Origin of the sequence: Pseudocitrobacter cyperus (genome assembly GCF_039889165.1) — a bacterium.
In the GTDB taxonomy this organism is placed as follows: domain Bacteria; phylum Pseudomonadota; class Gammaproteobacteria; order Enterobacterales; family Enterobacteriaceae; genus Pseudocitrobacter; species Pseudocitrobacter cyperus.
Genome location: NZ_JAYMYY010000002.1, coordinates 57468 through 172810, shown reverse-complemented (window position 1 = coordinate 172810; position 115343 = coordinate 57468). Strand labels below are relative to the sequence as shown.

Below are 115343 nucleotides of genomic sequence, written 5' to 3'. Positions count from 1 at the left end.
CCGCGGCGTCTTCATCATGCGCTTTTTTAAGCCACACAAAGGTCGAGTCCGTATCGCCATAAATGACGTCGTAACCTTTGGATTCGATGAGCGCTTTGGTCTGGCGCATGATCGCGTGCCCGCGCATGGTGATCGACGACGCCAGGCGGGGATCGAAAAAGCGGCAGGCGCTGGTGCCGAGCACGCCGTAGAAGGCGTTCATGATGATCTTCAGCGCCTGTGACAGAGGCTTGTTTTTATGCTGTTTGGCGTCGTCGCGCGCGTGCCAGATTTGCCCGACGATCCCCGGCAGGCAGTGTTTATCGCGTGAGAACCAGGCGCCAAGAAAGCCTTCGGTACTGTGTTCCGCATCCGGCTGGCTCATCCCTTCAACCAGCCCAACCGGGTCAATCAAAAACGAGCGGATAATGGACGGATACAGACTTTTGTAATCCAGCACCAGTACGGAGTCATACAGACCCGGACGCGAATCCATCACGTAGCCGCCAGGGCTCGCCTGTGGCGGCACTTCGCCTAAGTTGGGCGCGACGTAGCCCAGGCGATGCATACGCGGGAAATAGAGATGACAGAATGCGGCAACCGAGCCGCCGTGGCGATCGACCGCCAGGCCGTTGACCGTGGCGCGCTCCAGCAGAAACGGCATGATCTCCGTTTTGTGGAAAATCTGCGTCACCAGTTCGCAATCTTTGAGGTTATATTTCGCCAGCGCAGGCTTATCTTCGGCGAAACGGCGGTCAATTTCATCCATACGATCCCAGGGATTATCAATCGCTTTTCCTTCGCCTAACAGTTCCTGCGCCACCGTTTCCAGCGAAAACGAAGAGAAATTCCAGAACGCGGATTTCAGCGCTTCGATGCCATCGAGAATCAACCGCCCGTTAGCCTGGGCAAAGAACACACCATTTTTAAACCCATGCTCGCGCCACTCCAGTTCGCTGTTGCCGCGCCCCAGCATTAACGGGATACGGTAGCGCTCGGCGTGTTTTTGCAGCACGCGTAAATCGAACTGCACCACGTTCCAGCCGATGATGACATCCGGGTCATGCAGGGCAAACCAGTCGTTCAGCTTTTCTAAAAGTTGCGGGCGGCTGGATACATAGACCAGTTCAAAATCGAGCGCCGATGCATCGCCATTCTCCGGGCCGAGCATGTAGACCACGCGCTGGCCGCAGCCTTCAATGCCGATGCAATACAGCTCGCCGTGACGTGTGGTTTCGATATCGATAGAGGCCCACTTTAGCGTGGGACGCCAGGTGTCATGGGGTTTAAGCCGTGCATTCACCAGCCCATTACCGCGGACGTCGCCATCGAACCACACCGGTGCGGTGATAAAACGCTCCATCAGATAGCGCTCCGGCGGGCGAATATCGGCTTCATAAACGGTGATGCCGTTCTCGCGCAGCAGTTTATCAAGGCGCATCAACTGCCGATGAGAACGGCAATAGAGGCCGAATACCGGCTGGCGGTGAAAATCTTTTAAGCTGAGAGGAGCAAGGCGGGCGTCACGCTCACCCTGTAACAGGCGTTCCGTCTGCGCGCGTTGCGCTTCCGGGATAAATGCAACCGACTCCTGCGGCGGCAGCGTCACGACGCGAGGGCCGGTATCCGTCGCCAGCCAGAAGGTCACTTCTGTGCCCTGTGGGGTATCCCGCCAGTGACGGGTTAAGATAAAGCCTGCTTGCGCCTGCGCCACACGCGTTTCTCACCTGATGAATAAGCGCTGATTATAACCTGGTTTAGTCGCTTTAACTGGTTTTTTGTACAGGTGCGTTTTCAATACGACTGAAATTTTCCCGGCTCGCCTTCACAGTAAAACGCCACCTGCTCACACAGCGACTGGTATTCGGGAAAAATAACCCACTTTGTACCGTGGCCATATCCCAGAAACCAGGTGGTTTTCTGCCCCGCATGGTCTGTAATTGCCAGATGGTATTTTTTATTCATTGGATAAATATTGGGTGTGAGTTTTATGCTCTCAATATTGACCCACTGCCAGCTTCTATTATCTATGGTGATGGCATCAGCGGTGAGAACGATTTGCTTCGGCGTTCTTGATTTTAGCCAGTGGGAATAAAGAAAAATAGCCAGCGCCAGCAGTAGCTCTGCAACCAGTGTTACGCCGAGTGCACCCAATGCCATTGAGAGAAACGGTACGCCGATAAACATTGAAAAAATGAGCAGAATCAGCAGGCTGACGGGAATGGTTGCCACAATAAAAAAGTTATCTTCGAGAACGATACGTGAGATTATTTTTGGGTTAAGAGTATATCTTATTTCAGAGGCCAAGATAAGGGCTCCAATATATTCACAATGTAAATGAATTTCGGTTTTTGTTGATGGGTAAAATAGCGTGATTGATATTAAATTTAAAGCGTTGCGCAAGGTAAATTCAAAAATAATGACTTATGTGGAGATAATTATTTTTCTTTAAATACAGAGGTGTTATTTCTAAACAAGAACTTAACATGTGCGCAAAATGTTGAGTAGTTCTCGAAGAGCATCTCTTCGGAGGCAAAGCCGCAGCCTAAAAAGAAGCGTTGCTTTTTATTATCATGCCCGGTGATGGTTAAGTAACATTTTTTATTCCTGGGGTAAATGTCCGGCGTCAGTTGTAGCATTTGGATATCATTCAATGACCAGTAATGATTATCGACACGAATATGATTTTGGGAGAGAGCTATCGCTTCTGGCACGTTTAATAAGGCACGAATCTTCGACGCGACGATAAATGGATAAAGGAAAAACTGGAGTATCATGCTGTAAATAAAGGTTAATACAAAAACAAACAAACAGCATATTAATAACGACCACAGACTGCCATTCAGAAATATACCTATTGCACCACATAATACCATTGTACTCATTGCCACACTGAACGGTGAGTTAAAATCAATTTTGACTCTTTTAGGGTGAATTGATTTATTTAACTTATATATTGTCTCTTCCATGTTATCCATTCCATTGAATGCTACGGAATGACTATAGTTCTCTTTTTGTTAAAAGAGTAGAAGAATTAAAGCCAGCGCCTGCGATCAGGCGCTGACGCTGATATTCACTGCCCGTAATACGCCTTCGCGCCGTGCTTGCGCAGATAGTGCTTATCCAGCAGGGTTTGCTGCATATCCGGCAACTGCGGTGCAAGCTGGCGGCAGAAGATACCCATGTAGGCCACTTCTTCCAGCACGATAGCGTTGTGTACCGCGTCTTCCGCGTTTTTCCCCCACGCGAACGGGCCGTGGGAGTGCACCAGCACGCCCGGCATTTGCGCCGCATCAATACCCAGTTTTTCGAAGGTTTCGACGATGACGTTACCCGTTTCCCACTCATACTCGCCGTTGATTTCCGCATCGGTCATTTTGCGCGTGCAGGGGATGGTGCCGTAAAAGTAGTCGGCGTGGGTAGTACCCGTCGCCGGAATCGGCTGCCCGGCCTGCGCCCAGATAGTGGCGTGACGGGAGTGCGTGTGCACAATGCCGCCAATGGTGGGAAATGCCTGGTAGAGCAGGCGGTGGGTTGGGGTATCGGAAGAGGGTTTTTTGTTGCCTTCCACGACTTCGCCAGTCGCGATGCTGACGACGACCATATCGTCGGCGGTCATCACGCTGTAATCGACGCCGGAGGGTTTAATCACAAAAACACCTTTCTCCCGGTCGACGGCGCTGACGTTACCCCAGGTGAGCGTCACCAGATTATGCTTCGGCAGCGCCAGGTTGGCTTCGAGCACCTGGCGTTTGAGATCTTCTAACATGTTGGCTCCAGAGCTGTAATCGCCCCTCACCCCGGCCCTCTCCCCAAAGGGGAGAGGGTGAAAAGAGATCCCCTCTCCCCTTTGGGGAGAGGGTTAGGGTGAGGGGTGAGGGTGTTAACGACGCAACCCGTAATAAACTTCGTTCCAGCGCAGCGCGTCTTTAAACGCTGGCAGGCGGGTGTCGTTATCGATAACCGTGATCTCAATACCGTGCAGCTCAGCGAACTGACGCATATCGTCCAGCGTCAGGGCATGGCTGAAGACGGTGTGGTGCGCGCCGCCGCCGATGATCCACGCCTCAGACGCGGTTTGCAGATCCGGCTGCGCTTTCCACAGGGCGTTGGCGACCGGCAGCTTCGGCAGGTCGTGCGGCGTCGCCACGGTTTCGATGGTGTTGACCAGCAGGCGAAAGCGATCGCCGAGATCCACCAGGCTTGCGACAATCGCCGGGCCGGTTTGGGTATTGAAGATCAAGCGTGCCGGATCGGCCTTGCCGCCGATGCCCAGCGGCTGCACATCGAGGATCGGTTTCTCTTCCACGGCGATCGATGGGCACACTTCCAGCATGTGCGAGCCGAGCACCAGATCGTTGCCGTTATCGAAGTGGTAGGTGTAATCCTCCATAAAGGAGGTGCCGCCCTGCAGACCGGTTGACATCACCTTCATGATGCGAAGCAGGGCGGCGGTTTTCCAGTCGCCTTCGCCCGCAAAGCCATAGCCCTGCTGCATCAGACGTTGCACTGCCAGGCCCGGAAGCTGTTTCAGGCCATGGAGATCTTCAAATGTGGTGGTGAAGGCGTGGAAGCCGCCCTCTTCGAGGAAGCGCTTCATCCCCAGTTCGATACGTGCCGCATCCAGAACATTTTGGCGTTTGTCGCCATTGATTTGCGCGGCGGGCGTCAGGCGGTAGCTGCTTTCGTATTCGTCGACCAGCGCATTGATATCGCCGTCGCTCACCGCGTTGACCACCTGTACCAGGTCGCCCACCGCCCAGGTGTTGACGGAGAAACCGAACTTGATCTGCGCCGCCACTTTATCGCCGTCGGTGACCGCAACTTCACGCATGTTGTCGCCAAAACGGCACACTTTCAGATGACGGGTATCCTGCTTAGAGACCGCCTGACGCATCCAGGAGCCGATACGCTCATGCGCCTGTTTGTCCTGCCAGTGTCCGGTGACGACGCTGTGCTGCTGACGCATACGTGCGCCGATAAAGCCGAACTCGCGGCCGCCGTGCGCGGTCTGGTTCAGGTTCATAAAGTCCATATCGATGCTGTCCCACGGCAGGGAGGCATTGAACTGGGTATGGAACTGTAATAGCGGTTTGTTAAGGATGGTCAGTCCGTTGATCCACATTTTGGCCGGGGAGAAGGTGTGCAGCCACACCACCATGCCGGCGCATTTGTCATCGTAGTTGGCATCGCGACAGATAGCCGTAATTTCGTCCGGGCGCGTACCCAGCGGTTTCAGCACCAGCTTGCACGGCAGTTTCGCTTCCGCATTCAGGGCATTGACCACCTGTTCTGCGTGTTGCGTTACCTGACGCAGCGCTTCAGGGCCGTAAAGGTGCTGGCTGCCAATGACAAACCACACTTCATAGTTATTAAAAATGGTCATCGTCGTATCCTTAATGAGTCAGCGCTGCGCGAGGGGCTGGCGCAACGACAGGGAGATAGTGTTGTTCGGCGCTTTTGGCCCATTGCTGGTAGCGCTGATAGAGCTGTTCAAAACGCTGCGCCTGCTGCGGACGTGGCTGAAGCGTGCTTTCAACGCGGCTAGCCATTTTCTGCTGTGCAGCAGGGATATCGCGGTAAACGCCTGCGGCGACGGCGGCAAAGATGGCCGCGCCGAGCGCGCAGCACTGGTCAGAGGCGACAATCTGCAACGGGCGGTTGAGCACGTCGCAGCAGGCTTGCATGATGACGCGGTTTTTGCGGGCGATGCCGCCCAGCGCCATTACGTTATTCACCGGAATGCCCTGGCTGGTGAAGCACTCCTGGATTGCGCGCGCGCCAAAGGCGGTGGCGGCAATCAGCCCGCCAAACAGCGCCGGGGCGTCGGTGGCAAGATTCAAATCGGTGATCACGCCTTTCAGTCGCTGGTTGGCGTTCGGCGTGCGGCGGCCGTTAAACCAGTCGAGTACCACCGGAAGATGATCGAGAGACGGATTGTTGGCCCAGGCTTCGGTCAGCGCAGGCAGCAGGTTTTTCTGGCTCTCTTTAATTTGCGTTTTCAGTTCAGGATGCTGTGCGGCAAGCTGCTGCAGCGGCCAGCCCAGAACGCGGCCAAACCAGGCGTAGATATCGCCAAACGCTGACTGGCCTGCTTCCATACCGATAAAGCCCGGTACGACGCTGCCGTCAACCTGGCCGCAGATGCCTTTCACCGTGCGATCGCCAACGCTCTGTTTATCGGCGATCAGGATGTCGCAGGTCGAGGTACCGATGACTTTGACCAGCGCATTAGGCTGTGCGCCTGCACCGACCGCGCCCATATGGCAGTCAAATGCGCCGCCGGAGATCACCACTTTCTCAGAGAGCCCCAGACGCTGCGCCCACTCCGTGGTCAGCGTACCCACAGGGAGGTCAGCGGTCAGGGTATCGGTAAAGAGCGGGCAGGGAAGATGCTGATTGAGGATAGGATCCAGCTCATCAAAGAAAGAGGCTGGCGGCAGGCCGCCCCAGCTCTCATGCCACAGTGATTTATGCCCGGCGCTGCAACGGCCGCGGCGGATATCCTGCGGACGCGTAGTGCCGGAAAGCAGCGCCGGAACCCAGTCGCACAGCTCAATCCACGACGCGGCAGCCTGTGCGACCGCGCTGTCTTCGCGGGTGACGTGTAAAATTTTGGCCCAGAACCATTCGCTGGAGTAGATACCGCCAATGTAGCGCGAGTAGTCTTCTTTGCCCGGTTGATGGCACAGGCGGGTGATGGCTTCGGCTTCTTCCACGGCGGTGTGGTCTTTCCACAGCACGAACATAGCGTTGGGGTTTTCGGCAAATTCTTCACGCAGCGCCAGCACGTTGCCGTCAGCGTCAATCGGCGCGGGGGTTGAACCGGTGCTGTCGACGCCAATACCGACGACATCGGCGCGTTGTGTATCGGAAAGTTGTGCCAGCACACTCTTCAGCGCGGCTTCCATCGACTCCATATAGTCGCGCGGGTGGTGGCGGAAGCGGTTGTTCGGGGCGTCGCAGAAACGACCCTCCTGCCAGCGCGGATACCATTCAACGCTGGTGGCTACCTCTTCGCCGCTTGTGCACTCCACTGCCAGGGCGCGGACTGAGTCGCTGCCAAAATCGAGGCCAATTGCGATTGCCATCGTGTCACTCCATCGTAAAAAAACAGGATGAGTAAACACTAGCGAGCGCCCGTAAAAATCGTCAGGCCGGAACCGCTAATCTTATGGATAATTTTGCTGTCACATCCGAAAGTGTGACGCTGTGCAAATATTCAATGTGGACTTTTCTGCCGTCTTTATAGACACTCCTGTTACACGCCAGAAACCTCGTTGCCAGCGGGATTGTTATCAAAATCACGGCATGTCGCGGGGTTAAATGTTTTTAATGCACGGTGATGGTTTGCCATGGTCGCCGGGAAGGGGGAAAACGGTAATATGGATAATTGGTTTCTTCACAACATGCGGAGAGCAGACTAAAAATGCCTGAATTGCAAAACGATCCCCTGCTGCCGGGTTACTCCTTTAACGCGCATCTGGTTGCCGGACTGACGCCGATTGATGCCGGGGGCTACCTGGATTTCTTTATCGACAGGCCGCTGGGCATGAAAGGATTTATCCTTAATCTGACGGTTAAAGGGGAAGGGGTGATAGAGAATCAGGGGCAGCAGTTTGTCTGTCGCGAAGGGGATATGTTGCTCTTTCCACCGGGCGAAATTCATCACTATGGTCGTCATCCGGACGCCAGCGAGTGGTATCACCAGTGGGTTTATTTCCGCCCCCGCGCCTACTGGCATGAATGGCTGCACTGGCCGACCATTCATGCGCAAACTGGTTTTTTCCGCCCGGATGAAGCGCATCAGGCGTCGATTTCCGCGCTGTTTGGTCAAATTATTGATGCCGGGCAGGGTGTCGGGCGCTATTCCGAACTGCTGGCGATCAACCTGCTGGAACAGTTGCTGCTGCGACGCATGGAAGCGATTAATGAATCTCTGCATCCGCCGATGGATAACCGGGTGCGTGACGCCTGCCAGTACATCAGCGACCATCTGGCCGACAGCCATTTCGATATTGCCAGCGTCGCCCAGCATGTCTGCCTGTCGCCATCACGCCTGTCGCACCTGTTTCGCCAGCAGCTTGGCGTCAGCGTCCTAAGCTGGAGGGAGGATCAACGCATCAGTCAGGCCAAATTGCTGCTTAGCACCACGCGAATGCCGATTGCTACCGTGGGGCGCAACGTGGGGTTTGAAGATCAGCTCTATTTTTCGCGTGTATTCAAGAAATGCACCGGGGCCAGCCCGAGTGAATTTCGCGCCGGATGTGAATAAAAAGTAAAGAAAAGGAAAGGGTGTGTGTGGAGAATTGTCTTTGCCAGTAAACTATTCAGACAATTGATGGCTTGACGAATGAGGGCTCGTTCCTGAGAATCCCCGATTCGTTTTCAAACCGGACACACTATGCAAGAACTGCTGCAACACTTTATTACCCAGTCGACCACTTACTCGCTCATTGCGGTGGCGTTGGTGGCTTTTCTGGAATCATTGGCGCTGGTCGGTCTGATTCTTCCGGGGACGGTGATGATGGCAGGCCTGGGGGCGCTGATTGGCAGCGGCGAGGTAAATTTCTGGCAGGCGTGGCTGGTGGGTATTGTGGGCTGTCTGTTGGGCGACTGGATCTCCTTCTGGCTTGGCTGGCGCTTTAAGAAGCCGCTGCATCGCTGGTCATTTATGAAGAAAAACAAGGCATTGCTGGATAAAACCGAGCATGCGCTGCATCAGCACAGCATGTTCACGATCCTGGTCGGACGTTTCGTCGGGCCGACGCGCCCGGTCGTACCGATGGTCGCCGGAATGCTCGATCTGCCGGTGTCGAAGTTTATTGTGCCAAATATTATCGGTTGCCTGCTCTGGCCGCCGGTCTACTTCCTGCCGGGGATCCTGGCGGGTGCGGCAATTGATATTCCTGCCGATATGCAAAGCGGTGGTTTCAAGTGGTTACTTCTGGCTGCGGCGCTATTGCTCTGGCTGGCGGCGTGGCTCTGCTGGCGTTTGTGGCGCAGCGGAAAAGCGGCGAAAGATCGCCTGACGGCGTATCTGCCTCGTCAGCGTCTGTTGTGGGTTGCGCCGTTGATATTGGGTATCGGCGTCGTGGCGCTGGTGGCGGCGATCCGCCATCCGTTGATGCCTGTTTACATTGATATTTTGCGCAAGGTGGTTGGGCTGTAGCCTGTTCTGCCGGATAGCGCTGGCGCCTGTCCGGCCTATGGTTTGTGGCTATCTGGCGCGTCGATGCCTAATAAATGCGATGCGCTGGCGCGCCCGCTCAATAACTGTGCTGTCTCACCATCCCATGCGATACGCCCGTCGGCGACCACCAGCGAGCGCGGCGCAATCTGCGATGCGTCCTCCACGCTGTGGGAAACCATTAATAACGTTATTTGCTCGCGTTCGCACACCTCTTTTACCAGCAGTAGCATCTCCTGACGTAACGCCGGGTCGAGGGCAGAGAAGGGCTCATCCAGCAGCAAAATCGGCTGTTGGCGTACCAGACAACGCGCCAGCGCTGTACGCTGGCGTTGCCCGCCGGAGAGTTCACCGGGCAAGCGCGTCATCAGCGATTCAAGCCCCATCTGTTGGGCGATAGCCTGTCGTTTCTGCTTTTGCACTGCGTTCAGCTTCAGCGATGGCGACATACCAAGCCCAATGTTCTGCTGAACGTTAAGGTGGCTGAACAGATTATTCTCCTGAAACAGCATTGATACCGGACGGCGCGCGGGCGGCGTATGCGTGTGCGTCTCGCCGTTGATCATAATCTCGCCGCTGGCGGGCGTCAGAAAACCAGCCACCAGATTAAGCAACGTGCTCTTCCCGGCACCGCTCGGCCCCAGGATGGCGATCATCTCACCCTGCGCGGCAGACAGGCTGAAGCGCATCGGTAAATGCTGGTAGAGCCAGGTGACATCATTAAGTTTTAGCATGGCGTCCCGGTAGTTTTTCAATCACGGTGAAGAGCAGAAAACAGAGTAACAGCAGAAGCAGGGCAGTAACCGCGCCATCCTGGCTGCGATAAGAGCCAATTTGCTGATAGAGATAGAACGGCAGCGTGCGGAAATCGTCGTTGCCGAACAGCGCCACCACGCCGAAATCGCCAATCGATAATACGCAGGCGAAAGCCAGCGCTTGTGCCAGCGGGCGTTTAAGGGCGCGCAGTTCAACGGCCTTCAGGCGATTGAAACCTTCCAGACCAAGTGATTCACACAGCGGCGTGTAGCGCACGGTAATATCGCGCATTGGCGTTTCCAGCACCTTCAGCGCGTAGGGGATCGCCATCAGCGCGTTGGCAAATATCACGATCCCATCGGCGGAATCGGGCAGGCCGATGGTATTGTTCAGCAGCAGGAAAAAACCGGTCGCGAGGACGATACCCGGCATCGCGAGGATTAACATTCCGCTCAGTTCCAGCGCCTGCCCGGCGAACAGCGCGTTACGCGCGCGCAACTCACGACTGCTCCACAATAGCATCATCGTCAGCACCACGCTCAGTAAGCCTGCGACAACGGCGATGCGCAGTGAAGTCCAGAGTGCCTGCCAGAGCACGGGCTGATAGAGCGTATTCAACATTGCCGGATTGACGCCATCGACGATCACCGCCAGCAGCGGCGGTAGCATCAGCAACAGGGTAAAGGTAATCAGCAGGCCATCGCTCAGGCGGCTGTGCAGGCGATCGTCCGGGTCGCGCCAGCCCTGCATCTGCGTATTACCGACGGCAATCGCCTTGCTCAGACGCTGGCTAATCAGCACCAGCGTCAGGCAGCAGGCCATCTGGATCAGCGCCAGCATCGCCGCCCGCGCCGGGTCATAATCAAAATTGAGCGCCTGGTAAATGGCGAGTTCTATGGTTGTGGCTTTCGGCCCGCCGCCCAGTGAAAGCACGGTGGCGAAGCTGGCGAAGCAGAGCATAAAGATAAGCGCGCTGATGGGCAGGATTTGCCGACGTAACCACGGCCATTCCACGAAGCGAAAGAAGTTAAACCCACGTATGCCGAGCTGGGCGGCAAGCTGACGTTGTTCGCCGGGGATCTGTTCCAGCGCCTGCAATAGCAGACGCGTCGCCATCGGCATATTGAAAAAGACGTGCGCCAGCAAAATGCCCTGTAAGCCGTAGGGCGAGAAGCGCCATTCCAGCCCCAGGGCGGCAAAAATCTGCGCCAGCCAACCCTGGCGACCGTAAACGCTCAGAATGCCGAATACCGCGACCAGAACAGGGAGAATTAACGTCATTGCGCACAGGCGCAGCAACAGTTCGCGGCCAGCAAAGCGGCGGCGATAGAGTGCGCGGGCGAGGAAAATGGCAGGCACAACCGACAGCAGCGCAGAGAGAAATGCCTGCCAGAAAGAGAAACGCACCACATGCCAGAGATAGCTATCGGCCAGCAGCGTATGCCAGCTTGCCTCCGGGGCGCTTAACCAGAGTGACAGAAACGCAGCCAGCGCCACAGCGACGATAAGCACCGCCGCTGTGAGGCCTGGCCAGAACCAGCCGGGAATTAACGGCTGACGGCGCGTTGCCATGCTGCAATCCAGTTCTGTCGTTCTGCGGCCACTTCCTGCGGAGTAAATTCCAGCGCGGTTTGCGGTTTGGCGAGCGCATCAAAACCCGCAGGCAGCGTTACTCCGGCCACCGGATACATCCAGTTGCCGGTCGGAATGGCCTGCTGGAACGCCGGAGATACCATAAATTTCAGGAATTTTTCTGCCAGTTCCGGCTGTTTGCTGGCGGCAGTGCGCGCTGCCACTTCTACCTGTAAATAGTGCCCTTCGGCAAACGGCGCGGCGGCGTAGTTGTCTTTTTTCTCTTCGATAATATGATACGCCGGGGAGGTGGTATAGCTCAGCACCAGGTCGCTCTCGCCTTTCAGGAACAGGCCGTAGGCTTCACTCCAGCCTTTAGTGACGGTGACGGTTTTTGCCGCCAGTTTTTGCCAGGCTTGCGGAGCATCATCGCCGTAGACTTTTTGCATCCACAGCAGCAGGCCAAGCCCCGGTGTGCTGGTGCGCGGATCCTGATAAATCACGCGCCATTTCTGATCGCTCTCAACCAGTTCTTTCAGGCTTTTCGGCGGGTTTTTCAGTTTGTTTTTGTCATAAACAAAGGCGAAATAGCCATAATCGAAGGGCACGAAGGTGTCATCGCTCCAGCCGCCGGGAACGTTAACGGCGCTTACCGGCACGCCGCTTTTAGCGAACAATTTTGTCTGGCTGGCGGCTTGCAATAGATTGTTATCGAGCCCCAGCACTACGTCAGCTTTGCTTTTTTTCCCTTCCATGCGCAGGCGATTAAGCAGGGAAACGCCATCTTCCAGAGCCACGAATTTCAGCTCGCAGTCACAGTCGGCTTCAAAGGCCTTTTTTACCACCGGGCCCGGGCCCCAGTCGGCAGCGAAGGAGTCATAGGTGTAAACCGTGAGCACCGGTTTGGCGAAAACTGGCATGGCGAGAAGCGCCAGCAGTGGCAGACATTTTTTTAACACTTTGCACCTCAGTAAGCAGGTGGCAAAGGATTTTGAGTTGGCCTCAAATCCCTCCGCCGGCGTTATCCGGATCAGGTTCGACGGGTATCTCTCAGCAAACTTCTGCACCCCGTTGAGTAGCTCGCTATTGTAATGATTACGTGAATAAATCAAAAGCGCTATGGATCCGGCGGAGCGAACCACGCGGATTTAAAGTCGAACCAGCCCAGCGTGTTCATTCGCACCCCGCGCATACTGCGTTGCCCCTGGATGCGCAGCCAGTGGTGGATGAGCGGCACAATCGCCTGCTGCTCCAGTAGCTGCTGGCACCAGGTCGGGAGATCCAGTTCACCCGCATGCCACTGACGAATGTCGCCCTGCCAGTCGCGCGCGATGCAGCGCTGAAGAAGCGGCACTTCACAGAGGTGGGCAAACAGGGAGAAATCCAGCGGCATGGTGAAATTAGCGCTGTTAAGCCACACATCGCTGACCACCTCGCCGCTGTGCCATTCGTCATAATCGATTTCATGAATTTCCAGTTTAACGCTATGTTCTGCCAGAAGTTTTTCCATAATTCTGGCAATAACCCGATGTTCGACGTGGTCGCGATAGAAACCGAGCGTAATGCGTTCCAGCCCGGCGGGTTTTTCGCTGATTTTTCTATGTGCGTGGTGCCAGCGCGGCAGCATGCCGTAGGCCGGGAACCAGTACTGCTGATACTGTTCAGAGGCGTGATAGAGCACATTCGCCGGGGAAAGTATGTGACTCAGCCAGCGGCGCACATTCTGATTAGCGCCGCGTGGTGAACGCGCGTCGAACAACAGATAGTAGCAGCCCTCTTCAAGACGGCTTTCGACGGCCTGCTCGCTTTGCGTGGTGCCCTGCAATGTGAGCCCGCAGCTAAGATCTTCCGCTACATCAGGGAGTACCCAAACATTCACTTCGTCTATTAATGCGCGAAACCCGAAGTATTCTTCGAAGGCATGTATTTTGAGCTGGTTCTGATTATTGCGCACTACCGCATAAGGGCCGGTACCAATCGGCTGATGGGCGAAATGGGGGAGTGAAGGCCATTCGCGCGGTAAAATCATCGCCGGTGTATGGCCCAGCAACCACGGCAGCCAGCGGTCGGCGTGGGAGAGATGGATATCCAGCGTCCAGGCGGTGGGAGAGACAATTTGCGTGATATGGGAGTAGAGCGGCAGAGCGTTAATACGCTCCAGCGAGCGGATAATGTCTTCCATCTCCAGCTCGCGGCCATTATGAAAATGAATACCTGGGCGCAAATAAAAGCGCCAGTGCAAAGGGGAAATCTCCTTCCAGTGGTGCGCAATGTCGGCTTCCAGTTCCCCATTTTCCTCATTTATGCGCGTCAGGGCGCTGAAAATCTGCCGGGCGATATGGGTTTCTGAACGGCGTAACGCCGTGCCAGGCAACAGATTTTGCATCGGGCGATAGTAGAGGACGCGCAGGATATGCCGCCCCTGGCGGAAGCTGCGCCCCAGATGCGAGACCAGCATTTGCCGCACCGTCGATTTATCACCAACCAGTTGCACCAGTTGGTCGATGCGATCCTGTTCCAGCAGGTCTTCTGCCCGCTGCTGCTGTAATGCCAGCCCGGTATAGAGAAAGGTTAAACGTGACCGTTTACCGCGCCCGGCCTCGGCTTCCCAGGTCAGCCAGCCGCGCTCTTCCATGGTGTTTAACAGGGTGCGCATGTGGCGGCGTGAACAGCTCAGTAGCTCCGCCAGTTCGTTCAGCGTCGTTTCCTGCGCCTTGCCATCGCAGCATTGCCACAGCCGGATGAATTGTTGTTGCAGTCGACCAGAAGGCATAAAAGGGGAACTCCTGACAAAAACTCAGCAATTTATTAATCCCTATATTAAGCCAATAATCAGTTTCGATGAAGCGGGGAGGTGAATATGAAGAGGTCAACCACACGTCAGTTCTATCAGTGCTATTTTCACGCGACACGCCATGTTTGCTGGCTGGCCCGCCAGATGGCAGGGATGCGGCTCAAAATGCTTGAAGATCTGATGCAGTGGGAGGTTACGCGCTCGACCTCTGAACACTAAATCGCCAAATCATGTGTGACTGAGTATTTGCCAGCAGGTATCATCTGCTGGCTTTTTTTATTTCTCGTGCGCTAAAGGATCTCTCATGCTCTGGATTATGACGATGGGACGACGTCTCAACGGTGTCTACGCGGCCTTTATGCTGGTGGCGTTTATGATGGGCGTTGCCGGGGCGTTACAGGCGCCGACGCTCAGTCTGTTTCTCAGCCGGGAAGTGGGCGCACAGCCGTTCTGGGTGGGGCTGTTTTATACGGTTAATGCTATCGCCGGGATCCTGGTCAGCCTGTGGCTGGCAAAACGATCTGACAGTCAGGGCGATCGTCGCAAGTTGATTATGTTCTGCTGCCTGATGGCGGTGGGAAATGCGCTGCTGTTCGCCTTCAATCGTCACTATTTAACCTTGATCACCTGCGGCGTGCTGCTGGCGTCTATCGCCAATGCCGCGATGCCACAGCTTTTTGCACTGGCGCGTGAGTATGCAGACAGCTCGGCGCGGGAAGTGGTGATGTTCAGTTCGGTGATGCGTGCGCAGCTTTCTCTGGCGTGGGTAATTGGCCCGCCGCTGGCGTTTATGCTGGCGCTGAATTACGGCTTTACGATGATGTTCGCGATTGCCGCCGGGATTTTTGCCATCAGCCTGGCGATGATTACGCTAATGCTGCCGTCTGTGGCGCGTGTTGAGCAGGCGGCGGACGTTGAAATCACCCAGGTCAGCGGCTGGAAAGATCCCAACGTGCGGATGCTGTTTATCGCCTCAACGCTGATGTGGACATGCAACACCATGTATATCATCGACATGCCGCTGTGGATCAGCAGCGATCTCGGCCTGCCGGATAAACTGGCAGGGATCCTGATGGGCACCGCAGCCGGGCTGGAAATTCCGGCGATGATCCTTGCGGGCTACTACGTTAAACGCTTCGGCAAGCGGCGGATGATGGTGACATCGGTAGCCTTTGGCGTACTGTTCTACGTGGGGTTGATTCTGTTCCACAGCGAAACGGCACTGCTGATTTTACAGCTATTTAATGCGGTGTTCATTGGCATCGTCGCCGGGATCGGCATGCTGTGGTTCCAGGATTTAATGCCGGGGCGCGCGGGGTCAGCGACAACGCTGTTTACCAATAGCATATCAACGGGCGTGATTCTGGCGGGGGTGATTCAGGGAGCCATCGCGCAGAGTTTTGGTCACGGGATGGTGTACTGGGTAATTGCCGCGATTTCGCTGGTGACGCTGTTTATGACCAGCCGGGTGAAAGACGTGTGATTCAGGTATGCCCTGCATGGAGGCAGGATGCTGGCTGTCATTATCTTGATGTATTCCGAATCGTCGTATCGGCCCACTTTTCTGCAGGAAAATGCCTTATCCTCTGGCTATTGCTTAAACATGAGCCAGAGGAAGGATGATGAATAAATTGCTGATTTTATCGTTGGTTATATCCATTTCGGCGATCTCCTGCGCCGAAGCGGCGTACCGTTCCTGCATGCTGAGTGGAGGGGAGGCCACGCACTGTTCGGGGCTCGCCAATGCCAACCATTTTCCGATTGAACAAAGCAATGGGCAATACCGGGATTGCCAGGTCGTTGGCGGAGATGTCACTGGCTGCTAAGGGCTATCAAATGTCAGCCATTTTCCGGTGAGGCAGAGCGGGGGAGAGTATCGTGATTGCGATATTGTGGGCGGAGAACCCGCCTCCTGCGTGGCGCTATCTGATGCGTCTGACTTTCCCGTTGAGAGATAAAATAAAAACCCGGTGCGGCTCTTTCACCGGGTTTTACTTACGTCAGGGAAGTACTAGCGCATAAACGCCGGCTGCTTATTCTCATACGCCGAAATGGCGTCTTCGTGTTGCAGCGTCAGGCCGATGCTGTCCAGGCCGTTCAGCATGCAGTGGCGGCGGAAGTCATCAATCTTAAAGCTGTAGGTTTTATCGCCCGCTTTCACCACCTGCGCTTCCAGATCCACCTCAAAGGTGATGCCCGGATTCGCCTGCACCAGCGCGAACAGTTCATCAACCTGTGCGTCACTCAGCGTCACCGGCAGCAACTGATTGTTAAAACTGTTGCCGTAGAAAATATCAGCGAAGCTCGGGGCGATAACCACCTTAAAACCGTAATCGGTCAGCGCCCAGGGGGCGTGCTCACGCGAGGAGCCACAGCCAAAGTTTTCTCGCGCCAGCAGAATCGACGCGCCTTTATAAACCGGGAAGTTCAGCACAAATTCCGGGTTCGGCTGTTCGCCTTTATCGTCGAGGAAGCGCCAGTCGTTGAACAGGTGCGCGCCAAAACCGGTGCGCGTTACCTTCTGCAAAAACTGCTTTGGAATGATGGCGTCGGTATCGACGTTCGCCGCGTCCAGCGGAACCACCAGCCCGGTATGTTGGGTAAATTTCTCTGCCATGATGGTTTCCTTATTTCAGACTGCGAATATCGGCGAAGTGACCGGTAACGGCTGCCGCTGCTGCCATTGCCGGGCTGACCAGATGGGTGCGTCCGCCGCGGCCCTGACGGCCTTCAAAGTTACGGTTGCTGGTGGATGCGCAGCGCTCGCCCGGGTTCAGACGGTCGTTGTTCATCGCCAGGCACATGGAGCAGCCCGGCAAGCGCCACTCAAAGCCTGCTTCGATAAAGATCTTATCGAGCCCTTCCGCTTCCGCCTGCGCTTTTACCGGGCCGGAGCCTGGCACAACCAGCGCCTGCACGCCCGGCGCGACTTTACGCCCTTTGGCAATCTCCGCCGCCGCGCGCAAATCTTCGATGCGTGAGTTGGTACAGGAACCAATAAATACTTTATCGACAGCTACTTCCGTCAGCGGTACGCCTGATTTCAGACCCATATAGGCCAGCGCTTTTTCCGCTGATGCGCGTTCAACCGGATCGGTAAATGACGCCGGATCGGGAATGATGTCATTCACAGAAATCACCTGGCCCGGGTTAGTCCCCCAGGTCACCTGCGGGGCAATCTCTTCGGCCTGCAGGGTGACGGTTGCGTCAAATTGAGCGCCTTCATCTGTGTGCAGGGTTTTCCAGTATGCGACGGCGTCGTCAAAATCTTTCTCTTTTGGCGCATGCAGCCGACCTTTGACGTAGTTAAAGGTGGTTTCATCCGGCGCAACCAGGCCCGCTTTCGCCCCCATTTCGATTGCCATGTTGCACAGGGTCATGCGGCCTTCCATGCTCAGGGCACGGATAGCGTCGCCGCAGAACTCGACCACATGGCCGGTGCCGCCCGCGCTGCCGGTTTTGCCGATAATCGCCAGCACGATGTCTTTCGCGGTGATACCTGGTGCTGCGGTGCCTTTGACTTCAATCTTCATGGTTTTGGCGCGACCCTGTTTCAGGGTTTGCGTCGCCAGCACATGCTCCACTTCGGAGGTGCCGATGCCAAATGCCAGTGCGCCAAATGCGCCGTGTGTCGCGGTGTGAGAGTCGCCGCAGACAATCGTCATGCCAGGCAGAGTGATGCCCTGTTCCGGCCCCATGACGTGCACAATGCCCTGGTATGGGTGATTCAAATCATAAAGCTCTACACCAAACGCTTTGCAGTTTTTAATCAGTTCCTGCATCTGAATGCGGGCCATCTCGCCGGACGCATTGATATCTTTAGTCTGCGTTGAGACGTTGTGATCCATGGTGGCGAAGGTTTTACCCGGCTGACGCACCGGGCGATTGTGCGCGCGCAGGCCATCAAACGCCTGTGGGGACGTCACTTCATGCACCAGGTGACGGTCGATGTACAGCAGCGGCGTTTCGCTGGGGGCTTCATAAACCACATGGGCATCGAACAATTTTTCATACAGTGTCTTTGCCATGATTACACCCCTTCAGCGATATAGCGGGCCACAATATCGCCCATTTCATCGGTACTGACCGCCGCGCCGCCGCGAGCCAAATCACCGGTGCGGATACCTTCTTCCAGCGCACGGTTGATCGCGTTTTCAATGGCATCCGCCGCGTCGTTCGCGTCCAGGCTGTAGCGCAGCAGCAGCGCCAGCGACAGGATCTGGGCGATCGGGTTGGCGATGTTTTTCCCGGCGATATCCGGCGCAGAGCCGCCCGCGGGTTCATACAGGCCAAAACCTTGTTCATTCAGGCTGGCGGAAGGCAGCATGCCCATTGAGCCGGTTATCATCGCGCATTCGTCAGAGAGAATGTCGCCGAACAGGTTGGAGCACAGCACCACGTCAAACTGCGACGGATCTTTGATCATCTGCATGGTGGCGTTGTCGATGTACATATGGTTCAGTTCAACGTCTGCATATTCGCGGCTAATTTCGCTGACGATTTCGCGCCACAAAATAGAGGACTGCAACACGTTGGACTTATCAATTGAGGTCACTTTGCGACGACGTTTACGCGCAGATTCAAAGGCAATACGGGCGATACGTTCAATTTCAAAGCGGTGATACACCTCGGTATCAAACGCTTTTTCGTACTGACCGCTGCCCTCGCGGCCTTTCGGCTGGCCGAAATAGATACCGCCGGTCAGTTCACGCACGCACAGAATGTCGAAGCCGTTAGCGGCGATATCGGCGCGCAGCGGGCAGAACTCCTCCAGCCCCTGGTACAGTTTCGCCGGACGCAGGTTGCTGAACAGTTTGAAGTGTTTACGCAACGGCAGCAGCGCGCCGCGCTCGGGCTGATCGTTCGGCGGCAAATGTTCCCATTTCGGGCCGCCAACGGAGCCAAACAGCACGGCGTCAGCCTGCTCGCAACCTTCCACGGTGGCTTTCGGCAGCGGCGTACCGTGATTATCAATCGCGACACCGCCCACATCATAGTGGCTGGTGGTGATGCGCATATCAAAACGCTGACGGATGGCTTCCAGTACTTTCAATGCCTGTGTCATCACTTCCGGGCCAATACCATCACCCGGTAACACAGCAATATGGTAATTCTTCGACATTACACGGTTTCCTTGTTGTTCTCGTTATTCTGAGCTTTGCGTTGCAACTCTTTTTCAACTTCGGCGGCGCGCCAGATGTTATTCAGGACGTGAACCATCGCTTTCGCGGAAGATTCAACGATGTCCGTCGCCAGGCCAACGCCGTGGAAGCGACGACCGTTATGGGTAACGACGATATCCACCTGACCCAGCGCATCTTTGCCGTGGCCTTTGGCGCTCAGGCCGTATTTCACCAGTTCGATGTCGTATTGCGTGATACGGTTAATCGCCTGGTAAATGGCGTCGACCGGGCCATTGCCGTTGGCGGCTTCGGCTTTCACTTCATCGCCGCAGGCCAGTTTGACCGAGGCGGTGGCGATATCGCTGGAGCCTGACTGCACGCTGAAGTAATCCAGGCGGAAATGCTCCGGCTCTTCCTGCTGCTTGTTGATGAACGCCAGCGCTTCCAGGTCGTAATCGAAGACCTGGCCTTTTTTGTCCGCCAGCTTCAGGAAGGCGTCGTACAGGTGATCCATGCTGTAGTCGGTCTCTTTGTAGCCCATCTCGTCCATGCGGTGTTTTACAGCGGCACGGCCAGAGCGGGAAGTCAGGTTCAGTTGTACCTGATTCAGGCCGATGGATTCCGGGGTCATGATTTCGTAGTTTTCGCGGTTTTTCAGTACGCCGTCCTGGTGAATACCGGAGGAGTGCGCGAAGGCGCCGCTGCCAATGATCGCTTTGTTGGCCGGAATCGGCATGTTGCAGATCTGGCTGACCGTCTGGCTGGTGCGCCAGATTTCGTTGTGGTTGATGTTGGTATGCAGGTTCAGGATATCCTTGCGCACCTTAATCGCCATGATCACCTCTTCCAGCGAGCAGTTACCGGCGCGTTCGCCGATACCGTTCATCGCGCCTTCAACCTGACGGGCACCGGCATGGACTGCAGCGATAGAGTTGCCGACAGCCAGGCCTAAATCGTCATGGGTGTGAACGGAGATAATCGCTTTATCGATGTTCGGCACGCGTTCATACAGGCCAGTGATGATATTGCCAAATTCGAACGGCATGGTGTAGCCAACGGTGTCAGGGATGTTGATGGTGGTCGCACCGGCATTAATGGCCGCTTCTACCACACGTGCTAACTGATCGATGGGTGTCCGGCCAGCATCTTCACAGGAGAACTCAACGTCGTCGGTATAATTGCGGGCGCGTTTCACCATGTATACCGCGCGTTCAATCACTTCATCCAGCGTACTGCGCAGTTTAGTGGCAATATGCATCGGCGAGGTGGCGATAAAAGTATGGATACGGAACGCTTCTGCTACTTTCAGGGATTCTGCTGCAACGTCAATGTCATGCTCGACACAACGAGCCAGCGCACAGACGCGGCTATTTTTGATGTTGCGCGCAATAGTCTGTACGGATTCGAAGTCACCCGGTGAAGAGACCGGAAATCCGACTTCCATCACATCGACGCCCATACGCTCAAGGGCTAAGGCAATCTGCAGTTTTTCTTTCACACTCAGGCTTGCCTGTAACGCCTGTTCACCATCACGTAAGGTGGTATCGAAGATAATGACTTGTTGGCTCATGTTTGAGGTCCTTAGTTTACCAGGGGCGCCTTGCTACGAGCGAAAAAAAACCCGCGCAATGGCGCGGGTTTCGTCTTACTGGAAGATGACTTAACGCTTAACGTCGTCCACCAGCCCACCGCGCACAAATGAGGCGTTTAGTAGTAGTAGGCTGATGAAACGAGTGCTGCGGATCATTGTCGTCATGCTCCAGGTAAATTCGATATGCTTTTAGTGGTACTGGATATGATGATTGATGTCAACCCTTGTTTATCAAAAGGGTCTTCTAAGCGTCGTCTGAGGGGCGTGTGCATTAGCTAATTGTGCTGATGGAGATCACAAAATCCAGAGGATCGTTTTAAGCAGCGGTAACGATTTTTATATCCAGACGCATATGAAAATATTTTTTTGTAATTTTTTACGATGTTGCGATAACAGGGCATGATGCTTATCACTCTGATTCAATAGACTTAATTTTTAGAATATATTCATTTAGTGAATGTTTCGTAATCTAACTTGCTAAGGAAACGTTAAAAAATATAAATTAAGAATATAACACTTTAATAATACTTAAAGTGTCGTTAATTATTCGTGCTGTTGTTTATTTAGCAAATCTATGAGTACACTATGTATCATTAGTTTTTCGTTATGAGTCCCGGTTTTATTGTCAGGCACCCTGGCAAGAAACCGGTCTTTATAAATTCCTAATTTTATCATTTTCTCTTTTTTGGATCTTATATGCATGGTAAATCATATTGTCATAATATATTACTGCGATTTTGCAAAGGGAGTTTAGTATGACAGTGGAGTCAGAAAGCGTTATAAGCAAACCAGAGCCACGTAATGTTGGTCTTCATGAAAGCTCTAAACCGCAGCTTCGAATGGTTGATCTCAATTTGCTGACTGTGTTTGATGCCGTAATGCAGGAACAAAATATCACTCGCGCCGCTCACATGTTAGGGATGTCGCAGCCCGCAGTGAGTAACGCTGTTGCGCGTCTGAAAGTGATGTTTAATGATGAGTTATTTGTACGTTATGGCCGTGGTATCCAGCCGACCGCGCGCGCATTTCAGCTCTTCGGTTCCGTGCGTCAGGCCTTGCAACTGGTACAAAATGAGTTGCCGGGTTCGGGTTTTGAACCCATCAGCAGTGAACGAATCTTTAATCTGTGTGTCTGCAGCCCGCTGGATAACTATTTAACGTCGATTATTTTTAATCGCGTTGCGGAAGTAGCACCCAATATCCATTTAGTCTTTAAGTCATCGTTAAATCAGAATACCGAGCATCAGCTTCGTTATCAGGAAATAGAATTTGTTCTGGGGTATGAAGAGTTCCGTCGCCCGGAGTTTGCCTGCGTGCCTTTATTTAATGATGAAATGGTATTAGTTGCCAGCAAGAAAAATCCACGTATAAACGGGCCATTAACAGAAAGTAGCGTTTATCAGGAAGAACATGCCGTTGTTGCACTGGATCGTTATGCATCTTTCAGCCAGCCGTGGTATGACACGCCGGATAAACAAAGCCGAATTGCCTATCAGGGAATGGCGCTGATAAGCGTATTAAATGTGGTTTCACAAACGAATATGGTGGCCATTGCACCGCGTTGGCTGGCGGAAGAGTTTTCTGAGAAACTGGAACTACAGGTACTGCCGTTGCCAATGAAGCTTAATAGCCGTACTTGCTATCTCTCATGGCATGAAGCCGCCGGGCGCGACCGCGGTCATCAGTGGATGGAAGAGCTGTTGGTAAATGTTTGTCGCCACTAATTTATCTGAATAATAACCGGATATGCAGGTATCCGGTTTATTTTGTCATACAGTAAAAATAGGGAATTTTATTCTGTTGTTATCCGCAAGGGGTGGGTGACGCAAGGAAAAAAATGGATGTTTTGCTGTAAAAATGCCATTCCTCCATGTATCTGCGACACGCTTTTCTTATCACTGAACGAATCCACCATCTTTACGGTTAATTCCCTTTTTTTCCTCTTTTTTCTGTTGCTGGCTCCGTAGTTACGCCGATTGCCTGCCCGATGTTGAGCGGTTATGTTATTTCGTTATGGTAATGACATAAGCATGCGCAGGCGTTTCTCTGCCCGCGATGCATGATTGCGCGGAAATGAGTTCTGCCATCATAAAAATTTAGCCTGGAGGCAAACCATGGAGATGTTGTCTGGCGCCGAGATGGTCGTCCGGTCGTTAATCGATCAGGGCGTAAAGCAGGTCTTTGGCTACCCTGGGGGCGCGGTGCTCGATATCTACGATGCGCTGCATACGGTAGGGGGAATCGATCATGTGCTGGTTCGCCATGAGCAGGCGGCGGTTCATATGGCAGACGGTCTTGCCAGGGCTACCGGGGAAGTGGGCGTCGTTCTGGTGACGTCCGGCCCGGGGGCAACTAACGCCATTACCGGTATCGCGACGGCCTATATGGACTCTATTCCACTGGTCGTGCTTTCTGGTCAGGTCGCCACATCGCTGATTGGCTACGATGCCTTTCAGGAGTGTGACATGGTGGGGATCTCCCGCCCGGTGGTAAAACACAGCTTCCTGGTGAAGCAGACGGAAGATATTCCAGGCGTGCTGAAAAAAGCCTTCTGGCTGGCGGCAAGCGGTCGCCCGGGCCCGGTGGTGGTCGATCTCCCGAAAGATATTCTCAACCCGGCGAACAAAATGCCTTACCACTATCCGGATGCGGTGAGCATGCGCTCCTATAATCCGACCACCACCGGGCATAAGGGGCAAATTAAGCGAGCCCTGCAAACGCTGATTGCGGCGAAAAAACCGGTGGTGTATGTGGGCGGTGGGGCAGTCAACGCCGGGTGCCATGAACAGTTACGCGCGCTCATTGAAAAACTGAATCTGCCAGTGGCGTCATCGCTGATGGGGCTTGGCGCGTTCCCGGCCACGCATCAGCAGGCGTTGGGTATGCTGGGCATGCACGGCACCTACGAAGCCAACATGACGATGCACCATTCCGATGTGATCTTCGCCGTTGGCGTGCGTTTTGACGATCGCACCACCAATAATCTGGCCAAGTACTGCCCGGATGCCACCGTGCTGCACATCGATATCGATCCTACCTCGATCTCAAAAACCGTTGCGGCGGATATTCCGATCGTCGGCGATGCGCGGCTGGTGCTGGAGCAGATGCTGGAACTGCTGAGCCAGGAAGAGATACAGCAGCCGCTGGATGAGATCCGCGACTGGTGGCGGCAGATCGAGCAGTGGCGCGCGCGTCATTGCCTGAGCTACGACAAAAACAGCGATCAGATCAAACCCCAGGCGGTCATTGACACGATCTGGCGCCTGACGGAGGGGAAGGCATACGTCACCTCGGATGTCGGTCAGCATCAGATGTTCGCTGCGCTCTATTATCCATTTGATAAGCCGCGCCGCTGGATAAACTCCGGTGGACTCGGCACGATGGGCTTTGGTCTGCCTGCCGCGCTGGGCGTGAAAATGGCGCTGCCAGATGAAACGGTGGTCTGCGTAACCGGCGATGGCAGTATCCAGATGAACATTCAGGAACTCTCCACCGCCTTGCAATACAACCTGCCGGTGCTGGTGCTGAACCTCAACAATGGTTATCTCGGCATGGTGAAGCAGTGGCAGGACATGATTTACTCCGGCCGGCACTCGCAATCCTATATGCAATCGTTGCCTGACTTTGTTCGCCTGGCGGAAGCCTATGGTCACGTGGGAATACGTATCACCACACCTGACGAGCTGGAAAGCAAACTGACGGAAGCGCTGGAGCAGGTGCGCAACAATCGTCTGGTGTTTGTCGATGTGGCGGTTGATGGCAGTGAGCATGTCTATCCGATGCATATTCGCGGTGGCGGAATGGACGAGATGTGGTTGAGTAAAACGGAGAGAACCTGATTATGCGCCGGATATTATCTGTATTACTGGAAAACGAGTCAGGGGCGCTGTCGCGCGTGATTGGCCTCTTTTCGCAGCGTGGCTACAACATTGAGAGCCTGACCGTTGCACCGACCGACGATCCCACTCTTTCGCGCATGACCATCCAGACCGTCGGCGACGACAAAGCCATCGAGCAAATTGAAAAGCAACTGCATAAGCTGGTGGATGTGCTGCGGGTGAATGAAATTGGCCAGGGTGCCTATGTTGAGCGCGAAATTATGCTGGTGAAAGTGCAGGCCAGCGGCTATGGACGAGACGAAGTGAAACGCAACACGGAAATCTTCCGCGGGCAGATTATCGACGTCACACCGTCTATTTATACCGTTCAACTGGCGGGTACCAGCGACAAGCTGGACGCCTTCCTCGCTTCTCTGCGTGATGTCGCCCGAATTGTTGAAGTGGCCCGCTCCGGCGTGGTCGGGCTGTCGCGCGGCGATAAGATCATGCGCTAGCCCGAAAGTCATCGGTTTTACGTAGCCCAGCGTTGTGTTGGGCTTTTTTTTGCGAAACGGGCAATAACTGCGAACAAAAGCTATTGCCGCCGTCCGCATTCTGCGTTTAGATGTTATAAATTTTATTCCATGATTTAACAATGGTTATGGATTGTACTATTCAAGCAAGGGGCAATTGTGAAACTGGATGAAATCGCCCGGCTTGCCGGTGTGTCACGTACCACCGCCAGCTATGTGATTAACGGTAAGGCCAAGCAGTATCGCGTCAGTGACAAAACAGTCGAAAAAGTGATGGCCGTGGTGCGCGAGCATAACTACCATCCAAACGCGGTCGCTGCCGGGTTACGTGCGGGACGCACACGTTCCATCGGTCTGGTGATCCCCGATCTGGAAAACACCAGCTACACCCGCATTGCTAATTACCTGGAACGTCAGGCGCGCCAGCGCGGTTATCAACTCCTGATCGCCTGTTCGGAAGATCAGCCGGACAACGAGATGCGTTGTATTGAGCATCTGTTGCAGCGCCAGGTCGATGCCATCATCGTTTCAACGGCTCTGCCGCCGGAGCATCCTTTTTATCAGCGCTGGGCTAATGACTCCTTCCCGATTGTCGCGCTGGATCGCGCGCTGGATCGTGAACACTTCACCAGCGTTGTCGGTGCCGATCAGGATGACGCCGAGATGCTGGCGGAAGAGCTGCGTAAGTTCCCTGCGGAAACCGTCCTTTATTTAGGCGCATTGCCGGAACTCTCCGTCAGTTTCCTGCGTGAGCAAGGCTTCCGTACCGCGTGGAAGGACGATCCGCGTGAAGTGCACTTCCTCTATGCGAACAGCTACGAACGTGAAGCGGCGGCAGCGCTGTTTGAAAAGTGGCTTGAGACGCATCCGATGCCGGAAGCGCTGTTCACGACCTCTTTTGCATTGTTACAGGGCGTGATGGACGTGACGCTGCGCCGCGAAGGTAAACTGCCTTCCGAACTGGCGATTGCTACCTTTGGCGATAACGAACTGCTCGATTTCCTGCAATGTCCGGTGCTGGCCGTAGCGCAACGCCACCGCGATGTTGCCGAGCGTGTGCTGGAAATTGTGCTGGCAAGCCTCGATGAACCACGCAAACCGAAGCCTGGTTTGAGCCGGATCCGCCGTAATCTTTACCGTCGGGGCAGTCTGAGCCGTCGTTAAATAATCTGGCGGTGGCGGTTTTTATTGCCTCCATCGCCAAATAATTAGCCAGCATATATTATTCAGATAATTCCTCATTTTTCTTAGGATTTAATTTCAACCCCTGCATAAAGGGTGGAAAGCTAAATCATCGAAGTAAATAGAAAGTAAAAATACGTCACCAGTGAATTATTTTGTTACATTCCCCCCTCTGAATGCTGAAATAACAAACACTTCATCCTTCGACCCGCAAAGCCAGACCTGGCAGGCCTTTTAAATACCACTGTTACGCAAAACAAGGACTGTTAACGGCCTTCAGAATGTCCTAAAATGCCGCTCGCGTCGCAAACTGACACTTTATATATTCTATTGATGATATTTAGTGACCTTAAAATGTTACGGATTTGTTGAGTTTTTTTCTTACACATATTCATGACGTTAATTTGCCTCGACAGGTGTATTGAATTTAATCGGGGCTATTAATGGCCGCAAAGAGTGGGATTTTAGCCTCCGTTGGCATTGATGCTGGCTTGACAAGCTTTTCCTCTGCTCCGTAAACTCCTTTAGGTGGGAATTTGTGGGTTAAAGTGGCGAGAAGGGGGAAAGCTGGCATGTTCCGCGGGGCAACGTTAGTTAATCTCGACAGCAAGGGGCGTTTAGCCGTCCCTACCCGGTATCGGGATGCGCTGATTGAGAATGCTACCTGTCAAATGGTGTGCACCATTGACATCCATCACCCATGCCTGCTGCTTTACCCCCTGCCCGAATGGGAAATCATCGAGCAAAAACTCTCGCGTTTGTCGAGCATGAATCCCGTAGAACGCCGCGTGCAGCGGTTGTTGTTAGGGCATGCCAGCGAATGCCAAATGGATAACGCCGGGCGACTCTTGATCGCACCGGTCTTACGGCAACATGCCGGGTTGACAAAAGAAGTGATGCTGGTCGGGCAGTTCAACAAATTTGAACTGTGGGATGAAACGACCTGGTATCAACAGGTCAGGGAAGATATCGACGCTGAGCAAACCGCTTCAGGAGCGCTTTCGGAGCGGTTGCAGGATTTGTCCTTATAAAATGATGGAAACTTTTAAACATAAAACGGTACTACTGGACGACGCCGTCAACGGCCTGAATATCCGTCCGGATGGTATCTACATTGATGGCACTTTTGGTCGCGGTGGCCACTCGCGTCTTATCCTCTCGCAGCTTGGCGAGCAGGGTAGACTGCTGGCTATCGATCGCGACCCGCAGGCTATTGCCGTAGCAAACACCATTGATGATCCTCGCTTCTCCATCATTCATGGCCCTTTCTCTGCGCTGGCTGATTATGTTAGTGAGCGCGAACTTACAGGCAAGATCGACGGCATTTTGCTCGATCTTGGCGTCTCTTCACCGCAGCTTGACGATGCTGAACGCGGCTTCTCCTTTATGCGCGACGGGCCGCTGGATATGCGTATGGATCCAACGCGCGGCCAGTCTGCCGCCGAATGGCTGCAAACGGCGGACGAAGCGGATATCGCCTGGGTGATTAAAACCTACGGCGAAGAGCGTTTTGGCAAACGTATTGCCCGCGCCATCGTTGAGCGCAACCGCGTTGAGCCCATGACCCGCACCAAAGAACTGGCGGAAGTGGTTGCTGCGGCGATGCCGGTGAAAGACAAATTCAAACATCCCGCGACCCGTACCTTCCAGGCGGTGCGCATCTGGGTGAACAGTGAACTGGAGGAGATAGAGCAGGCGCTAAAAGGCTCGCTCGACGTGCTGGCCCCGGGTGGGCGGCTGTCGATTATTAGTTTCCACTCGCTGGAAGACCGCATTGTGAAACGCTTTATGCGTGAACAAAGCCGCGGCCCGCAGGTTCCGGCAGGGTTACCGATGACCGAAGAGCAACTCAGGAAGCTGGGTGGCCGTCATTTGCGAGCGCTAGGCAAGTTGATGCCGGACGAAGAAGAAGTGGCTGAAAATCCACGTGCCCGTAGTTCAGTACTGCGTATCGCAGAAAGGACGAACGCATGATCAGCAGAGTGACAGAAGCCCTAAGCAAAGTTAAGGGATCGATTGGAAGTAACGAGCGCCATGCCTTGCCTGGCGTAATCGGAGACGATCTTTTGCGGTTTGGGAAGCTGCCACTCTGTCTGTTCATTTGCATCATTGTTACGGCAGTCACCGTGGTGACGACGGCGCACCATACCCGTCTGTTAACTGCGCAGCGTGAGCAGTTGGTGCTGGAACGCGATGCGCTGGATATCGAATGGCGCAACCTGATTTTAGAAGAGAACGCCCTCGGCGATCATAGCCGGGTTGAGCGTATCGCTACGGAAAAGTTGCAAATGCAACATGTTGATCCGTCAAAAGAAAACATAGTTGTACAGAAATAAGGATTATCGCAACGCATGAAAGCAGCGGGAAAGACGCTTAAACCAAAACGTCAGGAAGAACAGGCCAACTTTATCAGTTGGCGTTTTGCGTTGCTTTGCGGCTGTATTCTGGTGGCACTGGGGCTTTTGCTGGGGCGTGTCGCCTGGTTGCAGATAATCAATCCGGATATGCTGGTGCGCCAGGGGGATATGCGTTCCCTGCGTGTGCAGGAAGTCTCTACATCCCGTGGCATGATTACTGACCGCTCCGGCCGTCCTCTGGCGGTGAGCGTGCCGGTAAAAGCCATCTGGGCTGACCCGAAAGAGGTGCATGATGCCGGTGGTGTTAGCGTTGGCGACCGCTGGAATGCCCTCTCTACCGCGCTGAATCTGCCGCTCGATCAGCTCGCGAACCGTATCAATGCCAACCCGAAAGGGCGCTTTATCTATCTTGCCCGCCAGGTGAACCCAGACATGGCGGACTACATCAAAAAACTCAAACTGCCGGGTATTCATCTGCGTGAAGAGTCGCGCCGTTACTATCCGTCAGGCGAAGTGACTTCCCATCTCATTGGCTTCACTAACGTCGATAGCCAGGGGATCGAGGGTGTTGAGAAGAGCTTTGATAAGTGGCTGACCGGGCAACCGGGCGAACGTATTGTGCGTAAAGACCGCTACGGCCGCGTGATTGAGGATATCTCCTCAACGGACAGCCAGGCGGCGCATAACCTTGCCCTGAGTATTGATGAGCGTCTTCAGGCGCTGGTTTACCGCGAACTGAACAACGCCGTGGCATTTAACAAAGCGGAATCAGGTAGCGCGGTGCTGGTGGATGTGAACACCGGCGAAGTGCTGGCGATGGCCAACAGCCCATCCTATAACCCGAATAACTTCTCCGGTACGGCAAAAGACACCATGCGTAACCGCGCCATCACTGACGTGTTTGAACCGGGTTCAACGGTTAAACCGATGGTGGTGATGACCGCCTTGCAGCGCGGCGTGGTGCGCGAAAATACCGTGCTGAATACCATTCCTTACCGAATTAACGGTCACGAAATTAAAGACGTGGCGCGTTATAGCGAATTGACCCTGACCGGGGTTTTACAGAAGTCGAGTAACGTCGGTGTTTCCAAGCTGGCGTTAGCGATGCCGTCCTCAGCGTTAGTAGATACTTACTCACGTTTTGGGCTGGGAAAAGCGACCAATTTGGGGTTGGTCGGAGAACGCAGTGGCTTATATCCTCAAAAACAACGGTGGTCTGACATAGAGAGGGCCACCTTCTCTTTCGGCTACGGGCTAATGGTAACGCCGTTACAGTTAGCGCGAGTCTACGCAACGATAGGCAGCTACGGTATCTACCGCCCGCTGTCGATAACCAAAGTTGACCCTCCGGTTCCTGGTGAACGTATCTTCCCGGAATCCATTGTCCGTACCGTCGTGCACATGATGGAAAGCGTGGCGCTGCCTGGCGGCGGCGGCGTGAAAGCGGCGATCAAAGGCTATCGCATCGCTATTAAAACCGGTACGGCGAAAAAAGTAGGGCCAGACGGGCGTTACATCAACAAATATATTGCTTACACCGCGGGCGTCGCGCCAGCCAGCCAGCCGCGTTTTGCGCTGGTGGTGGTCATCAATGACCCGCAGGCAGGTAAATACTACGGCGGCGCCGTTTCCGCGCCGGTCTTCGGTGCCATCATGGGCGGCGTTCTGCGCACCATGAACATTGAGCCGGACGCGCTGGCAACGGGCGAAAAAAGTGAATTTGTGATTAATCAAGGCGAGGGAACAGGTGGCAGATCGTAATTTGCGCGACCTTCTCGCTCCGTGGGTGCCAAATGCGCCGGAGCGAACACTGCGAGAGATGACACTCGACAGCCGTGTGGCTGCATCGGGCGATCTCTTCGTGGCGGTGGTAGGTCATCAGGCGGACGGGCGTCGTTATATCCCGCAGGCAATTGCGCAAGGTGTCGCTGCCATTATAGCCGAGGCAAAAGATGAAGCGGCCGATGGCGACATCCGTGAAATGCACGGTGTCCCGGTTATCTACCTCAGCCAGTTAAACGAACGTTTGTCGGCCCTGGCAGGGCGTTTTTACCATGAGCCGTCTGAGCGGCTGCGCCTCGTCGGCGTTACCGGCACTAACGGTAAAACCACCACCACCCAACTGCTGGCGCAGTGGGGCCAGTTGCTGGGCGAAACCAGCGCGGTGATGGGGACGGTGGGTAACGGTCTGCTGGGTAATGTGATCCCAACGGAAAATACCACCGGTTCAGCGGTTGATGTTCAGCACGTGCTGTCCGGCCTTGCCGATCAGGGCGCGACGCTGGCGGCAATGGAAGTTTCTTCCCACGGGCTGGTACAGCACCGCGTGGCGGCACTGAAATTTGTCGCTTCTGTGTTTACCAACCTGAGCCGCGATCACCTTGATTATCATGGTGATATGGAACATTACGAAGCGGCGAAATGGCTGCTTTACTCCACGCACCACTGCGGCCAGGCGATTGTGAACGCCGACGATGAAGTGGGTCGCCGCTGGCTGGCAAAACTGCCGGGCGCGGTTGCGGTGTCAATGGAAGATCATATCAACCCTAACTGCCATGGACGCTGGTTAAAAGCGACCGAGGTGAACTATCACGACAGCGGCGCGACTATCCGCTTTAGTTCCACCTGGGGTGACGGCGAAATCGAAAGCCGCCTGATGGGTGCGTTCAACGTCAGCAACCTGTTGCTGGCGCTGGCGACGCTGCTGGCGCTGGGTTATCCGCTGGCGGAACTGCTGAAAACCGCCTCCCGCCTGCAACCAGTTTGTGGCCGTATGGAAGTGTTTAGCGCGCCGGGTAAACCGACGGTGGTTGTCGATTATGCCCATACGCCGGATGCGCTGGAAAAAGCGCTCGAAGCGGCGCGCCTGCACTGTACAGGCAAACTGTGGTGCGTCTTCGGCTGCGGTGGCGATCGCGATAAAGGCAAACGTCCGCTGATGGGCGCGATTGCCGAGCAATTTGCGGATATCGCGGTGGTAACTGATGATAACCCGCGTACCGAAGAGCCGCGCGCTATCATCAACGACATCCTGGCGGGCATGCTTGACGCCGGCCACGCCAAAGTAGTGGAAGGACGTGCGCAAGCGGTCACTAACGCCATCATGCAGGCGAAACCTGATGACCTGGTGCTGCTGGCCGGTAAAGGCCATGAAGATTATCAAATTGTCGGGACTCAACGTCTCGACTATTCCGACCGTGTAACCGCAGCGCGTCTGCTGGGAGTCATCGCATGATTAGCGTAACGCTTAGCGAACTGGCTGGCATCCTGCACGGTGAACTGAACGGTTCTGACCTGCGTATCGACGATGTCACCACCGATACGCGCAAATTAACGCCGGGCTGCCTGTTTGTGGCTCTGAAAGGCGAGCGTTTCGATGCCCACGATTTCGTTGAAAAAGCGAAAGAGGGCGGCGCGGGCGCGCTGTTAGTCAGCCGTAAACTGGATATCGATCTGCCGCAACTGGTGGTGAAAGATACCCGTCTGGCGTTCGGTGAACTGGCGGCGTGGGTTCGCCAGCAGGTGCCAACGCGCGTCGTCGCGCTGACAGGCTCCTCCGGTAAAACCTCGGTCAAAGAGATGACGGCTGCCATTCTTGGGCAGTGCGGCAACACGCTTTATACCGCAGGCAACCTCAACAATGACATCGGTGTGCCGATGACATTGCTGCGCCTGACAAAAGAACATGAATATGCGGTGATTGAACTGGGCGCCAACCATCAGGGTGAAATCGCCTGGACGGTGAGCCTGACTCGCCCGGAAGCGGCGCTGGTGAATAACCTGGCGGCGGCGCACCTGGAAGGATTTGGTTCGCTTGCCGGCGTGGCAAAAGCCAAAGGTGAGATCTTCACCGGCCTGCCGGTTAACGGTATTGCGATCCTCAATGCGGACAACAACGACTGGCTGAACTGGCAGGCAATTATTGGTTCCCGCAAAGTGTGGCGCTTCTCACCGAATGCGGCGAACAGCGACTTCACGGCGACCAATATTCACGTTACCAGCCATGGTACCGAATTTACGCTGCAAACCCCGACCGGAAGTGCGGATGTATTGCTGCCGCTGCCGGGACGCCACAATATCGCCAACGCGCTTGCCGCAACGGCGCTGGCGATGGCCGTTGGCGCGAATTTAGGCGCGGTGAAGGCCGGGCTGGCGAAGCTGACTTCCGTTCCGGGACGTCTGTTCCCCATCCATCTGAGCGACACACAATTGCTGCTCGACGACTCCTATAACGCCAACGTGGGCTCAATGACCGCTGCGGTGCAGGTGCTCGAAGAGATGCCGGGCTATCGCGTACTGGTGGTGGGCGATATGGCTGAATTGGGCGCAGAAAGCGAAGCCTGCCACAAGCAGGTGGGTGAAGCGGCGAAAGCGGCGGGCATCGATAAAGTCTTAAGCGTAGGTAAATTGAGTCAGGCAATCAGTTCTGCCAGCGGCGTTGGCGAGCACTTCGCTGATAAAGCGGCAGCTATTGCGCGTCTTAAAACGCTGATTAATGAACAACAAACCCTCACCATTCTGGTGAAAGGATCACGTAGTGCCGCCATGGAAGAGGTAGTACGCGCATTACAGGAGAACGGGACATGTTAGTTTGGCTGGCCGAACATTTGGTCAAATATTATTCCGGCTTTAACGTCTTTTCTTATCTGACGTTTCGCGCCATTGTCAGCCTGCTGACCGCGCTGTTCATCTCGTTGTGGATGGGCCCGCGCATGATTGCCCATTTACAGAAACTCTCCTTTGGTCAGGTTGTGCGTAACGACGGCCCGGAATCGCATTTCAGCAAACGCGGTACGCCGACGATGGGCGGGATCATGATCCTCACCGCGATTGTGGTTTCCGTGCTGCTGTGGGCTTATCCGTCCAACCCATACGTCTGGTGTGTGCTGGTGGTGCTGGTCGGCTACGGCATTATTGGTTTTGTCGATGACTATCGCAAAGTGGTGCGTAAAGACACGAAAGGCCTGATTGCGCGCTGGAAATATTTCTGGATGTCGGTGATTGCGCTGGGCGTGGCGTTCGCGCTGTATCTGGCAGGCAAAGATACGCCAGCCACACAACTTGTGGTGCCGTTCTTTAAAGATGTGATGCCGCAGCTTGGCCTGTTCTACGTTCTGCTGGCTTACTTTGTGGTGGTCGGCACCGGTAACGCGGTCAACCTGACCGATGGCCTGGATGGCCTGGCGATTATGCCAACCGTCTTCGTCGCTGGTGGTTTTGCGCTGGTGGCATGGGCTACCGGGAACATGAACTTCGCCAACTATCTGCACATTCCTTATCTGCGACACGCCGGGGAACTGGTTATTGTCTGCACCGCGATTGTCGGGGCAGGGCTGGGCTTTCTGTGGTTCAACACCTATCCGGCACAAGTCTTTATGGGCGATGTCGGTTCGCTGGCGCTGGGTGGCGCATTAGGCATTATCGCCGTGCTGCTGCGTCAGGAGTTTCTGTTGGTGATTATGGGCGGCGTGTTTGTGGTTGAAACGCTGTCGGTGATTTTGCAGGTCGGTTCCTTCAAGCTGCGCGGTCAGCGTATCTTCCGTATGGCGCCGATTCACCACCACTATGAACTGAAAGGCTGGCCGGAACCGCGCGTGATCGTGCGCTTCTGGATTATTTCGCTGATGCTGGTGCTGATTGGCCTGGCTACGCTGAAGGTACGTTAATCATGGCAGATTACCAGGGTAAAAATGTTGTCATTATCGGTCTTGGTTTGACCGGGCTCTCCTGCGTCGATTTCTTCATGGCGCGTGGCGTAACGCCGCGCGTAATGGATACGCGAGCCACTCCCCCTGGGCTGGATAAACTGCCGGAAGAGGTTGAGCGTTATGTTGGTAGCCTGAATGATGACTGGCTGCTGGCCGCGGATTTAATTGTCGCAAGCCCGGGTATCGCGCTGGCGCATCCCTCTTTAAGTGCTGCCGCGGATGCTGGCGTGGAGATTGTCGGCGACATCGAACTCTTCTGCCGCGAAGCGCAGGCGCCAATTGTGGCGATCACCGGTTCAAACGGCAAAAGTACCGTGACCACGCTGGTGGGCGAGATGGCGAAAGCGGCGGGTGTCAATGTGGGCGTTGGCGGCAACATTGGCTTGCCCGCGTTAATGCTGCTCGATCCGACGCGCGAACTCTATGTTCTGGAACTCTCCAGCTTCCAACTGGAAACCACCTCCAGCTTACAGGCTGCGGCGGCAACCATTCTTAACGTCACTGAAGATCATATGGATCGCTACCCGTTTGGCCTGCAGCAGTATCGCGCGGCCAAACTGCGGGTCTATGAAAATGCTAAAACCTGTGTGGTGAATGCCGATGATGCGTTGACCATGCCGATTCGCGGGGCTGATGAACGCTGCGTCAGCTTCGGCATTGATGTGGGCGATTACCACCTCAACCGCCAGCAGGGTGAGACCTGGCTGCGGGTTAAGGGGGAAAAAGTCCTGAATGTCAAAGAGATGTCCCTGACCGGCCAGCATAACTACAGCAATGCCTTGGCGGCGCTGGCGCTGGCGGATGCTGTTGGCCTGCCGCGAGCCAGTAGCCTGAAGGCGCTGACTACCTTTGCGGGTCTGGCGCACCGTTTCCAGGTGGTGCTCAATCACAATGGTGTTCGCTGGATCAACGACTCGAAAGCGACCAACGTAGGCAGTACTGAAGCGGCGCTCAATGGCCTGCACGTTGACGGTACGCTCTGGCTGCTGCTGGGCGGCGATGGGAAATCCGCAGATTTCAGCCCACTGGCGCGTTATCTGAGCGGCGACAACATTCGTCTTTATTGCTTTGGTCGCGACGGCGCTGAACTTGCCGCATTGCGCCCTGACGTCGCTGCCCAAACGGAAACGATGGAACAGGCGATGCGCGCCATTGCGCCGCAACTGAAGGCGGGCGATATGGTGCTGCTGTCTCCGGCCTGCGCCAGCCTCGATCAATTTAAAAGTTTTGAGCAGCGCGGCGATATCTTTACGCGCCTGGCGAAGGAGTTAGGTTGATGCGTTTATCCCTCCCGCGCCTGAAAATGCCTCGTATGCCAGGGTTTTCCATCCTGGCATGGGTGTATGCGGCATTAAAAGGCTGGGTAATGGGCTCGCGGGAGCAGGATTCCGATAGCCTGGTTATGTACGATCGCACTCTGTTGTGGCTGACTTTTGGCCTGGCGGCGATCGGCTTCATTATGGTGACATCGGCATCGATGCCTGTCGGGCAGCGCCTGGCGAACGATCCTTTCCTGTTCGCCAAACGTGATGGTCTCTATATCGTGCTGGCGTTCGCCCTGGCGATGATCACGCTGCGCCTGCCGATGGAGTTCTGGCAGCGCTACAGCACCTCAATGCTGATTGCCTCTATCGTCATGCTATTGATTGTACTGGTAGTTGGTAGCTCGGTTAACGGGGCATCGCGCTGGATTGCCTTCGGCCCGCTGCGTATTCAGCCGGCGGAGTTTACCAAGCTGTCCCTGTTCTGCTATATCGCCAACTACCTGGTGCGTAAAGCCGATGAAGTGCGTAATAACCTGCGCGGCTTCTTAAAGCCGATGGGCGTCATTTTTGTGCTGGCGATTTTACTGCTGGCGCAGCCTGACCTTGGGACGGTGGTGGTGCTGTTTGTCACCACGCTGGCGATGCTGTTCCTGGCTGGCGCAAAGCTGTGGCAGTTCATCGCGATTATCGGTATGGGGATTTCAGCGGTGGTGCTGCTGATCCTTGCTGAACCTTACCGTATCCGCCGTGTTACGTCGTTCTGGAACCCGTGGGAAGATCCTTTCGGCAGCGGTTATCAGCTTACCCAATCATTGATGGCTTTCGGGCGCGGTGAGATGTGGGGGCAGGGGCTTGGTAACTCCGTCCAGAAACTGGAGTATCTGCCGGAAGCGCACACCGACTTCATCTTCGCCATTATCGGCGAGGAGCTCGGTTATATCGGTGTGGTACTGGCGCTTTTAATGGTATTCTTCGTCGCTTTCCGCGCCATGTCCATTGGCCGAAAAGCACTGGAAATCAACCAGCGATTTGCCGGCTTTTTGGCCTGCGCCATTGGCGTGTGGTTCAGCTTCCAGGCGCTGGTAAACGTTGGTGCCGCCGCCGGTATGTTGCCGACCAAAGGTTTGACACTGCCATTAATCAGTTACGGCGGTTCCAGCCTGCTGATTATGTCGACGGCGATTATGTTCTTGTTACGTATCGATTATGAAACACGTCTGGAAAAAGCCCAGGCGTTTACCCGAGGTTCCAGATGAGTGGTGAAACGAAGCGGTTAATGGTGATGGCTGGCGGTACCGGCGGGCATGTGTTCCCCGGGCTGGCGGTTGCGCACCATTTAATGGACCAGGGCTGGCAAGTACGCTGGCTGGGTACCGCTGATCGTATGGAAGCGGATCTCGTACCGAAACACGGTATTGATATCGATTTTATTAGCATCTCCGGTTTACGTGGCAAAGGCGTGAAAGCGCTGCTGCTGGCACCGTTGCGTATCTTCAACGCCTGGCGTCAGGCGCGCGCAATCATGAAGCGTTTTAAGCCGGATGTGGTGCTGGGGATGGGCGGTTATGTCTCCGGGCCTGGTGGCCTTGCGGCGTGGTCGCTGGGTATTCCCGTCGTGCTGCACGAGCAAAATGGCATTGCAGGCCTGACCAACAAATGGCTGGCGAAGATTGCGAAGAAAGTGATGCAGGCGTTTCCTGGCGCATTCCCTGATGCGGAAGTGGTAGGCAACCCGGTTCGCGTGGATGTGCTGGCGCTGCCGCTGCCGGAACAGCGTCTTGCTGGTCGCGAAGGGCCGGTACGCGTATTGGTCGTCGGCGGTTCGCAGGGGGCGCGCATTCTCAACCAGACGCTGCCGCAGGTAGCATCGAAACTGGGCGAAACCATTACCATCTGGCATCAGAGCGGTAAAGGGGCGCAGCAAACTGTTGAACAGGCCTATGAGGACGCGGGCGAGCCGCAGCATAAAGTCACCGAGTTTATCGATGACATGGCGGCTGCGTATGCCTGGGCTGATGTGGTGGTGTGCCGTTCCGGCGCGCTGACCGTCAGCGAAATCGCTGCGGCGGGTCTGCCCGCTATCTTTGTGCCGTTCCAGCATAAAGACCGTCAGCAGTACTGGAATGCCTTGCCGCTGGAGCAGGCTGGCGCGGCAAAAATTTATGAGCAACCGCAGTTTACCGCTGAAGCGGTTGCCACCACGCTCGAACATTGGGATCGCAAAACCCTGCTGGAAATGGCAGAGCGCGCACGCGCGGCGGCGATCCCGGATGCAACAGAGCGAGTAGCAAAAGAAGTGAGCCTGGCAGCTCAGGCTTAACCCTCGCGGCGCGCGTTGCGCTGCACGAATTTTAGAAGTCGATGGCGTTGAGAGAATGAATACACAACAACTGGCGAAACTGCGTTCCATTGTGCCCGAGATGCGTCGCGTCCGGCACATTCACTTTGTGGGTATCGGCGGTGCCGGTATGGGCGGGATCGCCGAAGTTCTGGCCAATGAAGGTTATCAGATCAGCGGTTCCGATCTGGCGCCAAACCCGGTGACGCAGCAATTGTCGACACTGGGCGCCACGATTTATTTCAACCATCGTCCGGAAAACGTCCGCGATGCGAGCGTTGTGGTGGTTTCAACGGCGATTGCTGCTGATAACCCGGAAATTGTCGCTGCACATGAAGCGCGTATCCCGGTTATCCGCCGTGCGGAAATGCTGGCCGAACTGATGCGTTTTCGCCACGGCATCGCCATCGCCGGTACGCACGGTAAAACGACCACCACCGCGATGGTCTCCAGTATTTACGCGGAAGCCGGGCTGGATCCGACCTTCGTTAACGGCGGTCTGGTAAAAGCGGCAGGCGTGCATGCGCGTCTGGGCCACAGTCGTTACCTGATTGCGGAAGCCGATGAGAGCGATGCATCGTTCCTGCATCTGCAACCGATGGTGGCGATTGTCACCAATATCGAAGCCGACCATATGGATACTTACCAGGGCGACTTCGAGAATTTGAAGCAGACGTTTATCAACTTCCTGCACAACCTGCCGTTTTACGGCCGTGCGGTGATGTGTGTGGATGACCCCGTGATCCGCGAGCTGCTGCCGCGTGTGGGGCGTCAAATCACCACCTATGGTTTCAGTGATGACGCGGACGTGCGCGTTGAAAACTACCAGCAGATTGGCCCACAGGGGCACTTCACGCTGGTTCGTCAGGATAAAGAAAACCTGCATGTCACGCTGAACGCGCCGGGGCGCCATAATGCGCTGAACGCTGCGGCGGCTGTTGCGGTCGCCACCGAGGAAGGCATCGATGACGAAGCTATCCTGCGGGCGCTGGAAAGCTTCCAGGGCACAGGTCGTCGCTTCGATTTCCTCGGCGAATATCCGCTGGACGAGGTGAATGGCAAAGCGGGTACCGCGATGCTGGTTGATGACTATGGTCATCACCCAACGGAAGTCGACGCCACCATTAAAGCCGCACGCGCGGGCTGGCCGGATAAAAATCTGGTGATGGTGTTCCAGCCGCACCGTTATACCCGAACGCGCGACCTGTACGATGATTTTGCCAACGTGCTGACGCAGGTTGATGCGCTGCTGATGCTGGATGTGTATCCGGCTGGTGAAGCACCGATTCCGGGCGCGGACAGCCGCTCCCTGTGCCGCACGATCCGTGGCCGCGGTAAAGTTGACCCGATTCTGGTCTCTGACCCGGCTCAGGTCGCTGAAATGCTGGCGCCGGTACTGACGGGTAACGACTTAGTGCTGATTCAGGGCGCTGGAAATATCGGCAAAATCGCGCGTAACTTAGCTGAAATCAAACTCAAGCCGCAAACTCAGGAGGAAGAGCGTCATGGCTGATAAAATCGCTGTCCTTCTGGGCGGTACCTCCGCAGAGCGCGAGGTTTCGCTGAACTCCGGCGCAGCCGTGCTGGCGGGGTTACGTGAAGCGGGTGTGGATGCACATCCTGTCGACCCGAAAGAGGTCGATGTTACCCAGTTGAAAAACATGGGTTTTCAGAAAGTGTTTATTGCACTTCACGGTCGGGGCGGGGAAGATGGCACGTTGCAGGGGTTACTGGAACTGCTAAATCTGCCCTATACCGGTAGCGGCGTGATGGCATCGGCAATTTCTATGGACAAACTGCGCAGCAAATTGCTGTGGCAGGGCGCGGGTTTACCCGTCGCACCGTGGGTGGCGATGACGCGCGCAGAGTTTGAAAATGGGCTTAATGATGAAGTAAAACAGCAGTTTACCGATTTAGGTCTGCCGCTTATCGTCAAGCCGAGCCGTGAAGGCTCAAGCGTTGGGATGTCAAAAGTTAACGAGAGTGGTGAATTGACCCAGGCGTTAACGCTGGCGTTTCAACATGATGAAGAAGTTCTGGTAGAGAAATGGCTAAGTGGCCCTGAATTTACCGTTGCGGTGCTTGGTGAAGAAATTTTGCCGTCAATTCGCATCCAACCTGCCGGAACCTTCTATGATTATGATGCAAAGTATCTCTCTGATGAGACGAAGTATTTCTGCCCTGGTTGTGAAGATAACGTCCAGGAAGCGGCAATGCAGTCTTTGGTGTTAAAAGCATGGACTGTCCTTGGTTGTCACGGCTGGGGACGTATTGATGTGATGCAGGACGGCGACGGGCAGTTTTATCTGCTGGAGGCCAATACCTCTCCGGGGATGACCAGCCATAGTCTGGTGCCGATGGCGGCGCGTCAGGCGGGAATGAGCTTCTCGCAACTGGTAGTACGAATTCTGGACCTGGCGGGGTGATATGTCGCAGGCTGCGCTGAATACGCGGAACCGTGAAGAAGAAGAGTACAACGCTTCACGGCGCAATAATGGAACGCGTCTTGCAGGAATCGTTTTCCTGCTGGCGGTGTTATTAACCGTGTTGATTAGCGGCTGGGTCGTGCTGGGCTGGATGGAAGACACGCAACGGTTGCCGATTTCGAAACTGGTGGTTACCGGTGAGCGCCACTACACGCGCAACGACGATATTCGCCAGTCAATACTGGCTCTCGGGTCGCCGGGAACCTTTATGACCCAGGACGTCAACATCGTTCAGGGGCAAATTGAGCGTCTGCCGTGGATTAAGCAGGCAAGTGTGAGAAAACAATGGCCGGACGAATTGAAGATTCATCTGGTTGAATATGTGCCGATTGCACGTTGGAATGATCAGCATATGGTGGACGCCGAAGGCAACTCCTTCAGTGTACCCGCCGATCGCGCCAACAAGCAGAGTTTGCCCATGCTCTACGGCCCTGAAGGCAGCGAAAGCGAAGTCTTGCAGGGATACCGCGACATGGGAGCCGTGCTGGCGAAAGGGAAGTTCACGTTAAATGTGGCAGCAATGACGGCGCGCCGTTCCTGGCAGTTAACGTTGAGTGATGGAATTAAGCTCAACCTTGGACGGGGCGACACGATGAAGCGGCTTCAGCGCTTTTTAGAACTGTATCCGGTTCTCCAGCAGCAGGCGCAAACAGAGGGTAATCGGATTAGCTACGTTGATTTGCGCTATGACTCAGGGGCGTCAGTAGGTTGGGAGCCTGCCCCGGTAGAGGACACTAATCAACAACAGAATCAGGCACAGGCAGAACAACAATGATCAAGGCGACGGACAGAAAACTGGTAGTTGGACTGGAGATTGGCACCGCGAAGGTTGCCGCTTTAGTAGGGGAAGTTCTGCCCGACGGCATGGTTAATATCATCGGCGTGGGCAGTTGCCCATCGCGGGGTATGGACAAAGGCGGGGTGAATGACCTCGAGTCGGTAGTGAAATGCGTACAGCGTGCGATCGACCAGGCTGAACTGATGGCGGATTGCCAGATCTCCTCTGTGTATCTGGCGCTTTCCGGCAAACACATAAGCTGTCAAAATGAGATAGGCATGGTGCCTATCTCAGAAGAAGAAGTGACACAGGAAGATGTCGAAAACGTGGTGCATACGGCGAAATCAGTCCGTGTCCGTGATGAGCACCGTGTTTTACATGTTATTCCGCAAGAATATGCCATTGATTACCAGGAAGGGATCAAAAATCCGGTCGGCTTGTCCGGCGTGCGTATGCAGGCCAAGGTACATCTGATTACCTGCCACAATGATATGGCGAAAAACATCGTTAAAGCCGTGGAACGTTGTGGCCTGAAAGTTGACCAACTGATATTCGCCGGCCTGGCAGCCAGTTACTCCGTACTGACGGAAGATGAGCGTGAGCTGGGCGTCTGCGTGGTGGATATCGGTGGTGGTACAATGGACATCGCCGTTTATACTGGCGGGGCGCTGCGCCACACCAAAGTGATCCCTTACGCAGGGAACGTGGTCACCAGCGATATCGCTTACGCTTTCGGTACGCCGCCGAGCGATGCCGAAGCGATTAAAGTGCGCCATGGGTGCGCACTGGGCTCCATCGTGGGCAAAGATGAGAGCGTTGAAGTGCCGAGCGTGGGTGGTCGTCCGCCGCGCAGCCTGCAGCGCCAGACGTTGGCAGAAGTGATTGAGCCTCGCTACACCGAGCTACTCAATCTGGTCAACGAAGAGATTTTGCAGTTACAGGAACAGCTCCGCCAGCAAGGGGTCAAACACCATCTGGCGGCGGGGATTGTGCTAACCGGTGGCGCGGCGCAAATTGAAGGCCTGGCGGCCTGCGCCCAGCGCGTGTTCCATACGCAGGTGCGTATCGGTGCGCCGCTGAACATTACCGGCCTGACGGATTACGCCCAGGAGCCGTATTATTCAACGGCAGTGGGGTTGCTGCACTACGGGAAAGAGTCCCATTTGAGTGGTGAAGCAGAAGTAGACAAGCGAGTTACAGCGTCAGTCGGCTCATGGATCAAGCGTCTTAATAGCTGGCTGCGAAAAGAGTTTTAATTTTTTTAAGAGAGCGTAGACAATTAGCGCTTTCAGGCGACAGGCACATACACGATGTCCTTCAGGCTGTGGTAGAGCGGTTTGATTGAATAAGTGTATAAAACGGAGAGAGACTATGTTTGAACCTATGGAACTGACCAACGACGCGGTGATTAAAGTCATCGGCGTCGGTGGCGGCGGCGGTAATGCCGTTGAGCACATGGTGCGCGAGCGCATCGAAGGTGTTGAATTTTTCGCAGTGAACACCGACGCGCAGGCGTTGCGTAAAACTGCTGTTGGCCAGACCATCCAGATCGGTAGCGGTATTACCAAAGGTCTGGGTGCGGGTGCGAACCCGGAAGTGGGCCGTAATGCTGCTGATGAAGACCGCGAAGCGCTGCGTGCTGCATTAGATGGCGCAGACATGGTCTTTATCGCCGCAGGCATGGGCGGTGGCACCGGTACGGGTGCTGCGCCGGTGGTTGCTGAAGTGGCTAAAGATTTGGGTATTCTGACCGTTGCTGTCGTGACTAAGCCTTTCAATTTTGAAGGTAAGAAGCGTATGGCGTTTGCGGAACAGGGTATTACTGAACTGTCCAAACACGTGGACTCCCTGATCACCATCCCGAACGACAAGCTGCTGAAAGTGCTGGGTCGCGGTATCTCTCTGCTCGACGCTTTCGGCGCGGCAAACGACGTACTGAAGGGCGCGGTTCAGGGTATCGCCGAGCTGATTACTCGCCCGGGCCTGATGAACGTCGACTTTGCTGACGTGCGCACCGTGATGTCCGAAATGGGCTATGCGATGATGGGCTCCGGCGTGGCTAACGGTGAAGACCGTGCAGAAGAAGCGGCTGAAATGGCTATCTCTTCTCCGCTGCTGGAAGATATCGATCTGTCTGGCGCGCGCGGCGTACTGGTCAACATCACCGCTGGCTTCGACCTGCGTCTGGATGAGTTCGAAACCGTGGGTAACACTATCCGTGCGTTTGCATCGGATAACGCGACCGTGGTTATCGGTACTTCTCTTGACCCGGATATGAACGACGAACTGCGCGTGACTGTTGTGGCAACCGGTATTGGCATGGACAAACGTCCTGAAATTACCCTGGTGACCAACAAACAGACTCAGCAACCGGTTATGGATCGCTACCAGCAGCACGGCATGACGCCGCTGACGCAGGAGCAAAAGCCAGCCGCTAAAGTGGTTAACGACAATACGCCGCAAACCACCAAGGAACCAGATTATCTGGATATCCCGGCGTTTTTGCGTAAGCAGGCTGATTAAGAATTAGCTCAAAGTTGGGAATCCCCGCTCTTTGTGCTAAACTGGCCGTCCGAATGTATAGTACACTTCGGTTGGATAGTTAATTTGGCGAGATTATACGATGATCAAACAAAGGACACTTAAACGTATCGTTCAGGCGACTGGCGTCGGTTTACACACCGGCAAAAAAGTCACACTGACCTTACGCCCTGCGCCGGCCAATACCGGGGTCATCTATCGTCGCACCGACTTGAATCCACCGGTAGATTTTCCGGCCGATGCCAAATCTGTGCGTGATACAATGCTCTGTACTTGTCTGGTGAACGAGCATGACGTGCGGATTTCTACTGTTGAGCACCTGAATGCCGCGCTGGCGGGGCTGGGTATCGACAACATTATTGTTGAAGTCGATGCGCCAGAAATCCCGATTATGGACGGCAGTGCTGCACCGTTCGTTTATCTGCTGCTGGATGCCGGCATCGATGAACTGAACTGTGCGAAGAAATTTGTTCGCATTAAAGAGACCGTGCGTGTCGAAGATGGCGACAAATGGGCTGAGTTCAAACCGTACAATGGTTTTTCGTTGGACTTTACCATCGACTTTAACCATCCGGCGATTGATGCCAGTACCCAGCGCTATGCAATGAACTTCTCTGCCGACGCGTTTATGCGCCAGATTAGTCGTGCACGTACCTTCGGTTTCATGCGTGATATCGAATATCTGCAGTCCCGCGGCCTGTGCCTGGGCGGCAGCTTCGATTGTGCCATCGTTGTTGACGATTATCGCGTACTGAACGAAGACGGTCTGCGTTTTGAAGACGAATTTGTTCGTCACAAAATGCTGGATGCGATCGGTGACTTGTTCATGTGTGGTCACAACATTATTGGTGCATTTACCGCGTTCAAATCCGGTCATGCGCTGAATAACAAACTTCTGCAGGCAGTCCTGGCAAAACAGGAAGCCTGGGAATATGTGACCTTCGAAGACGACGCTGAACTGCCACTGGCATTCAAAGCACCGACAATGGTTCTGGCATAAGCCTGACCATTTCATAAATTCGACTGGCAACCTGGCACTCTCTCCGGTCAGGGAACCAGTCGTTTTTTATTTCTACCTTTAAATTTTCCTTTCTTGTGCGAATGCTGCTTTCCTGGCCACTTTTCCACTACTGATTTCTTCATTGATGCTGCTGTTATTGACCAATAATGGTAATATCGGTGCGCGAAAATAATAATCATGACGTTATACATCTGGGGTGGACGATAAGTGAGTGGGTTACTGACGCGTTGGCGACAGTTAGGTAGACGCTATTTCTGGCCGCATCTCCTGTTGGGGATGGTCGCTGCCAGTTTCGGCCTGCCTGCGCTCGCAAATAACGCCGAATCTGCTTCGCCTGCCCGTGAGACATCCAGCAATCATCATCCCGCTGCAAAAGTCAATTTCACGCACCTGGCGCTGCTGGAAGCAAACCGTCGCCCCTCTTTTAGCGTTGATTACTGGCACCAACATGCCATCCGCACGGTTATTCGCCACCTCTCTTTTGCCATGGCGCCACAAGCGCTGCCGGTTGCTGAAACAACCGCAGCCACGCCATTGCAGGCCGCTCAGCATCTTGCTTTGCTCGACACCCTTAATGCGTTACTCACGGTTGAAAGCAAACCGCCAGCCATTGTTCGCCAGGCCGTTGTTATACCGTCGGTTGCGCCTTCCGTCTTTAGCGTCCCTGCATGGGTAAGCCAGGTTCAGGGCATCCGCGCCGGGCCGCAGCGCCTCGTCTGAAAATAGTCGTCTTTCTTTTATTTTCCTGACTCCGCAAAGCGGGGCGTTTGAGATTTTATTATGCTAATCAAGTTATTAACAAAAGTATTTGGTAGTCGTAACGACCGTACCCTGCGTCGCATGCGCAAGGCGGTAACCCTGATTAACGCGATGGAACCGGAGATGGAAAAACTCTCCGATGATGAGCTTAAAGGCAAAACGGCAGAATTTCGTGCGCGCCTGGAAAAAGGCGACAGCCTGGAAAGCTTGATTCCTGAAGCGTTTGCCGTTGTGCGTGAAGCGAGTAAGCGCGTGTTTGGTATGCGTCACTTCGACGTGCAGTTGCTGGGTGGTATGGTGCTGAACGAGCGCTGCATCGCGGAAATGCGTACCGGTGAAGGTAAAACGCTGACCGCGACCCTGCCTGCCTACCTGAATGCTTTGTCTGGTAAAGGCGTTCACGTCGTTACCGTCAACGACTACCTGGCGCAGCGTGACGCCGAAAACAACCGTCCGCTGTTCGAGTTCCTGGGAATGAGCGTCGGCATCAACATGTCAGGCCTGCCTGCTCCCGCCAAGCGTGAAGCGTATGGCGCAGACATCACCTACGGCACCAACAACGAATACGGCTTTGACTACCTGCGTGACAACATGGCGTTCAGCCCTGAAGAACGTGTCCAGCGTAAACTGCATTACGCACTGGTGGATGAGGTCGACTCCATCCTGATCGATGAAGCGCGTACCCCGCTTATCATTTCCGGCCCGGCTGAAGATAGCTCGGAAATGTACAAGAAAATGAATAAAATCATCCCGCATCTGGTGCGTCAGGAGAAAGAAGACTCTGACACCTTCCAGGGCGAAGGCCACTTTTCTGTTGATGAGAAAGCGCGTCAGGTTAACCTGACAGAACGCGGGCTGGTGCTGATTGAAGAGTTGCTGGTACAGGAAGGCATTATGGATGAAGGCGAGTCCCTGTACTCGCCGGGTAATATCATGCTGATGCACCACGTTACCGCCGCCCTGCGCGCGCACGTGCTGTTCACTCGCGACGTTGATTACATCGTTAAGGATGGCGAAGTCATCATCGTCGATGAACACACTGGCCGTACCATGCAGGGGCGTCGCTGGTCTGATGGCCTGCACCAGGCTGTTGAAGCCAAAGAAGGCGTAGAGATCCAGAACGAGAACCAGACGCTGGCGTCCATCACTTTCCAGAACTACTTCCGTCTGTATGAAAAACTGGCCGGTATGACCGGTACGGCAGATACTGAAGCGTTCGAGTTCAGCTCTATCTATAAGCTGGATACCGTGGTCGTGCCGACTAACCGTCCGATGATCCGTAAAGACATGCCAGACCTGGTCTACATGACCGAAGCGGAAAAAATTCAGGCAATCATTGGCGATATTAAAGAGCGTACTGCGAACGGCCAGCCGGTGCTGGTCGGTACCATCTCCATCGAGAAATCCGAAGTGGTTTCTAACGAGCTGGTTAAAGCGGGCATCAAACATAACGTTCTGAACGCGAAATTCCACGCCAACGAAGCCGCAATCGTTGCGCAGGCAGGCTACCCGGCAGCAGTCACCATCGCGACCAACATGGCTGGTCGTGGTACTGACATTATGCTCGGCGGTAGCTGGCAGGCAGAAGTTGCCGAGCTGGAAAACCCGACCGAAGAACAGATCGCGCAGATCAAAGCTGACTGGCAGGTACGTCACGACGCGGTGCTGGCGGCTGGTGGTCTGCACATTATTGGTACCGAGCGTCATGAATCTCGCCGTATTGATAACCAGTTGCGTGGCCGTTCAGGTCGTCAGGGTGATGCCGGTTCTTCCCGCTTCTACCTGTCGATGGAAGATGCGCTGATGCGTATTTTTGCCTCCGATCGCGTTTCCGGCATGATGCGTAAACTGGGCATGAAGGAAGGTGAAGCCATTGAGCACCCGTGGGTGACTAAAGCGATTGCCAACGCGCAGCGTAAAGTGGAAAGCCGTAACTTCGACATCCGTAAACAATTGCTGGAATATGATGATGTTGCCAATGACCAGCGTCGCGCTATCTACACCCAGCGTAATGAACTGCTGGATGTGAGCGACGTTAGCGAAACCATCAACAGCATCCGTGAAGACGTGTTCAAGGCGACCATCGACGCGCACATTCCGCCGCAGTCTCTGGAAGAGATGTGGGATATCCCGGGTCTGCAGGAACGTCTGAAAAACGATTTCGATCTGGAATTGCCGATTTCCGAATGGCTGGATAAAGAGCCTGAACTGCACGAAGAGACGCTGCGTGAGCGCATTCTGCAGAGCGCGATTGAAGTTTACCAGCGTAAAGAAGAGGTGGTTGGCGCTGAGATGATGCGTCACTTCGAAAAAGGCGTGATGCTGCAAACCCTCGACTCCCTGTGGAAAGAGCACCTGGCAGCGATGGACTATCTGCGTCAGGGTATCCACCTGCGTGGTTACGCGCAGAAAGATCCGAAGCAGGAGTACAAGCGCGAATCCTTCTCCATGTTTGCGGCGATGCTGGAATCACTGAAATATGAAGTGATCAGCACCCTGAGCAAAGTACAGGTTCGCATGCCGGAAGAAGTCGAAGCGATGGAACAACAGCGTCGTGAAGAGGCTGAGCGTCTGGCGCAGATGCAGCAGTTGAGCCATCAGGACGAAAATACCGCCGCCGCGCAGGAACTGGCCGCACAGACCGGCGACCGTAAAGTGGGCCGTAACGATCCTTGCCCATGTGGTTCTGGTAAAAAATATAAACAGTGCCATGGCCGCCTGAGCTAAGGTTGGATAAAACGCTAAAAGGCGCAGATAACTGCGCCTTTTTTTTGGATGAGACAATATGAAAAAACTGCAAATTGCCGTGGGCATTATTCGCAACGATGCGGGGGAAATCTACATTACCCAACGCGCCGCTGATGCACACATGGCCAATAAATGGGAGTTTCCTGGCGGTAAAATTGAAGCGGGTGAAACAGCCGAAGACGCGGTGATCCGTGAATTGCAGGAAGAGGTGGGGATCACCGCAAGCGCGCCGCAATTGTTTGATAAACTGGAGTATGAATTTCCCGATCGCCATATCACGCTGTGGTTCTGGCTGGTGGAAAGCTGGCAGGGCGAGCCATGGGGAAAAGAGGGGCAGCCTGGGCGCTGGGTCTTACAGAACGCGCTGATTGCTGATGAATTTCCACCGGCGAATGCACCAGTGATCGCTAAACTGGTGCCTGTACAGCAGGCTCGTTAAACCCATCGCCATCGGGCATTTCAGGTGTCCTGCCGGATGGCGACATAAACGTCTTATCTGTCCTGTTGCGGGTTTTCGCTCCAGTCGTCACTATCGGACATATCTCCCGCGCTGGAAATACGCTTCTCTTCCGCTGCCCACTCACCCAAATCAATAAGCTGACACCGTTTCGAACAGAATGGGCGATAGGGGCTCTGCTCGCCCCAGATAACCGGTTTTTGGCAGGTTGGGCAGTTGACGATCGTTTCTTCAGACATAGTGTCTCCTTAACAGCAAGCCAGTTCGAAATCCAGACGTTCAGGTATTACACCATTCTCGCTGTCCAGCGGCACGAAGCGAATGGCGAAACGGCTCTTGTGGCCGGAAATTTGCGGGTAGAGCTGGGGCGCCAGATCCAGTTGTAGACGCAGCAGATCGGCATCTTCGCCATTGTCCTGATAAAAACCGTTGAGGCTGGTTTGCTTGCGGAAAGGGGCGGAATTACGAATCAGGTCGAGTATCAGATCCAGTGCCTGATTCAGCGGCTCGAGGCTGCCAAGCCAGGTTTCTACCTGTGTATCGCGCTGCTGTTGCGGCGAATGTAGCCACATATGTAGCGTCGGGAGGTCAAAGCTGCAACAGCCGCCCGGAATACTCAGGCGCTGACGGACGAGGGCAATCAGGCGATCTTCACGCAGGAACTGACCAACGCGTGGGGCGGCCATAAGAATGCTGCCGCTGCTTTTTAGTTGCTGGCGCACGGCATCAATACGGCTCTGGTCAACGCCGGGTACTTCATTCCATGCCTGTAATTTACGCTGCTGACGCTCCAGTTCTTTGAGCATCTCCGTGCGAACGTCGCCGCGTTCGAACACATCCAGTAAATCCCCTAAATTACGAAAAAAATGTAATGCGCTGGCGTGATCCGTGATGGGTAGCTGGGTGCGTAGCTGCTGGTTGAGAAATTCAATACGCAGCCAGGTACGCATTTTTTCGTTCAGGGGGTGCTCAAAAAGGATGTGGGTGTGCATTAAGGTTTTTCCTGTGATACAGCCTGCGCCGCGAGCTCAAGATAGCGTGCGTGAAGGCGGGCAACATCCGAAGCAATAGCTTCTGGTGTGCCGTTGTTATCAATGACGTCATCAGCCACCGCAAGCCGCTGTTCGCGCGTCGCCTGGGCGGCAAGAATGTGCTCTGCATGCTCACGAGATACATGGTCGCGCTGCATGGTTCGAAGGAGTTGCGTATCGCGTGTAACATCAACCACCAGTACCCGATCGGCGCGGGAGGCGAGATTGTTTTCCACCAACAGGGGAACCACCCACAGCACATAGGGCGACGTTGCCTGCTGTATCTGTCTCTGGGTCTCTCGCTGGATCAGCGGATGGAGCAGGGCATTCAGCCAGCTTTTTTCGTCAGGGGTGGCAAAAATCCGCTCGCGTAACAGGCGCCGATTAAGTGCGCCATCCGAGGTAAGAATCTGTGGGCCGAAGTGCTCCGCAATGGCTTTTAATGCCGGAGTACCGGGTTCAACCACCTGACGGGCAAGGATGTCGGCATCAATAACGTTAATTCCGAGGTGAGAAAATGCATCAGCGACGGTACTTTTGCCACTGCCAATGCCACCTGTTAACGCTACCGTATACCCCATTCCTGTGAATCCTGATAAGAATTGATCCGATAAATCAATTGGTTAAAAACGAAACACTTCAGCGCCTTTTTGCCCGCGCTCATGTTCACCGAACTAATGGTAAATTTATAGGATTGTAGCGTAAAAAAAGTGAAAATCGCAGTCTTGCGAAGCCCTGATTAGTGCGTATGATAACGTTACTGGAGTTGTGCTCTTATAATTAATGCCATTAACCCCAGGAATCCGCACATGCGTATCGAAGAAGATCTGAAGTTAGGTTTCAAAGACGTTCTTATCCGCCCTAAACGCTCTACTCTCAAAAGCCGTTCCGATGTTGAACTGGAACGCGAATTTACCTTTAAACATTCAGGCCAACGCTGGTCTGGTGTACCGATTATTGCTGCAAATATGGATTCCGTGGGCACCTTCGCAATGGCAAAAGCGCTGGCATCCTTCGATATTCTGACGGCAGTGCATAAGCACTATACCGTGGAAGAGTGGAAGGTATTCGCTCAGAACGAGTCCGAAGATGTGCTGAAGCATGTGATGGTTTCAACTGGCACGTCTGATGCCGACTTCGAAAAAACCAAACAAATTCTGGCGCTGCACCCAACGCTGAACTTCGTGTGCATTGACGTGGCTAATGGTTACTCTGAACACTTTGTTCAGTTCGTGGCGAAAGCTCGGCAGGCCTGGCCGACCAAAACCATCTGTGCAGGTAACGTCGTGACCGGCGAGATGTGCGAAGAGCTGATCCTGGCCGGTGCCGATATCGTGAAAGTCGGCATCGGCCCGGGTTCCGTGTGTACCACACGTGTAAAAACCGGCGTTGGCTATCCGCAGCTTTCTGCCGTGATCGAATGTGCTGATGCCGCGCACGGCCTGGGCGGGCAGATTGTCAGCGACGGTGGTTGCACTATGCCTGGCGATGTCGCCAAAGCCTTCGGCGGCGGCGCAGATTTCGTGATGCTCGGCGGTATGCTGGCAGGCCATGAAGAGAGCGGCGGCTCCATCGTTGAAGAGAACGGTGAGAAATTCATGCTTTTCTATGGCATGAGCTCGGAGTCTGCGATGAATCGTCACGTTGGCGGCGTCGCGCAGTATCGTGCGGCGGAAGGTAAAACCGTGAAACTGCCGCTGCGTGGCCCGGTTGATCATACCGCTCGCGATATCCTTGGCGGCCTGCGCTCAGCCTGCACCTATGTTGGCGCTTCTCGCCTGAAAGAGCTGACCAAACGCACTACGTTTATCCGCGTTCAGGAGCAAGAGAACCGCGTGTTCAACAGTCTGTAATGCTTCGCGCTGGCGCTTCCTGCGCCAGCGCTTATCCCGCCCCGCTAATCGCATCCCCCAGATGAAATATCGGCAGATACATTGCCACTACCAGTGTGCCAATAATGGCGCCAGTCACCAGCAATAGCATTGGCTCCAGCAGCGATGTCAGGTTTTCCGAGAGTTGGTGCGTTTTTTCACTGTGGTAGTCCGCCAGATTTTGCAACATTTGCTCCAGTGCGCCAGACGTTTCACCCGTTCTTACCAGTTGCAGGCAGAGCGGAGTGAAGGTCTCACTTTTTTCCATCGCCTGCCAGATGGGGCTTCCTTGTGAAATCGCCTGATGGAGCCGGGTAATAACATCCCGCCAGTGAGGATGGGTCAGCGTATCTTCAAGCGTCTCCAGGCCTTGTAGAAAAGTAATACCTGCACTTTGCGTCAGCGCAAGCACGGTATAAATGTGGCTTAGCATCTGTCCACGCACGAGGCGCCCCATGACCGGCAGTGCCAGCACAATTCGCAGATGAAATCTCTGCCAGCGTGGCTCCTTTTTCAGTAACAGACCCGGAAGGAAGGGAAGCATTATAGTGACGGCGATCAGCCCGAAATGCTCCTTCACACCGTCGGCCAGGCGCATGACTATTTGGGTGAGCAGGGGCAGCGGGGTGTTAAAGGTTCGGTAGATTGCTGTAAATTCGGGGAGCACAAAACCCAGCATCGCCACCACAACGGCCACCGCCAGCGACAAAATAATGCACGGATAACGGAGCGCCTTTTTGACTTTCTGCGTAATCGCCTGTTGCGCTTTTTGTTGCTGAGCCAGCGACTGGCAGCAGAGTTCCAGTTTCCCGGTGACTTCTCCGGTGTGGATCATCGCCAGCCAGAGCGGTGGAAAAGCTTCCGGCCATTGCCGCAAAGCTTCAGAGAGCGTGCTCCCCTCCGCCAGCCGTTTGGAGAGCGTGGAGAGCAGGGCCTGCCACTGCGGTATCGGGTGCTGTTGCGCCAGCATTTCCAGACCATCCGATAGCGTGAGCCCGGCATGAAGCAGCGTTGCCAGTTGCTCAATGATCTCGCATCGCCAGGCTGTGCGCCAGTACGCGGGCCTGACGGGGCAGCGGCGGAGTGATAGCGCAGTGACTCCCTGCTGCTGTAAGGAGAGCATTGCCTGCAGACGGTTTTGTGCCCAGAGCGTACCCTGCCGCTCCTCTGCCTGAAGCGTCAGGCCACGCCAGCGCCAAAGTTGATTAGCTGCCATGCGGTATTCCCATGACGCGCAGCAGCTCTTCCTGGGTGGTTAAGCCGCGTTCAACGGCCAGGCAGCCGTTTTCGAACAATGTGGTCATTCCTGCGAGGCGCGCTTTCTGGATAAGCTCCCCAGTGTCGCGACCAGCAGCAATGGCATGGCGTAAACTGTTATTGAGCGGCAGGATTTCGAATATTGCCGCTCGCCCAAGGTAGCCATGATAGCAGTGCTGACAGCCCGCGGCCTGCCAGCGCGGAAGCGGGCGGGGCCAGAGCGCATTCGGTAGCGGGGCTTCAGTGCCGTTTTTTACCCGGCAGTGCGGGCAGAGTTTCCGTACCAGGCGCTGGGCCACGACCAACTGGAGGGCAGAGGAGATCATCCAGCGCGCTACGCCCATTTGTTCCAGGCGGATCAGCGTTTCGACGGTCGAGTTGGTATGGAGCGTAGAGAGCACCAGGTGCCCTGTTTGCGCGGCTTTAATAGCAATTTCCGCCGTTTCGCCATCGCGAATTTCCCCCACCATCACGATATCCGGATCCTGGCGCAACAGCGCCCGCAGTACGCTTTGAAACGTGAGCCCGGCACGTGGGTTTATTTGCGTTTGATTCAACCCGGCGATGGGAATTTCCACCGGGTCTTCCACGCTGCAAATATTGACTTCATTGTGGTTTCGACGTTGCAGGGCGCTATAGAGTGTGACCGTTTTACCGCTGCCCGTCGGCCCCGTCACCAGAATGAGCCCCTGCGGCTGGTTGAGGGCATCGCTAAACAGCGCTAACTGGTCGCTGTTCATGCCGAGCTGATTAATATCCAGCGCCTGCTCAACGTTGTGCAACAGACGCAGAACAACCTTTTCACCGTAGCGGCAGGGTAGCGTTGCAATACGAAAAGAGACGGTTTGAGCGGCAATTTCCACGGTAAATTGTCCGTCCTGGGGGACACGCCGTTCGGCTATATCAAGATTGCCGAGTACCTTCAGCCTGGCGGTTAATGTCGCCGCCAGCGATGACGGTAGGGTTGAAAGCACATGCAGCACACCATCCACGCGCAATCGTAGGCGCAGGTGATTTTTGCCCGGTTCGAAATGGATATCCGACGCACGTTGAGCCAGTGCCTGCTCCAGGGTGCGGTTAAGGAGATCGACGACGTTGTTAATATCATCATTGGCCGCAGGCTGTTCCGCAGTGGCTGAAAGTTGCAGGTGTTTGTCCATCCGCTCCTGGCTCCAGCATTCGATATCAATCCTTTTTTGGGTGGCAAAGCGCAGGGCGTCCATCAGTTCGTCCGAAGGCGCACCCACGACCGCGATACTCAGTACCGCCTGATCGCTGCTAATTAGCAGAGCGTGATACTTTTTACACAACGCCAGCAACTGTTCCTGTTTCATTGCGACCTCCTGCTTACTGTGCGTCGAAGCGGAAGACGTCTTCACAGGCCTGTTGTAAGGCGCTGTCGCCCTGAATGTCGCAGACTCGCGTCCAGCCAGTCACGCCGCTTGCGTTATCCCAGCCGGGAGTCATGTTGACTGAAAGACCGTTCAGGCTCTCTTGCCCGCTAAGAATGACCACGCCTTTGGCGATGCTCATGCCAGAGACGTAACGCGTCGTGGTGGGGGAGGGAATGCCGTTGGTTCCCGCATCGCAACTGTTTAATCCTCCGTGGTCGAGCGCGCAGAGTTCAATCGCCGTTCGATAGGGGACGAAAGTTTGTAGCATATCGGTGAGCGCGGCCTTGCGCAGATAGTTTTGATACGCCGGGATGCCGATGGCACTTAAGATGGCGATGATGCCAATCACCACCATTAACTCGATAAGGGTAAAGCCTTTTTGCTTTTCCATGATGCACACTCCTGGTTGAGATGGCGGAAGTGTGTCAGGGGCGTGAAGCGGGGGCGAGGGGCAAAAAAAGATTCAGGAATGCGCGTTCCAGAGAATTTTCACGCGTTGCAGAAGGCGACATAAAAGTGGAAGAAGGCTCGGGGAATTGTCAGATGGCGTTGCGTTTGTCCGGCCTACGGCGCAGGCCGGACAAGGAGAGTTAACGGAAGCGCATCGAGAGGTCTAAGGCGTGCACATGTTTAGTCAGCGCGCCAACAGAGATGTAATCCACCCCAGTTTCCGCAAATTCCCGAATAGTTTCGAAGGTGACATTACCGGAAACTTCCAGACGCGCCTGACCGTTGGTGATGGCGACAGCTTTGCGCATCAGTTCGGTGTCAAAGTTATCAAGCATGATGATATCGGCCCCGGCTTTCAGTGCGTCCTCAAGTTCTTCCAGACTTTCCACTTCCACTTCTACCGGCACATCCGGATGCAGCCAGAACGCTTTTTCCACCGCCTGGCGCACAGAGCCAGAGGCGATTATGTGGTTTTCTTTAATCAGGAAAGCGTCGGAAAGACCCAAACGGTGGTTCGCGCCGCCGCCGCACAGTACGGCATATTTCAGGGCGGTGCGCAGGCCAGGCAGCGTTTTGCGGGTATCCAGCAACTGCGTTTTAGTGCCATCCAGCAGGTCGACATAGCGACGAACCTCACTTGCCACGCCGGAGAGGGTCTGCACAAAATTCAGTGCGGTGCGCTCCCCGGTCAGCAGGATGCGGGAAGGGCCATCGATTTCAAACAGCGGCTGATTGGCTTTTACCTGATCGCCATCGGCGACGTGCCAGGTCAGGGTTACGTCATCACCCGCCAGTTGGATAAAGACTTCTTCAACCCAGCGTTTGCCGCAAAAGACGCCGTCTTCGCGGGTAATGACCACCGCGTGAGAGCGGGTTTCCGCTGGCAGCAGTTGCGCAGTAATGTCGTTATTGGCATCCACTTCTCCGCCCAGATCTTCACGGAGCGCCTGTGCCACGGCGTTGGGAATGTCGAGATTGATACGTTCCAGAAGCGCGTCACGTCGGTGGTCTGGATTGTAGCGGCGAGGCGGCATGATAAAACTCCAAATTGGTAACGATTCGAATGGTTTAAACATGCTACTCTGAACCGAGTATCAGCACCACACATAAGGAGATCCAGCATGTTGTTAGAGAAGGGATGGCTGGTGGGCGTTCGGCAGGTGCCGTCGCCACACTTTGACTGCCGCCCGGACGATGAACCCCCGTCATTGCTGGTTGTTCACAATATCAGTTTACCCCCGGGCGAATTTGGCGGCCCATGGATCGATGCGCTGTTTACCGGCACGCTCGACCCCGACGCTCATCCATTTTTTGCCGAGATTTCTCACCTGCGCGTTTCTGCCCATTGTCTGATTCGCCGCGATGGGGAAATTGTGCAGTATGTTCCCTTTGATAAGCGCGCCTGGCATGCTGGCGTGTCGGTGTATCATGGCCGCGAGCGCTGCAACGATTTTTCGATAGGCATTGAACTTGAAGGTACCGACATTCTGGCCTATACCGATGCGCAGTATCAGCAACTGGCGGCGTTGACCCGGTTGCTGACCACCGTCTACCCGGCGATAGCCGACAACATGACTGGACATTGTGATATTGCGCCCGTGCGTAAAACCGACCCCGGCCCGGCGTTTGACTGGGCCCGCTTTCGCGCACTGGTCACCCCCTCGTCAGATAAGGAGATGACATGACGCTGTTTACTACGCTTCTGGTACTGATTGCCGAGCGTTTATTTAAGTTGGGTGAGCACTGGCAGCTCGATCACCGCCTGGAGGTGCTATTCCGCCGCATCAAGCATTTCTCTTTCACAACGACGCTGCTCATGACGGCGGTGGCGATGGTAGTGGTGTTTTTGATCCAGCGCGCGCTTGATGGCCTGCTGTTTAATGTGCCGCTGCTGGTGTTCTGGATTTTGCTGGGGCTGCTGTGCATTGGCGCCGGGCGAGTGCGTCTGCACTATCACGCCTACCTGAAAGCCGCTTCCCTTAACGATAGCCACGCCCGTGAAGCGATGGCCTGTGAACTGACGATGATCCACGGTGTGCCGCCGGGCTGCGATGAGCGCGAATTTCTGCGCGAGTTACAAAATGCGCTGCTGTGGATCAACTATCGTTTCTACCTCGCTCCGCTGTTCTGGTTCGTGGTAGGCGGCCCGTGGGGGCCTGTGATGCTGATGGGCTATTCGTTCCTGCGAGCCTGGCAATCCTGGCTGGCGCGTTATCAGACGCCACATCACCGTTTGCAGTCAGGAATTGACGCTATTCTGCATGTGGTGGACTGGATCCCCGTGCGGCTGGTGGGGGTGGTTTACGCACTTCTCGGTCACGGTGAGAAGGCTCTGCCCGCCTGGTTTGCCTCGCTGGGCGATCGTCATTCGTCGCAGTATCAGGTGCTGACGCAACTGGCGCAGTATTCGCTGGCGCGTGAACCGCATGTCGATAAGATAGAGACGCCAAAATCGGCGGTGTCGATGGCGAAGAAAACCTCGTTTGTGGTGGTGGTGATTATGGCGCTGCTGACCATCTATGGGACGCTGGTGTAAGTGGATTACCGGATGGCGCGGGGCCGTTTTGTCGGCCCGGTAAGCGAAGCGCCACCGGGCAACGGTTTAGACGCTATCTGCTGGTGGAATGCCGAAATCCGGCATTCCGTCTTCCCGCCAGCGCACTAATTTCAGCCGCGTGTGGCGATTCGGATCGTACAACGGGTCGCCTTCAATCTCCGTATAATTCCGCGCGTGATAAACCAGCACATCTTTCCCATCTGGCGTTTGCGTAAAGCTGTTATGCCCTGGCCCGTACTGGCGGTTTTCATAGCTGGTGGTGAACACCGGCTGTGGTGATTTATGCCAGTTATCCGGCTTTGTCATGTCAGCGTTCAGGTCAATCCACAGCAGGCCCATGCAGTAGTTCTCATCGGTGGCGCTGGCGGAATAGCTAATAAAAAGCTTATCGCCATGTACCAGAACCGCCGGCCCTTCGTTGACCAGAAAACCCCGGCACTCCCACTCATATTCCGGTTTGCTGAGCATCACCGGCTCACCTTTGATAGTCCAGGGATTTTCCAGTTCGGCCAGATAGATGTTGGAGTTTCCGGCAATCTCCGGCGATTTTTGCGCCCACAGATACCACTGTTTTCCCTGATGGTGGAAGGTGGTGGCGTCCAGACAGAAAGTATCGAACGGGGTTTTTACCTGACCGCGTTCAATCCATCGTCCGGTAAGGGGATCGGCGTCTGAGCAGGTTAGCGCATACATCCGGTGCTGGAACATACCGAGCGCATCCAGCGCCTGCGTGTGGGCGGCTGCGAAGTAGATGACCCACTGGCCCGCGATATAATGCAGTTCCGGTGCCCAGATAAGCTCGCACATCGGCCCGCTGGCGGGTTTACGCCAGACGACAACCGCTTCCGCGCTGCGTAACCCGTCAAGGCTACTGGCGCGGCGGATCTCCAGTCGGTCATACTCCGGCACCGAGGCGATAAAATAGTACTCTCCCTGATGGTGCAGAATGAAGGGGTCGGCACGCTGTTCAATAAAGGGGTTGGGCCAGCTATTCATTATGCTTTCCTTACATGTTCGGTGGTTTTTAATTCCTGATACGCATTCAGTTCGCGGTAGTTTTCGCGGCGTTTCGCTAAATCTGACTGGATTTGTTTCATCAGCTCGCGGTCAACTTTCAGCAAGCGCACGATGCCTGCGGTGAGCAGATAACCCACCCCCGGGATCACGGTAAACAGCAGCATGATGCCGTTAATCGTGGTTTCGCTCTGCTGTTTTGCTCCGGCATCGTAGCCATACCAGGAGAGCAGGAAGCCGACCATCGCCCCGGCGACAGCCAGACCTACCTTCAGGAAGAAGAGGTTGCCGGAGAAGCTGATACCGGTGATACGTTTGCCCGTTTTCCACTCGCCGTAGTCATCGACGTCCGCCATCAGCGACCAGTGCAGCGGGGAAGGGATCTGATGCAGGATATTGAGCAGGAAATAGAGCACCACAATCATCACCGTGGCGTGCGGGTCGAAGAAATAGAATGCGATAGAGAAAATCGCCAGCGCGATGTTAGTCCAGAAGAAGACCTGTAATTTACACCAGCGGTCGGTGAGCAATTTTGCCAGTACGCTGCCGAACATCATGCCGATTACGCCGAGGCTGATAAACAGCGTAGCGAAATGGGTGCTCTGGCCCATCACCCAGGTGACGTAGTACATAGTGGCCGCCATACGGATAAAGCCCGGGCAGACGTTGCACAAGGTCAGTAGCAGGATGCGCACCCACTGATCGTTTTTCCACACGTCTTTCAGGTCTTGTTTTAGTTCGTCGTTAGTTTGCACAGCGGGTTTCACACGTTCGCGCACGCTGGCAAAACAGAACAGGAACATACACATACCAATAAAGGCCAATACCGTCATCGCCATCTGATAACCCTTGGCTTTGTCGCCGCCGCCAAACCAGTCGACCATTGGCAGGAGGGTCAATGACAGCAGCAGCGTGGCGATTCCGACCAGCACAAAGCGGTAAGACTGGCAGGCGACGCGTTCTTTAGGGTCATTCGTGATAACGCTGCCCAGTGAGCAGTAGGGGATGTTAATCGCGGTATAGGTCACTGACAGCAGGAAATAGGTGACAAAGGCATAGATAACTTTGCTGTTGTAAGTCCAGTCAGGGGTCGTAAACATCAGGATGCTGAACAGCGCATAGGGGAACGCAATCCACAGCAACCATGGACGAAATCGCCCAAATTTACTGCGGGTTCGGTCGGCGAGCGCGCCCATAATCGGGTCGGTGACGGCATCGATGACGCGCACGGAAAGCAGTAATACGCCAACCAGTGCCGGGGCAAGACCAAAAATATCTGTATAAAAGTAATTAACAAACAGCATGATAGCGCCGAATATGATGTTGCAGCCAGCGTCGCCCATGCCGTAACCAATCTTCTCTCTTACTGATAACTTATTGTTATTCATTGCCAGAACTCCCTATGACAGTATGGAGAGAATTATTGGCTGTTAGCCTATGAAATACGTTGCAGTATAAAGGCGATGATATGGATTAAATTGCTGGGAAGAGGAAAGTGTGAAGCGGATAACAGAGTCAGCCCCCTCCGGGAGAGGGGGCCGTTGAGAAGAGGGTTAGTGCGCCTTAACGGCGTTTTTTGCCCCTTTCTGTTTAAATAAATAGCCGACACCCAGGATACAAATCCATACCGGGATCAGGTAAACGGAAATTGCCATTCCCGGCGTCATCAGCATGATAACCAGCACCGCCGCCATAAAGAGCAGGCAGACCCAGTTGCCAAGCGGGTAGAGCAGCGCCGGGAAGCGCGGCGTAACGCCCTGTTGCTGTTTCGCTTTGCGGAATTTCATGTGTGCGAGGCTAATCATCGCCCAGTTGATGACCAGTGCAGAGACAACCAGCGCCATCAGCAGGCCGAAAGCGGATTCCGGCGCCAGGTAGTTGATCAGTACGCACAGTGCAGTGACTACCGCGGATACCAGAATGGTGTTCACCGGTACGCCGCGTTTATCAACGGAAAGCAGGGCTTTCGGTGCGTTCCCCTGCTGCGCCAGGCCGAACAGCATGCGGCTGTTGCAGTAAACACAACTGTTGTAGACCGAGAGCGCCGCCGTCAGAACCACGATATTCAGGGCATTAGCCACCAATGTATCGCCCAGTTCATGGAAGATAAGTACAAACGGGCTAACGTCTGCCGTCACGCGCGTCCACGGCAGCAGAGAAAGCAGAACCGCCAGTGAACCCACATAGAAAATCAGAATGCGGTAGATAACCTGATTAGTCGCTTTCGGGATGCTCTGTTCCGGGTTATCGGCTTCTGCCGCCGTGATACCGACCAGCTCCAGCCCGCCAAAGGAGAACATGATAATAGCCATCATCATCACCAGCCCCTGCATGCCATGCGGCAGGAATCCACCCTGTTCCCACAGATTGCGTACCGTTGCCTGCTGGCCCGCGTTGCCGCTGAACAGCAGCCAGCCGCCGAACAGGATCATGCCGACAACCGCGACGACTTTAATAATGGCGAACCAGAACTCCATTTCACCAAATACTTTTACGTTGGTGAGGTTAATGGCGTTAATCAGGATGAAGAAGGCGGCCGCGGAAGCCCAGGTGGGGATCTCCGGATACCAGAACTGGACATATTTACCGACGGCGGTGAGCTCCGCCATGGCAACCAGTACGTACAGAACCCAGTAGTTCCAGCCTGAGGCGAAACCGGCGAAACTCCCCCAGTATTTATAGGCAAAGTGGCTGAATGACCCGGCTACCGGCTCTTCCACAACCATTTCGCCTAGCTGGCGCATGATCAGGAAGGCAATAAAGCCTGCAATGGCATAACCCAGAATAATGCCAGGACCCGCTGACTGGATAACGGAGGCACTGCCGAGAAACAGGCCCGTTCCGATAGCTCCACCCAGTGCGATAAGCTGGATATGGCGGTTTTTGAGGCCGCGCTTTAGCTGATCGCCGTGCTGTTGACCTTCCATCATGAAACCTCGTGTGTGGTTGTTATTTGTACGTGTGTAATCATGAAATTCCGTTTTCTGTATTCTTTTATTTACGAATGAGCGTGAATAAAAATGAGAGGAACTCTTTCGCCCAGGGAAGAATAGTGGTAAGCGGGCGGAAATGCACCTGCTTTATGAGTGGTTGATGACGGATTGAATAAAAAGAAACCATTTGTAAGTTTAACAAAGGTTCAGGTGGTGGATAAAAATGTCCCCTTTCTGAGTATTTATTGAATAGTTATTCATTTATTGCGTGAGTGAAACGCTTCAGTTTGCGTAGTATTCGTTTGTTTTTCGTTAATTGTACTTCTTTCGTGGTAAAGGCATCTTTTGTGCGAAGTTACATTTTTGAAACATCATTTCTGTGAAGTTGTTAAAAAGTGCGTGGTTTACTGATTTCAATCAAAACCTGTATGGACAGAAGGTGAATACTTTGTTACTTTAGCGCTACGAACTTGAAATTGGTAAGACCAATTGACTACGGGCTTATGGCAGAGACAGGGAACTATGGCCTACAGCAAAATCCGCCAACCAAAACTTTCTGATGTGATTGAGCAGCAGTTGGAGTTTTTGATTCTTGAGGGGACGCTACGCCCCGGCGAAAAACTTCCACCTGAACGCGAACTGGCGAAACAGTTCGACGTTTCCCGTCCTTCGCTGCGTGAGGCGATCCAACGTCTCGAAGCGAAAGGGTTACTGCTTCGTCGCCAGGGCGGCGGGACTTTTGTACAAAGCAGCCTGTGGCAGAGCTTCAGCGACCCGCTGGTAGAACTTCTGTCCGACCACCCTGAATCCCAGTTTGATCTGCTTGAAACCCGTCATGCGCTTGAAGGTATCGCTGCCTATTACGCAGCGCTGCGCAGCACTGATGAAGACCGCGAACGTATTCGCGAACTGCATCAGGCCATCGAACGGGCTCAACAATCGGGCGACCTTGACGCTGAGTCGAGCGCCGTCGTCCAGTATCAAATCGCTGTAACCGAAGCCGCCCACAATGTGGTGTTGCTCCATTTGCTAAGGTGTATGGAGCCCATGCTGGCACAAAATGTTCGTCAAAACTTCGAATTGCTGTATGCGCGACGCGAGATGCTTCCGCAGGTCAGCAATCATCGCACCCGAATTTTCGAGGCGATTGTCGCCGGTGAGCCGGAGCAGGCGCGTGAAGCGTCGCACCGTCACCTGGCGTTTATTGAAGAGATTTTGCTGGACAGGAGCCGTGAACAGAGCCGTCGTGAACGCTCGTTACGTCGCCTGCAACAGCGTAAGGATTGAGTTTTTTCTGGCAGCGGTTTTACCAGAAAGATGTGATAAGCGCCGATAAATGTGCGCGGCAACTAACGCAGAACCTGTCTTATTGTGTTTTCCCCTGAAAGCACAATGGGACAGGTTCCAGATAAATCAACGTACTAGATAGATAAGGAAAAACCCATGTCAGAACGTTTCCCAAATGACGTGGATCCGATCGAAACTCGCGACTGGCTACAGGCGATCGAATCGGTCATCCGTGAAGAAGGTGTTGAGCGCGCTCAGTATCTGATCGACCAGGTACTGTCTGAAGCCCGTAAAGGCGGCGTTCAGGTAGCGGCTGGTGCAGGTGCTAGCGGTTATGTAAACACTATTGCCGTTGAAGACGAACCGGAATACCCGGGCGATCTGGATCTGGAACGCCGCATCCGCTCTGCTATCCGCTGGAACGCGATTATGACCGTTCTGCGTGCGTCCAAGAAAGATCTGGAACTGGGTGGCCACATGGCATCCTTCCAGTCTTCCGCAACCTTCTACGAAGTGTGTTTCAACCACTTCTTCCGTGCGCGCAACGAGCAGGATGGCGGCGATCTGGTTTACTTCCAGGGTCACATCTCTCCGGGCGTTTACGCACGTGCATTCCTCGAAGGTCGTCTGACCGAAGAACAGATGAACAACTTCCGTCAGGAAGTTCACGGTAAAGGTCTTTCTTCTTACCCGCACCCGAAACTGATGCCAGAGTTCTGGCAGTTCCCGACCGTGTCTATGGGTCTGGGCCCAATCGGTGCGATCTACCAGGCGAAGTTCCTGAAATATCTGGAACACCGTGGCCTGAAAGATACTTCTAAACAAACCGTTTACGCGTTCCTCGGCGACGGCGAGATGGACGAACCGGAATCCAAAGGTGCGATCACTATCGCTACCCGTGAAAAACTGGATAACCTGGTCTTCGTTATCAACTGTAACCTGCAGCGTCTGGATGGCCCGGTCACCGGTAACGGCAAGATCATTAACGAACTGGAAGGCATCTTTGCGGGCGCTGGCTGGAACGTTATCAAGGTTATCTGGGGCGGTCGTTGGGATGAACTGCTGCGTAAAGACACCAGCGGTAAACTGATCCAGTTGATGGAAGAGACCGTCGACGGCGATTACCAGACCTTCAAATCCAAAGATGGCGCTTACGTGCGTGAGCACTTCTTCGGTAAATATCCGGAAACCGCAGCGCTGGTTGCTGACTGGACTGACGAGCAGATCTGGGCCCTGAACCGTGGTGGTCACGATCCGAAGAAAGTTTACGCGGCACTGAAAAAAGCGCAGGAAACCAAAGGCAAAGCAACTGTTATCCTGGCCCATACCATTAAAGGTTACGGCATGGGTGATACCGCTGAAGGTAAAAACATCGCTCACCAGGTGAAGAAAATGAACATGGACGGCGTGCGCTATATCCGCGACCGCTTCAATGTTCCGGTAACCGACGAGCAGGTTGAAAACCTCTCTTACCTGACCTTCCCGGAAGGTTCTGAAGAGCACACCTATCTGCACGCTCAGCGTCAGAAACTGCACGGTTATCTGCCAAGCCGCCAGACCCACTTCACTGAGAAGCTGGAAATGCCGACTCTGGAAGATTTCGCACCGCTGCTGGAAGAGCAGAACAAAGAGATCTCCACCACTATCGCTTTCGTTCGTGCCCTGAACGTGATGCTGAAGAACAAGTCGATCAAAGATCGTCTGGTTCCAATCATCGCCGATGAAGCGCGTACTTTCGGTATGGAAGGTCTGTTCCGTCAGATTGGTATCTACAGCCCGAACGGTCAGCAGTACACCCCGCAGGATCGTGAGCAGGTTGCTTACTACAAAGAAGACGAGAAAGGTCAGATCCTGCAGGAAGGTATCAACGAACTGGGTGCCGGCGCATCCTGGCTGGCTGCTGCGACCTCTTACAGCACCAACAATCTGCCGATGATCCCGTTCTACATCTACTACTCCATGTTCGGGTTCCAGCGTATCGGCGACCTGTGCTGGCAGGCAGGCGACCAACAGGCTCGCGGCTTCCTGGTAGGTGGTACTTCTGGTCGTACTACGCTTAACGGCGAAGGTCTGCAGCACGAAGATGGTCACAGCCATATTCAGTCTCTGACTATCCCGAACTGTATCTCTTACGATCCGTCTTACGCGTATGAAGTTGCGGTCATCATGCATGATGGTCTGGAGCGTATGTACGGTGAGAAACAAGAGAACGTTTACTACTACATCACCACCCTGAACGAAAACTACCACATGCCGGCCATGCCGGAAGGTGCTGAGGAAGGTATCCGTAAAGGTATCTACAAACTCGAAACCGTTGAAGGTAGCAAAGGTAAAGTTCAGTTGCTGGGCTCCGGTTCTATCCTGCGTCACGTCCGTGAAGCAGCACAGATCCTGGCGAAAGATTACGGCGTAGGCTCTGACGTTTACAGCGTCACCTCCTTCACTGAACTGGCGCGTGATGGCCAGGATTGTGAGCGCTGGAACATGCTGCACCCGCTGGAAACTCCGCGCGTTCCGTACATCGCTCAGGTGATGAACGACGCTCCGGCTGTGGCATCAACCGACTATATGAAACTGTTCGCCGAACAGGTACGTACTTATGTACCGGCTGACGACTATCGCGTGCTGGGTACGGATGGCTTCGGTCGTTCCGACAGCCGTGAGAACCTGCGTCACCACTTCGAAGTTGATGCTTCTTATGTGGTGGTGGCAGCGCTGGGCGAACTGGCTAAACGTGGCGAAATCGACAAGAAAGTGGTAGCGGATGCGATTACCAAATTCAACATCGATGCAGATAAAGTTAACCCGCGTCTGGCGTAAGAGGTAAAAGAATAATGGCTATCGAAATCAAAGTACCGGACATCGGGTCTGATGAAGTTGAAATCACCGAGATCCTGGTCAAAGTGGGCGACACAGTGGAAGCTGAACAGTCGCTGATCACCGTAGAAGGCGACAAAGCCTCTATGGAAGTTCCGTCTCCGCAGGCTGGCGTCGTAAAAGAGATCAAAGTCTCTGTCGGCGACAAAACCGAGACTGGCGCACTTATCATGATTTTCGATTCCGCCGACGGTGCAGCAGACGCTGCACCTGCTAAGGCAGAAGAGAAGAAAGAAGCGGCTCCGGCAGCAGCACCTGCTGCGGCAGCGGCGAAAGACGTTCATGTACCGGACATCGGCGGTGATGAAGTCGAAGTGACCGAGATCCTGGTTAAAGTGGGCGATACCGTTTCCGCTGAACAGTCTCTGATCACCGTGGAAGGTGACAAAGCTTCGATGGAAGTCCCTGCACCGTTCGCCGGTACAGTGAAAGAGATCAAAGTGAACACCGGTGACAAAGTTTCTACCGGCTCGCTGATCATGGTCTTCGAAGTAGCGGGTGCTGCACCTGCTGCGGCTCCGGCGAAAGCAGAAGCGGCTCCGGCGGCGGCTGCTCCGGCAGCATCCGGCGCGAAAGACGTTAACGTTCCAGATATCGGCGGCGACGAAGTTGAAGTTACCGAAGTGATGGTGAAAGTTGGCGACAAAATCGAAGCCGAACAGTCTCTGATTACCGTAGAAGGCGACAAAGCGTCTATGGAAGTTCCGGCACCGTTCGCGGGCACCGTGAAAGAGATCAAAATCAGCACCGGCGATAAAGTGAAAACCGGCTCCCTGATTATGGTCTTTGAAGTGGAAGGCGCTGCGCCTGCTGCGGCTCCGGCTGCTGCACCGGCTCAGGCTGCTTCCGCTCCGGCACCTGCGGCAGCTCCGGCTCCGGCGGCGAAAGCTGAAGGTAAATCTGACTTCGCAGAAAACGATGCTTATGTTCATGCAACGCCGGTGATTCGTCGCCTGGCGCGCGAATTTGGCGTTAACCTGGCGAAAGTGAAGGGCACGGGTCGTAAAGGCCGTATCCTGCGGGAAGACGTTCAGGCTTACGTGAAAGACGCGGTGAAACGCGCTGAAGCGGCTCCGGCTGCTGCCGCTGGCGGCGGTATCCCGGGCATGCTGCCATGGCCGAAAGTGGACTTCAGCAAGTTCGGTGAAATCGAAGAAGTGGAACTGGGTCGTATCCAGAAAATTTCTGGCGCGAACCTGAGCCGTAACTGGGTAATGATCCCGCACGTTACGCACTTCGACAAAACGGATATCACCGATCTGGAAGCGTTCCGTAAGCAACAGAATGCCGAAGCTGAGAAGCGCAAACTGGATGTGAAATTCACCCCGGTTGTGTTCATCATGAAAGCGGTTGCTGCGGCGCTTGAGCAGATGCCTCGCTTCAACAGCTCTCTGTCCGAAGATGGCCAGAAACTGACGCTGAAGAAATACATCAACATTGGCGTGGCGGTTGATACCCCGAACGGCCTGGTAGTTCCGGTCTTTAAAGACGTGAACAAGAAGAGCATCACCGAGCTGTCTCGCGAACTGACCACCATCTCCAAAAAAGCGCGTGATGGTAAGCTGACGGCTGGCGAAATGCAGGGCGGTTGCTTCACTATCTCCAGCATCGGCGGCCTGGGTACCACCCACTTCGCGCCGATTGTTAACGCGCCGGAAGTGGCTATCCTCGGTGTCTCCAAATCAGCGATGGAGCCGGTTTGGAACGGGAAAGAGTTTGTACCGCGTCTGATGATGCCGATTTCTCTCTCCTTCGACCACCGCGTGATCGACGGTGCTGATGGTGCTCGCTTTATCACCATCATTAACAACACACTGTCTGACATTCGCCGCCTGGTGATGTAATCGAAAAAGCCGGCCTGACGGCCGGCTTTTTTCTGATAATCTCAGGGAAGTTTTGGGGTTATTAGCAACAAAGGACAAAATCGTTTGCCGTTTGTTGTTTCAAAATTGTTAACAATTTTGTAATATAAACGCGGATAGAACGTCCCGGTGGATATGGGCGACAAGAGTACCCAGGACCGCCGGAAATAATTAAGAGGTCATGATGAGTACTGAAATTAAAACTCAGGTCGTGGTACTTGGGGCGGGCCCGGCAGGCTACTCTGCTGCTTTCCGTTGCGCGGATTTAGGTCTGGAGACCGTCATCGTAGAACGTTACAGCACCCTCGGCGGTGTTTGTCTGAACGTCGGCTGTATCCCTTCTAAAGCACTGCTGCACGTAGCAAAAGTTATCGAAGAAGCCAAAGCACTGGCTGACCACGGTATCGTCTTCGGCGAGCCGAAAACCGATATCGACAAGATTCGTACCTGGAAAGAAAAAGTTATCACTCAACTGACTGGCGGTCTGGCCGGTATGGCGAAAGGCCGTAAAGTGAAAGTGGTTAACGGTCTGGGTAAATTTACCGGGGCCAACACCCTGGAAGTGGAAGGCGAAAACGGCAAAACCGTGATCAACTTCGACAACGCGATCATCGCGGCGGGTTCCCGTCCGATTCAGTTACCGTTTATTCCGCATGACGATCCGCGCGTTTGGGATTCCACCGACGCTCTGGAACTGAAAGAAGTACCAAAACGCCTGCTGGTTATGGGTGGCGGTATCATCGGTCTGGAAATGGGTACCGTGTACCATGCGCTGGGTTCACAGATTGACGTGGTTGAAATGTTCGACCAGGTTATCCCGGCTGCCGACAAAGACGTGGTTAAAGTCTTCACCAAACGCATCGGTAAGAAATTCAATCTGATGCTGGAAACCAAAGTGACTGCCGTTGAAGCTAAAAAAGACGGTATCTACGTTTCTATGGAAGGCAAGAAAGCGCCTGCTGAAGCTCAGCGTTACGACGCGGTTCTGGTAGCAATCGGCCGTGTGCCGAATGGTAAAAACCTCGACGCGGGCAAAGCTGGCGTGGAAGTTGACGACCGTGGCTTCATCCACGTCGACAAACAACTGCGTACTAACGTACCGCACATCTTTGCTATCGGCGATATCGTCGGTCAGCCGATGCTGGCGCACAAAGGTGTTCACGAAGGTCACGTTGCCGCTGAAGTTATCGCCGGTAAGAAACACTACTTCGACCCGAAAGTTATCCCATCCATTGCCTACACTGAACCAGAAGTGGCATGGGTTGGCCTGACTGAGAAAGAAGCGAAAGAAAAAGGCATCAGCTATGAAACCGCCACCTTCCCGTGGGCTGCTTCTGGCCGTGCTATCGCTTCCGACTGCGCAGACGGTATGACCAAACTGATTTTCGACAAAGAATCTCACCGTGTGATCGGTGGCGCGATTGTCGGCACCAACGGCGGCGAGCTGCTGGGTGAAATCGGTCTGGCTATCGAGATGGGCTGTGACGCGGAAGACATCGCGCTGACCATCCATGCTCACCCGACCCTGCATGAATCTGTTGGCCTGGCCGCAGAAGTGTACGAAGGTAGCATCACCGACCTGCCAAACCCGAAAGCGAAGAAGAAGTAAGTTTCTGAGCGAGTCGCCTGATGGCGGCAAACAAAAAAGCGGCTATTCAGCCGCTTTTTTTTACTCTTCCGGCTGCCATGGCGCTGCCGCGTCAAAGCGGGTTATTGCCGCCACTTTCTCCGCCGTTTCCTCACCGAAGTCTGCCTGATAGACCCGATCGTCCTGGCTGACCATAAAACTCATCACCCCGGTTTCTCCATACTCCACGGGCCAGGCGATGAGTGCAAAGCCATCGGATTGATTACTGTCGATAATGCGAAAACGGTAGCCGTGATAACCTTCACCCGGCGTTACCGGGCTGAACGCTGGCCCAAGCGGGCTTGGCGTTTCACCAGGCTTTGCCGCCCAGTACAGACCATCTTGCTGACCTTCACTACTGATAAGTTTGCTGGCATAACGCTGTTTACGCAGGCGGTAATCCTCCTGCGCATCAACGTAAGCATGCATCGCGCCAATCGCTGAGAGTTCGTTGCGCCCGATGGTGCGGGTGAGGATCTCCTCCTGCGCGGCCTGCATATCAAAATGCCAGCCAGCCTCCGTTTTGATGATAGGCAGGGGGAGTTGCCAGCTATCGGCGCCGACATTGATGTGTGCGGTATCGCCCTGTTGTTCAATGCGATGGCTGATTTTCCAGTCTCGTTCAAAGCGGGCAACGGCTTCCGGATCTGCCCCTTCCGGTGGTAAAAATTGTCGCCAGTTCTCGCCCAGCAGTGCGCTGAGCTGTGGTTCATTACGGGTGCTGACCGCATTAGCAAAGGCCGTTGCGGCGTCCTGTGGATTAACAAACTGCTGCTGTGCAAAACTCACCAGAGGGAGCGAGAACAGCAACGTGCTGAGAAGGATCTTTTTCATAGTGCGCTCTCTTATCGACGGTGAAATTCCCGGTGCTCAGAAACCCGTTCGCGAACGGCTTCCCGGTTGGTGTTACGCACAACGTTGCGGCTTTGCTGCCCGCGTTGCGCCTGCTGTTGCCAGGACGGCGCTCGACTTTCGTTGCCGCTGAAGAGGTTGGCGTTGGATGCCGCCATACGTTGATGCACATTTTCCTGCCGCTGCTGACGTTGCTCCGGGGTGATGGTGCTGCGACGTTGCTGCACGTTTTCATGTCGTTGTTGACGCTGTTCGGGTGAGCGCTGCTGCTGGAGCCTCTCTTTGTGCTGCTCCGGTGTGCTATTACTGAGCCGTTGCTGTACCTGCCTTTTTGATGCTTCGCGCTGGCTGGTGGTTCGCGGGGTATCGTAACCCCGATAGTTATCCCGCTGTGCTATCTGCTGCAGTTGCTTTGATGCTGCCTGACGCTGAGCGTCTTTCGGTACAGCGCCGATCGATTGCGTTGGCACTTTAATGCCGCCCTGCGAGAGTTTGTCCATCGCCGCCTGCCGTTGACTGTCGCGGCTTGCCGTATTCTGCGTCGCGCTCAGGCCGCCTGGAACGTTGGTTTGGTGGAACTGATTCGCCAGCGTGTTAGTGGGATAGGGCACCTGGTTGCGGTACGCCGGGTTATGTTGCCAGCGTGCGGTATTGCCTTGTAAGTTCTGCCCGGTGATGTGGTTGAAGTTATCGACATTAATGTTGATGTTGTTGTCGCCGTTGCGGTTGTAGTCGCCATGGTGATAATCATCGTCGTGGTGATGATCGTCATCATCCCAGTCGATGTTGCTGAAGAGTGCATAAGTGGTGGCGACACCTAAGCTATAGCCAAAGCCTTTTACCAGGCTGTTGGTAAACTCCTCACCGGGAGACGGCGGAATATAAACCGGTGGATAGGCGGGCGTCGGCCAGGTGCCATACACCGTCGATGGGTTGTAGCTCGGTACGTACACCACCTGTGGGTCGGTCGGCTCTATTTTGATAACCGTTGGTGCTGGCGCACTATTATGCGCCGTTGATTGCGCGGTGGTTGCGGTAGTGGAGGTTGATGCCGGGGCGACGCTCTGTTTTGGGACGCTGGTGACGGTTTGCTGCGGCGTCGATTTTAACGTGCCGGTTTGCTGCGCCAGCGCGCGCAGTTGCTGCACGGCGTCCATCACATCCTGCGGCTGTGCCAGAAAGGCATTACCCAAATTTTCTACCCATACGGGGTCTTGCCCCATCATGGCCATCAATGGCGGGAAGGCGACCAGGGATTTCACGCTGGCATCCCACGGCTGGTCAGAAACGGCCTGAATCGCGGGATCGCCCTGTAACGAAGGGTGATCCTTTGACCATTGTACCGCCTGAACGACATTTGCCGGGTAGGTCGACGCCATCAATACCTGCGACAGCAGCGCATCAGGGTAAAGCGCAATCGGGGCAACCCATTGATTAATTTGCGCTGGGGTATAGGTGGTTTTCACCTCAGGCGCAGCGGCGGGAGCAGGTGTTGCCACCGGGGCTACGACCGTCGCGGGGGCGGCTGGTGCGGGTTCAACGGGGGCGCGGCTTTTAACGTACAGCGTACCGGCAGCGGCAAGCAACCCCGCGCTGCATATCAGCGCGAGCACGTGAGGCTTAAAGGGCAGGTTCATATTTATACTCCCGATTTCTGAAGAAATCGCCAGGTCGATACGCCTGCATTCGGCAGGTACGATAAAGCGTGAGTATAAAGAGACGATAGTTTAATTTTTGATTAATCTTGGGATAAATTAGACAGATTAATAGTTGAGCAAGGGAATTATGTGACGAAAGATTTCAGCTAATAATTCCCCTTTTAGGGAAAGGGTACTTTTTATAGACCATCCTTAACGATTCAGCCAATATTTTATGTTGCTTTTTTGTAAACAGATTAACACCTCTCTAAATTCCTGTTATTCTGCCATCTGCGGTACCCGGCCTCCCCCCTACAAACTGCTGTCTCACAGGAGCATGAAGAAGAGCCGACCGCATATGACAATGAGAGCGAGGAGATACCGTCGTGCTAAAAGAATACCGTGAGCACGTAGCTGAGCGTGCCGCCGAAGGGATTGTTGCTAAACCCCTGGACGCAACCCAAATGGCCGCGCTGGTTGAGCTGCTGAAGAACCCGCCTGCTGGCGAAGAAGAATTCCTGTTAGACCTGTTGATTAATCGTGTACCGCCGGGCGTTGATGAAGCTGCTTATGTCAAAGCCGGATTCCTTGCTGCTGTCGCTAAAGGCGAAGCCACTTCCCCGCTGATTACACCAGAAAAAGCCATCGAACTGCTGGGCACCATGCAGGGCGGCTACAACATTCACCCGCTGATTGACGCGCTGGACGATGCGAAACTGGCACCGATTGCTGCCAAAGCGCTCTCCCACACCCTGCTGATGTTCGATAACTTCTACGATGTAGAAGAGAAAGCGAAAGCGGGCAACGCTTACGCGAAGCAGGTGATTCAGTCCTGGGCCGATGCCGAATGGTTCCTGAGCCGTCCGCCGCTGGCGGAAAAAATTACCGTCACTGTTTTCAAAGTGACCGGCGAAACCAACACTGATGACCTCTCACCGGCACCGGATGCCTGGTCGCGCCCGGATATCCCGTTGCACGCGCTGGCGATGCTGAAAAACGCCCGTGAAGGGATCGAACCGGATCAACCCGGCGTGGTTGGCCCGATCAAACAGATCGAAGCCCTGCAACAGAAAGGTTTCCCGCTGGCTTACGTGGGCGATGTTGTCGGTACCGGTTCTTCGCGTAAATCGGCGACCAACTCCGTGCTGTGGTTCATGGGTGACGATATCCCGCATGTACCGAATAAGCGCGGCGGTGGCCTGTGCCTGGGCGGCAAAATTGCACCTATCTTCTTCAACACCATGGAAGATGCGGGCGCGCTGCCAATTGAAGTGGACGTTAACGACCTGAACATGGGCGACGTGATTGACGTTTACCCGTACAAGGGCGAAGTACGTAACCACGAAACCGGCGAACTGCTGGCAAGCTTTGAACTGAAAACCGACGTGCTGATCGACGAAGTGCGCGCCGGTGGCCGTATTCCGCTGATCATCGGTCGCGGTCTGACCACCAAAGCGCGTGAATCACTCGGCCTGCCGCACAGCGATGTGTTCCGTCAGGCGAAAGACGTGGCGGAAAGCAGCCGTGGCTACTCGCTGGCGCAGAAAATGGTGGGCCGCGCCTGTGGCGTGAAAGGCATTCGTCCGGGCGCATACTGCGAACCGAAGATGACCTCTGTGGGTTCTCAGGACACCACTGGCCCAATGACCCGTGACGAACTGAAAGACCTGGCGTGCCTGGGCTTCTCTTCTGACCTGGTGATGCAGTCCTTCTGCCATACCGCCGCTTATCCGAAGCCGGTTGACGTGACCACGCACCATACGCTGCCAGACTTCATCATGAACCGTGGCGGCGTCTCGCTGCGTCCGGGTGATGGTGTTATTCACTCCTGGCTGAACCGCATGCTGCTGCCGGATACCGTCGGTACGGGTGGTGACTCCCACACCCGTTTCCCTATCGGTATCTCCTTCCCGGCGGGCTCCGGCCTGGTGGCGTTTGCTGCCGCGACCGGCGTCATGCCGCTGGATATGCCTGAATCCGTTCTGGTGCGCTTCAAAGGTAAAATGCAGCCGGGTATTACCCTGCGCGACCTGGTTCACGCCATCCCGCTGTATGCCATCAAACAGGGCCTGCTGACCGTTGAGAAGAAAGGTAAGAAGAACATCTTCTCTGGTCGAATCCTGGAAATCGAAGGCCTGCCGGATCTGAAAGTTGAACAGGCGTTTGAGCTGACCGATGCCTCCGCTGAGCGTTCTGCTGCGGGTTGTACCATCAAGCTGAACAAAGAGCCGATTATCGAGTACCTGAACTCCAACATCGTTCTGCTGAAGTGGATGATCGCCGAAGGCTACGGCGACCGCCGCACCCTGGAGCGTCGTGTTCAGGGCATGGAAAAATGGCTGGCGAATCCTGAACTGCTGGAAGGCGATGCAGATGCAGAATACGCGGCGGTGATCGACATCGATCTGGCTGATATTAAAGAGCCGATTCTGTGCGCGCCGAACGATCCGGATGACGCGCGTCTGCTCTCTGACGTACAGGGCGAGAAGATCGACGAAGTATTTATCGGTTCCTGCATGACCAACATCGGTCACTTCCGTGCCGCGGGTAAACTGCTGGATGCGCATAAAGGCCAGTTGCCGACCCGCCTGTGGGTGGCGCCGCCAACCCGTATGGATGCCGCGCAACTGACGGAAGAGGGCTACTACAGCGTCTTCGGTAAGAGCGGCGCGCGTATCGAGATCCCGGGTTGCTCACTGTGCATGGGGAACCAGGCGCGAGTGGCGGATGGCGCGACGGTGGTTTCCACCTCTACGCGTAACTTCCCGAACCGTCTGGGTACTGGCGCGAACGTCTTCCTGGCTTCTGCGGAACTGGCAGCCGTCGCAGCGCTGATCGGCAAACTGCCGACGCCGGACGAGTATCAGACCTATGTGGCGCAGGTGGATAAAACCGCTGTCGACACTTACCGCTATCTGAACTTCGACCAGCTTTCTCAGTACACCGAGAAAGCGGACGGGGTGATTTTCCAGACTGCGGTGTAATGCGTTAACCCATTTAGGGTGAAAATGCATCAATGCCCGAAGAAGCCTGCTTCTTCGGGCATTTTTATTTCCGTTCCTTCTACCCGCCCCGCTATTTTTTTTCGGCTGGGCTGCGATAATTACATCATGGTGCAACGCGATACAGACGTGTTGCCGGGAGTAGAGGAACACATTATGGATTACGAATTTCTGCGCGACGTTACCGGTGTGGTAAAAGTGCGCATGTCCATGGGTCATGAAGTGGTCGGGCATTGGTTTAATGAAGAAGTGAAAGAAAACCTGGCTCTGCTTGATGAAGTGGAACAGGCGGCACAGGCGGTGAAAGGCAGCGAGCGCACCTGGCAACGAGCAGGGCATGAATACACGCTGTGGCTGGATGGCGAAGAGGTGATGATCCGCGCCAATCAGCTTGAGTTTACGGGCGATGAAATGGAAGAGGGGATGAACTACTACGACGAAGAGAGTTTATCCCTGTGCGGCGTTGAAGATTTTCTACAGGTGGTCGCGGCCTATCGCGATTTTCTCAGGCAGCGGTGAACTGATGACTACGCCTTAGCAGGCCTGCGATGGGCCAGGCCTGCTAAGCGAATCGCCATCAGGCGATATTGCGCGCGTAGTAAATCTCGCGCATCTCCTTCCATAATGCGGCGGTGATCTCTTTGCGCTCGCTTTCCGTTAAGTCTTCCGGTTTGGTGTGGAACATGTAGTGCTTCAGGTCGAACTCTTTGAGCATCATCTTGGTGTGGAAGATGTTCTCCTGATAGACGTTCACATCTACCATGTCGTACAGCGACTTCATATCCTCAGACATAAAGTTCTGAATCGAGTTGATCTCATGATCGATAAAGTGCTTCATGCCGTTGATGTCGCGGGTGAAGCCACGAACACGATAGTCAATGGTGACGATATCGGATTCGAGCTGGTGAATAAGGTAGTTCAACGCGTTGAGCGGTGAAATCACGCCGCAAGTTGAAACCTCGATATCCGCACGGAAGGTGCACAGCCCGCTTTCCGGATGGCTTTCCGGATAGGTATGGACGCAGATGTGGCTTTTATCCAGATGCGCGACGACGGCTTCCGGCAGAGGGCCTGGATGCTCCGTCTTATCGATAAGCTGCGGGTCGACAGGTTCTTCGCTCACCAGGATGGTGACGCTTGCGCCTTGTGGTTCATAATCCTGGCGGGCGATGTTGAGAATATTCGCGCCAATAATCGAGCAGGTTTCTGACAGGATCTCTGTCAGGCGGTTAGCATTGTAGAGTTCATCGATATAGGCGATGTAACCATCGCGCTCTTCTGCGGTTTTGGCGTAGCAGATATCGTAAATACAAAAACTCAGGCTTTTGGTCAGGTTGTTAAAGCCGTGCAGTTTCAGTTTTTTCAATTTTCGTCACCCCCTTAGCGTTACTGTGTGGACAGTGCGTCATGTAGATATTGCGGCAGCGCGAACGCCCCGGTATGGATGGCCGGATTGTAGTAGCGGCATTTCAGTTTCGCGCTGTGGAAGCGCGCCTGGATTATCTCGGTGGATAAGTGACGTAGCGCCGGGTTATCCGTCGCCCAGGCAAAGGTCATAATGCCGCCGAAATAGGTTGGAATTGCCGCCTGATAGAAGCTCACGTCGCTGAAGTATTGGCTGAGCTTGCGGTGACTGTCCAAAGCCTCATCCTGTTGCAGGAAGCAAACGCCGTTCTGCGCGACAAAAATCCCGCCCGGCTTCAGGCAGCGTTTACAGCCTTCATAAAACGCTGAAGTGAAAAGCGATTCGCCGGGGCCAATCGGGTCGGTGCAGTCGGAGATAATGACGTCAAAGGTCTGTGATGTTTGATTGACGAAGTTGACACCATCATCAATTACCAACTGGAAACGCGGGTCGTCGTAAGCGCCTGCGCTGTGATTAGGCAAATATTGGCGGCAGAAGGAGACCACGCCTGCGTCGATTTCTACCATGGTGATGGTTTCAATATTTTGGTGGCGGCTCACTTCCCGCAGCATTGCGCCATCGCCACCGCCGATGATCAGCACATGCTTCGCCTGGCCATGGGCCAGCAGCGGAACGTGGGTCATCATTTCGTGATAGATAAACTCATCGCGCTCGGTCGTTTGTACCACACCATCCAGCGCCATCACGCGGCCAAAGGCGGCATTTTCGAAAATGATCAAATCCTGGTGATCGGTTTTCTCATGCCAGAGAATGTTATCAACGGCAAAATACTGACCAAACTGGTCATGCAGCGTTTCATGCCATACGGCGTTGTCGGCCATAGTTTGAACCCTCCTTTGTTAACACCTTTGAAACAGGCGCAACATAATAGCTAACAATAACCGCAGGTGCACGGTCGTTTTTTTAGCAGGAAGGCAGAGAGAGGTTATTTCACGTAGGCGAGCAGGCTCAGGGAGTCGCGGGCCAGTGATTTACATTTTTTCGCCGTAGGGATGCCAATACCGCTGAGATCGCGATAGCTGTCTTCGCCGAGCGATTTCATGTCGAAGGTATCGTAGTTGCTGAGATCCCACTGATTTTGTTGGGCAAAGAAAACGAGGGCTCGACGAATCTGGCCGTTGGGGAGATTTTGGTAACCGCAGTCGTTTTTCAGGAACACAAATACCGCCGTGAGATCGGCCATGTCTTCTGCTTCAGACTCGCTTAATGCATAGCTGTAACTGGACGTGGCTAACAGACATCCAAGCAGCATTGTACGGAAAAACGTCTTCATTTCTTCTACCTTACCTCGTCGAGATTCAACGTTAGCACACTTCCTGTTGGGACGCAGAGCCTTTTTCAACGCTTCTTACTTGACCTTCCCGCAAGGGTAGGGTTTAAGCTTAAATTTTCACCCGCAGCCAGCAAAAGGATGTAATGATGCAACGTCGTGAATTTCTCAAATTGAGCGCAGCCGTCAGCGTGGCGAGCGCCTTACCTCTCTGGAGTCGCGCGGTTTTTGCCGCTGAGCGACCCGCACTACCCATTCCTGGTTTGCTGGCTGCCGATGCGCGCAGTTCAGTGACGCTGACCGTTCAGGCAGGGAAAACGCAGTTTGGCGCGAAAAGCGCGACGACATGGGGTTATAACGGTAACTTACTGGGCCCGGCGATACAGTTGACGAAGGGGAAATCCATCACCGTCAACATTCATAACCAACTGGCGGAGGAAACCACCGTGCACTGGCATGGGCTGGAGATCCCCGGTGAAGTCGATGGTGGGCCGCAGGGTATCATTAAACCTGGCGACACACGAACGGTGTCATTCACCCCCGATCAACGTGCGGCAACCTGCTGGTTCCACCCGCATCAACATGGCAAAACGGGGCATCAGGTGGCGATGGGGTTAGCAGGGCTGGTGCTGATTGAAGATGACGAAATACGCCGTCTGATGTTGCCGAAACAGTGGGGTATCGATGATGTGCCGGTCATTATTCAGGACAAGAAATTCAGCGCTGACGGGGAAATTGATTATCAGCTCGACGTCATGACCGCCGCCGTTGGCTGGTTTGGCGATACCCTGCTGACGAACGGAACGCTTTACCCGCAACACGCCGCACCGCGCGGCTGGCTGCGCCTGCGTTTACTGAATGGATGTAACGCGCGCTCCCTTACGATTGCCGCCAGCGACAATCGCCCGCTTTACGTGATTGCCAGCGATGGCGGGTTACTCCCTGAGCCGGTGAAAGTGAGCGAGCTACCGATGCTGATGGGGGAGCGTTTTGAATTGCTGGTAGAGACCCGCGACGGTAAACCGTTTGATCTCGTCACGTTGCCGGTCAACCAGATGGGCATGACCGTTGCGCCGTTCGACAAAGCGCATCCGGTGCTGCGCGTACAGCCTGTTATCATTAATGCTTCCGGGGAGTTGCCGGACGTGCTCGCATCGATGCCTGCGCTGCCTTCGTTGGATGGCCTGACGAGACGCACGCTACAGCTCTCTATGGATCCCATGCTCGATATGATGGGTATGCAGGCGCTGATGAAAAAGTACGGTGCGGGCGCGATGGGGAATATGCAGCACGGCGGGATGATGGGCCACGGCAATATGGAACACGGTAATATGGAACACGGCAACATGGGGCATATGAACCACGGCGGCGGCGGTTTCGATTTCCATAATGCCAACCGTATTAATGGCAAAGCGTTCGACATGAATACGCCGATGTTCGCCGCCGCGAAAGGGCAGTATGAGCGCTGGTCTATCTCTGGTAAGGGCGACATGATGCTGCATCCGTTCCATATCCACGGTACCCAGTTCCGCATTTTGTCGGAAAACGGCAAGCCGCCTGCGGCGCATCGTGCGGGATGGAAAGATACGGTTCGTGTGGAAGGTGACGTGAGTGAAGTTTTAGTGAAATTCGATCATGACGCGCCGAAAGAGCATGCTTATATGGCGCACTGTCATCTGCTGGAGCATGAAGATACGGGAATGATGTTAGGCTTTACGGTATAAGAAAGGCCCTCACCCTAACCCTCTCCCACAGGGAGAGGGAACCGAATTAGAGGGCCGGTAAATTACTTCACATCATCCGGCAGCGCATACGCGACAATATAGTCGCCCATCTTCGTACCAAATGAACCGTGTCCCCCTGCGGAAATCACGACATATTGCTTACCGTTAACTTCATAGGTCATTGGCGTTGCCTGACCACCTGCCGGTAAACGACCCTGCCACAGTTTTTCACCGTTGCTCATGTTGTACGCGCGCAGATAGTTATCGGCAGTTGCGGCGATGAACAGAACGTTACCTGCGGTGGAGATTGGCCCGCCCAGCATTGGCATACCCATGTTAAACGGCACCGGAACCGGCATCGGGAACGGCATGCTGTCCTGCGGGGTACCGATACGTTTTTTCCACACCACTTCGTTGGTTTTCAGATCCAGCGCGGAGATATAACCCCAGGCCGGTTGTTTACACGGCAAGCCAAACGGCGACAGGAACGGGTTCAGGGTAACGCCAAACGGTACGCCGTACTGCGGCTGAATACCGGATTCGGTACCACTGCCTTTCGCATCTTTCGGCGGCTCCATCGGGTTGCCCGGGCCGCGTGGGATCAGTTTAGAGACAAACGGCAGCGCCATCGGGTTAGCAATCGCCACCTGACGGTTCGGGTCAACGGAGATACCGCCCCATTCGAACATCCCCAGGTTCCCCGGGAACACCAGCGTGCCCTGCTCAGACGGCGGGGTGAAGATACCTTCATAGCGCATCTGGTGGAACATCACGCGGCACACCAGTTGGTCGAACATGGTGGCGCCCCACATATCTGCGCCGGTCAGATCTTTCTTCGGACGGAAACTGAGGTCAGAGAACGGCTGCGTTTTGGTGACGTAATCGCCTTTCGCTGCGCCCTGCGGAACCGGTTTTTCCGGTGCCGGCACAACCAGTTCGCCGTTACGACGGTCGAGCACAAAGATGTTGCCGGTTTTCGCTGGGGCGTAGATAACCGGAACCTTCTCGCCTTTCACCGTAATATCCGCAAGCGTTGGCTGGGATGGCATATCCATATCCCACAGATCGTGGTGAACGGTCTGATAGCTCCACGCCAGTTTACCGGTGGTGGCATTCAAGGCGACGATAGAACTGGCATAGCGCTCCTGTTCCGGGGTACGGTTGCCGCCCCAGATATCCGGCGTTGTTACGCCCATCGGCAGATAAACCAGATCCAGCTTCGCATCGTAGGCCGCGGGTGCCCAGGAGTTCGGTGAGTTGAAGGTGAAGGTGTGTTCATCTGATGGGATCGCGTTCGGATCTTTCGCGCCCGGATCGAATGCCCACAGCAGCTTACCGGTGTTCACGTCGAAACCGCGGATAACCCCGGAGGTTTCGCGGGTAGAGAAGTTATCGGTGACTGAACCGGCGATCACGATGGTTTTATCGGTGATAATCGGCGGAGAAGTTGGTTCATACAGGCCCGGCGTGGTGTCCGGCATGTTGGTTTGCAGGTTGAGGATACCTTTGTTGGCAAAGGTTTCGCACAGCTTGCCGGTTTCAGCGTTCACTGCGAACAGGCGGCCATCATTCACTGGCAGAATAATACGACGCGGGCAGTCGGCGACCACTTCCGGGCTTGCCGTTTCGGCACGCGCTTCGTGGTAAGAGACGCCACGACAGGTAACGTGCTGGAAGCTCGGGTTAGAGTTCAGTTGCGGGTCGAAGTGCCACTTCTCTTTCCCGGTTGCCGCATCAAGGGCGAACAGACGCTGGTGGGCGGTACAGAGATAGAGCATGTTGCCGACTTTAATCGGCGTCACTTCGTTGGTTAGCTCGCCCGGATCGTCTTCACGCTTCAGGTCGCCTGTACGGAACACCCAGGCTTCTTTCAGCTTGTGTACGTTGTCTGCGTTAATCTGTTTAAGCGGAGAGAAGCGCTGTCCTTCCTGATTACGGCCATAGGCGGGCCAGTCTTGATCGGCCACATTGGAAATCGGCTCTGCCGGGGTGGCATCAGCGCTGAGCGTACCGTTCACTTCCTGCGGGTCATTGAAGCCCGCCCAGGTCAGGATGCCACCGCTAATCAGCAATGCGACAACCAGCGCGGCAACGGCTCCGCCGGAGGGGATAATCAGGCGACGCCAGACAAACGGCAGGATCAGCCAGATGCCGAAGAAGACCAGAATATCGCTGCGTGGCGTCAGCGCCCAGAAGTCGAAGCCGACTTCCCAAACGCCCCAAATCATGGTCGCCAGCAGGAAAGCGGCATACAGCCAAAGCGCCGCGCGTTTGCTGCGCCACAGCATCACTGCAACGGCCAGCATCACCAGGCCAGCGATAGGATAGTACCAGGAGCCGCCAATGGCGACTAACCAGCCCCCTCCGATGAGAAGATAGAGCCCACAGATAGCCGCAAAAACGGCCGTGAGCACCACGAGTAGCCGTGGTTGTTGTGAATTTGTTTCTGCCATAGAGAATACTCGCGTCAGTTTGTTAATTATTGCTTTCAATTGATTATAGGATTTAACAAGTGTGACTTGTATCACAAATATTGCTTTATTATCCAATTCAGCGGAGAAATCGATTTGCTGGTATACTGACGCGCTTGCCGAACGACGTCTGGACATAGCGCCGGGGTGTCGATAGATTTACCTCTAAAATCATATGGTTAGTTTTATGAAACATACTGTGGAAGTGATGATCCCGGAAGCGGAGATCAAAGCGCGTATCGCTGAATTGGGCCGTCAGATTACTGAGCACTACAAAGACAGTGGCAGTGAAATGGTGTTAGTGGGTTTGCTGCGCGGCTCATTTATGTTCATGGCTGACCTGTGCCGTGAAGTCCAGGTGTCGCATGAAGTCGATTTTATGACGGCTTCCAGCTATGGCAGCGGTATGTCCACCACTCGTGATGTGAAGATCCTGAAAGACCTGGATGAAGACATTCGTGGCAAAGACGTGTTGATCGTGGAAGACATCATCGACTCCGGGAACACGCTGTCGAAAGTACGCGAAATCCTTAGCCTGCGCGGGCCGAAATCGCTGGCGATTTGTACCCTGCTCGACAAGCCATCCCGTCGTGAAGTCGATGTACCGGTTGAGTACGTGGGTTTTGCTATTCCGGATGAGTTCGTGGTGGGTTATGGCATCGATTACGCGCAGCGCTATCGCCATCTGCCGTATGTCGGGAAAGTGGTCTTGCTGGACGAGTAATCGCCGTGTCGTGTCGGATGGCGCTTCGCTTATTCGAACTGCAAAATATAAAGCCGGGGAAGGCTAGCCTCCACCCGGCTTTTTAACAGATGTTACTTGTGGTTCGCGTGTTTCAGCTTGAGATTGGAAATCCCGTGGCGATAACGCTGCTCCAGGGTTTCGCGGTTGGTCGCCGTCACATCGAGATCGCGCAGCAGGCCGTCGTGAATACCATAGGCCCAGCCGTGAACCGTCACTTTCTGCCCACGTTTCCAGGCGGACTGCATAATGGTAGAGTGGCCGAGGTTATACACCTGTTCCATGACGTTCAGTTCGCAAAGCGTGTCCAGACGGCGCTCCTGCGGCATTTCGCCCAGCAGAGAACTGTGTTTGAACCAGATATCGCGAATGTGCAGCAACCAGTTGTTGATAAGGCCGAGTTCCGGGTTTTCAACCGCTGCCTGTACACCACCGCAGCCGTAGTGGCCGCAAATGATGATGTGCTCAACTTCCAGTACATCCACCGCGTACTGAACCACGGAGAGGCAGTTCAAATCGGTATGAATAACCAGGTTGGCAACATTTCGGTGAACGAATAATTCGCCCGGCTCAAGACCGGTTAAACGTTCAGCGGGAACGCGGCTGTCGGAACATCCAATCCATAGAAAGCGCGGTTTTTGCGCTTGCGCCAGTTTCTCGAAAAATCCGGGGTCCTCTTCCACCAGCATTTTTGACCATAGTTCATTGTTGCTGATGAGTGTATCTATGTCTTTCATGGAGGTTAACGACCTGTAACCAAGTAAGTGCGTTGCGCTAATATAGGTCAACTTAACTTTTTTTAAAACCATACATTGAACGCAAGAATTTAAAAGAGATATTCAATGACCATTGCACTGGAACTAAAACAGCTTAAAAAAACTTACCCTGGGGGAGTCCAGGCACTGCGCGGAATCGATCTGCAAGTGGAAGCCGGAGACTTCTACGCTCTGCTCGGGCCGAACGGTGCGGGTAAATCGACCACCATCGGCATTATCAGCTCGCTGGTGAATAAAACCTCTGGCTCCGTCAGCGTGTTTGGCTACGATCTGCAAAAAGATGTGGTTAACGCCAAACGCCAGCTTGGCCTGGTGCCGCAGGAGTTTAACTTCAACCCGTTTGAAACCGTGCAGCAAATTGTGGTGCAGCAGGCGGGTTATTATGGCGTTGAGTACAAAGATGCGCTTGTGCGCAGCGAAAAGTATTTAAAACAGCTTGATCTGTGGGAAAAACGTAACGAACGTGCGCGAATGTTGTCCGGTGGCATGAAGCGTCGTTTGATGATTGCCCGCGCGCTGATGCACGAGCCAAAACTGCTGATTCTGGATGAACCGACGGCGGGCGTGGATATCGAACTTCGCCGCTCAATGTGGGGCTTCTTGAAGGATTTAAACGACAAAGGCACCACGATTATTCTCACCACCCACTACCTGGAAGAGGCTGAAATGCTCTGCCGCCACATCGGCATCATTCAGCACGGCGAGCTGGTGGAAAACACTTCGATGAAAGTCCTGCTTTCTAAACTGAAATCGGAAACCTTTATTCTCGACCTGGCGCCGAAAAGCCCGCTGCCGACGCTGGAAGGCTATCAGTATCGACTGGTCGATACCTCGACCCTGGAAGTTGAAGTGCTGCGCGAGCAGGGGATTAACAGCGTCTTTGCCCAACTCAGCGCACAGGGGATTCAGGTATTAAGTATGCGTAACAAAGCGAACCGACTGGAAGAGCTGTTTGTCTCGCTGGTTCATGAAAAACAAGGAGAGCAGGCATGATGCAGCTTTACTGGGTGGCGCTGAAAAGCATCTGGGCGAAAGAGATCCACCGTTTTATGCGTATCTGGGTGCAGACCCTGGTGCCGCCGGTCATCACCATGACCCTTTACTTTATTATTTTCGGCAACCTGATTGGTTCGCGTATTGGTGAAATGCATGGCTTCAGCTATATGCAGTTTATCGTGCCGGGGCTGATTATGATGGCGGTTATCACCAACGCCTATGCCAACGTTGCGTCATCATTCTTCAGCGCTAAATTTCAGCGCAATATTGAAGAGTTGCTGGTAGCCCCCGTACCGACACACGTAATCATTGCCGGGTACGTTGGCGGCGGCGTGGCGCGCGGGCTTTGCGTGGGGATTCTGGTGACGGCGATTTCCCTGTTCTTTGTGCCGTTCCAGGTGCATTCGTGGCTGTTCGTCGCCTTAACGTTGATCCTGACGGCGGTGCTTTTCTCGCTGGCGGGGCTGCTGAACGCGGTATTTGCCAAAACTTTCGATGATATCAGCCTGATCCCGACCTTCGTGCTGACGCCGCTCACCTATCTCGGCGGGGTGTTTTATTCCCTGACGCTGCTGCCGCCGTTCTGGCAGGGGCTGTCGCACCTGAACCCCATCGTCTATATGATCAGCGGTTTCCGCTACGGCTTTCTCGGTATTCACGATGTGCCGCTGGTGACGACCTTTGGCGTGCTGGTGATTTTTATCGTGGCGTTTTATCTTCTCTGCTGGTCGCTGATCCAGCGCGGGCGCGGTTTGCGTAGCTGACAGTAAAGCCGAAAGCAAATTGTCGGCCCGGTCAGCGATGCGCTGCCGGGCCGTTTTCTTTACTGCAGTTTAATTGTCAGCGTGGCGGTGGCTTCGTAGGTGCCAGCCTCAGGGGCATCACCGGTGGTATTCACCGGACGAGACTTAAACTTGATGCTGCCCTGCCGATTACCAAAGTCTGTGATCGGCAGCCGGGCATTGCCGTTGGGCGCCACGACATTACCTTCGTTATCGGTGATTTTGATCCCAATATCGTCATTGCTGGTTTTCAGATAATCCCCTACATGTTCGTCGTTTTCGCCGGTGATGGCGACGGAAACATCGCTGCCGTCCGCGACGTTGCTACAGGTAAATGTCACATTGGTCGTCTGTTCGCTGGCGTCCGGGCTGGCGCCGTTCAGACGAATGTCGCTGGCCCGCAGGTCAGGAAATTTCACCTCAATGGTTTGCCCGGCGTTGATAGTACAGGACTGCGGGATGGTGATGACGCCAGAGATGTAAAACTCCGCAATGTGTGGGACGGCGGGAGATGGGGTGCCAACGCCGGTTTTTGATAAATAAAGGTTCATTATTTTTGTTGACGGAATAACAATTTGTCCGGAAAGCGGTGCTGCAATATAGATGCGGACGTATCCATGATCTCCAGCGGACATGTCATCCATGATAGCGTTGCCGCACCCTCCTGCGCTGGGATCATTATTGCTAATGTTGTCGAATGGTACTGGAATGTAGGCTTTTAGTTTGCCGGCAATTAGTGTTTCAGTACCAATCTCCAGTTTACCGGGAACCAGTTCATAATAGTACATCGTGTATCCAGAAAAGCGCTGATCCGTATGCGAACCCAGAACATGCAGATCTCCGGTATCGGCACTAAAATAATTGTAGCCACGATAATCAGTATTTGAACAGTCGCATCTGGCGGAATAGGTGCCGGGACTGTCCCATTGTATTTCCTTGACGCTGTTCGTGGGGTCGTTTGAATCATAATTGATGGTTGAGGTGACATCTTTGGTGAAGATATGCGCACCGTTGGTGGCGGCACACCAGCCCGAGCCGCTGCCCATATCATCAGCGAAGGCGGAAGCGGAAACCAGCGCCAGCGCTAACAGACTGAAATGTTTCCCATATTTCTTGATCATGTTCTATTCCCTGCTTACTGGCAAATCGCGCTACCGGTGACAATGCCGTTGTTGTTCTTGCTCGGGTCGAGTTGATAGGCCACGTGGCAGGCTTTATCCGCACTGTTACCCCATGTCACCCACAGTTCGCCGTTTTCCTGTAATCCGCTGATAAAAAGCTGGCCTTTATCGCCGACGATACTGGCGCTCTCATCCTGCTGTTTGCTGACGCTGGCCGTGGCGCCAAATGGCACATAATCGCCATTCGCACGGGTGAGCGTCAGCAGCGCGCGGAAGCCTTTGCGGATATCGAAAGCCACCCGCACAATCGCGTCGCGGGTAGGGATCGCCATCTGGCTGTTGTGGGCTAAATCCACGTCATCAGCAAAGCTTCCGGAATCGAGAGAGACGTCGTTACGGGTGTAGGAGGAAACGTGGGGGATGACGGTATAGCCGCGAAAATCGGTACTGACGCCAGTCTGGCCAAGCACCGGGACATTGGCCGCCCCTGGCGCTTTGACCAGAATGGCGGAACCGGTGATAGGCTGGCTTAAGGTAACGCCGTCGGCGTGGGCGAGAAGGCCGCCGGAGAAGCCATAGTTCACCATTTGCCTGTCGGGAGACCAGCTATAGCCGACGTTAGTATTGCCGTAAGTCCCCTGATAGCTGGTGCTGAACCCTGCGGAATCGCCGTCCTGGTTACTGTGGCTCTGCTGGAGCGACCAGCTCAGGCTGTTGTCTTTCAGCGCCGTGCCGCTCAGCGAAGTGCTGTTAACCGTGGCGCCATTTTTGCTCGTGTTGACGTTGTAATGGGCGTAGGTTGACGCGCCAAACAGCGAGAACGGAACGTTCAGCGAGAACGTAAACATCTGATCGTTCTGATGATAATTATCGCTGTCGTCGTCATCGTTGCCGTAGCGCTGATAGGTGTTACGGTTATAGCTGTAGCTCAGCGAATAGCTGATTTGCTTCCATGAGTTACTGTAGCCCACGCCGAGCGACTCCATCTTCTGCGAGCTGTTCCAGTAGTTTTCTCTCACCCAACTCAGGGACAGCGAGCCGAGGGTGTCGCTAAGCTGCTGGTTAAGGGTGACTTCAAAGCGGTTATGCCGCTTACCGTAATAGTCGTAAAACCGGTCATCGGCATCCATGACATCCTGTAAGGAGTTGTAGCCTTCACTGGCGTAGCGATACCCGGCGATGGAGATGTTTGTTCCGGTGCTCAGAACCCCTTTGCTGTAACGCACGCGCCATGACTGGCCGCTTTCTTTGCTACCGTCATCAAATTTAGCCTGTGACCAGGTGCCATCAACGGTGACCGCGCCGAGCATCGCCAGGTTCTGACCAAAGCCCAGCGCCAGCGACAGATATTTGTCTCCCGCCGCCTGGCCGCAGCCGTAAACGGTCATGCCATACGGCAGGCCGTAGATCAGCGTACCCTGAGCGAAGTTATCTTCCGTATGGTTGCCCTCCCGGTATTTCCCTGCTGTCAGGCTGTACTTCGCGCGCCCTTCACGCTGAAGGATAGGCAATGTGGAGTAGGGGACGACAAAGTGCTGCTCACTGCCGTCGGCCTCTTTGACGGTTACTTCGTAGTCGCCGCTGCTGCCGGTCGGGTACATATCGGGAATTTCGAAGCTACCGGGCGCGACCGCCGTCTGGTACGTAATACGCCCGTTCTGACGGATCACCACCTGGGCGTTGGAACGCGCGACGCCGCGAATGACCGGGGCGTAGCCGCGCTGGCTGTTCGGCAGCATCTGATCGTCAGAAGAGAGTTGCAGGCCGCGAAAGGAAACGCTGTCGAAAACATCGGAGTTGGTATTGCTGTCGCCTGCGACAAACTGGCTCTTCAGCGCGACGATATCACGCGACAGATAGCTGTAAATGTTGTTCCACTCCTGGTGACGATCGCCGTCGCTAGACTGCGTCGTCCAGGTGGAGTAGTTGCGAAAGCGCCATGGCCCAATATTCAACCCAGGTTGCAGTGCGAGGAAATTCGACGCTTCGTCGTCATCACCATCATCGTCGTCGCTGCCGGAGCCGTACATTTTGTAGCCATTGAAGTCGTAGTTCAGCACGACAGCGTTGATCCCCTCATCCCACTGCTCTGGTGGAATGTAGCCGCGAATGGCGTTGGAGATATAGGCCTGCGGAATGCTGAGCCGCAGCTTTTGATTCTGAAAATCGAAATGTTGCGAGGCCGCGGGAATAACCGAAAAGTCCGCACAGTCGGGGGAGTCGTTAAAGGCGGGAAAGAGGTCGGTTTTTACGCCATATTTTTTCAACTCTGCCACGCTGAAGCAACCTTGCAGCGCCGGGCGTTTGCCATCGGCGGTTTTGCCTGCCTGGAAATCGACGTTACGTTTCTCTACAAAGGCGTTGTTGATATACACATCGACATAATAACGCCCGGGATTCTGACTCTCATCGCTCCCAAAGGTGGACAGATCGGTTGTTGCACCGTTGCCGGACTGATTCTCAAGAAACGCCGGGTTAAAATAATCACGGGCAAAACCTGGCGAGGATACTGCACAGGAGAGCAGTACTAGCCACGCGCACCGTGATAGTTTGAAATATGGGGGCGCGCGATGCTGAATGAGATAACTGTTTACAACATCCTTTGTCGTCATATAAATCCGCTGTCTTAAGGTTGCTTATGTTGCGGCCCGGTGCCGCCAAAATCATTAATTAACGCCCAGGTGACCTGGCCGTGCGCGCCTGACGGCAGCGAAAATTGGTCGTTGCTGAAGGGGGCGAGATAGCGCGCTTCTTTTATTTTTACGCCGCCGACGGTTACGTTTGCGAGATTCATGTAATAAGCGGTGGGGTTATTGACTATTAAACGGCCACCTTGTTGTTGCCAGCGTAATTTATCGGTCACGTCTTCCGGTTTTTGTGTTAATGCTTTTGGGCGATAAATAAGTTTAAATTCAGATTTAACGGCTAAAACCAGTTTATTCTGTTGGTCTTCCGGCACGCTGGTGGGGATGGCTTTTATATTCAGCCAAAATAGTGATTCGCGATCCTGAGGAAGATTGCCGCCAGTATTAATGATTCTTAAAACGTTTTTTTGTCTGGCATTCAGACGAAAGAGCGGCGGTGTGACAATAAATGGTACCTCTTCGGCGCTGGCGTTATCTGAACGCACCCAGGACTGAATCAAAAACGGGGCATCGCTGTTGGCGTTTTCTACGGTGATAGTGGCATCTTTCGCGCCACCCGGATAAATCACACGCGTGGCGCCGATAGTGACATCGGCCTGCGCGGGGATGCTGAAAAGCGCGCACAAAATGAGGCTCGCGCGGAGAAAAATCTTCATAGTCACCTGTCATCCTTAACAAAGGGTGGGGATGACCCCACCCGAAAACTGACATCTGCTTAGTTATACTGCAGGTAGAACGTGGCGGTGGCGTCGACAGTGCCTGTCTCCACGGTCGCTGAAGTAGAAACATAGTGGGCTTCGAAGGGGATGTTAACCGCACCATTGGCGCCTGCAGGAATGGCGACGTCGCTTGTCCAGTTATTCACGTCGGTAAAGCTGTAGCCGTCAGATTCCGTGGTTAAACCCGGGTCGGTGACCAGAATGCCGACACCCGTTGCGTCGCCGCCATTTTTTAATACTTTGCCGCTGCCGTAGGCGTCCGCCGTGCCGCTGAAGCGCGCCTGAACCTTAGTGGCCTTGCTGCCGTCGCAGTTAGTCAACTCAATATCGAAGTGCTTAGTACCCTGAACGCTACCTGCTGCACCGCCGAAATCGCCGGGTGCAACGGTAGGTAAGGTGACTGCAATATCTTTGGTTTTGATGGTACAGGCATCTTCCATAATCTTACCGGTAAAGTGAACGGTACCATCACCCGTATCTGCAAAAGCGGCAGCAGAAGATGCGACAGCCAGTGCTAACACGGTGCTTTTTATAATAAATTTCATTTTTCGTCCTTAAATAACGCATATGGGTGAAACATAAAATATTAATACGGAGCCATTTTACCTTTTGTAGGTAATTCAGTGGGGACTGTTTATTTGTCGTCAAACAAAAATAAGAATATATAAATACTTAATTTTTATTGTTTGTTCGTGATGTATTTTTTGTGATTATAAATCATGTGTTCACGATCGCATTATTGCGATAAAACATTTTTCATTTCAGCTCAAATTTATCATCATTCATCAATGTTATTCCGTAGAGTGACCTTTCAACCCGGGAGATAAACGATGTTAGGTTGGGTGATAGCTTGCCATGACGATGCCGCAGAGGAACTGCTGACGCGTCTGGAGAACAAATTTGGCCCCCTGGCCCAGTGTCGGGCGGTCAATTACTGGCGCGGAATGAGCTCCAACATGCTTAGCCGCATGATGTGCGATGCGCTACATCAGGCAGATTCCGGTGAGGGTGTCATTTTCCTGACGGATAAAACCGGTGCAGCGCCGTACCGCGTGGCGGCCCTGATGAGCCATAAACATGAATGCTGTGAAGTGATTTCCGGTATCGACTTTCCGTTGCTTGCCCAGTTCTATCCCCTACGGGAAACCTTAACTAGCGAAGCGTTTCGCAATGCCATTGTCGATCGCGGCCCGGCGGGCGTGAGCAGCTTGTGGCACCAGCAACAAAAAAATCCCCCCTTTGTATTGCTGCATGATGCGTATAAATATTAACCGTAGTTATTGATGTCGCTTTTGTTACAATGGCGGCAGTCATTTGCTGCGGTTCTTATCCATGTTGATGCGTTTTATATTTTTGCTGACGTTGCTGCTTTCCGGCAGTGCGGCAGCGGCTCTGACGGCCCCGCAAGGGCTACCTCCACGCTATATGCAAACCACGGAAGACGCGGCCATCTGGGCGCAGGTGGGCAACCATGTTGTTACGGTTGGCCATATTCGCGCCGGGCAGATCCTCGATGTGTTGCCCACCGCGGCGGATTACTATGAATTTCGCTTCGGATTTGGCACCGGTTTTATCGACAAGAACCATCTGGAGTTAGTGCAGGGGCGGCAGCGCGTAGAGGATGGCCTGGGGGATTTACATCGACCGTCAAGTAATCAGAATCTGATAACCTGGAAAGATACGCCCGTTTATAATGCGCCGGATGCCGGTAGCGCGCCGTTTGGCACGCTGGCGGAAAACCTGCGCTACCCGATTCTTGGCGCGCTGAAAGGGCGTATGAATCAGACCTGGTATCAGATCCGCATCGGCAATCGGCTGGCCTACGTAAGTTCTCTGGACGCCCAAATGGATAATGGGATCCCGGTACTCACTTATCATCATATTCTGCGTGATGAAGAGAACACGCGCTTCCGGCATACATCAACCACCACATCAGTACGCGCTTTCAGCAACCAGATGACCTGGCTGCGGGATATGGGCTATACCACGCTCAGCATGTATCAGCTTGAAGGCTATGTGCGGAACAAAATGAACCTTCCCGCGCGGGCGGTGGTGATAACCTTTGATGATGGTCTGAAATCGGTCAGCCGCTATGCGTATCCCGTACTCAAGCGGTATGGCTTCAATGCGACGGCGTTTATTATTTCGTCACGTATCAAAGCGCACCCACAGAAGTGGGAGCCAAAATCGTTGCAGTTTATGAGCGTTTCGGAACTACGCGGTATACAAGATGTGTTTGATTTCCAGTCACATACGCACTTCCTGCATCGTGTTGATTATGCACGCCACCCGATATTGCTCAGCCGCAGCTATCACAACATTCTGTTCGATTTCAAACGCTCACGCCGGGCGCTGGCGCAGTTCAATCCGCATGTACTCTATCTCTCGTACCCCTTTGGCGGCTATAACGCCACGGCGGTGAAAGCGGCAAACGACGCGGGTTTTCATCTGGCGGTCACGACGGTGAAGGGAAAAGTAAAACCGGGGGATAATCCGTTTCTGTTAAAACGGCTCTACATCTTAAGAACGGATTCGCTGGAGACAATGTCGCGGCTGGTCAGCAACCAGCCGCAGGGGTAGGGCAATCAGGCAACCTGAACCGGAATAGCTTTGGCGGTGCGTTTCATCTCATTGTCGCCTTCGAAGTAGGCCACTTTCGGACGCCAGGTACGAGCTTCTTCATCCGGCATGGTGACGAAGCTTGCGATGATCACGATATCGCCCACTTCCGCGCAGTGCGCTGCCGCACCGTTCACGGAGATGATACGGGAACCGCGCTCTGCTGCGATCGCGTAAGTGGAAAAACGCTTACCATTGGTCACGTTCCAGATATCAATGGCTTCATTTTCGAGAATGCCGGCTGCGTCGAGGAAATCCTGGTCAATGGCGCAAGAGCCTTCGTAGTGCAGGTCAGCCTGGGTCACTTTGACGCGATGGAGCTTACCTTGCAGCATAGTGCGAATCATAACTTCTACCTTTCTACCATAACGATAACAAAGCTGGTGTGAATATCAGCTTCAGGAAATTCCTGGCAGTATTGCCCGATTTTTAATGAGTGTCTACTTATCTGATGGGGTTTATTCGCACAGTTTGCGTACAACGACGATGTGCTGACGGTAATGAATGTATCTCGCTGATTTTTATCCCGTGCCTTCTCGTAAAGATGAAAACCTCGCGCTGACGCCAGGATATTGCCTGTGGATACTGAACGCATGGATGAATAACGCAGGTCTGGACGATGGCAACGGCAGGTACAACACCGCATGATGCGGTTTTCAAACAATTTTTAATGCACCCGGATGCGGCGCGTGATTTTCTTGATATTCACCTACCGGCCGAGATTCGGGCGATATGTGATTTAACGACACTACGGCTGGAGTCCGGGAATTTTGTCGAGGAGAACTTACGGGAGCACTACTCCGATATACTCTACTCGGTGAAGATGCAGGGGGAGCCGGGTTATCTGCATGTCTTGATCGAACACCAGAGCACACCGAGCAAAAAGATCACCTTTCGCATGGTTCGTTATGCGATTGCGGCCATGCATCGCCATCTTGAAGCGGGGTTTGAAAAGCTCCCGCTCGTTGTCCCCATTCTCTTCTATCAGGGGAAAGCGTCGCCTTATCCCTACTCCATGCGATGGCTGGATCTCTTTGCCTCTCCGGAACTGGCGAAGCGGTTATACAGCGAACCCTTCCCGTTGGTTGATATTACGGTCATCCCGGACGACCAAATCATGCAGCACCGACGCGTCGCCGTTCTGGAACTGCTGCAAAAACACATTCGCCAGCGTGATTTAATGCAGATGCTGGAGGATCTGGTCACCTTATTGAACACGGAGTACACTACCGAAAATCAACTAATAACGCTGGTAAACTATATGTTGCTACTGGGTCATACGGATCAAGAAACATTGTTTTTCAGGGAACTGGCAAAGAGATTATCAAAAGAGAAAAAGCTGGGCTCTCTCGGGCAGTGGTTTGAAGATCAGGGAATGGAAAAGGGAATACAGAAAGGGATTCAGGAAGGCGAAGACGCGGCCAGGCAACGGGTTGCTCTGCGCATGTTGAAAAACGGCATGTCGGTGGAACTGGTGGCGGAGATGACCGAACTTCCCCCTGAGGCGATTGCGAAAATGGCTGACGAGCGCTAACGCAAGTTAGCGCTCGTTACGGCAACTTAGCCTAATTCGACGATTTTATTGTCGATTAAACGCGCCTGGCCGAGCCAGGCGGCCATCAGGATCACTGCACGTTTGCTGCTGTCGGTCAGGTCGAGCAGGGTATCCGCATCGCGGATCTGAATATCGTCGGCGCGGAAGCCTTTTTCATTCAGTTCCTGCCCGGCGATCGCGATAATTTCCTGCTGATCGCGCTCACCGTTTTGCAGTTTCTCTGCCACGTTACTCAGCACTTTATAGAGCCCTGGCGCAATTTTACGCTGCTCTGCGGTCAGGTAGCCATTACGCGAACTGAGGGCCAGGCCATCTTTGGCGCGAATAATCGGCACGCCGACGATTTCAATGTCAAAGCCCAAATCGGCAACCATCTTGCGGATCAACGCCAGTTGCTGGAAATCCTTCTCTCCGAAGCAGGCCACATCCGGCTGGATCAGATTAAAGAGTTTGCTGACGATGGTGGAGACGCCGCGGAAGTGGCCCGGACGGCTGGCGCCTTCGAGCATCGTCGAGAGCCCTGGCACATCGACAAAGGTATGGTTTTCGGTACCTTGCGGATAGATTTCCTGCGTCGACGGCGCGAAAACCAGATCCACTTTGCGTTTGTTCAGCTTTTCGCTGTCTTCCTGCAGCGTGCGCGGGTAACGCGCCAGATCTTCCGGACGATCAAACTGCATTGGGTTGACAAAGATACTGACGATCACCACATCGGCGCGGGATTTTGCTTCGTCGACCAGTTTCATATGGCCATCATGCAGATTGCCCATGGTCGGCACCAGCGCCACGCGCTTGCCTTCCATACGCAGGCGACGGATGTGCTGGCGCAGCAGCGGCAGGGTTTCGATAATTAACACAACTTAACTCCTTAATGGAAACTGTGTTCTTCGCCCGGGTAAACGCCGGACTCCACTTCTGCCATATACTGCCGCACCGCAGCGCGGATGTCGCCCGTTTCAGCCAGGAAGTTTTTCGCAAATTTAGGGATATGACCACCGGTAATGCCGAACGCGTCATGCATGACCAGAATCTGACCGTCGGTGACGTTGCCTGCGCCGATACCGATAACCGGAATGGCAAGGGCTTCGGTGACGCGTTTTGCCAGTTCAACGGGCACACACTCCAGCACCAGCAACTGCGCGCCTGCGGCTTCGAGGGCCAGCGCATCGCTGAGCAGCTTATCTCCGGCATCGCCACGCCCCTGTACTTTATAGCCGCCGAAAACATTCACCGACTGCGGGGTTAACCCAAGGTGCCCGCACACCGGAACCGCGCGCTCAGTCAGCATTTTGACCGTATCCGCCAGCCATGCGCCGCCTTCGATTTTGACCATGTTCGCGCCTGCGCGCATCACGATGGCAGAATTTTCAAATGCCTGTTCCGGCGTGGCGTAAGCCATAAACGGCAGGTCAGCCAGCAGCAGACAGTTCGGCGCGCCACGACGCACGGCGGCGGTGTGATAGGCGATATCGGCGACCGTAACCGGCAACGTGGAATCATGGCCCTGGACGGTCATGCCCAGAGAATCACCTACCAACATGACGTTGAGGCCTTCATCAGCAAACAGTTTGGCAAAGCTGTAGTCATACGCAGTGATGGTGGCGAAGCGTTTCTTTTCCTGTTTGCATTTTTGCAATAAGGAGAGGGTGGTTGGTTTCATCATAACCCCTGTAGGACATAGATTTTGTCAATGATATTGGCGCATTGTAGGGGATGAGAGTGATGAATGTTAGTGCTTTTCTGGCGATACTGGCGGGTTTCCCCGCCAGTAAACGAGCTCAGGGATAGGTGACTGAAAAAATGGCGGTGGCTTTAAAATCGCCAGGGCTAATGACTGATGTACCGTCGCGCATCATGGTAGCCTGAAAATGCAGCGTTCTGGCGAGCGGCACCCCTGTGCCGCCTTTGCCGTATATTCCATTCGTCGTGTCGATTTCAGGCTGATAGTCTCGATAGACGGAAGAGGCATCGTTAGGCACGATCACCATTTGTTTGCTTATGCTCGTTGACTTTCCCTGAATCTCAATCCCGACGCCTGAGGCGGCGGAGTCCGTTGTTAGCGTATTCGCCAGCAGGGTGGGTTTCTGTATCCGACGACGGAACTCACCAGGCGGGTTTCGATATTGGTGACGCGATAGCAATTATTCAGCGCGATATCGAAGTCAACCGGGGTGGCTCCGTCAATGATAGTTGCGGGGTTATAGGTTCCCATTTTTACCGTTGACGCCACAACGCTGCTCCCGGAAAGTGCATAGGTGAAACAAGTTGGAGAACTGAGAACGACGTTATTGAGGTCGAGTGTCGCTTTAATAGAATATAATGCGTAGCCCTTACCTGGATTATAGTTTTTTAATGAGAAGTGAGAGCCGTCGGAGCTGAGTAAGGAAATGCTCCCCGATGTGTCAGGATTAAACGTCGCATCATTATAAAACTCGAGATCAATGGTTGCCACAAAACCACCAAATACCTGATAACCCGTAATAAAACCGCATTTATTGTTATCAAAATTGACGGGCTGTTGCGCCTGATCGCCAATGTAGAATGCTTCGCTGGCTGTAATGGCTTTGGTGGTAATGTTGTGTATATAGGCGGTGAAATATAACCCCTGAATATTGGTTTTAAAGAGCTTGTGCCCGCCATAGCTTGCTCCGCTATCGATAAACTTACTTTCCAGCGTGATGGGGCTTGTTGTGCTCATCCCCACGCAGAAAACCTGCCCGTTATTGGCACCGCTGGCGGTATCGACATTCAGCGTCAGTCTGATATTGCTGGGTTGCAGTGCACTCGCGCGAGGGATCACCAGGGTGTTCGACCCTGTAGAAAAATTGGTTGTTGAGGCCCCGTCGCCATTCGGCCCCTGAGTTGAAGACGTTTCATTGCCCACCAGAAACGATCCCTTCGCTAAGGCCTCACTGGCGCACAGCAGCAGGAAAAGCGCCAGCAGGAGAGGGCGATATGCACCCCATTGAGCTCTGTTCATCTTTTTTCTTCCCTGAACTGGTTGGAACATGGTTTTTTGTGTCGCGGCACCGCTGCGCTATTCATAATAAATGGTCACCTGTACGCGAGATTGCACGGCTCCTGGCGTGATAGGTTGTGCCGACAGGATCTTTTGCATCCGGGCGTAAAATGAGTAGTGGGCATTGGTGTAGTCTGCCGGGGTCACGTCATAGACGCTACGCGGTGTGCCATCAATGTTCATGACGTTAAAAATATTATTAGGGTCGTGCGTAGAGAAGATCACTACCCCAATGTTTTGTGCCCCGTTGCTGTCCTCGTTAGCAAAAATTTGCTTTGAGTAGGGGGACATGCTGCCGGAAACGGGCTGGAAGTCGATGGTCATTTTGGTGGGGTTGACGCCGCCAACCGGGGCGCAATCTTTCACCGTGATATAAAAAGGCGAACCCTTGCCATGTAAATCCTCGGGGGTGACGCTGTTATCGAAATCGTTCACGCCCAGGTCGCCCAGATTCACGTACTTGCCACGATCAAATGAAAACTCGCAGGTGGTATTGATGATGTGGGCGGTGATCTCCACGTTGACATCCGCCCGCGTAAACAGCGGCGAGATCAGCAAAGCCACGATAAAAGTGCGTAACCGACGAGCCATATCAGGATCACTCATAGATCACCGTAAACACGGTGTGGGTGGAAAAATTTCCCGCCTGGAGGTTCGCCGAACCGCTTCCGGCGGCGGGAACGATGCGTGTGCTGAAGACTTCGGCAACGGTTTGCTGATCTTTGGCATTGCGCACATCGATGCCGATTAACCTCTGGGTCGACGAGGCGCAGGTGAACTGCACGGCGCCGGAACCTGCCGGGGTGTCGGTGCTCCAGATTTCGGCGGATACGCCATCCGCTGCGCCCGTTCCGCTGAGCGCATTTTTATACCCGCTCCCCACGCCGTTGCCGTCGCAGCCGGTGCTAGGCTTAACGGTCACCCATGCCTGGTTTTCAACCAGCCCCTCGCAATGGCTGAAAACCAGGGAAAACTGTTGTGAATTGGATTTATTGCGCACCGCAGGAAGATAAACATCACCGATATCAACGGTGGCGGTGGGTTGATTATTGCGATCCTGGAGTTGCACGGTACAGGTACTCGGAGTGATCTGCGTCTTCACTGTCAGTTCGAGAGTATTATTACTGGCCTGAGCAACACTACTGCTCAGCGCGACGATTAATGCTGTGAGGGAAAGAAGAAGTCGGTTGACCATGGTGAGTTTTCCCTATCGGTAAATAAAGGTGAAAGTGGCTTTCGCCTGAAAATCACCGGCGACGATATCGCTGGTGCTGGCGCGGCGGATCATGGCCGTTAGATCCATACCGTTCTGGATCTGATCTTTTGTCCAGCGAATGGTGCCTGAACCATCCACTTTAATGGCGCCGATGTTATCGGCGTTGCCCATCGGCTTAAATCCGAGGCCCACGTTTTGCGCAGCACCAGTGGCGGAGAGCGCATTTTCCAGCAGGTAAACAGAGCTTGCCGTTGTGGCTCCGGTAATCGTCATATCCACGCCGCTAATGGCGTTATTGCACGCTGTTGGTAAGAGCTTAAAGCTGGCCTCTGACGCCGCCAGGCGCTGGCTGATTTGCAGAATGGTCATCGCGGGAATGGTCAGAGTATATTGCGCTTCACCGGTTTGTGCCGCGGTGCCCGACGATAACGCGGTGAGTTCCATTGTGCAGGTGGTTTCTTCGATGGTGGCAGTAAAGTCAACGCTGATATTCTGGGCGCGGGCCGGTACGGCCATCAGCGCCGCCATCAACGTGAGTCGTAGAATTGTGCGATAAATCATATGCTTTCCCTAAGACTTACTGCATCTGACATACGACGTTATCCAGCATCAGCGTTTTCCCTTTTTGCGGCGCTTGCTCAGGCAACTGATAATGGATTCGACAGGATTTTGGCTGGCTCTTTTCCATCCAGCGAACGTCCAGGTTGCCCTGCTCGTTCAGTCCTCTGACAAAGGCCTGATTTCCCTGGCCGACAACCCCCATTGATGTGTTGTTTTCAAAGACTTCAGCGGCAAATGGCACCGGCAAACGGTCACTACGGCGTATGTTAAGGATCACCGCGCGCCCCTGATTGGTTTCAAATTTACGTAACAGAACCGCCCCCTGGCGTGGAACGACGGTGGTACTGGTGCTTTTTAGTTCCACATCCTCGTCCAGGCTGTCGATATTCAGGCTGAGGTTATTTTCCCGATAGGGGCTTAACGCGTTGGTTACGCCATAGCCGAAGCGATCGATGGTACTGTTGCCATAGTTAATGCTGGCGCCTTTTGCGCCTGGCGCATTGACGATCGCCAGCGTGTCGTTTTCGTTGAAGCCATCACTGGCAAAGGTTAAGCCGCCAGAGTGCAGGACGAAGCCGCCATCGGTATTCAGCGAATATTGCCGTGAATGGTCGTTGCTGGCGGAGGCCGATGCGCCATACGTCCCCCACGGGGATTCATAACTCAGGAAGGTGCCAACAGTTGAGATCGGGTCGCTCTCTTTCATGCTGCTGTAGCCCGCGCTGACGGTGTAGTTCCACTTGTTATCGGCGCTGTTGCCGTTCACGCTGGCGTTATACTGATTGCTGCCTTTCATGTCGGAGTTGAGGCTGGCGTTGAGGGTTCTGAAACCGCCGCTATCGCTCTCGCGGTGAAACAGTTTATCCAGCGGAATGGTGACGCTCAGATAGACCGAGTCATCTTTGTTGTTGTCCTCATCGTAAGCGCGTTGCAGGTTGATGCTGTAACTGCCCCAGTTAAAAGCGTTGCTGTAGCCAAAGGAGAAGGTACTGCGCGTTTCATTGTCGGCCCAGTAGTCTGTCCATAAGCCGGTTAAATAGAACGAACCGTAGTTGTGCTTGTCGTTCTGCAAAGATTGGTTGAGGCTGACGCTGAACTGGTTTTTCATTCGGCTGTAGGTCGCCATCTGCTGATACTCGCCCTCCGTCGGATGTTTCGCCTGATCGATTAGCGTCAGGGCATCGCTCAGACCGAGGTAATTTTCCGTTGAATAACGGTATGCCGCGAGGTTGACCGAAGTGTTCGTGGGGGTAAATAGTTTATTCCACGACAGCCGGTAGCTCTGTCCCTGATAGACGTTGTCATCCGGAATATCCGTTCTGGCGTGCGTGATGTCAAAGGAGAAGGCCCCTAACGAGGTATTCATCCCCAGGCCGAGCAGGCCCGCGGCGTAGCCGTTATCGGTGAGCTGGAAACCGCTATAACCGGTGAAGGTATTATTCAAACCGTAATAGAACGTGCCCTGGGCAATGCCGGGGTTATCCTGGAGATCGTCCTGGTTAACTTCGCCGATGCTGACATCCCAGCTTCCCACGCCCGGGTGCATCATTTGCACCAGCGAAGAGAAGGGCTGAGTGAAGCTTGTACGCGAGCCATCCGCTTCTTCAACGGTGACTTCAAGCTCAGCGCCGTAGCCGGAAGGCGACAGATCATCAATGACGAATGGCCCTGGCGGCACGGTGGTTTCATAGATTTTGTAACCATTCTGCATGATGGTGACTTTGGCGTTCGATTTTGCCACGCCGCGCACAATCGGCGAGAAGCTGGAGAGAAGCGGCGGCAACATGCGGGATTCGCTGAAAAGACGGATGCCGCGGATGCCGATTGAGTCGAAGGTGTCGCCAGTGGTATTGGTATCGCCCAGCAATAGCTGCGAGCGCAGGGCGGAAATGTCTCTTTGTAGATAGCGATCCTGAAATGCTAGCGAACTGCCGCCACTGTTGCTTTGTGAGTAGTTACCGCGCGAGCGGAAATGCCAGCCCCAGAGGTTGAAACCTGCGGTCAGCCCGGCATACAGGCTTTCGGTTTTATCATCCACATTTTCATTGCGCCATGCGTTGATATCATAAGAAAACATCGCCGCATTTACGCCCTCATCCCACATAGAGGGATCGACGTAGTTGTCATACCCTCTTTGTTGTCATGCCTGCGGAACGCCAATATTCAACTGCTGATCGTTTTCACTGTAGCGAACCACTGACAGCGGAATGAGAGCCGGTAAATCCAGGCAATCTTCCATCGGTGAGGCGTTTTTGCGTAACACGCCAGCGTCAGCGTTGCGTTCTGGCTGATTAATATGCCACTGCGTCAGCAAGGTTTGGGTTACGCAGGGGACAGCGCTTTTCTTTTTGTCGAGCTCAATAAATTCAATCTGCTGGACGCTGACCGGCTTCTCGTTAACGAAAATATTAACTTCATAGGTTCCGGGAAGAGTGGCATTTTCCTTCGCGTAGCGGGTCAGATCCATATTGCGCGCGCTGCTGCCCATCAGAAAGGTGTTATCAAACTCCAGTTGTTCCGCATCCGACAATGCTTGTGGGCTCCAGGCGAGTGCTATCAGAGCAATCATTTGCCCTGACAGTCTTCGTTTGACATCGTCCAGTGAATACATCGTATGTTCCAGAGTAATGACGAGAAACCCTCTCCGGGTCAGAGTGCGACGTTACCTTTGATTACTCCGCCGAAATCGCTGATGGCGGAATACTCTATGCTGGCGCTGGCCGGGCGGCTGCTTAACCCCTGTACCTGTTCATCAAGGTCGCTTTTGGGCGCAATCATCGACGAGTTAAGGAGATAGCGTTTTCCCGCGGCCTGCAGGTTGATGCTGTTGAAGGAGATATAGAACGGCGTGGGGTTGGTGATGTGTATCACCGCGTGGCCACCGGTCTGACGTAATTGCCACTGCTGTTTTGCTGGCGCTTCCGAGGCGGTGCCTTCCAGCCCATCCGGGCGGTAGAAGAGCTTGATGCGGGTACGGAATGCCAGTTGCAGCAGGTTTTTGCCTTTGGCTTCGCTGTCCGGCAGTTTGGGCGGCACTTCCAGCACGTTAAACCAGAAGATGCTTTCGCGATCGCTGGCGAGCGGCTGGCTGCCGGTATAGGTCACTTTTACCGTCTGCCCCTGTTTGGCATCGACTCTGGAAACCGGCGGGGTAGCGACAAAGGGCACGTTGATGCTGCCGGGGTCGGCATTCTGGTCGCCGGTATCGAACCAGCTTTGCACCAGTAAAGGACGCTCGCCTTTATTTTCCATGCGGATAGTGGCGTCTTTCATTGCCGCTTTATAGATAATACGGGTGCTGGATAAAACGATATCCGCGCAGGCGGATTGGCTGACGGTGAGGCTGAATGCAACCACCAGCGCGGAGAAAAGAGGTTGACGGATCCTGATCATAACACTTCCTTGTGTGGGCTTTTATTTATGTGGCGCATCCGGGTGCGCCACTGATTTACCGGACGATCAATTATTTGTATTCAAAGGTATACGCGGCGTTGCTCTTCACATAACCCGCGACGACCGGAACTGACGAACTTTGTGCAACATAGGAAACGGCAAAGTTGAATACCGCTTTGCCATCAGGGCTGAATAACTTTAAGTGTTCATCGGTGCTATCGTTAATTTTCACCTGCTGGTAGGTGCCTGCAGAGACGATTTCATGGACAGCCAGATTGACGCCGCCAGCCGGATCGTGAACGGAAATGTCATTGTTCAGCGTACCTTTGCTGTTACTGAAATAGATCGACGCCATTTTCAGCGCTGCGTTGGGGGTGTTTGTAAAATCCATACCCGCCCCGCTGCAATCGACAGAGATGGAGAAAATTTTGGGTTTGATGCCGAGGTTTGAGAGATTAACCTCGCCATAGTCGCTGATTTCTTTTGCCGTTGCTGTTTCTAGTTGGATCGTGGAGTCTTGTGCGCCGCCATCAACGTGCATGATGCAGGTGTTACTGCTGACCAGACCGCCGAACAGCAACTGACCGCCATCCGGATTGGCGGCATAGGCTGAAGTGGTCGCCGCCAGTAGCGCGACCGCCATAATGCTTTTTTTCATCACAAATATCCTTATCGTTTAAATAGTACGGGTAAAAACCGTTATTACCACATGAAGAACGTTCACGCTGGAATTTTACCGCGCGCTAAAATAAAAAGTAAAATTCATAATTAGCATCATTTGAACTTCGGTATTTTGTTTTTAAATAATATTTGTTTGTTGAATGGTTTAATAGCCTTTTATGTTTGTCAGTGAGGGGCAATATTTCTCGTTTCTCCTTTACCAGATATTGCCCCGCATGATGACTTATCGGTATTCAAATGTGTAAGCGGCGTTACTTTTCACAAAGCCTGCGACAACAGGAACCGAGGCATTTTGTTTGATATAGGAGACGGCGAAGTTAAAAGTTGCCGTACCATCGGAATCAAATCGTTTCGAGTGTGTATCGGTACTGTCATTCACCTTCACCTGCTTATAGTTGCCTGCAGAGATAATTTCATGGATAGCCAGATTGACGCCGACCGCCGGCTCATTTACAGAAACGTCATTATTCAGCGTACCCTTACTGTTGCCAAAATAGGTGGAGGCCATTTTCAGTACGGCGTCGGATATCATGCTTAAATCCATCCCCGAACCGCTGCAATCCACCTTAACGGAGAACAGTTTCGGCTTGGCGCCGGTGGCGCTGAGGTTCACTTCCCCTGCATTTTCCACGGCAACGGATGTGGCGGTCTCAAGCTGAATGGTGGCATCCTGCGCACCGCCGTTCACATGCATGATACAGGTGTTGCGGCTGACCAGACCGCCGAACTGTAGTTGTCCGCCATCAGGGTCTGCTGCGAAGACGGCTGACGATGCGAGCAAACCAATGGCCAAAACCAGAGTCTTTTGTTGCATAAAGTAATATCCTTATTTATTAATATTTTCAATTGATTAGATGAACATACAGATTCTTAGCCGGGATTTTTGGCTAATGAAAATATGTTTTCAGGCGTTTTATACAAGGATTGATTTAGGTTGTAAAATTCACAAAGATAATTGGTTGTGATTTTATATTTTGTTTGTGTATATATATCGAAATAGAGCGTATTGACTCATTATTTGAACGGGGGTGGGGGTTTGTAAGACAGGGAGTGATGCAGTAAATGAGTTTGTTAATATAATGATAAGATTGGTTTTTTTGGTTTCTTAATCAAGATGATAAATCAGGATCGCACTCTCTAAAGTTCATGGTATGAATTGATTTATTAAAATAAATTACTTTGGTGAATTATATATGTTCTGGTTGGCTATTCATGGCTCGCCTTAGTTATTTTTAAATGATTTTTAAGGAAATATCATGAAAAAAACTAATGCTATGTTATATATAATATTGAATTATTATGTGGCGATACGAATTAATATTATTCGGGAATATAAAATCTTAATAGCGCCATTCTCCTACCAGCGCGCCGGGCACGGCGATTTCAGCGACGTTAAATGTTCATTCAGGGATGTGCCATCGGGGAAGTGCAGATCGGGCGCAATCTCAAACAGTGGCCACAGCATAAACCCGCGGTTTTTCATGTCGTAGTGCGGAACTGTCAGACGTTCCGTATTAATTGTCGCCTCGCCAAACAACATTATGTCGAGATCCAGCGTTCTTGGCCCCCACCGTTCCGCTTTACGTACTCGGCCCTGCTGAAGTTCAATGCGTTGGGTATGATCGAGAAGCGCTTCAGGAGAAAGCGAGGTGTCCAGCGCCACGGCGGCGTTGAGGTAGTCTGGCTGATCCTGCGGCCCCAGCGGCGGGGTGCGGTAAAAAGAGGAGAGCGCGACAACCCGGCTTTGTGGGATCTCGCCCAGCGCCTGAATTGCCGCAGTGACCTGTTCCAGCGGAGAGGCCAGGTTGCTGCCGATGGCGATATACGCCAGGGTCATGCCTTGTTGCTCTCGCGGCGCGGCGCGCGTTTGCGCGGGCGACGGTGGCGACGACGGGTATCCGGCTCGTCATCCAGGTTGGTCAGCATATCTTTCTGGGCTGGCGGCGCAGCGACCTGAAACTCGCCCCACCATTGAGTCAGGCGTTGCAGCTCGGTGTTGCGTTCCGCTTCGGCGCGCAGCGCCAGCAAATCGTAGGCGGCACGGAACTTAGGATGCTCCATTAACTTCCACGCACGTTTGCCCTGGCGGCGAGACATACGCAACTGTAATTGCCAGATATCGCGAACCAGTGAGGTGATGCGTTTAGGAATAGCCAGCGAACGGCAGGCTTCATCCAGCACTTCGTTCATCGCCAGTGCGAAAGCATCATGATAGGTCAGGCCGCTTTCCTGGGTGATCTTCTGCGCCATCTCCAGCAGGGGATACCAGAACATCGCTGCGAACAGGAATGCCGGATTCACACGCATATCGTTACGAATGCGGTTATCGGTATTTTTGAAGACCTGACTGATGATCCGCTCCATCGAGCTATCGCCTTCTTCAGTGAAGTAGCGAGTGATGGTCGGGAACAGCGGCTGGAACAGATTGTATTCGCGCAGCAGCTTATAGGTATCGAAGCCGTAGCCTGCCTGCAACAGCTTCAGCGACTCTTCAAACAGGCGCGCAGGCGGCACGTCGTTAATCAGTGTCGCCAGCCGTGGGATCGGCTCGGCGGTCTCTTCGCTGATGCGCATGCTCAGTTTGGCGGCAAAACGTACCGCGCGCAGCATACGTACCGGGTCTTCGCGATAGCGCGTTTCCGGATCGCCAATCAGACGAATGACGCCTTTTTCCAGATCCTGCATACCGCCGACGTAATCACGGACGGTGAAATCCGCCACGCTGTAATAGAGGCTGTTGATTGTGAAGTCACGGCGCTGGGCATCTTCTTCGATGGAACCGAAGATGTTATCACGTAGCAGCATGCCGTTTTGCCCACGCTGAGAGGTGGTACGGTCAGATTGCGTCTCTTCGTGGTGCCCGCGGAAGGTGGCGACTTCGATGATTTCCGGGCCAAACATGACGTGAGCCAGACGGAAACGACGGCCGACAAGGCGGCAGTTGCGGAACAGTTTACGTACTTGTTCCGGCGTGGCGCTGGTGGTTACGTCGAAATCTTTCGGTTTTTTGCCCAGCAGCAGGTCGCGAACGCCGCCGCCAACCAGATAGGCCTCGTAACCCGCTTTGTTCAGACGGTAGAGAACCTTCAGGGCATTTTCGCTGATATCTTTGCGGGAAATAGCGTGCTGCTCGCGCGGAATAACCGTCATTTGAGGACGGGCGACGGCATTGGCAGCCTCGCTTTCCTCACGGCTTAGCACCTTGCGGCAAAAATTAGCGACTCGGGTAAAAATGGTACACCTCGGTAGTGTCAGTCTTATGGACTAAAAAAATAGCGGCTAATCATAGCTCAGCATCATGCATTTGAGAATGGCGGATTTACAATCGCCCTCTCGGCACACTGTCAAGCGTCCAGTTATCTACGGCATTTTTCAGTAATTCAGCAAGGGGTAAATCCTGCCAGTGCGCCGCAACGTTCTGCCCTAAAAAGTGTAACGCCCGAATTAATATTGGGCGAGGATCGCCTTGTGGCAGGGCAGGAGCATGATTTTGCTTGGAAAGTTTAGCGCCTTCTGCGTTGAGCGCCAGCGGAAGATGAATATATCCAGGCTCCGGCCAGGCAAAATGGCGATAGAGGGAAATCTGGCGCACGGTCGGTTCGATTAGATCCGCACCGCGCACAATTTCCGTTACTCCCTGGAAGTGGTCATCAACGACGACGGCGAGGTTATAGGCGAACAAACCATCCCGGCGGTGAATAATAAAATCTTCCGCCGCCAGGCGCGGGTCGGAGTGAATGAGCCCACGCAGGCTGTCGTCGAACTCTGTCACCGGCTGCTGTTGACGTAAACGCAGTGCGGCATTTTCCGGGCGAAGGCCTAAATCACGGCAGTGGCCGTCATAGATGCCGCCGATGTGTTGAATACGTGCGCGCGTACAGGTGCAGTAATAGCAAAGCCCTTGCTGATGCAGCCAGGAGAGCGCTTCACGGTAGGCGTCATGGCGGCGGGATTGCCAGAGAACCTCGCCATCCCACTCCAGCCCATAATGTTCCAGTTGGCGCAAAATTGTGGTTGCGGCACCGGGAACTTCACGGGGGGGATCGATATCTTCAATGCGAACCAACCAGCGACCCTGCTGCGCGCGGGCTTGCAGGTAGCTGCCGAGGGCGGCTATCAGCGAACCAAAATGCAGTTCACCAGAGGGGGAAGGGGCAAAGCGGCCAATATAAGGTTGTGATGACATGATTTGTACAGACTATAAAAACGGCAAGGCGGGAATCGCTCCCGCCTTGAGGATAATCATGGTTAGCGCTCGGTTAGCCAGCCATCTGTTTTTCGCGGATTTCCGCCAGCGTCTTGCAGTCAATGCACAGATCGGCGGTTGGACGCGCTTCCAGACGACGGATACCAATTTCGACACCGCATGATTCGCAGAAGCCGAAGTCTTCGTCTTCTACTTTCTTCAGCGTCTTCTCGATCTTTTTGATCAGCTTACGTTCGCGATCGCGGTTACGCAGTTCGAGGCTGAACTCTTCTTCCTGGGCTGCACGGTCTACCGGATCCGGGAAGTTGGCTGCTTCGTCTTGCATATGTGTAACGGTGCGATCGACTTCATCCCTAAGTTGATTACGCCATGCTTCCAGAATACGACGGAAGTGCGCTAGCTGGGCTTCGTTCATATACTCTTCGCCCGGTTTCTCCTGGTACGGCTCCACCCCAGCGATGGCGAGAATACTCAGGGACGATGTTTTACGGTTTTGCCCTTCTTGCATGTTGCTTCTCCTTAACACGCACTATCGATCCCCGTGTTCGGGGGAAAAATCAGGCCGCTATAAATAGCAGATGCGATTCCGTATGGCAATTATCTAAACGTAACACTTGACAATGCTGTGAGGAAAAGCGTATTTGCGACGCAGCCCGAACACTAATTGTCCAGATCACACCCGTGGTAATGTTACGGGCAACGGTGATCTCAGAGTGATGTTATCGGCAGAAAGTTCCGCTTTATAAGCCAGAATCTCTACCCCCCGTTTGTGTGCTTCCGCTAATAGTTGCGCGTATTGAGCATCAATATGGTGTGCTGGTGCGAAATATTCAATGGCTGAATGCAAAACAGTAAACAATAACACCGCCCGATCGCCCGCTGCGACAACACTCATCAGCTCGCGTAAATGCTTCTGCCCGCGCAGGGTAACGGCATCCGGGAAGTAGCCATACTCCTTTTCCGCAAGCGTCACCGATTTCACTTCAATATAGCACCGGGGGCGATCATCCGCCTGTAACATAAGGTCAATTCTGCTGCCTTCTTCGCCATATTTCACTTCACTTTTCAGCGAACTATAGCCGACCAGTTCAGGAATTGTTTCAGACAATATCGCCTCTTTCGCCAGTTGGTTGGCGCGTTGCGTATTGACGCAAATAAAATTGCCCGTCTGAGTCTGGGTGATCTCCCAGGTGTGCGGGTATTTACGCTTCATATTTTCTGAGGTGGAGTACCACACAGTATCGCCAGGCGTGGCGCATCCGGTCATCGCGCCAGTGTTAGGGCAGTGGATCGTCAGGGTTTCCCCTTCAGGTGTCACAACGTCTGCGAGAAAACGTTTGTAGCGTTGAATCAGGGTCGCGTGCTGAAGAGCAGGCAGGTATTGCATGGGGCATCCTTGATTATTCTGAAAGTGTCCAGCGCTGGAGTGGCAGGTAGCGGGTTCGGCCATTTTTATACTGCGACTCATAGAGGACGAACTCCCTCACCGGGATTTCCCAGTGAAAGCCAGGGGCGGGAATAGGTACCGCTCGGGTCGTGTTGCGCAGCAGCGTCAGATGCGGATGAAACGGCTGCGGGCTTTGATAACACCCGCTGCGCGCTGCCTGAGAGCGAAGCATATCCGCAAGCTGAATGACCCCGCGCGGCGGCTGACGCGTTCCTAACCACACCACGTGCGAACGCAGCCATTGCCCGGCGTCGTCAAGATGCAGCGTGAAACCTGGCTGACGAATACGGCCTGCCATTGCCGCCAGTGCCGTCTGTTTCTCCGCGCTAATCTCGCCCAGAAACGCCAGAGTGATGTGCATATTCGCCGCCGCAACCGGCCTTCCCGCGTCATCGGGGAAGTTTTCCGCTCGCCAGCGCACAATCTGGCGCTGGATTTTGGTCGGAACCTCAATGGCGAAAAAGACTCTTTTCGACTCAGACATAGTGGGTACTCGGTAATGAATTGTGGCGATGCTACAATGTCCGTCGATTAATGTTAACCCTCTGGAGCCAAACGTGTCGTTGTTGCCGGTCGCTGCTGTCCTTCCCGATCTTCTTTCCGCTCTGGCGGATGCGCCTGCTGTACTGCTTAATGCACCGACCGGGGCGGGGAAATCTACGTGGCTGCCGCTGCAAATTTTGCGAGAGGGCAAGATTCGCGGGCGGATCATTCTGCTGGAACCACGTCGGCTGGCGGCGCGTAACGTGGCCCAGCGTCTGGCGGAACTGCTGGATGAAAAAACCGGTGAAACCGTGGGTTATCGTATGCGCGCGGAAACCTGTGTCGGGCCGGACACGCGGCTTGAGGTGGTGACGGAAGGCATTCTGACGCGCATGATCCAACACGATCCCGAGCTCGCCGGTGTGGGCCTTGTGATCCTCGATGAATTTCATGAACGTAGCTTACAGGCCGATCTCGCGCTGGCGCTGCTGCTGGACGTTCAGCAGGGGCTGCGTGATGACCTGAAACTGCTAATCATGTCCGCGACGCTGGATAACGAGAAGTTGCAACGCCTGTTACCGGAAGCTCCGGTGATTATCTCAGAAGGGCGCGCGTTTCCGGTTGAGCGCCGCTATCAGGCTCTGGCGACGCATCAACGCTTCGACGAAGCGGTTGCCATTGCTACGGCGGAACTGTTGCGTTCAGAGCCCGGCTCATTACTGCTCTTTTTGCCCGGCGTGGGTGAAATTCAGCGTGTGCAGGAGCATCTGGCGGCGCGAATTGCCTCTGATGTATTGCTCTGCCCGCTTTATGGCGCATTACCACTCAGTGAGCAACGTCAGGCGATTCTTCCCGCGCCTGCCGGTAAACGAAAAGTCGTCCTGGCTACCAATATCGCTGAAACCAGTCTGACCATCGAAGGTATTCGTCTGGTGGTCGACAGCGCGCAGGAGCGTGTGGCGCGCTTTGATGCCCGCACCGGGCTAACCCGGCTGGTGACTCAGCGCGTCAGCCAGGCGTCGATGACCCAGCGCGCAGGCCGCGCCGGGCGACTGGAGCCGGGTATCTGTTTACATCTGCTGGGAAAAGAACAGGCGGAACGCGCGGCTGCGCAAAGCGATGCGGAAATTCTGCAAAGCGACCTCTCTTCACTGCAACTGGATCTGCTGCAATGGGGCTGTTATGACCCCATGCAGCTTAGCTGGCTGGATGAACCCCCTGCCGTTAATCTTGCTGCCGCGCGTCGGTTGTTAACACAGCTTCAGGCGCTGGAAGGGGAACGCCTCACGGCAACGGGGCAAAAAATGGCCGCCATCGGTAATGACCCGCGCCTGGCCGCGATGCTGATTGCGGCGAAAAGTGACGATGAGGCCGCTACGACGACCCGGCTGGCGGCGATCCTGGAAGAGCCGCCGCGCGGCGCGGGAAGCGATCTCCGTCATGCTTTTTCGCGCAGTCAGTCGAACTGGCAGCAGCGCAGCCAGCAGTTGCTTAAGCGTCTTAATCGCCGTAGCGGTCAGCCTGATAGCGACCTTATCCCCGAATTACTGGCGCAGGGTTTTCCCGACCGTATCGCCCGCCGCCGCGGGCTGGACGGGCGCTATCAACTGGCAAATGGCATGGGGGCGATGCTGGATGCCGACGATGCATTAAGCCGCCATGAATGGCTGATTGCGCCGCTGCTGTTGCAGGGCAATGCGTCACCGGATGCGCGTATTTTACAGGCTTGCGCGCTGGATATTGACGCGCTGGCGGCACGGTGTCCGCAACTGTTTGAGCAATCCGATACCATTGAGTGGGACGATGTACAAGGTACGCTTAAAGCGCTGCGTCGCAGCCGAATTGGGCAACTGACGGTAAAAGTGCAGCCGCTGGCGAAACCGTCGGAAGAGGAGCTGCATCAGGCGATGCTCAATGGCATCCGCGATAAAGGCTTAAACGTCCTGAACTGGACAGAAGACGCGCAGCAGCTACGCTTGCGTCTGCAATGCGCTGCGCGTTGGCTGCCGGATGACGCCTGGCCGGCGGTTGACGACGCCTCGCTACTGGCGGAACTGGAAGCCTGGCTGCTGCCGCATATGAATGGCGTAAAATCGCTGCGGGCGCTGAAAAACGTCAATGTCGGAGCGGCGTTACAAGCCTGGCTTCCCTGGACATTACGACAACGTCTGGATAGTGAGCTACCAACTCATTACACTGTGCCCACCGGAAGCCGGATTAGTATTCGCTACGATGATGAAAACCCGCCCGCGTTGGCGGTGCGAATGCAGGAGATGTTTGGCGAGGCGAACACGCCGACGATAGCCCAGGGGCGCGTACCGCTGGTGCTGGAATTGCTTTCCCCGGCGCAGCGCCCGTTGCAGATTACGCGCGATTTAAGCGCTTTCTGGCAGGGGGCGTACCGGGAGGTGCAAAAAGAGATGAAAGGGCGTTATCCGAAACACGTCTGGCCGGACGACCCGGCAAATACCGCGCCGACGCGGCGGACGAAAAAGTATTCTTGAGGGGATTTCCTCTCCCTGTGGGAGAGGGCCGGGGTGAGGGCATCGGTGCGCGGGTTTCCCCCTCACCCTAACCCTCTCCCTCAAGGGAGAGGGGACAGATTGTGCGCGTTGTTAAGTTCAGTGCATGTTTTCCCCCTCTCCCCAAAGGGGCGAGGGGACGGATTGTGCACAGTTGCTAAGTTCCGCGCCGGTTTTCCCCCTCTCCCTGTGGGAGAGGGCCGGGGTGAGGGCATCAGCGCGCAGGGTTTCCCCCTCAAGAACGAGTGAAAATTGAGAGATATCTTCTTCTGTTCCTGTACGGAAGAACTGAGAATCAGGCCTTTGCGCCTGAATGTTGCGGAGAGAAAGCATGGCGGGGAATGACCGCGAGCCGATTGGACGTAAAGGCAAGCCTGCGCGTCCGGCGAAACAAAAGGTGAGCCGTCGTCGCCTCAGAGATGAGGATTACGACGACGATTATGATGACGACTATGAGGATGATGAGCCAATGCCACCACGTAAAGGAAAGGGCAAGGGCGGCAAGCCTCGTAAAAAACACGGCTGGTTCTGGCTGCTGGTAAAGCTGGCTATCGTTTTTGCCGTTCTGCTGGCGATTTACGGCGTCTATCTTGACCAGAAAATTCGCAGCCGCATCGACGGTAAAGTCTGGCAGTTGCCAGCGGCAGTCTATGGCCGCATGGTTAACCTTGAGCCGGATATGCCCATCAGTAAGAAAGAGATGGTGCAGTTGTTAACGGCGACACAGTACCGCCAGGTGACCGCAATGACGCGTCCCGGCGAGTTTACCGTGCAGGCCAACAGCATTGAGATGATCCGCCGTCCATTCGACTTCCCGGACAGCAAAGAGGGGCAGGTGCGCGCGCGTCTGACTTTCGATGGCGATCATCTGGAAACCATTGAGAACATGGAGAATAACCGTCAGTTCGGTTTCTTCCGTCTCGATCCGCGTCTGATCACCATGCTCTCGTCACCAAACGGCGAGCAACGTCTGTTTGTGCCGCGTAGCGGTTTCCCGGATCTGCTGGTTGATACCCTTTTGGCGACTGAAGATCGTCACTTCTACGAGCATGATGGCGTCAGCCTCTACTCTATCGGTCGTGCAGTACTGGCGAACCTGACGGCGGGGCGCACGGTGCAGGGCGCGAGTACGTTGACCCAGCAGTTGGTGAAAAACCTGTTCTTGTCCAGTGAACGCTCCTACTGGCGTAAGGCCAACGAAGCGTACATGGCACTGTTGATGGATGCGCGTTATAGCAAAGACCGTATCCTTGAACTGTACATGAACGAGGTCTATCTCGGTCAAAGCGGCGATAACGAAATTCGCGGTTTCCCGCTGGCGAGCCTCTATTACTTTGGCCGCCCGGTGGAAGAACTGAGCCTTGATCAGCAGGCATTGCTGGTGGGGATGGTGAAAGGCGCGTCTATCTACAACCCGTGGCGCAACCCGAAACTGGCGCTGGAACGTCGTAACCTGGTACTGCGTTTGCTGCAGCAGCAGAACATCATCGACCAGGAGCTGTACGATATGCTCAGCGCGCGTCCTCTGGGCGTGCAGCCGCGCGGCGGCGTCATTTCACCGCAGCCTGCATTTATGCAGATGGTACGCCAGGAACTTCAGGCGAAACTGGGCGATAAAGTGAAAGATCTCTCCGGCGTGAAGATCTTCACCACCTTCGATTCAGTGGCGCAGGATGCGGCAGAAAAAGCGGCGACGGAAGGTATTCCGGTACTGAAGAAGCAGCGTAAGCTGAGCGATCTTGAAACGGCGATGGTGGTGGTTGACCGCTTCAGCGGCGAAGTCCGCGCGATGGTGGGCGGCGCAGAGCCGCAGTTTGCTGGCTATAACCGCGCAATGCAGGCGCGCCGCTCCATCGGCTCGCTGGCGAAACCGGCGACCTATCTGACGGCGTTAAGCCAGCCGAATCAGTATCGTCTGAATACCTGGATTGCCGATGCGCCGATTTCCCTGCGTCAGCCAAATGGTCAGGTGTGGTCGCCGCAGAACGATGACCGTCGCTTTAGCGGCCAGGTGATGCTGGTGGATGCACTGACGCGTTCCATGAACGTGCCGACGGTTAACCTCGGTATGGCGCTGGGCTTGCCTGCTATTACCGATACCTGGCAGAAACTGGGCGTGCCGAAAGATCAGTTGCACCCGGTTCCGGCGATGATTCTGGGGGCGCTGAACCTGACGCCGATTGAAGTGGCGCAGGCGTTCCAGACTATCTCCAGCGGCGGTAACCGCGCGACGCTCTCTGCGCTGCGCTCGGTGATTGCAGAAGATGGCACCGTGTTGTATCAGAGCTACCCGCAGGCTGAACGCGCAGTGCCTGCACAGGCTGCCTATATGACGCTGTGGACAATGCAGCAGGTGGTTCAGCGCGGTACCGGTCGTCAACTGGGCGCGAAGTATCCAGGTCTGCATCTGGCCGGTAAAACCGGTACCACTAACAACAACGTCGATACCTGGTTTGCCGGGATTGATGGGCGTGAAGTGGTGATCACCTGGGTTGGTCGCGATAACAACCAGCCAACGAAGCTGTACGGGGCGAGTGGCGCGATGTCTATTTACCAGCGTTATCTGGCAAACCAGTCGCCAATCCCGCTGGTGCTGACGCCGCCGGAAGATATTGTTGATATGGGCGTGGATTACAACGGTAACTTTGTGTGCTCTGGCGGCTCACGTATGTTGCCTGTGTGGACGACCAACCCGGATTCGCTCTGCCAGCAGGGCGAGATGATGCAGCAGCAGGAGCAGCAGTCTGGAAATCCGTTCGACCAGTCTTCTCAGCCGCAGCAACAGCAGCAGCCTCAGGAACAGCCGAAAAAAGAAGAGAAGGACGGCGACGGCGTCGCTGGCTGGATCAAGGATATGTTTGGCAGTAACTGACATCGCTAAAGCTCAAAGCCCGCTTCGTTAAGCGGGCTTTTTTTTGCGTGATTGTCAGAATGTCGTAATGCCTAAAATCAATCTATTAACCCTCTGTTTTCATCTGGTTATTTCTTGAACTTTTAGCGGCCGCGTTCCCCTATATTGCTTGCCATATCGCCGCCGTTTGGCCTATCATTCGGCGGTTATAATAATAATTCTCGTTTACGTTATCATTCATCATTTCATCAGAGATATACCAATGGCGCATTTGAAAACTGCTCAGCCAAACCACTCTCTGCGTAAAATCGCAGTTGTAGTCGCCACAGCGGTTAGCGGCATGTCTGTTTACGCACAGGCGGCGGTTGAACCGAAAGAAGAAACTATCACCGTCACTGCGGCGCCTGTGTCCCAGGAAAGCGCATGGGGGCCGGCACCGACTATCGCGGCGAAACGTTCCGCGACCGCAACCAAGACTGACACGCCGATTGAAAAGACGCCGCAGTCTGTTTCTGTCATCACGCGTCAGGAGATGGACATCCGTCAGCCGACTACGGTAAAAGAGGCGATGGCCTATACGCCGAGCGTTTTCTCCACCCGTGGTAGCTCTTCCACTTATGATGTTGTTTCTATTCGCGGATTCACCGCACCTACCACCGTAAATACCAACCAGTATCTGGATGGTATGAAACTTCAGGGTAACAACTATTCTGAAGTCTCAATGGATCCCTATTTCCTGGAACGCGTAGAAGTGATGCGCGGGCCAACGTCAGTGCTGTACGGCAACAGCAACCCAGGCGGTATCGTGAGCATGGTCAGCAAACGCCCGACCACCGAACCCCTGCGCGAAATCCAGTTTAAAATGGGTACGGATAACCTGTGGCAGACCGGTTTTGACTTCAGCGACGCGATCGATGATGCGGGCGTGTGGTCTTATCGTCTGACCGGTTTAGGCCGCAGCCAGGACACGCAGCAAGAGATGGCGAAATCAACCCGCTACGCGATTGCGCCTTCCTTCAGTTGGCGTCCGGATGATAAAACCGACTTCACCTTCCTGAGTAATTTCCAGAGCGATCCGGATGCGGGTTACTATGGTTGGCTGCCGCGTGAAGGGACTGTTGTGCCTTATGTTGATGCGAACGGTAACTCACATAAGCTGCCGACCGATTTTAACGAAGGTGAGAAAGACAACAAGATGCAGCGTCGCCAGCAAATGGTGGGCTACAACTTCTCCCATGAATTTAATGACACCTTCACCGTGCGCCAGAACCTGCGCTACGACCAGGTGAAAACGCTTTATAAAGCGGTATACGGTTTTGGCTATGATGGCGCGGGTAAAATTAACCGCAACTATGTTCGTTCTGACGAAGCGCTGAATGCGTTTACCGTTGATACGCAGTTGCAATCCAGCTTCGCCACTGGCGACGTTGACCACACGCTGCTGACCGGCGTTGACTATTCACGCATGCG

Annotated in this window: 100 protein-coding genes, 2 pseudogenes and 1 riboswitch (2 of these 103 cut by a window edge); of the genes and pseudogenes, 48 read left to right on the top strand and 54 right to left on the bottom strand. The window is 54.3% G+C overall.

The window, feature by feature from the left end; translation table 11 throughout:
* The 6 genes from polB to araB all read right to left on the bottom strand — a co-directional run.
* A protein-coding gene (polB, locus tag VSR74_RS09590; RefSeq protein WP_347794516.1) for a DNA polymerase II crosses the window boundary here: on the bottom strand, positions 1-1693 show its 5' portion. 665 nt of this gene lie to the left of the window's left edge; only the first 1693 of its 2358 coding nucleotides appear in the window; the start codon lies at positions 1691-1693; its stop codon lies beyond the left edge, outside the window.
* Positions 1694-1773: 80 nt separating this feature from the next.
* Positions 1774-2286 (bottom strand): hypothetical protein, encoded by a 513-nt coding sequence (locus tag VSR74_RS09585; protein WP_347794515.1) that lies wholly within the window; start codon positions 2284-2286, stop codon positions 1774-1776.
* Between the two features lie 131 nt (positions 2287-2417).
* Entirely contained in the window at positions 2418-2948 is a 531-nt protein-coding gene (locus VSR74_RS09580) for a hypothetical protein (RefSeq protein WP_347794514.1), read from the bottom strand.
* A gap of 104 nt (positions 2949-3052) precedes the next feature.
* On the bottom strand, positions 3053-3748 hold the full coding sequence (gene araD / locus VSR74_RS09575; RefSeq protein ID WP_347794513.1) for an L-ribulose-5-phosphate 4-epimerase: 696 nt from the start codon (positions 3746-3748) through the stop codon (positions 3053-3055).
* Between the two features lie 114 nt (positions 3749-3862).
* Positions 3863-5365: an L-arabinose isomerase gene (araA, locus tag VSR74_RS09570; RefSeq protein ID WP_347794512.1), complete on the bottom strand. Its 1503-nt coding sequence runs from the start codon at positions 5363-5365 to the stop codon at positions 3863-3865.
* 10 nt (positions 5366-5375) lie between these two features.
* Positions 5376-7070: a ribulokinase gene (gene araB / locus VSR74_RS09565; protein ID WP_347794511.1), complete on the bottom strand. Its 1695-nt coding sequence runs from the start codon at positions 7068-7070 to the stop codon at positions 5376-5378.
* Positions 7071-7408: 338 nt separating this feature from the next.
* Between araB and araC the strand changes: the two genes are divergently transcribed.
* A complete protein-coding gene (gene araC, locus VSR74_RS09560; protein WP_347794510.1) occupies positions 7409-8254 on the top strand; it encodes an arabinose operon transcriptional regulator AraC in 846 nt (281 codons plus the stop codon).
* A 129-nt stretch (positions 8255-8383) separates the two neighbouring features.
* Positions 8384-9151 carry a DedA family protein gene (locus tag VSR74_RS09555; protein WP_347794509.1) on the top strand — a complete coding sequence of 256 codons (768 nt, stop codon included), beginning with the start codon at positions 8384-8386 and terminating at the stop codon, positions 9149-9151.
* A 35-nt stretch (positions 9152-9186) separates the two neighbouring features.
* Here VSR74_RS09555 and thiQ read toward each other — a convergent pair whose 3' ends face one another.
* The 4 genes from thiQ to sgrR all read right to left on the bottom strand — a co-directional run bounded on the left by thiQ (position 9187) and on the right by sgrR (position 14270).
* The gene (gene thiQ / locus VSR74_RS09550) at positions 9187-9903 is read right to left on the bottom strand and encodes a thiamine ABC transporter ATP-binding protein ThiQ (protein WP_347794508.1); all 717 of its coding nucleotides are present in this window, start codon (positions 9901-9903) and stop codon (positions 9187-9189) included.
* Positions 9890-11497, bottom strand: a complete 1608-nt coding sequence (thiP, locus tag VSR74_RS09545) for a thiamine/thiamine pyrophosphate ABC transporter permease ThiP (RefSeq protein WP_347794507.1) — start codon at positions 11495-11497, stop codon at positions 9890-9892. Before thiP ends, thiQ begins: the two co-directional genes overlap by 14 nt.
* Positions 11473-12456, bottom strand: coding sequence for a thiamine ABC transporter substrate binding subunit (gene thiB / locus VSR74_RS09540; RefSeq protein ID WP_347794506.1), 984 nt, complete (start codon positions 12454-12456; stop codon positions 11473-11475). The genes thiP and thiB overlap by 25 nt, the downstream gene beginning before the upstream one ends.
* 30 nt (positions 12457-12486) lie before the next feature.
* Positions 12487-12578, bottom strand: a riboswitch (TPP riboswitch).
* Positions 12579-12614: 36 nt separating this feature from the next.
* Positions 12615-14270, bottom strand: a complete 1656-nt coding sequence (gene sgrR, locus VSR74_RS09535; protein ID WP_347794505.1) for an HTH-type transcriptional regulator SgrR — start codon at positions 14268-14270, stop codon at positions 12615-12617.
* Positions 14271-14357: 87 nt separating this feature from the next.
* Between sgrR and sgrT the strand changes: the two genes are divergently transcribed.
* The 3 genes from sgrT (at position 14358) to VSR74_RS09520 (ending at position 16117) form a co-directional block, all read left to right on the top strand.
* The gene (gene sgrT / locus VSR74_RS09530) at positions 14358-14510 is read left to right on the top strand and encodes a glucose uptake inhibitor SgrT (RefSeq protein ID WP_347794504.1); all 153 of its coding nucleotides are present in this window, start codon (positions 14358-14360) and stop codon (positions 14508-14510) included.
* 85 nt (positions 14511-14595) lie between these two features.
* Positions 14596-15774, top strand: a complete 1179-nt coding sequence (locus tag VSR74_RS09525; RefSeq protein ID WP_347794503.1) for a sugar efflux transporter — start codon at positions 14596-14598, stop codon at positions 15772-15774.
* A 136-nt stretch (positions 15775-15910) separates the two neighbouring features.
* On the top strand, positions 15911-16117 hold the full coding sequence (locus VSR74_RS09520; protein WP_347794502.1) for a hypothetical protein: 207 nt from the start codon (positions 15911-15913) through the stop codon (positions 16115-16117).
* A 185-nt stretch (positions 16118-16302) separates the two neighbouring features.
* Here the strand turns inward: VSR74_RS09520 and leuD are convergent, their stop codons facing one another.
* From leuD to leuL, 5 genes are all read right to left on the bottom strand, one after another.
* A complete protein-coding gene (leuD, locus tag VSR74_RS09515) occupies positions 16303-16908 on the bottom strand; it encodes a 3-isopropylmalate dehydratase small subunit (RefSeq protein WP_347794501.1) in 606 nt (201 codons plus the stop codon).
* Positions 16909-16918: 10 nt separating this feature from the next.
* A complete protein-coding gene (gene leuC, locus VSR74_RS09510; protein WP_347794500.1) occupies positions 16919-18319 on the bottom strand; it encodes a 3-isopropylmalate dehydratase large subunit in 1401 nt (466 codons plus the stop codon).
* 2 nt (positions 18320-18321) lie between these two features.
* Positions 18322-19413 carry a 3-isopropylmalate dehydrogenase gene (gene leuB / locus VSR74_RS09505; RefSeq protein ID WP_347794499.1) on the bottom strand — a complete coding sequence of 364 codons (1092 nt, stop codon included), beginning with the start codon at positions 19411-19413 and terminating at the stop codon, positions 18322-18324.
* Positions 19413-20984, bottom strand: a complete 1572-nt coding sequence (gene leuA / locus VSR74_RS09500; RefSeq protein WP_347794498.1) for a 2-isopropylmalate synthase — start codon at positions 20982-20984, stop codon at positions 19413-19415. Before leuA ends, leuB begins: the two co-directional genes overlap by 1 nt.
* Positions 20985-21074: 90 nt before the next feature.
* The gene (gene leuL, locus VSR74_RS23235; RefSeq protein WP_411914246.1) at positions 21075-21170 is read right to left on the bottom strand and encodes a leu operon leader peptide; all 96 of its coding nucleotides are present in this window, start codon (positions 21168-21170) and stop codon (positions 21075-21077) included.
* A 590-nt stretch (positions 21171-21760) separates the two neighbouring features.
* On the opposite strand from leuL, the gene leuO reads away from it, so the two are divergent.
* From leuO to mutT, 23 genes are all read left to right on the top strand, one after another.
* Positions 21761-22729: a transcriptional regulator LeuO gene (gene leuO, locus VSR74_RS09495; protein WP_347794497.1), complete on the top strand. Its 969-nt coding sequence runs from the start codon at positions 21761-21763 to the stop codon at positions 22727-22729.
* A gap of 390 nt (positions 22730-23119) precedes the next feature.
* Complete coding sequence (gene ilvI, locus VSR74_RS09490) at positions 23120-24844, top strand: acetolactate synthase 3 large subunit (RefSeq protein WP_347794496.1); 1725 nt, start codon at positions 23120-23122, stop codon at positions 24842-24844.
* A gap of 2 nt (positions 24845-24846) precedes the next feature.
* Entirely contained in the window at positions 24847-25338 is a 492-nt protein-coding gene (gene ilvN / locus VSR74_RS09485) for an acetolactate synthase small subunit (protein ID WP_015965932.1), read from the top strand.
* 177 nt (positions 25339-25515) lie between these two features.
* Positions 25516-26520 carry a catabolite repressor/activator gene (cra, locus tag VSR74_RS09480; protein WP_347794495.1) on the top strand — a complete coding sequence of 335 codons (1005 nt, stop codon included), beginning with the start codon at positions 25516-25518 and terminating at the stop codon, positions 26518-26520.
* A 590-nt stretch (positions 26521-27110) separates the two neighbouring features.
* Positions 27111-27569: a division/cell wall cluster transcriptional repressor MraZ gene (gene mraZ, locus VSR74_RS09475; RefSeq protein ID WP_347794494.1), complete on the top strand. Its 459-nt coding sequence runs from the start codon at positions 27111-27113 to the stop codon at positions 27567-27569.
* A 1-nt stretch (position 27570) separates the two neighbouring features.
* Positions 27571-28512 carry a 16S rRNA (cytosine(1402)-N(4))-methyltransferase RsmH gene (gene rsmH / locus VSR74_RS09470; RefSeq protein WP_347794493.1) on the top strand — a complete coding sequence of 314 codons (942 nt, stop codon included), beginning with the start codon at positions 27571-27573 and terminating at the stop codon, positions 28510-28512.
* Entirely contained in the window at positions 28509-28874 is a 366-nt protein-coding gene (gene ftsL / locus VSR74_RS09465; protein ID WP_015965928.1) for a cell division protein FtsL, read from the top strand. The genes rsmH and ftsL overlap by 4 nt, the downstream gene beginning before the upstream one ends.
* A gap of 15 nt (positions 28875-28889) precedes the next feature.
* Positions 28890-30656, top strand: a complete 1767-nt coding sequence (gene ftsI, locus VSR74_RS09460; protein WP_347794492.1) for a peptidoglycan glycosyltransferase FtsI — start codon at positions 28890-28892, stop codon at positions 30654-30656.
* Positions 30643-32130, top strand: a complete 1488-nt coding sequence (gene murE / locus VSR74_RS09455) for a UDP-N-acetylmuramoyl-L-alanyl-D-glutamate--2,6-diaminopimelate ligase (RefSeq protein ID WP_347794491.1) — start codon at positions 30643-30645, stop codon at positions 32128-32130. Before ftsI ends, murE begins: the two co-directional genes overlap by 14 nt.
* Positions 32127-33485: a UDP-N-acetylmuramoyl-tripeptide--D-alanyl-D-alanine ligase gene (murF, locus tag VSR74_RS09450; RefSeq protein WP_347794490.1), complete on the top strand. Its 1359-nt coding sequence runs from the start codon at positions 32127-32129 to the stop codon at positions 33483-33485. Before murE ends, murF begins: the two co-directional genes overlap by 4 nt.
* Positions 33479-34561 (top strand): phospho-N-acetylmuramoyl-pentapeptide-transferase, encoded by a 1083-nt coding sequence (gene mraY / locus VSR74_RS09445; RefSeq protein WP_347794489.1) that lies wholly within the window; start codon positions 33479-33481, stop codon positions 34559-34561. Before murF ends, mraY begins: the two co-directional genes overlap by 7 nt.
* Positions 34562-34563: 2 nt before the next feature.
* Entirely contained in the window at positions 34564-35880 is a 1317-nt protein-coding gene (murD, locus tag VSR74_RS09440; protein WP_347794488.1) for a UDP-N-acetylmuramoyl-L-alanine--D-glutamate ligase, read from the top strand.
* A complete protein-coding gene (gene ftsW, locus VSR74_RS09435) occupies positions 35880-37124 on the top strand; it encodes a cell division protein FtsW (protein WP_347794487.1) in 1245 nt (414 codons plus the stop codon). The genes murD and ftsW overlap by 1 nt, the downstream gene beginning before the upstream one ends.
* Positions 37121-38188, top strand: coding sequence for an undecaprenyldiphospho-muramoylpentapeptide beta-N-acetylglucosaminyltransferase (murG, locus tag VSR74_RS09430; RefSeq protein ID WP_347794486.1), 1068 nt, complete (start codon positions 37121-37123; stop codon positions 38186-38188). The genes ftsW and murG overlap by 4 nt, the downstream gene beginning before the upstream one ends.
* A 55-nt stretch (positions 38189-38243) precedes the next feature.
* Positions 38244-39719 carry a UDP-N-acetylmuramate--L-alanine ligase gene (murC, locus tag VSR74_RS09425; RefSeq protein ID WP_347794485.1) on the top strand — a complete coding sequence of 492 codons (1476 nt, stop codon included), beginning with the start codon at positions 38244-38246 and terminating at the stop codon, positions 39717-39719.
* Positions 39712-40632 carry a D-alanine--D-alanine ligase gene (locus tag VSR74_RS09420; RefSeq protein ID WP_347794484.1) on the top strand — a complete coding sequence of 307 codons (921 nt, stop codon included), beginning with the start codon at positions 39712-39714 and terminating at the stop codon, positions 40630-40632. Before murC ends, VSR74_RS09420 begins: the two co-directional genes overlap by 8 nt.
* A 1-nt stretch (position 40633) precedes the next feature.
* Complete coding sequence (gene ftsQ, locus VSR74_RS09415) at positions 40634-41467, top strand: cell division protein FtsQ (protein ID WP_347794483.1); 834 nt, start codon at positions 40634-40636, stop codon at positions 41465-41467.
* On the top strand, positions 41464-42726 hold the full coding sequence (gene ftsA, locus VSR74_RS09410) for a cell division protein FtsA (protein WP_015965917.1): 1263 nt from the start codon (positions 41464-41466) through the stop codon (positions 42724-42726). Before ftsQ ends, ftsA begins: the two co-directional genes overlap by 4 nt.
* Positions 42727-42841: 115 nt before the next feature.
* Entirely contained in the window at positions 42842-43993 is a 1152-nt protein-coding gene (ftsZ, locus tag VSR74_RS09405) for a cell division protein FtsZ (protein WP_347794482.1), read from the top strand.
* Between the two features lie 100 nt (positions 43994-44093).
* Positions 44094-45011 carry a UDP-3-O-acyl-N-acetylglucosamine deacetylase gene (gene lpxC / locus VSR74_RS09400; RefSeq protein ID WP_108475547.1) on the top strand — a complete coding sequence of 306 codons (918 nt, stop codon included), beginning with the start codon at positions 44094-44096 and terminating at the stop codon, positions 45009-45011.
* Positions 45012-45239: 228 nt separating this feature from the next.
* Complete coding sequence (gene secM, locus VSR74_RS09395) at positions 45240-45752, top strand: secA translation cis-regulator SecM (RefSeq protein ID WP_347794481.1); 513 nt, start codon at positions 45240-45242, stop codon at positions 45750-45752.
* Between the two features lie 60 nt (positions 45753-45812).
* Complete coding sequence (gene secA / locus VSR74_RS09390; protein WP_347794480.1) at positions 45813-48518, top strand: preprotein translocase subunit SecA; 2706 nt, start codon at positions 45813-45815, stop codon at positions 48516-48518.
* Between the two features lie 58 nt (positions 48519-48576).
* The gene (mutT, locus tag VSR74_RS09385; RefSeq protein ID WP_347794479.1) at positions 48577-48978 is read left to right on the top strand and encodes an 8-oxo-dGTP diphosphatase MutT; all 402 of its coding nucleotides are present in this window, start codon (positions 48577-48579) and stop codon (positions 48976-48978) included.
* A gap of 53 nt (positions 48979-49031) precedes the next feature.
* Here mutT and yacG read toward each other — a convergent pair whose 3' ends face one another.
* From yacG to coaE, 3 genes are read right to left on the bottom strand one after another with little or no spacing between them, the layout of a single operon-like run.
* A complete protein-coding gene (gene yacG, locus VSR74_RS09380; protein ID WP_347794478.1) occupies positions 49032-49235 on the bottom strand; it encodes a DNA gyrase inhibitor YacG in 204 nt (67 codons plus the stop codon).
* A 9-nt stretch (positions 49236-49244) separates the two neighbouring features.
* On the bottom strand, positions 49245-49988 hold the full coding sequence (gene zapD, locus VSR74_RS09375; RefSeq protein ID WP_347794477.1) for a cell division protein ZapD: 744 nt from the start codon (positions 49986-49988) through the stop codon (positions 49245-49247).
* Positions 49988-50608: a dephospho-CoA kinase gene (gene coaE, locus VSR74_RS09370; protein WP_347794476.1), complete on the bottom strand. Its 621-nt coding sequence runs from the start codon at positions 50606-50608 to the stop codon at positions 49988-49990. The genes zapD and coaE overlap by 1 nt, the downstream gene beginning before the upstream one ends.
* Before the next feature lie 228 nt (positions 50609-50836).
* Here coaE and VSR74_RS09365 point away from each other — a divergent pair, with 228 nt between their 5' ends.
* Positions 50837-51880, top strand: a complete 1044-nt coding sequence (locus VSR74_RS09365; protein ID WP_347794475.1) for a GMP reductase — start codon at positions 50837-50839, stop codon at positions 51878-51880.
* 31 nt (positions 51881-51911) lie between these two features.
* Here VSR74_RS09365 and hofC read toward each other — a convergent pair whose 3' ends face one another.
* From hofC to nadC, 4 genes are all read right to left on the bottom strand, one after another.
* Entirely contained in the window at positions 51912-53114 is a 1203-nt protein-coding gene (hofC, locus tag VSR74_RS09360; RefSeq protein ID WP_347794474.1) for a protein transport protein HofC, read from the bottom strand.
* Positions 53104-54489 (bottom strand): type II secretion system protein GspE, encoded by a 1386-nt coding sequence (gene gspE, locus VSR74_RS09355; protein ID WP_347794473.1) that lies wholly within the window; start codon positions 54487-54489, stop codon positions 53104-53106. Before gspE ends, hofC begins: the two co-directional genes overlap by 11 nt.
* Before the next feature lie 13 nt (positions 54490-54502).
* Positions 54503-54940: a prepilin peptidase-dependent pilin gene (gene ppdD, locus VSR74_RS09350; RefSeq protein WP_347794472.1), complete on the bottom strand. Its 438-nt coding sequence runs from the start codon at positions 54938-54940 to the stop codon at positions 54503-54505.
* A gap of 199 nt (positions 54941-55139) precedes the next feature.
* Positions 55140-56033, bottom strand: a complete 894-nt coding sequence (gene nadC, locus VSR74_RS09345) for a carboxylating nicotinate-nucleotide diphosphorylase (protein WP_347794471.1) — start codon at positions 56031-56033, stop codon at positions 55140-55142.
* Positions 56034-56120: 87 nt separating this feature from the next.
* Between nadC and ampD the strand changes: the two genes are divergently transcribed.
* Positions 56121-56684: a 1,6-anhydro-N-acetylmuramyl-L-alanine amidase AmpD gene (ampD, locus tag VSR74_RS09340; protein WP_347794470.1), complete on the top strand. Its 564-nt coding sequence runs from the start codon at positions 56121-56123 to the stop codon at positions 56682-56684.
* The gene (ampE, locus tag VSR74_RS09335) at positions 56681-57535 is read left to right on the top strand and encodes a beta-lactamase regulator AmpE (RefSeq protein ID WP_347794469.1); all 855 of its coding nucleotides are present in this window, start codon (positions 56681-56683) and stop codon (positions 57533-57535) included. Before ampD ends, ampE begins: the two co-directional genes overlap by 4 nt.
* 66 nt (positions 57536-57601) lie before the next feature.
* Here the strand turns inward: ampE and VSR74_RS09330 are convergent, their stop codons facing one another.
* From VSR74_RS09330 to aroP, 3 genes are all read right to left on the bottom strand, one after another.
* Positions 57602-58552: a glycoside hydrolase family 43 protein gene (locus VSR74_RS09330; RefSeq protein ID WP_347794468.1), complete on the bottom strand. Its 951-nt coding sequence runs from the start codon at positions 58550-58552 to the stop codon at positions 57602-57604.
* On the bottom strand, positions 58552-59958 hold the full coding sequence (locus tag VSR74_RS09325) for an MFS transporter (RefSeq protein WP_347794467.1): 1407 nt from the start codon (positions 59956-59958) through the stop codon (positions 58552-58554). Before VSR74_RS09325 ends, VSR74_RS09330 begins: the two co-directional genes overlap by 1 nt.
* Positions 59959-60123: 165 nt before the next feature.
* Positions 60124-61500, bottom strand: a complete 1377-nt coding sequence (gene aroP, locus VSR74_RS09320) for an aromatic amino acid transporter AroP (RefSeq protein ID WP_347794466.1) — start codon at positions 61498-61500, stop codon at positions 60124-60126.
* A gap of 525 nt (positions 61501-62025) precedes the next feature.
* Between aroP and pdhR the strand changes: the two genes are divergently transcribed.
* The 4 genes from pdhR (at position 62026) to lpdA (ending at position 69138) form a co-directional block, all read left to right on the top strand.
* Positions 62026-62790 (top strand): pyruvate dehydrogenase complex transcriptional repressor PdhR, encoded by a 765-nt coding sequence (gene pdhR / locus VSR74_RS09315; protein WP_015965898.1) that lies wholly within the window; start codon positions 62026-62028, stop codon positions 62788-62790.
* A 156-nt stretch (positions 62791-62946) separates the two neighbouring features.
* The gene (gene aceE, locus VSR74_RS09310; protein WP_347794465.1) at positions 62947-65610 is read left to right on the top strand and encodes a pyruvate dehydrogenase (acetyl-transferring), homodimeric type; all 2664 of its coding nucleotides are present in this window, start codon (positions 62947-62949) and stop codon (positions 65608-65610) included.
* A 14-nt stretch (positions 65611-65624) separates the two neighbouring features.
* Positions 65625-67511 (top strand): pyruvate dehydrogenase complex dihydrolipoyllysine-residue acetyltransferase, encoded by a 1887-nt coding sequence (aceF, locus tag VSR74_RS09305; protein WP_347794464.1) that lies wholly within the window; start codon positions 65625-65627, stop codon positions 67509-67511.
* A gap of 202 nt (positions 67512-67713) precedes the next feature.
* Positions 67714-69138, top strand: a complete 1425-nt coding sequence (gene lpdA / locus VSR74_RS09300; protein ID WP_347794463.1) for a dihydrolipoyl dehydrogenase — start codon at positions 67714-67716, stop codon at positions 69136-69138.
* Positions 69139-69198: 60 nt separating this feature from the next.
* On the opposite strand, the gene VSR74_RS09295 is transcribed toward lpdA, so the two are convergent.
* Positions 69199-69990 (bottom strand): DUF2950 family protein, encoded by a 792-nt coding sequence (locus VSR74_RS09295; RefSeq protein ID WP_347794462.1) that lies wholly within the window; start codon positions 69988-69990, stop codon positions 69199-69201.
* A gap of 11 nt (positions 69991-70001) precedes the next feature.
* Positions 70002-71645, bottom strand: coding sequence for a DUF3300 domain-containing protein (locus VSR74_RS09290; protein ID WP_347794461.1), 1644 nt, complete (start codon positions 71643-71645; stop codon positions 70002-70004).
* Between the two features lie 386 nt (positions 71646-72031).
* Between VSR74_RS09290 and acnB the strand changes: the two genes are divergently transcribed.
* On the top strand, positions 72032-74629 hold the full coding sequence (acnB, locus tag VSR74_RS09285) for a bifunctional aconitate hydratase 2/2-methylisocitrate dehydratase (protein ID WP_347794460.1): 2598 nt from the start codon (positions 72032-72034) through the stop codon (positions 74627-74629).
* A 174-nt stretch (positions 74630-74803) separates the two neighbouring features.
* Entirely contained in the window at positions 74804-75166 is a 363-nt protein-coding gene (gene yacL, locus VSR74_RS09280; protein WP_347794459.1) for a protein YacL, read from the top strand.
* A 58-nt stretch (positions 75167-75224) separates the two neighbouring features.
* Here the strand turns inward: yacL and speD are convergent, their stop codons facing one another.
* The 3 genes from speD to VSR74_RS09265 form a co-directional block, all read right to left on the bottom strand.
* Positions 75225-76013, bottom strand: coding sequence for an adenosylmethionine decarboxylase (speD, locus tag VSR74_RS09275; protein ID WP_347794458.1), 789 nt, complete (start codon positions 76011-76013; stop codon positions 75225-75227).
* Between the two features lie 20 nt (positions 76014-76033).
* A complete protein-coding gene (gene speE / locus VSR74_RS09270) occupies positions 76034-76894 on the bottom strand; it encodes a polyamine aminopropyltransferase (RefSeq protein WP_347794457.1) in 861 nt (286 codons plus the stop codon).
* A 104-nt stretch (positions 76895-76998) separates the two neighbouring features.
* Entirely contained in the window at positions 76999-77346 is a 348-nt protein-coding gene (locus VSR74_RS09265; RefSeq protein WP_347794456.1) for a YacC family pilotin-like protein, read from the bottom strand.
* Between the two features lie 146 nt (positions 77347-77492).
* On the opposite strand from VSR74_RS09265, the gene cueO reads away from it, so the two are divergent.
* Positions 77493-79067 (top strand): multicopper oxidase CueO, encoded by a 1575-nt coding sequence (gene cueO / locus VSR74_RS09260; protein WP_347794868.1) that lies wholly within the window; start codon positions 77493-77495, stop codon positions 79065-79067.
* A 62-nt stretch (positions 79068-79129) separates the two neighbouring features.
* On the opposite strand, the gene VSR74_RS09255 is transcribed toward cueO, so the two are convergent.
* Positions 79130-81520, bottom strand: a complete 2391-nt coding sequence (locus tag VSR74_RS09255) for a glucose/quinate/shikimate family membrane-bound PQQ-dependent dehydrogenase (RefSeq protein WP_347794455.1) — start codon at positions 81518-81520, stop codon at positions 79130-79132.
* Between the two features lie 205 nt (positions 81521-81725).
* Between VSR74_RS09255 and hpt the strand changes: the two genes are divergently transcribed.
* The gene (gene hpt, locus VSR74_RS09250) at positions 81726-82262 is read left to right on the top strand and encodes a hypoxanthine phosphoribosyltransferase (RefSeq protein WP_347794454.1); all 537 of its coding nucleotides are present in this window, start codon (positions 81726-81728) and stop codon (positions 82260-82262) included.
* Between the two features lie 92 nt (positions 82263-82354).
* On the opposite strand, the gene can is transcribed toward hpt, so the two are convergent.
* Entirely contained in the window at positions 82355-83017 is a 663-nt protein-coding gene (gene can / locus VSR74_RS09245; RefSeq protein ID WP_149463140.1) for a carbonate dehydratase, read from the bottom strand.
* Positions 83018-83122: 105 nt separating this feature from the next.
* On the opposite strand from can, the gene VSR74_RS09240 reads away from it, so the two are divergent.
* Positions 83123-84049, top strand: coding sequence for an ABC transporter ATP-binding protein (locus VSR74_RS09240; RefSeq protein WP_347794453.1), 927 nt, complete (start codon positions 83123-83125; stop codon positions 84047-84049).
* Positions 84046-84816 carry an ABC transporter permease gene (locus VSR74_RS09235; RefSeq protein ID WP_347794452.1) on the top strand — a complete coding sequence of 257 codons (771 nt, stop codon included), beginning with the start codon at positions 84046-84048 and terminating at the stop codon, positions 84814-84816. Before VSR74_RS09240 ends, VSR74_RS09235 begins: the two co-directional genes overlap by 4 nt.
* 59 nt (positions 84817-84875) lie before the next feature.
* Here VSR74_RS09235 and VSR74_RS09230 read toward each other — a convergent pair whose 3' ends face one another.
* Genes VSR74_RS09230 through VSR74_RS09215 form a run of 4 tightly spaced genes read right to left on the bottom strand, consistent with a single transcriptional unit; the run spans position 84876 to position 89864 of the window.
* Positions 84876-85955, bottom strand: a complete 1080-nt coding sequence (locus VSR74_RS09230) for a fimbrial protein (protein WP_347794451.1) — start codon at positions 85953-85955, stop codon at positions 84876-84878.
* 14 nt (positions 85956-85969) lie between these two features.
* Positions 85970-88567: a fimbria/pilus outer membrane usher protein gene (locus VSR74_RS09225; protein ID WP_347794450.1), complete on the bottom strand. Its 2598-nt coding sequence runs from the start codon at positions 88565-88567 to the stop codon at positions 85970-85972.
* A 14-nt stretch (positions 88568-88581) separates the two neighbouring features.
* Positions 88582-89256 (bottom strand): fimbria/pilus periplasmic chaperone, encoded by a 675-nt coding sequence (locus VSR74_RS09220; protein WP_347794449.1) that lies wholly within the window; start codon positions 89254-89256, stop codon positions 88582-88584.
* Positions 89257-89315: 59 nt separating this feature from the next.
* Entirely contained in the window at positions 89316-89864 is a 549-nt protein-coding gene (locus tag VSR74_RS09215) for a fimbrial protein (protein WP_347794448.1), read from the bottom strand.
* 285 nt (positions 89865-90149) lie between these two features.
* Here VSR74_RS09215 and VSR74_RS09210 point away from each other — a divergent pair, with 285 nt between their 5' ends.
* Both VSR74_RS09210 and VSR74_RS09205 read left to right on the top strand, forming a co-directional pair.
* Positions 90150-90590 carry a PTS sugar transporter subunit IIA gene (locus VSR74_RS09210; RefSeq protein WP_347794447.1) on the top strand — a complete coding sequence of 147 codons (441 nt, stop codon included), beginning with the start codon at positions 90150-90152 and terminating at the stop codon, positions 90588-90590.
* Between the two features lie 61 nt (positions 90591-90651).
* Positions 90652-91899, top strand: coding sequence for a polysaccharide deacetylase family protein (locus tag VSR74_RS09205; protein ID WP_347794446.1), 1248 nt, complete (start codon positions 90652-90654; stop codon positions 91897-91899).
* A gap of 5 nt (positions 91900-91904) precedes the next feature.
* Here the strand turns inward: VSR74_RS09205 and panD are convergent, their stop codons facing one another.
* On the bottom strand, positions 91905-92285 hold the full coding sequence (gene panD, locus VSR74_RS09200) for an aspartate 1-decarboxylase (RefSeq protein ID WP_015965876.1): 381 nt from the start codon (positions 92283-92285) through the stop codon (positions 91905-91907).
* Between the two features lie 157 nt (positions 92286-92442).
* Here panD and VSR74_RS09195 point away from each other — a divergent pair, with 157 nt between their 5' ends.
* Positions 92443-92586, top strand: a complete 144-nt coding sequence (locus tag VSR74_RS09195) for a hypothetical protein (RefSeq protein ID WP_347794445.1) — start codon at positions 92443-92445, stop codon at positions 92584-92586.
* Entirely contained in the window at positions 92558-93472 is a 915-nt protein-coding gene (locus VSR74_RS09190) for an Rpn family recombination-promoting nuclease/putative transposase (RefSeq protein ID WP_347794444.1), read from the top strand. The genes VSR74_RS09195 and VSR74_RS09190 overlap by 29 nt, the downstream gene beginning before the upstream one ends.
* Before the next feature lie 26 nt (positions 93473-93498).
* On the opposite strand, the gene panC is transcribed toward VSR74_RS09190, so the two are convergent.
* From panC to thpR, 17 genes and pseudogenes are all read right to left on the bottom strand, one after another.
* The gene (gene panC, locus VSR74_RS09185; RefSeq protein WP_347794443.1) at positions 93499-94350 is read right to left on the bottom strand and encodes a pantoate--beta-alanine ligase; all 852 of its coding nucleotides are present in this window, start codon (positions 94348-94350) and stop codon (positions 93499-93501) included.
* Between the two features lie 11 nt (positions 94351-94361).
* Complete coding sequence (panB, locus tag VSR74_RS09180; RefSeq protein ID WP_347794867.1) at positions 94362-95153, bottom strand: 3-methyl-2-oxobutanoate hydroxymethyltransferase; 792 nt, start codon at positions 95151-95153, stop codon at positions 94362-94364.
* A gap of 118 nt (positions 95154-95271) precedes the next feature.
* Entirely contained in the window at positions 95272-95634 is a 363-nt protein-coding gene (locus VSR74_RS09175) for a fimbrial protein (protein ID WP_347794442.1), read from the bottom strand.
* Positions 95550-96473 (bottom strand): fimbrial protein, encoded by a 924-nt coding sequence (locus tag VSR74_RS09170; RefSeq protein ID WP_347794441.1) that lies wholly within the window; start codon positions 96471-96473, stop codon positions 95550-95552. The genes VSR74_RS09175 and VSR74_RS09170 overlap by 85 nt, the downstream gene beginning before the upstream one ends.
* 57 nt (positions 96474-96530) lie before the next feature.
* Positions 96531-97118 carry a fimbrial-like protein gene (locus VSR74_RS09165; protein ID WP_347794440.1) on the bottom strand — a complete coding sequence of 196 codons (588 nt, stop codon included), beginning with the start codon at positions 97116-97118 and terminating at the stop codon, positions 96531-96533.
* Positions 97111-97707 carry a fimbrial protein gene (locus tag VSR74_RS09160; RefSeq protein ID WP_347794439.1) on the bottom strand — a complete coding sequence of 199 codons (597 nt, stop codon included), beginning with the start codon at positions 97705-97707 and terminating at the stop codon, positions 97111-97113. The genes VSR74_RS09165 and VSR74_RS09160 overlap by 8 nt, the downstream gene beginning before the upstream one ends.
* Positions 97708-97719: 12 nt before the next feature.
* Positions 97720-98289, bottom strand: a complete 570-nt coding sequence (locus tag VSR74_RS09155; protein WP_347794438.1) for a fimbrial protein — start codon at positions 98287-98289, stop codon at positions 97720-97722.
* A 16-nt stretch (positions 98290-98305) separates the two neighbouring features.
* A pseudogene (locus VSR74_RS09150) lies at positions 98306-100900 on the bottom strand (outer membrane usher protein).
* A 38-nt stretch (positions 100901-100938) separates the two neighbouring features.
* Positions 100939-101682 (bottom strand): fimbrial chaperone, encoded by a 744-nt coding sequence (locus VSR74_RS09145; RefSeq protein WP_347794437.1) that lies wholly within the window; start codon positions 101680-101682, stop codon positions 100939-100941.
* 70 nt (positions 101683-101752) lie between these two features.
* Positions 101753-102340 (bottom strand): fimbrial protein, encoded by a 588-nt coding sequence (locus tag VSR74_RS09140; protein ID WP_347794436.1) that lies wholly within the window; start codon positions 102338-102340, stop codon positions 101753-101755.
* A 246-nt stretch (positions 102341-102586) separates the two neighbouring features.
* The gene (locus VSR74_RS09135) at positions 102587-103177 is read right to left on the bottom strand and encodes a fimbrial protein (protein ID WP_347794435.1); all 591 of its coding nucleotides are present in this window, start codon (positions 103175-103177) and stop codon (positions 102587-102589) included.
* 543 nt (positions 103178-103720) lie between these two features.
* Entirely contained in the window at positions 103721-104200 is a 480-nt protein-coding gene (folK, locus tag VSR74_RS09130) for a 2-amino-4-hydroxy-6-hydroxymethyldihydropteridine diphosphokinase (RefSeq protein WP_347794434.1), read from the bottom strand.
* The gene (pcnB, locus tag VSR74_RS09125; protein WP_347794866.1) at positions 104197-105597 is read right to left on the bottom strand and encodes a polynucleotide adenylyltransferase PcnB; all 1401 of its coding nucleotides are present in this window, start codon (positions 105595-105597) and stop codon (positions 104197-104199) included. Before pcnB ends, folK begins: the two co-directional genes overlap by 4 nt.
* 62 nt (positions 105598-105659) lie before the next feature.
* Positions 105660-106549 (bottom strand): annotated as a pseudogene (gene gluQRS, locus VSR74_RS09120) (tRNA glutamyl-Q(34) synthetase GluQRS).
* Positions 106550-106622: 73 nt separating this feature from the next.
* Complete coding sequence (dksA, locus tag VSR74_RS09115; protein ID WP_002463986.1) at positions 106623-107078, bottom strand: RNA polymerase-binding protein DksA; 456 nt, start codon at positions 107076-107078, stop codon at positions 106623-106625.
* A gap of 165 nt (positions 107079-107243) precedes the next feature.
* Entirely contained in the window at positions 107244-107957 is a 714-nt protein-coding gene (sfsA, locus tag VSR74_RS09110; RefSeq protein ID WP_347794433.1) for a DNA/RNA nuclease SfsA, read from the bottom strand.
* A 13-nt stretch (positions 107958-107970) separates the two neighbouring features.
* Complete coding sequence (gene thpR, locus VSR74_RS09105; protein WP_347794432.1) at positions 107971-108501, bottom strand: RNA 2',3'-cyclic phosphodiesterase; 531 nt, start codon at positions 108499-108501, stop codon at positions 107971-107973.
* A gap of 73 nt (positions 108502-108574) precedes the next feature.
* Here thpR and hrpB point away from each other — a divergent pair, with 73 nt between their 5' ends.
* The 3 genes from hrpB to fhuA form a co-directional block, all read left to right on the top strand.
* On the top strand, positions 108575-111004 hold the full coding sequence (gene hrpB / locus VSR74_RS09100; protein WP_347794431.1) for an ATP-dependent helicase HrpB: 2430 nt from the start codon (positions 108575-108577) through the stop codon (positions 111002-111004).
* Between the two features lie 349 nt (positions 111005-111353).
* A complete protein-coding gene (mrcB, locus tag VSR74_RS09095; protein ID WP_347794430.1) occupies positions 111354-113894 on the top strand; it encodes a bifunctional glycosyl transferase/transpeptidase in 2541 nt (846 codons plus the stop codon).
* Positions 113895-114135: 241 nt separating this feature from the next.
* Positions 114136-115343, top strand: partial view of a ferrichrome porin FhuA gene (gene fhuA / locus VSR74_RS09090; RefSeq protein ID WP_347794429.1) — the 5' portion only. The gene runs 1003 nt beyond the window's last position; the window shows 1208 of its 2211 coding nt (coding positions 1-1208); its start codon is at positions 114136-114138; its stop codon lies off the right edge, out of view.

Excerpts from the sequence above, each read along its gene's own strand:
- aroP (WP_347794466.1), bottom strand. The coding sequence starts at position 61,500 with ATGATGGAAGGTCAACAGCACGGCGATCAGCTAAAGCGCGGCCTCAAA.
- mraZ (WP_347794494.1), top strand. The coding sequence starts at position 27,111 with ATGTTCCGCGGGGCAACGTTAGTTAATCTCGACAGCAAGGGGCGTTTA.
- aceE (WP_347794465.1), top strand. The coding sequence starts at position 62,947 with ATGTCAGAACGTTTCCCAAATGACGTGGATCCGATCGAAACTCGCGAC.
- ftsZ (WP_347794482.1), top strand. The coding sequence starts at position 42,842 with ATGTTTGAACCTATGGAACTGACCAACGACGCGGTGATTAAAGTCATC.
- leuO (WP_347794497.1), top strand. The coding sequence starts at position 21,761 with ATGACAGTGGAGTCAGAAAGCGTTATAAGCAAACCAGAGCCACGTAAT.
- VSR74_RS09290 (WP_347794461.1), bottom strand. The coding sequence starts at position 71,645 with ATGAACCTGCCCTTTAAGCCTCACGTGCTCGCGCTGATATGCAGCGCG.
- VSR74_RS09230 (WP_347794451.1), bottom strand. The coding sequence starts at position 85,955 with ATGATCAAGAAATATGGGAAACATTTCAGTCTGTTAGCGCTGGCGCTG.
- panB (WP_347794867.1), bottom strand. The coding sequence starts at position 95,153 with ATGAAACCAACCACCCTCTCCTTATTGCAAAAATGCAAACAGGAAAAG.
- leuL (WP_411914246.1), bottom strand. The coding sequence starts at position 21,170 with ATGACGACAATGATCCGCAGCACTCGTTTCATCAGCCTACTACTACTA.
- araA (WP_347794512.1), bottom strand. The coding sequence starts at position 5,365 with ATGACCATTTTTAATAACTATGAAGTGTGGTTTGTCATTGGCAGCCAG.
- VSR74_RS09520 (WP_347794502.1), top strand. The coding sequence starts at position 15,911 with ATGATGAATAAATTGCTGATTTTATCGTTGGTTATATCCATTTCGGCG.
- ppdD (WP_347794472.1), bottom strand. The coding sequence starts at position 54,940 with ATGGAAAAGCAAAAAGGCTTTACCCTTATCGAGTTAATGGTGGTGATT.
- lpdA (WP_347794463.1), top strand. The coding sequence starts at position 67,714 with ATGAGTACTGAAATTAAAACTCAGGTCGTGGTACTTGGGGCGGGCCCG.
- pdhR (WP_015965898.1), top strand. The coding sequence starts at position 62,026 with ATGGCCTACAGCAAAATCCGCCAACCAAAACTTTCTGATGTGATTGAG.
- sgrT (WP_347794504.1), top strand. The coding sequence starts at position 14,358 with ATGAAGAGGTCAACCACACGTCAGTTCTATCAGTGCTATTTTCACGCG.
- hpt (WP_347794454.1), top strand. The coding sequence starts at position 81,726 with ATGAAACATACTGTGGAAGTGATGATCCCGGAAGCGGAGATCAAAGCG.
- VSR74_RS09155 (WP_347794438.1), bottom strand. The coding sequence starts at position 98,289 with ATGATTTATCGCACAATTCTACGACTCACGTTGATGGCGGCGCTGATG.
- cueO (WP_347794868.1), top strand. The coding sequence starts at position 77,493 with ATGCAACGTCGTGAATTTCTCAAATTGAGCGCAGCCGTCAGCGTGGCG.
- VSR74_RS09135 (WP_347794435.1), bottom strand. The coding sequence starts at position 103,177 with ATGCAACAAAAGACTCTGGTTTTGGCCATTGGTTTGCTCGCATCGTCA.
- VSR74_RS09325 (WP_347794467.1), bottom strand. The coding sequence starts at position 59,958 with ATGAATAACAATAAGTTATCAGTAAGAGAGAAGATTGGTTACGGCATG.
- dksA (WP_002463986.1), bottom strand. The coding sequence starts at position 107,078 with ATGCAAGAAGGGCAAAACCGTAAAACATCGTCCCTGAGTATTCTCGCC.
- yacL (WP_347794459.1), top strand. The coding sequence starts at position 74,804 with ATGGATTACGAATTTCTGCGCGACGTTACCGGTGTGGTAAAAGTGCGC.
- VSR74_RS09170 (WP_347794441.1), bottom strand. The coding sequence starts at position 96,473 with ATGAACAGAGCTCAATGGGGTGCATATCGCCCTCTCCTGCTGGCGCTT.
- VSR74_RS09255 (WP_347794455.1), bottom strand. The coding sequence starts at position 81,520 with ATGGCAGAAACAAATTCACAACAACCACGGCTACTCGTGGTGCTCACG.
- mraY (WP_347794489.1), top strand. The coding sequence starts at position 33,479 with ATGTTAGTTTGGCTGGCCGAACATTTGGTCAAATATTATTCCGGCTTT.
- VSR74_RS09365 (WP_347794475.1), top strand. The coding sequence starts at position 50,837 with ATGCGTATCGAAGAAGATCTGAAGTTAGGTTTCAAAGACGTTCTTATC.
- VSR74_RS09235 (WP_347794452.1), top strand. The coding sequence starts at position 84,046 with ATGATGCAGCTTTACTGGGTGGCGCTGAAAAGCATCTGGGCGAAAGAG.
- VSR74_RS09240 (WP_347794453.1), top strand. The coding sequence starts at position 83,123 with ATGACCATTGCACTGGAACTAAAACAGCTTAAAAAAACTTACCCTGGG.
- ilvN (WP_015965932.1), top strand. The coding sequence starts at position 24,847 with ATGCGCCGGATATTATCTGTATTACTGGAAAACGAGTCAGGGGCGCTG.
- VSR74_RS09555 (WP_347794509.1), top strand. The coding sequence starts at position 8,384 with ATGCAAGAACTGCTGCAACACTTTATTACCCAGTCGACCACTTACTCG.
- VSR74_RS09225 (WP_347794450.1), bottom strand. The coding sequence starts at position 88,567 with ATGACGACAAAGGATGTTGTAAACAGTTATCTCATTCAGCATCGCGCG.
- zapD (WP_347794477.1), bottom strand. The coding sequence starts at position 49,988 with ATGCACACCCACATCCTTTTTGAGCACCCCCTGAACGAAAAAATGCGT.
- VSR74_RS09220 (WP_347794449.1), bottom strand. The coding sequence starts at position 89,256 with ATGAAGATTTTTCTCCGCGCGAGCCTCATTTTGTGCGCGCTTTTCAGC.
- lpxC (WP_108475547.1), top strand. The coding sequence starts at position 44,094 with ATGATCAAACAAAGGACACTTAAACGTATCGTTCAGGCGACTGGCGTC.
- ampE (WP_347794469.1), top strand. The coding sequence starts at position 56,681 with ATGACGCTGTTTACTACGCTTCTGGTACTGATTGCCGAGCGTTTATTT.
- ampD (WP_347794470.1), top strand. The coding sequence starts at position 56,121 with ATGTTGTTAGAGAAGGGATGGCTGGTGGGCGTTCGGCAGGTGCCGTCG.
- VSR74_RS09140 (WP_347794436.1), bottom strand. The coding sequence starts at position 102,340 with ATGAAAAAAAGCATTATGGCGGTCGCGCTACTGGCGGCGACCACTTCA.
- VSR74_RS09210 (WP_347794447.1), top strand. The coding sequence starts at position 90,150 with ATGTTAGGTTGGGTGATAGCTTGCCATGACGATGCCGCAGAGGAACTG.
- VSR74_RS09205 (WP_347794446.1), top strand. The coding sequence starts at position 90,652 with ATGTTGATGCGTTTTATATTTTTGCTGACGTTGCTGCTTTCCGGCAGT.
- mrcB (WP_347794430.1), top strand. The coding sequence starts at position 111,354 with ATGGCGGGGAATGACCGCGAGCCGATTGGACGTAAAGGCAAGCCTGCG.
- aceF (WP_347794464.1), top strand. The coding sequence starts at position 65,625 with ATGGCTATCGAAATCAAAGTACCGGACATCGGGTCTGATGAAGTTGAA.
- thiQ (WP_347794508.1), bottom strand. The coding sequence starts at position 9,903 with ATGCTAAAACTTAATGATGTCACCTGGCTCTACCAGCATTTACCGATG.
- folK (WP_347794434.1), bottom strand. The coding sequence starts at position 104,200 with ATGACCCTGGCGTATATCGCCATCGGCAGCAACCTGGCCTCTCCGCTG.
- sfsA (WP_347794433.1), bottom strand. The coding sequence starts at position 107,957 with ATGCAATACCTGCCTGCTCTTCAGCACGCGACCCTGATTCAACGCTAC.
- VSR74_RS09330 (WP_347794468.1), bottom strand. The coding sequence starts at position 58,552 with ATGAATAGCTGGCCCAACCCCTTTATTGAACAGCGTGCCGACCCCTTC.
- VSR74_RS09165 (WP_347794440.1), bottom strand. The coding sequence starts at position 97,118 with ATGAGTGATCCTGATATGGCTCGTCGGTTACGCACTTTTATCGTGGCT.
- VSR74_RS09190 (WP_347794444.1), top strand. The coding sequence starts at position 92,558 with ATGGCAACGGCAGGTACAACACCGCATGATGCGGTTTTCAAACAATTT.
- murF (WP_347794490.1), top strand. The coding sequence starts at position 32,127 with ATGATTAGCGTAACGCTTAGCGAACTGGCTGGCATCCTGCACGGTGAA.
- murD (WP_347794488.1), top strand. The coding sequence starts at position 34,564 with ATGGCAGATTACCAGGGTAAAAATGTTGTCATTATCGGTCTTGGTTTG.
- ilvI (WP_347794496.1), top strand. The coding sequence starts at position 23,120 with ATGGAGATGTTGTCTGGCGCCGAGATGGTCGTCCGGTCGTTAATCGAT.
- ftsA (WP_015965917.1), top strand. The coding sequence starts at position 41,464 with ATGATCAAGGCGACGGACAGAAAACTGGTAGTTGGACTGGAGATTGGC.
- hofC (WP_347794474.1), bottom strand. The coding sequence starts at position 53,114 with ATGGCAGCTAATCAACTTTGGCGCTGGCGTGGCCTGACGCTTCAGGCA.
- VSR74_RS09215 (WP_347794448.1), bottom strand. The coding sequence starts at position 89,864 with ATGAAATTTATTATAAAAAGCACCGTGTTAGCACTGGCTGTCGCATCT.
- murC (WP_347794485.1), top strand. The coding sequence starts at position 38,244 with ATGAATACACAACAACTGGCGAAACTGCGTTCCATTGTGCCCGAGATG.
- VSR74_RS09580 (WP_347794514.1), bottom strand. The coding sequence starts at position 2,948 with ATGGAAGAGACAATATATAAGTTAAATAAATCAATTCACCCTAAAAGA.
- secA (WP_347794480.1), top strand. The coding sequence starts at position 45,813 with ATGCTAATCAAGTTATTAACAAAAGTATTTGGTAGTCGTAACGACCGT.
- VSR74_RS09265 (WP_347794456.1), bottom strand. The coding sequence starts at position 77,346 with ATGAAGACGTTTTTCCGTACAATGCTGCTTGGATGTCTGTTAGCCACG.
- yacG (WP_347794478.1), bottom strand. The coding sequence starts at position 49,235 with ATGTCTGAAGAAACGATCGTCAACTGCCCAACCTGCCAAAAACCGGTT.
- thpR (WP_347794432.1), bottom strand. The coding sequence starts at position 108,501 with ATGTCTGAGTCGAAAAGAGTCTTTTTCGCCATTGAGGTTCCGACCAAA.
- ftsQ (WP_347794483.1), top strand. The coding sequence starts at position 40,634 with ATGTCGCAGGCTGCGCTGAATACGCGGAACCGTGAAGAAGAAGAGTAC.
- can (WP_149463140.1), bottom strand. The coding sequence starts at position 83,017 with ATGAAAGACATAGATACACTCATCAGCAACAATGAACTATGGTCAAAA.
- thiP (WP_347794507.1), bottom strand. The coding sequence starts at position 11,497 with ATGGCAACGCGCCGTCAGCCGTTAATTCCCGGCTGGTTCTGGCCAGGC.
- panD (WP_015965876.1), bottom strand. The coding sequence starts at position 92,285 with ATGATTCGCACTATGCTGCAAGGTAAGCTCCATCGCGTCAAAGTGACC.
- VSR74_RS09145 (WP_347794437.1), bottom strand. The coding sequence starts at position 101,682 with ATGATCAGGATCCGTCAACCTCTTTTCTCCGCGCTGGTGGTTGCATTC.
- araB (WP_347794511.1), bottom strand. The coding sequence starts at position 7,070 with ATGGCAATCGCAATTGGCCTCGATTTTGGCAGCGACTCAGTCCGCGCC.
- gspE (WP_347794473.1), bottom strand. The coding sequence starts at position 54,489 with ATGAAACAGGAACAGTTGCTGGCGTTGTGTAAAAAGTATCACGCTCTG.
- leuA (WP_347794498.1), bottom strand. The coding sequence starts at position 20,984 with ATGAGCCAACAAGTCATTATCTTCGATACCACCTTACGTGATGGTGAA.
- mutT (WP_347794479.1), top strand. The coding sequence starts at position 48,577 with ATGAAAAAACTGCAAATTGCCGTGGGCATTATTCGCAACGATGCGGGG.
- VSR74_RS09525 (WP_347794503.1), top strand. The coding sequence starts at position 14,596 with ATGCTCTGGATTATGACGATGGGACGACGTCTCAACGGTGTCTACGCG.
- VSR74_RS09160 (WP_347794439.1), bottom strand. The coding sequence starts at position 97,707 with ATGGTCAACCGACTTCTTCTTTCCCTCACAGCATTAATCGTCGCGCTG.
- araD (WP_347794513.1), bottom strand. The coding sequence starts at position 3,748 with ATGTTAGAAGATCTCAAACGCCAGGTGCTCGAAGCCAACCTGGCGCTG.
- leuD (WP_347794501.1), bottom strand. The coding sequence starts at position 16,908 with ATGGCAGAGAAATTTACCCAACATACCGGGCTGGTGGTTCCGCTGGAC.
- sgrR (WP_347794505.1), bottom strand. The coding sequence starts at position 14,270 with ATGCCTTCTGGTCGACTGCAACAACAATTCATCCGGCTGTGGCAATGC.
- araC (WP_347794510.1), top strand. The coding sequence starts at position 7,409 with ATGCCTGAATTGCAAAACGATCCCCTGCTGCCGGGTTACTCCTTTAAC.
- ftsI (WP_347794492.1), top strand. The coding sequence starts at position 28,890 with ATGAAAGCAGCGGGAAAGACGCTTAAACCAAAACGTCAGGAAGAACAG.
- ftsL (WP_015965928.1), top strand. The coding sequence starts at position 28,509 with ATGATCAGCAGAGTGACAGAAGCCCTAAGCAAAGTTAAGGGATCGATT.
- rsmH (WP_347794493.1), top strand. The coding sequence starts at position 27,571 with ATGATGGAAACTTTTAAACATAAAACGGTACTACTGGACGACGCCGTC.
- murG (WP_347794486.1), top strand. The coding sequence starts at position 37,121 with ATGAGTGGTGAAACGAAGCGGTTAATGGTGATGGCTGGCGGTACCGGC.
- VSR74_RS09195 (WP_347794445.1), top strand. The coding sequence starts at position 92,443 with ATGTATCTCGCTGATTTTTATCCCGTGCCTTCTCGTAAAGATGAAAAC.
- leuB (WP_347794499.1), bottom strand. The coding sequence starts at position 19,413 with ATGTCGAAGAATTACCATATTGCTGTGTTACCGGGTGATGGTATTGGC.
- VSR74_RS09420 (WP_347794484.1), top strand. The coding sequence starts at position 39,712 with ATGGCTGATAAAATCGCTGTCCTTCTGGGCGGTACCTCCGCAGAGCGC.
- VSR74_RS09295 (WP_347794462.1), bottom strand. The coding sequence starts at position 69,990 with ATGAAAAAGATCCTTCTCAGCACGTTGCTGTTCTCGCTCCCTCTGGTG.
- nadC (WP_347794471.1), bottom strand. The coding sequence starts at position 56,033 with ATGCCGCCTCGCCGCTACAATCCAGACCACCGACGTGACGCGCTTCTG.
- ftsW (WP_347794487.1), top strand. The coding sequence starts at position 35,880 with ATGCGTTTATCCCTCCCGCGCCTGAAAATGCCTCGTATGCCAGGGTTT.
- speE (WP_347794457.1), bottom strand. The coding sequence starts at position 76,894 with ATGGCCGACAACGCCGTATGGCATGAAACGCTGCATGACCAGTTTGGT.
- leuC (WP_347794500.1), bottom strand. The coding sequence starts at position 18,319 with ATGGCAAAGACACTGTATGAAAAATTGTTCGATGCCCATGTGGTTTAT.
- coaE (WP_347794476.1), bottom strand. The coding sequence starts at position 50,608 with ATGGGGTATACGGTAGCGTTAACAGGTGGCATTGGCAGTGGCAAAAGT.